This window comes from Methylobacterium sp. CM6247, assembly GCF_054817925.1.
In genome coordinates this window covers 4,402,207-4,513,081 of sequence record NZ_JBTXKX010000003.1, presented here as the reverse complement: position 1 = coordinate 4,513,081, position 110,875 = coordinate 4,402,207, and the positions used below count along the sequence as shown (strand labels likewise).

Below are 110,875 nucleotides of genomic sequence, written 5' to 3'. Positions count from 1 at the left end.
GCGCCTCGTGGCAGCGGTCGAGGCCGATCAGATTGTCGGCGTACCAGAAGCTGCAGGGCAGGAAAGCCCCCTCGCCGCCGGGCAGACCATCGGTATTGTCATCCTCGGTGTCGTAGCGCAGCACGAATCCGTCGCGCATCAGGTGTTTGCCGATGGCCTCCACCGTGCCGACGACGCGGGGGTCGTCCTGGGGCAGGAAGCCCATATGGGCGATGAGGAGCAGGCTCGCATCGAGGGTCTTGGCCCCGTAATACTGGACGAAGCTGTTCAGCTCCTTGTCGAACCCCTTCTCGCAGACCTCCTCGTGGATATGGTCGCGGATCGCGCGCCAGCGATCCACGGGGGCGGGCGGCCCGTCTCCCATCTCGAAGGAGCGGATGGCCCGGTCGAAGGCGACCCAGGCCATGACCTTCGAATGGACGAAGTGCCGGCGCCCGCCGCGCACCTCCCAGATGCCCTCGTCGGGCTCGCTCCAAACCTTCTCCAGATGCTCCAGCAGGGCGAGTCCCACGCGCCAGCCATCGGCATCGCCGAGCAGGCCGCGCTGGCGGGCCTGGTAGAGCGCGTCGAAGATCTCGCCGTAGACGTCGAGCTGGAACTGGTTGACCGCGGCATTGCCGATCCGCACCGGCTTCGACCCCTCGTAGCCGGGAAGCCAGTCGAGCTCGATTTCGGGCAGGAGACGCTCCCCGGCGATGCCGTAGAGGATGTGGGCCTGTTCCGGATTGCCGGCCACCGCGCGGATCAGCCAGTCGCGCCAGGCCCGCGCCTCGTCGAGAAAGCCGCCATCCATCAGCGCGATGAGGGTGAAGGTCGAATCCCGCAGCCAGCAGAACCGGTAATCCCAGTTGCGTACGCCGCCCAGCTCCTCGGGCAGGGAGGTGGTGGGCGCGGCCACGATCCCGCCCGTCGGCGTGTAGATCAGGGCCTTGAGCGTCAGCAGCGAGCGCTTGAGGATCGCGTCCCAGGGCGTGCCGGACGCGCAGCGGCTCGACCAGTCGCGCCAGTAGCGGTCGGTCTGGAACAGCACCTTGCGCGGCTCGATCGGAGGCGGGTCGTCCTCGTGCGAGGGGCCGTAGCTGAGGCAGAACGACAGGCTCTCGCCCTTCGCCACGGTGAAGTCCGAGACCGTGGTCTGGCCGACCCCGTCGAGGCGCGCGCGGGTGCGGAGAACCACCTTATGCGGGCCGGAAATCGCCCGCAGGTCGCCGAGCTCGTTATGGGAGACCCACGGCACCGCGAGCCCATAATCGAAGCGCACCGCCAGGACCATGCGCATGTCGACCGAGCCGGACAGGCCTTCGACGATGCGCACCATGTGCGACCCGTCATTGGCCGGCATGTAGTCGATCACCCTGGCCTCGCCCGCGGAGGTCACATAGCGCGTCTCGAGGACGAGGCTGCCTTCGCGGTAGCGGCGCGTGACCGTGGCTTCGCCATCCGCCGGAGACAGTTTCCAGAACCCGTGTTCCTCGGTACCGAGGAGGGAGGCGAAACAGGCGGCGGAATCGAAACGGGGCCAGCAGAGCCAGTCGATGCTGCCGTCGCGCCCGATGAGCGCAGCGGTGCGGCCATCGCCGACCAGCGCGTAATCCTCGATCCGTCCCGCCATGCCCATCCTTGCCGCCGGGCCCCCGCGGCAATGCGGTCGTCGCGCCCGTCTCGTCGACGAAGGCTCACCTAGTCCCCGACAGGGGGAGAATCCAGCGGCAAAGCTCTGAAAGAAAGGCCGGACCGGCCCGAAACCGCGCGTGACCCGCAGCGCGGTGCGATCAGGGCCGCAACGGCAGGCGGTCGACGAGCCCGGTCACGACATTGCCGAGGGCCATGGCCTCGGCGCCCACCGCCGCGCTCTGGGTGCCGACGAAGCTGCCGGCACGGGTGATCGCGGAGATGGCCGGCGCGAAGGGCAGGGCGAGATGCGGAATGAGTTCCTCGTCCGCCTCGGCTTCTACCCGGAACGGCTCGGGCGAGATGGCGGCCTTCGCGGCGACGACCGACGGGACCCGATTGGCGTCCGGTCTCGTCGCTTCGGTCTTCGCCATTTCGGACCGCGCGGAATCGGACCGGCGTTGAGACGGCTTTACGGCGGCGGTGCGGGATGTCGCGCGACGCGGCGCGATGCTGGCGGTCGTGGTCACGAGGTCGCGCAGCGGAAACTGATCACGGAAGGCGAAAGCGGCCGGGACGAAGGCCGTGCCCAGATCGGCGGTCTCGATCGGCCTCGCCTGCGCCGTCCGGCTCTCCATCTCGACGATCCGCGTGCTGGCGGGCGTCTCGGGAATGGGCGCGGAGGGCGTCTGGCAGAGGAAGGAGGCGGCGGACACGATCACCGCGACGACGATCGTCGGCAGCAGGGGAAGCGCCATACCGGTCCCCGCCTCGGAGGCGAGGGCGTTCTCGACAGGCTGCGATATGCGGCACTCCACCATCCGAACACCTCACCCCGACCTTCGACATCGCCATAAGCGCCCGCGTTTGCGGCGGAAGCTGGGCCATTTCCTTTCCCGAACGTATCGAAAGGTACCTGAGCCGACGATTTGGCCATGGTCTTTTTCGGCCATGCCGATTTTCGGGTAGATCCGTGCGGTCGCGCGCTGTGTTAGGTACGCCTCTTGCCCGTTCCCGCCGGCACGAACCGGCCGTCCCGCCCCCCATTGGGCTCCGATGACAGAACCTTCCTTCACCGTCGCCGTGATCGATCCGAGCCGGGCCCGCGCCGCGATCCTCGAAGAGGGCCTGCGCGCCGCCGGAATCGCGGATGTGGTCATCATCCCCGATACCGCCGACCTGCCGGCGCAGGTGGCCGCCCTCAATCCCGACGTGGTGGTGATCCACCTGGAGAGCCCCAGCCGGGACATCCTCGAACAGATGTCGGGCCTGTCCCGCCATGTGGAGCGGCCGGTGGCGATGTTCGTCGACCGCTCGGACGCGCCGATGATGCAGGCGGCGGTGGATGCCGGCATTTCGGCCTATGTGGTGGACGGGCTGCACCCCCAGCGCATCCGGTCGATCCTCGATATCGCCATCCTGCGGTTCCAGGCCTTCGCCCGGCTGCAGCGGGAACTGGTGGAGGCGCGGGGCGAACTCGCCGACCGGAAGATCGTGGAGCGCGCCAAGGGCATCCTCATGGCCGCCCGCTCCCTGAGCGAGGAGGAGGCCTATAAGCTGATGCGGCGCAAGGCCATGAACGAGAAGAGCAAGATCGCCGACATCGCCCGCGCCATCGTCACCACGGCGGACCTGTTCGGATGAGGCTCGCGCTCGGATACGTCCCCCTCGTGGATGCCGCGAGCCTGATCGCGGCGGCGGAGCTCGGCTTCGCACGGGCCGAGGGGCTCACCCTCGACCTCGTGCGCGAGCCCTCCTGGGCGACCCTGCGCGACAAGCTGGCGGTGGGCCATCTCGATGGCGCGCATATGCTGGCGCCCCTCGCCATCGCCAGCGCGCTCGGGCTGAGCGGACCGCAGACCCGGCTTTGCGTGCCCATGGCGCTCAACCTCAACGGTAACGCGATCACGGTGTCCCGCCCCCTGTGGGAGGCGATGGAGGCTACGGACGACGAGGTGGACACAGTGGCCGCCGCTTTCGCGCGCATCGCCCTGCGGCGGGAGCGGGAGGGGAGGCCGTTGACGCTGGGAACGGTGCATCCGTTCTCCAGCCACACCTACCAGCTCCGGATCTTCGCCGAGCGCGGCGGCCTCGACCTCGACACGCAGACGCGCCTCGTCGTGATCCCGCCGCCGCAGATCGCCGAGGCGCTGCGGCGCGAACTGATCGACGGGTTCTGCGTCGGCAGCCCCTGGAACAGCGTCGCCGTGGCGGAGGGGTATGGCCGCATCGCGGTCCTGGGCAGTGAACTCCTGCCCGATTGCCCGGAAAAGGTTCTGGCCCTGCCGGAATCCGAGGCGTCGCGCTGCGCCCCCCTGGTGCGGGCCCTCGACCGCGCCGGGCGCTGGTGCGCCGATCCCGGCAACAGCGCCGAACTCGCCTCCCTCCTTTCGCGCGATGGCTACCTGAATGTACCGGCGCCGATTCTCGAACGGGCGCTCACGGGGGACGTGGTGGTCGATACCGACGGGCGTCGGCGGCGGGACCCGCATTTCAGCCTGTTCGGCGAGCGGGCGCACCGGCCCGACCCCGCCCATGCGGATTGGTTCATCGGTGAGGCGGAGCGCGCCGGACAGCTTGTCGCCTCCGACGAGCTTCGCTCCGCAGCCCGCGCGATCTACCGCCCGGACCTGTTCGATGCCGCTCTGAGCGGCTGATCGGGGCCGGACGCCGCTTTTGGCGGCACGACAAGCCTCACGATTGTGCAACGCACGCCCCGCCATCCCAGCCGGGCCGTATGCCTCCTCGCGCCCTCCGAACCGCCTTCGGCCTTAGAGCCGTTACAGGCTGAACGGCGTTTGGCACGGAACCTGCTGTGCCTATCCCGCTCGTCAACGGCGACGGGCACGAATGTCGGCAGAGCCGCTGACCCAAGTAACCCGTTGGCGCGCTTTCGCGGCTGCCTTCGGTTGCGTTTGGGCGGCGGTTTTTTTTCGTCTTCGGGTCGACTGCTTAAGCTTCGAGGGATCGAGTTTTCCATGACTGACGGGTTTCAGAACAGCCGCCGCAGCCTCTTGAAGGGCGCCGCCGCGACCTTGTCGCTGGCAGCCCTGGCGCGCACTGCGCTGCCCGGCGGTGCCTTCGCGCAGGGGGCGGGCCCCGAGGTGAAGGGCGCCAAGCTCGGCTTCATCGCGCTCACCGATGCCGGCCCGCTCTTCGTCGCCAAGGAAAAGGGCTTCTTCGCCAAGCACGGCATGCCCGACGTGGAGGTGCTGAAACAGGCGAGCTGGGGCACCACCCGCGACAACCTCGTGCTCGGCTCCGAGGGCAACGGCATCGACGGCGCGCACATCCTGACGCCGATGCCCTACCTCATCAGCGCCGGCCGCGTGACGCAGAACAACGTCCCCGTGCCGATGCAGATCCTGGCCCGGCTCAACACCAACGGCCAGTGCGTCTCGGTGGCCAAGGAGTATCTGGACGCCAAGGTCGCGCTCGATTCCAAGGTGTTCAAGGCCGCGATCGACAAGAAGAAAGCCGCCGGCAAGTCGGTGAAGGCGGCCATGACCTTCCCCGGCGGCACCCACGACCTCTGGATCCGCTACTGGCTCGCCGCCGGCGGGATCGACCCCGACAAGGACATCGAGACCATCGTCGTGCCGCCGCCCCAGATGGTGGCGAACATGAAGGTCGGCACGATGGATTGCTTCTGCGTGGGCGAGCCGTGGAACGCGCAGCTCGTGCAGCAGGGCCTCGGCTACACCGCGCTGACCACCGGCGAATTGTGGAAGGATCACCCGGAGAAGGCGTTCGCCATGCGCGCCTCCTGGGTCGAGAAGAACCCCATCGCCGCCAAGGCTCTGACCATGGCCGTGCTGGAAGCGCAGATGTGGTGCGACAAGCCCGAGAACCGGGATGAGTTCGCCGCCATCGTCGCCAAGCGCCAGTGGATCAACATCCCCGTCGGCGATGTCGCCGGCCGCATGAAGGGCACCATCGATTACGGCGACGGCCGCGTGGTCGAGAACAGCCCCTACGTCATGAAGTTCTTCGCCGACAACGCCTCCTACCCCTACCAGAGCCACGACCTCTGGTTCCTCACCGAGGACATCCGCTGGGGCAAGTTCGACGCGCAGACCGACACCAAGGCGCTCATCGCCAAGGTGAACCGCGAGGATATCTGGCGCGACGCCGCGAAGGCGCTGGGCGTCACCGCGATCCCGAGCTCCACGTCGCGCGGCAAGGAGACCTTCTTCGACGGGAAGGTCTTCGATCCCGCCGATCCCGCCGCCTACCTGTCCAGCCTCGGCATCAAGAGGATCGCGTGATGGCCAACACCTCCACCATCGCCGTGACGGGGGCCGCCGCGAAGCCGGCGGCCAAGGCCCCGCGCAAGCCCCTCGTGACCCTGGCGACGTTCCGCCAGATCGCCGTCAACCTGATCCCGCCGATCGTGGTGCTGATCGCCTTCCTGGTGATCTGGGAGCTGCTGTGCTCGCGGCCCACCGCCGGCCTGCCGCCGCCTTCGCGCGTCGTCACCGAGGCGTGGGACATCATCGCCCACCCGTTCTACGACAATGGCGGCACCGACAAGGGCCTGTTCTGGCACATCTATGCCAGCATCCAGCGCGTCGCCTTCGGCTTCGCCCTGGCCACCATCGTGGGCATCATGGTCGGCACCCTGATCGGCCAGTCGGACTGGGCCATGCGCGGCCTCGACCCGATCTTCCAGGTGCTGCGCACGATTCCGCCGCTGGCCTGGCTGCCGCTCTCCCTCGCGGCGTTCCGCGACGGCCAGCCCTCGGCCATCTTCGTGATCTTCATCACCTCGATCTGGCCGATCATCATCAACACGGCGGTGGGCATCCGCAACATCCCGCAGGATTACCGCAACGTGGCGGCGGTGCTGCGCCTCAACCCGCTCGAATTCTTCGTGAAGATCATGCTGCCCTCGGCGGCTCCCTACATCTTCACGGGGCTTCGCATCGGCGTCGGCCTGTCCTGGCTCGCCATCGTGGCGGCCGAGATGCTCATCGGCGGCGTCGGCATCGGCTTCTTCATCTGGGACGCCTGGAACTCGTCGCACATCTCCGAGATCATCGTCGCCCTCGTCTATGTCGGGGTGATCGGGTTCTTCCTCGACCGGTTCGTGGCCTTCATCGGCACCCTCGTCACCCGCGGCGCCACCGCCTGAACGCCTCCGCACGGCGCGTCGGGCTCTGACCCCGCGCCGTGCCCCGACCGCCTCTCGCAGAGGGACACGAGACCCATGAGCTATCTCAGCATCGAGAATGTCGGCATCAGCTTCACCCGCTCCGGGCGCACCAACGAAGTGCTGCGCGACGTGAGCGTGAAGATCGACAAGGGCGAGTTCGTCTCGCTGATCGGCCATTCCGGCTGCGGCAAGTCGACGGTGCTCAACATCGTGGCCGGGCTGCTCAAGGCCTCCACCGGCGGCGTCCTCCTGGAAGAGAAGGAGGTGAACAGCCCCGGCCCGGACCGCGCCGTGGTGTTCCAGAACCATTCCCTGCTGCCCTGGCTCACCGTGCGCGAGAACGTGGCTTTGGCCGTCGAGAAGGTGCTGAAGGGCAAGAAGACCCGGGCCGAGCGGTCCGAATGGATCGACCACAACCTCGCCCTCGTGAACATGACCCATGCCGCGGACCGTCGCCCCAACGAGATCTCGGGCGGCATGAAGCAGCGCGTCGGCATCGCCCGGGCGCTGGCCATGGAGCCGAAGGTGCTCCTCCTCGACGAGCCGTTCGGGGCGCTGGACGCGCTCACCCGCGCCCATCTGCAGGACTCGCTCATGGACATCCATGCGCGGCTCAAGAACGCCGTCATCATGATCACCCACGATGTCGACGAAGCGGTGCTGCTCTCGGACCGGATCGTGATGATGACCAACGGCCCCTCGGCCACGGTCGGCGAGATCCTCAAGGTCGATCTCGAGCGTCCCCGCCGCCGCCTCGATCTGGTGGAGGACGCCACCTACACCCATGCCCGCGCCGCCGTGCTCGAGTTCCTCTATGCCCGCCACGCCAAACCCGCCATGGCGGCGTGAGGATCGGACGCAGGTCATGAAGGAGCGTCTGGTGGTGATCGGCAACGGCATGGCGTCGTTGCGCTTTCTGGAGCGGCTGACCGAGCGCGCGCCCGGTCGCTACGACGTCACCGTCGTGGGTGCCGAGCCGCAGGCGGCCTATAACCGCGTACTGCTCTCGTCGCTGCTGGGCGGTGAGGTCGACGAGGCCGCCTGCGCCTTTCGTGGCCTCGACTGGTACGAAGCGCACGGCATCCGCCTCATCACCGGCGCGCCGGTGACGCAGGTCGACCGGGAGAACGCCCTCGTCATCGTCGGCGAGACCCATGTCCTGCCCTTCGACAAGCTCGTCCTCGCGGTAGGTTCGCTCCCGATCCGGCTGCCGAAGCCCGGCATGGACCTGCCCGGCATCATCACCTTCCGCGACCTCGCGGACGTGGCGGCCATCCGGAAAGCCGCGGTCACCGGCGCAAAAGCCATCGTCATCGGCGGCGGCCTGCTCGGGCTGGAGGCCGCCGTCGGCCTCGCGCGGCTCGGGGTCGACACGACCCTGCTCCACGTCATGGACCGGCTGATGGAGCGCCAGCTCGACCACCACGCCGCCGGCCTGGTGAAGCGCGCCATGGAATCCCGGGGAATCCGCGTCCTCCTCAAGGCCGATACCGCCCATGTGGAGGGCGACGGCCGGGTCGAGCGCCTCGTCCTGTCGGACGGCACGGTGCTGCCGGCCGACCTCGTGGTGATGTCGGTGGGGGTACGCCCCAACGCCTTCCTCGCCCAGGGCGCCGGGCTCGAAGTCGGGCGCGGCATCAAGGTCGACGACCGGATGACGAGCTCCGATCCGCGCATCTTCGCTCTCGGCGAATGCGCCGAGCATCGCGGCATGGTCTACGGCCTCGTCGAGCCCGCCTACGACCAGGCCGAAGTGCTGAGCCGCCACCTCGTCGGCGAAGACGCCGCCTATCTCGGCACCTCGCTGGCCACCAGCCTCAAGGTCTCGGGCCTGCCGGTCTTCTCGGCCGGGGAGATCGAAGCGCCCGAACATGCCGAGACGGTGGTGATGTCGGATCCCGGCCTCGGCCTCTACCGCAAGCTGATCATCGGCGACGGCAAGCTCCTCGGCGCCGTCTTCGTCGGCGACATCGCCGAACAGGGCTGGTGCAAGACGCTGATCCGCACCGGCGAACCCATCGCCGATCACCGCGACGACCTGATGTTCGGGCGCGTCCACGCCCCCGATTCCCAATCCCTGGCAGCATGATGGAGGCTTCCATGGCCGACGATTTCAACGCCGAGCAGAAGCGCTACCTCGAAGGCTTCGCCTCGGGCATCGCCGCCGCGCGCCTCACCGGCGGCCTCGCCCTCGGGCAGGGTGTCGCCGCGCCCTCCGAGCCGACCGGCCCGGACGCGATCCACATCAAGGCCCAGGACGCCACGGTGAAGGCCGGCGGCAAGCTCTGCGACCAGGAGAAGTGGAAGCGGGCGGAGAACCCTTTCGACGGCCATAACCGCCTGATCGCCGAGGCCGCCACCGGCAAGGCCCCGAAGCCGGAGGACAATTTCCGCTGGCGTTATCACGGCCTGTTCTGGCTCGCCCCGGCCAGCGGCGACTTCATGTGCCGCCTGCGCATCCCCAACGGCATCCTGCAGCATTGGCAGTTCGCCGGTATCGCGGATCTGGCCGATGCCCATGGCGGCGGCTACAGCCATGTCACCACCCGCGCCAACCTCCAGGTCCGCGAGATCACGGCGGAGCACGGCCAGCCCTTCCTCGACGGTCTGATCGACCTCGGCCTCACCGCGCGCGGCTCGGGCGCGGACAACATCCGCAACGTGACCGGCTCGCCGGTGGCCGGGATCGACGCCCAGGAACTCCTCGACACGCGGCCCCTGGCGAAATCCTGGCACAACTGGATCATCAACGACCGTTCGCTCTACGGCCTGCCGCGCAAGTTCAACGTCGCCTTCGACGGCGGCGGCGTGATGCCGGTGCTGGAAGAGACCAACGATATCGGCTTCCAGGCGGTGAAGGTTCTCGACGGCGCGGCCGTGGAGCCCGGCATCTGGATGCGCCTCGTGCTCGGCGGCATCTCCGGCCACCGCGATCTCGCCCGCGATACCGGCGTGGTGCTGAAGCCCGAGGCCTGCAACAAGGTCGCCGACGCGATCCTGCGGGTCTTCATCAAGAACGGCGACCGGACCAACCGCAACAAGAGCCGGATGAAATACGTCCTCGATGCCTGGGGCTTCGACAAGTACCTCGCCGCCGTCGAGGAGGAACTCGGCTACACGCTCGACCGGGTCGACCCCGCCCATCTCGCCCCGCGCGGGCCCATGGACCGCTTCTCCCATGTGGGCGTCCACAAACAGGTCCAGCCGGGCCTGAACTGGATCGGGGTGATCCTGCCCGTGGGCAAGATGACCTCCGACCAGATGCGGGAATTGGCAAAGATCTCGTCGGAATGCGGCGACGGCGCCATCCGCATGACGGTATGGCAGAACTTTCTGTTCTCCGGCGTGCCCGACGCCAAGGTGGCCGAGGTCCAGGCCCGCGTGGCAGCGCTCGGCCTCACCACGGAAGCCTCCAGCATCCGCGCCGGCCTGGTGGCCTGCACCGGCAACAAGGGCTGCAAGTTCGCCGCCTCGGACACGAAGGGCCACGCGCTCGTCATCGCCGATTACATGGAGGCTCACCTGCCGGAACTCGACGTGCCCGTGAACGTGCACGTCACCGGCTGCCACCATAGCTGCGCCCAGCATTACATCGGCGATATCGGCCTCATCGGCGCGAAGGTCGTCGTCTCGGAGGAGGGCGACACCGTCGAGGGCTACGACATCGTCGTCGGCGGCGGCTTCGGCGACAGTCCGAAGATCGGCACCGAGATCTGGAAGGCGGTGAAGGCGGAAGATTGTCCGTCCCGGATCGAGGCGCTGCTGCGCAGCTACCTCGCCCGCCGCGAGAGCCAGGCCGAGAGCTTCCAGGCCTTCACCGCGCGCACCGGCCCGGAGAGCCTCCGCAGCCTCGCCGAAGATCAACCCGTCCTGAAGGCCGCAGCATGAGCGAGCACGTCATTCCCCCGCTCGTTCTCATCCCCGAGAACGCCCCGTTCAACCCGGACCAGCGTTCCTGGCTGTCCGGCTATTTCGCCGCCCTGCTCGGCCCCGCAGTGGAGGGCGCGACGGCCCTCGCGCCCGGCGATACGGGTGGCGGGCCGAAGCTCGCCGACAATGACGACGCGCCCTGGCACGACCCGTCGATGCCGCTGCCCGACCGGATGGAGCTCGCCAAGGAGCGGCCGGAGGCGCAGAAGCTCATGGCCGCCATGGCGCAGCAGGATTGCGGACAATGCGGCTATAATTGCGCGGATTACGCCAACGCCCTGTTCCTGAAGAAGGAAGAGCGCCTGAACCTGTGCCAGCCGGGGGGCAAGGACACCCTCCGCATGCTCAAGAAGCTGGATGAGGAATTCGGCGCGAGCGGCGGCGCGAAAGCGGCCGAAGCGGGGGAGGGCGAGGCCAAGGCGGAGGCGCCCCTCGGACCGCTCGGCTATTGCCGCGAGAACCCGGTGGAGGCTGTGTTCCTCTCCCGCACCCGCCTCAACGAGCCGGGCGGCGAGAAGGAGACCTGGCATGTCGAGATCGATCTCACGGGCACGCCCATCGAGTACGTGGTCGGCGATTCCCTCGGGCTCTTCCCCTCGAACCCGCCGGCCCTGGTGGATGCGATCATCGCCGAACTCGGCACCCGGCCCGAGCGCATGATCGGCGGCCAGACCCTGCGGAACCGGCTGATCAAGGATTACTCCCTGGGCGCCGCGCCGGATGGGCTCTACCAGCTCCTCTCCCTCCTCACCTCGGGGGAGGCGCGCAAGAAGGCGCGGGCGCTCTCGGCGGGCGAGGACCCGGACGGGGACGCCGCCTATCTCGACGTGCTCGGCGCGCTTCACAAGTTTCCCGGCGCCCGGCCCGACGCGGAGGTCTTCCTGGAAGCCCTCGACGAGCTGCAGCCCCGCCTCTACTCGATCTCCTCATCGCCGAAGGCCGATCCGGGCCGGGTCTCGCTCACGGTCGACGCGGTGCGCTACAACCACCGCTCACGGCTCCGTCTGGGTGTCGCCTCGACCCATCTCGGCGAACGCATTGCCGAGAAGACCACGGTCAAGGTCTACCTGCAGAAGGCGCACGGCTTCGCCCTGCCGGAGGATTTGTCGAAGGACGTCATCATGTGCGGGCCGGGCACCGGCATCGCACCGTTCCGCGCCTTCCTGCGCGAGCGCGCCGCGACCCAGGCGCCGGGCCGCAACTGGCTGTTCTACGGCCACCAGCGCCAGGCCAGCGACTTCTTCTACAAGGACGAGCTGAACGCGCTGAAGGACGGCAAGGTGCTCACCCGCCTGTCCCTCGCCTGGTCGCGGGACGGCACCGAGAAGACCTATGTGCAGGATCGCATGCGCGAGAACGGTGCGGACCTGTGGAAATGGCTCGAAGGCGGCGCCCATTTCTACGTCTGCGGTGATGCCAAGCGCATGGCCAAGGATGTGGAGCGGGCGATCATCGACGTCGCCGGACAGTTCGGCGGCAAGAACCCCGACGAGGCCGTGGCCTACCTCGCCCATCTCAAGAAGACCGGGCGGTATCAGGCCGACGTGTATTAGCACACGCCAAACCCTCCCCCCTCCGCGGGGGAGGGTGCCTGCGAAGCAGACGGGAGAGGGGCAGCGCGACCTCTCCGAATGGGGCAGTGCTCCCCTCTCCCGACCCGCATTAGCGGGCCACCCTCCCCCGCAGAGGGGGGAGGGAGATGCGCACATCCGGCCCGACTTTTGCTGCCCTTCGAACCCTGGAATTCGCCGAGGATTTCGCCATGAACGCGCACGTCCAGGCACCCGCCGCCGCCGTGAAGACCACCTGCCCGTATTGCGGCGTCGGCTGCGGTGTGATCGCCACGCCGGACGGGGCAGGCGGGGCGGGGATTGCCGGCGATACCGAGCACCCGGCCAATTTCGGCCGCCTCTGCTCCAAGGGCTCCGCCCTCGGCGAGACCCTGTCCCTCGACAACCGCCTGCTGCATCCCGTCGTCGACGGCGTGCGGTCGAGCTGGGAATCGGCACTCGGCACCGTGGCCGGCGGGCTACGGAAGGTCGCCGAGCAGCACGGCCCGGATTCGATCGCCTTCTACCTGTCCGGACAGCTCCTCACCGAGGATTACTACGTCGCCAACAAGCTCGCGAAGGGCTTCCTCGGCACGCCGCATGTGGACACCAATTCGCGCCTTTGCATGTCGAGCGCGGTGGCGGCCCACCGCCGCGCCTTCGGTTCGGACACGGTGCCGGGCTGCTACGAGGATCTCGACGAGGCCGATCTCATCGTGCTGGTCGGCTCCAACACCGCCTGGTGCCATCCGATCCTGTTCCGCCGCATGGTCGATGCGCGCGCCAAGCGCGGCACCAAGCTCGTCGTGATAGACCCGCGCCGAACCCAGACGGGGGAGGAGGCCGACCTCTTCCTCGGTCTCAAGCCGGGCACCGACACCGCCCTGTTCTCAGGCCTCCTCGTGCATCTCGCGAGCGCGGGCGCCCTCGATTACCGCTTCGTCCTCGACCACACGACGGGCTTCGAGGGGGCGCTCGAACGCGCGCGCTCGATCGCGCCGGACATCGCCGCGACGGCGGCCGCCACCGGCCTCTCGGAGGCGGATGTCGGCGCCTTCTTCGCGCTGTTCACCCGCACGAAGCGCGTCGTCACCGGCTTCTCGCAGGGGGTCAACCAGTCGGCGCAGGGGACCGACAAGGGCAATGCGATCATCAATTGCCACCTCGCCACCGGCCGCATCGGCCAGCCCGGCGCGGGGCCGCTCTCCCTCACCGGCCAGCCCAACGCCATGGGTGGCCGCGAGGTCGGCGGGCTCGCCAACATGCTCGCCGCCCACATGCATTTCGCGCCCGAGGAAGTGGACCGGGTCCGCCGGTTCTGGTCGGCGCCCAACATCATCACCGGCGAGGGCATGAAGGCCGTCGCCCTGTTCGAGGCGGTGGAGCGCGGCAAGATCAAGGCCCTCTGGGTGATGGGCACCAACCCCGTCGTGTCGATGCCCCGTGCCGACGCGATCCGCGAAGCGATCAAGGGGCTCGATCTCTACGTCGTCTCCGAGGCCGTGTCCGACAGCGACACCGCCATGGCGACGGGCCGGAAGACCGTGCTGCTGCCGGCCCAGGCCTGGGGCGAGAAGGACGGCACCGTCACCAATTCCGAGCGGCGCATCTCGCGCCAGCGCAGCTTCCTGAAGGCTCCCGGCGAGGCGCGGGCGGATTGGGCGATCATCAGCGACGTGGCCAAGCGCCTCGGCCACGGCGAGGCCTTCGCCTATCCGAACGCCGCCGCGATCTTCCGCGAACATGCCTCGCTCTCGGCCTTCGAGAATAACGGCAGCCGCGACTTCGACATCGGCGCGGTGAGCGACATCTCCGATACCGCCTATGCCGGGGCGGCGCCCGTGCAATGGCCCCTGACGAAGCGTGGGGGAAAGCAGGGCCGGCAGAGGCTCTTCGCCGACGGGCAGTTCTTCACCTTCGACAAGCGCGCCCGCTTCGTCGCCGTACAGCCCCCGGCGCTGGCGCAGGCCGTGAGCGCGGACTACCCCTTCGTGCTCAATACCGGACGGGTCCGCGACCATTGGCACACGATGACGCGCACCGGGAAGAGCCAGCGCCTCTCGGCCCATCGCGACGTGCCCTTCGTGGAGATCCACCCCGATGACGCAACCGCGATGGGCGTGGTCCATGGCGGCCTCGCCACGGTCTCCACCGCCCATGGCGCGGCGGTGCTGGAAGTGATGGTGGGGGAGGGTATGCGCCGGGGCGACCTCTTCGCGGCTTTCCACTGGAGCGGGGCCACCGCGTCGGAGGGGCGCGTCGGCGCCCTCGCACGCGGCATCCCCGATCCGGTCTCCGGGCAGCCCGAGCTGAAGGCGACGCCGTCCGCCATCGCGCCGGCGGTCTATCGCAGCCGAGGCTTCCTGCTCACCCGCGACCAGAAGTCTCTCCCCGCCGGCTGGTGGTGGGCGCGCGCGACGATCCAGGGCGGATCCGGGCTGCACTTCGCCACCCAGGAGAGCTCGCGCGAAGTCGCGCTGATGCTGAGGGGGATGTTCCAAGGCCTCGAGATCGCGGAATACGCAGACCACGCCCGTGGCCGCTACCGTTTCGCCGCCTATGACGGGGAGCGTCTCGTCGCCTGTCTGGCCCTGACGCCCGGCGACGCGAAGCCGGGCTGGGAATCGGAGAAGGCCTATTTCGCCGCTCCTAACCTCGAACCCTCCGCCCGACGCGCCCTGCTCTCAGGCCGGGCCGAGACGGCCTCCGCCGGTCCGACCGTCTGCGCCTGCCACGGGGTCGGCCTCGACGTCATCACCGCCACCATCGCGGCCGGCGCTCACAGCGTCGAGGCGGTGGGTGCCGCCTGCAAGGCCGGCACGAATTGCGGCTCGTGCATCCCAGAGATCCGCAAGCTGCTGCCGCAGGCGCTTGCGCGCGACGCCGCATAAGCTCATTTTCACGCCATGAGCACGCCCCGCCAGCCCCGGGAAACCCGACCCGCCGGAATCGCCGCCCGTGAGGGCGCCGGACATGCCGGTCTCGAACCGCTGGCGGTCCTGCCGGTCTTCGTGCCGCTGCAGGGCAAACGCGCGGTGCTGGCCGGGTCCAATGGCGGCGCGCCGTGGAAGGTGAAGCTGCTCGCCGCCGCCGGGGCCGATGTCGACGTCTACGCGCCGGAGCCCAGCGACGAGTTGCGCGCAGTGCCGGGCGAGATCGTCGCCGGCAGCGTCACCCTGCATGAGCGCCGGTGGCAGCCCTCCGACCTCCAGGGCGCGGCCTTCTGCATCGGCGCCATGGAGGACGAGGCCGATTGCATCGCCTTCGTCGCGGCGGCGCGGGCGACAGGCGCCATCGTCAACGCCGTCGACCGGCCGCATCTCTGCGACGTGAAGTTCGGCGCCATCGTCAATCGTTCGCCCATGGTGGTGGGCATCTCGACGGAGGGCGCGGCTCCGGTCTTCGGGCAGACGGTGCGTGCCCGGATCGAGGGCATGCTGCCGCGCGGGTTCAAGGCCTGGATCGGTGCCGCCCGCGACTGGCGCGAGGAGGTCACGAGCCGCTTCCACGCCTTCTCCGACCGCCGCGCCTTCTGGGAGCGGTTCACGGATCGCGCCTTCGCCGAGCCGGACCGGGCTCCCACCGAGGCGGACCTCGCCGAGCTTCTCGGCCAGACGGACGCCGCACCGAAGGGTGGGGCGGTGACACTCGTCGGCTCGGGGCCGGGCGATGCCGAGCTCCTGACGCTGAAGGCCCTGCGGGCGCTCCGCAACGCCGACGTGATCCTCTACGACGATCTCGTGGCGCCCGAGATCCTCGATTATGCCCGCCGCGAGGCGCGCACCATGCTGGTCGGCAAGACCGGGCACGGGCCCTCCTGCCGCCAGGACGACATCAACGCGCTGATGGTGCAGCTCGCCAAATCCGGCAAGCAGGTGGTGCGCCTGAAATCCGGCGATCCCCTCGTCTTCGGCCGGGCCGGCGAGGAGATCGATGCCTGCCATCAGGCGGGAATCCCCGTGAGCGTGGTGCCGGGCATCTCGGCGGCACAGGGGGCGGCCGCGTCGCTGGGCGTCTCCCTGACCAACCGCGACTCGGCGCGACGCCTGCAATTCGTCACCGGCCACGACCGCCGCGGCACTCTGCCGTCTGACCTGAACTGGGGGGCGCTCGCCGATCCGAGCGTGACCACCGTGGTCTACATGCCGAAAAAGACCCTGCGCGAGCTTCTCGAACGCGCCGTCGCCGAGGGTCTGGCCCCGGCCACCCCCGCGCTCCTCGTCTTCAACGCCACCCGGCCCAACCAAGCCGTCGTGTCGGGCACAGCCGCCGACCTGGCGGACCGGGTGGAGGCATCGGGCTACGACGGGCCGGCCCTGCTGATGCTGGGCGAGGCTTTGCGGCTGCACGGGGTCGAGGTGATCGCGGCAACGCCCGAGCCGGACAAGCTCGCAATCTGACAATCGGTCGGCCTTCATCGGACAAGGCGCGGCTTCCATTTCACCGGGAGGATGCTGAGGTCTGCCCCGTCGGTCGCCCGCTCCGGCGCGAGAGCGCCACCCTGGCCGGCGATCGTGGCAAGGGAGGCGAGAGCTGAAACAAAGGCTCCCGGATGCGCGAACGCCCCTGGGAACGGTGTCACGACCAAACATCTGTGAATCGACGCGGTGGCCCCCACGCCCGATAGGCTTGCACCAGGTGCGATGCGTGTAGAGTTCCGACCAGAATCGGAGCCACGCCGTGATCAAGCGATTCGTTGCCCTCGCCCTCGCCCTGTCGCTCGCGACGACGACACATGCAGCGAGCGCCGACGATCCGGTGATCGCGGCGGCGACGGACTTGACCGGTGACGTCCTGTTCCTCGAATCCGGGGCGCCCGGTATGATCCTGGTGGTCGTGCGGGGGGACGGGACCTTCATCTGCGGCTACGGCGAGACCGAGAAGGGCAACGGCATCACGCCCGATGGAACGAGTCTCGTGCGACTCAACTCCATCACCAAGGTCTTCACCACGGAAGTCCTGGCCTCCCTCGCCACGGAGAGGAAGCTCTCCCTCGCCGATCCGCTGCAGAGCTTCGCGCCGCAGATGAAGGTTCCGGCCTTCGAAGGGCGCCCCATCACCCTCCTCGACCTCGCAACCTATTCGGGCGCCCTACCGCGCGAGATGGGACACGCCCCCGAAGGCACGAATCCCCGCGCCTGGCCGACCCGCGACGACCGCTGGTCCTGGCTCGGCAACTACACGCTGCCTTGGGCCCCCGGCACCGTCACGTCCTATTCGAATGTGGGGTTCGACCTCCTGGCCGATGCGGTCGGGACGGCAGGCGGCGCGTCCTATGCGAACGTGCTGCGCGGCCACGTCACCGCGCCTCTCGGAATGCTGGATACGGTTCTCTCGCCGACACCGGAGCAATGCGCCCGGCTGATGATCGGTTCGGGCCTCGGCGGCCCGGCCACCTGCGTCGACACCCAGGCGACGGGGGGAAGCGGCGGCCTCTATAGCACCGGCAACGACATGGCCCGCTGGCTCCGGCACAACGTCACCGCCACGAGCGGCGCGCTCGCCCTGAGCCACGCGGTCTACCGCCAGCGCCAATCGATGCCGGCGGCGATCGGCTTCGACGAAGCGTCGCCCATGGCGGGCCTCGCCCTCGGCTGGGTGGCCCTGGCGGCCAAGGGGAACGAACCCGCGATGCTGGCGAAGAGCGGGGGAGGCGCCGGCTTCATGAGCTACGTCGCCTTCGCGCCGGGGCGCGACGTCGGGGTCTTCGTCGTCATCAACAGCATCGATTTCGCGGCCTTCGCCACCTTGACCAGCACCGCCCACAAGCTGATCGCCGCCCTCGCGACCCGCTGACCGGGGTGGAGAAGCCGGGTCCACGGAGCCCACCGGCGACACATTGACGGTTGCCCGCATCTCCGGCCCATGCTCTTGCCGCAGCGTCCCCCCGGAACCGGCTTGAAGGCTCCCCATGCGTCGCGCCCTTCCCCTCATCCTCTTCGCCCTCGGCCTCGTGGCGCTCGGCGTCGCGGCCACCGTGATGCTCGTGCCGAAGGCGGGGCAGGTGGCGACCAGCAGCGTCGGCGGCCCCTTCACCCTCACCGACCAGGACGGACGGCGCGTCACCGAGCGGGATTTCGCCGGGGCGACCCATCTGGTCTTCTTCGGATTCACGCATTGCCCCGATGTCTGCCCGACGACGCTGCAGCAGATCGGCGACGTGCTCCAGGCGCTCGGCCCCAAGGGCAAGGACACGAAGGCGCTGTTCATCGCGGTCGACCCCGAGCGCGACACGCCCGAGGCCCTGAAGACCTACCTCGCCAGTTTCGATCCCCGCATCGTCGGCCTCACCGGCTCGCAGGAGGAGGTCAACGCGGCCGTGAAGGCCTACCGCGCCTATGTCCGCAAGGTGCCGACCAAGGGGGACGACTACACGATGGAGCACACGGCTTTGGTCTACATCATGGACGGCCGGAACCGCTTCGTGAACGCCCTCAACCTGACGAAACCCGCCGACCAGACGGCGGCGGAACTCGCCAAGGCGCTGTAACGCGTCATGGTGCCGTGCCCGGTCATCGCGGTGGGTGCGGTGTCAGCGCCCCGCTGCGCGAGGTGCGGGACAGGCCGTGTTCGGTCTTGTTCCAGCGGTCTGGCGCCAGGATCAGCTCGATCACCCCGCGCCAGGCGGCGAGGCTGACGAGCAGGAAATAGGCCGGCAGCAGGGGCACGAAGGGGACGAGATCGTGCCAGCCCCGTCGCCGGCAGCCGATATAGGCGGGCAGCAACATCGCCACGAAGCCGGAGACAAGGACCGTGATCGCGGTGCCGGTGGGCAGATTCGCCCAGAAATCGCTCCCCGCCTCGATCCGGCCCGGCCACAGGGAGACCACGGCCGGCAGCATCAGGAACGGGTAGGCCAGGGCCGAGACCACCGTACCGGGGATGAGGGCCAGCGCGCAGAGGCTCGCCAGGGGGCCGAGTTCGCGGAAGGTCGCCATGGGGGTGCGGCCATGGGTGAGGCTGGTCTGGAGGAAGCCCTTCATCCAGCGGGTGCGCTGGTTGAGCCAGGCCTTGTAGCGGGCCGGCGCCTCCTCGATCGTGCTGCTCGGCAGATCACCCACATCGTAGCCGGCCCGCGCCAGCCGCAGACCGAGATCGGCATCCTCGGTGACATTCCAGGCATCCCATCCGCATACGGCGCGAAGGATATGGGTCCGGAAATGGGTGGAGGTGCCGCCGAGCGGCGTCGGCAGCCGCCACGCCGCCAGTGCCGGGCCGAGCACGTCGAACAGGGCCGTGTATTCGAGGGCGAAGCACCGGGTGAGCCAGGAATCGCGGGCATTGTCGATGACGAGGCGGCCCTGCAGGCAGGCCGTGCGTGGGGAGGCGCGGGCGAAGGCTGCGGCCGCCGCCCGCAACTGGCCGGGATCGGGCACGTCTTCCGCGTCGTAGACCACGAGGCAGCTTCCCCGCGCCAGGGGCAGGGCGGCGTTGAGGGCGCGCGGCTTGGTCTTTGGCAGCCCCGGCGGCACGACGACGACCTCCACATGTGCCGGCAGGGCGAGGCAGGCGAGCGCCCCCGCCGTGGCGGCATCGTCGGCCTCGGTGAGGAGCTTGATGTCGAGCTTCGCCACCGGGTAATCGCGGTCTTATGCAGCAACCTCACCCAAAAGCGTTGAGGTGAGTACGGCGGTATGATGCGGATCAACCGATCCGGCATTCTGTCTGAGATCGTAGAAAACAAGCCGTCATCGTTTACGAATCCCCCTCATTGGGGGAATGTCGCAAACTGCCGTTGGGTATCGTGGATTTCGGCAGCTGAGAGAGTATTGCGCTCCCTCCCTTTCAAAAAGCGGAGCGCAGCCATGTCGGATGGCTCATCATCACGGTCGGACTCACTCACTGAGCCGCGCGCTCCCGCTTATCGGGCAATCATCATCGCCAAGAGCGGGACAGTTGTGAACGCCCTGCGTCTTCAGGCCGAAGACGATGAGCAAGCCTGTGAGCACGCCAAGGCAATGGTGGACGGCCACGCCGTTGAACTATGGGATGGCTTGCGCTTCATCGAGCATTTCCCGCCCGTCGATTAGGGGGCGGTGGTGACGGGCGGCGCTACCGGAGGGTATTCGTAGTTCGGCTTGAGAGACGAGATTTTGCTAAGGATTTCTCTCGACTCCCTCAGAAGCAAGCGGCTCTGCGCTAATTCTGCACGAATGTCGCGACTCAATTGCGTCGTGTGGCGAATAAGATCCTGAGTTGACTCGGGAACTTGGTTTTCTGCCGGATCAAGGACGTTGAACATAAGCTCACCAGATTGGCGTGGAGGTAAAGCCCCAGCGATCTGATTACCGACGCGTGAGTTCTTCTCTTTGGGAGGACAGCGTTATGAGGCCATCTTTCGATCGGCGCACTCACCTGAGTTGGGGTTGTCGAGTTTATTCGTGCCCCAAACAGAAACGGCGGCACATGAGATGCCGTCTCGTTTATAATCTTCCACCCTCACCTAAACTCCTTGAGGTGAGCGGGCCGGTTCGGACCTTATAAGTTCCGCACCTCACAACCTTCCAACCTCATATCCTCCCATCCTTCCGCTCCCGCGAGAGGGAGGCTTGCATAATGCGAGAGACTAGGGGATCATGATGAGAGTTGAGGGTGTCCCGTGTCCGATTCGTCTCCCTGGAGCTTTAGCTTGACCCGCGAGGATATCCTCGCGCGCCGGGTTAAACGCGCTGAGATCATGGGTGAGATAGAGACGCTACAGAAGCAGCTTGCCGAAGAGGATCGTTGGCTTGAGGCGGTGAAGCTTATTGTTCCGGCATCCCTCCTCGCAGGTATAGAAGAGGCGATAGAGGGCGCGCAGGAAGGCTCGGAGCGATCATCAATCTGGCGTGAAGCGGCAATTGAAGCTTTACTATCTGCCGATCGTGGAATGCTTCCAAAGGAACTCGCTCAATTCATTAAAGAGCATGGGAGCAACGATGCCAAGGATAGGATAGTTCGCAATCCTAATGGCCTTTATAACGCCTTAAGTCGGATGGTTAGGGACGATCAAGTTATAAAGCTGGGCGACAAGTTTTATTTGCCCGGCCTATATCATGCATTGGAACAGAGCGGGGAGCTTGAAGAAGACGCTGATGATCGAAGCATGATGGGCGTAGGCGCATTCATTCTAAGTCTTTTCAGCGAAAACGACCGTTTTTTACCGCGCGATATTATATCGAAGATGCGCGAGCACGAAGAATATGCAGAGAGGATCGAGAGCAACCCGCAGTATGGCTACAGCGCCATCGCACGGTTGGTTCGGCAGAGGCGCCTAGAAAAAGACGGCAGCCACTACCTTTTACCTCTCAAAAAGAATGAGCCGGCCGACGTGTCACCGTCGTCCGGCTCAGATGCCGAGCTAGTCAACACGGTCGAAAGCCTACCGGGCTTTCTCCGAGGTCGCTAGCTCCTCATTCCACCCCGCGTCCGTCCGGCGCTAACGAAGGAGAATGTCATGGTCGGCCACCATGAACTCAGAAGAGCATTTTAGAATGAGGCCGGTGTTAGCGCACCGGCCTCATTCAGAACCAAACAATCCAGCTACCTTCCGATTTGGACGGCGACAGAGAATGCAAGGCCCCACGGCTTAATCATCGCATCTCTGTCGCCTCGGTTCAAGCCGGGAGATCACCTCGCATCTAGCGACAAGGATTTCCCATGCCTTTCGAGTTCCCCTGCGATCATCTCACCGCCTGTCATATCCTCCATGCCGTTCTCGTGGAGCGGTGGAGTCAGCAAAAGGCGTCCCACTACTTTTGTGTGAACGGCGGCACGGTCTCTAAGATCGTGCGCGGCCTGTCGCATCACGGCGCTTCGCCGCTGCCGTTCTGATCCGTCGCGCCGGGGTTGCCCGAAACGGTAATCCCGGCCGGCTCTTCAAGGAACGTGACGCCGGCTTCCTCGAATGACCGCCGCATTGCCAAGAGGTTGTTGACGATAGGTTTTCTGAGCCCGTTCTCAAACTGGCGGATCGTACTCAGGCCGATGTTGGCGCGCTTAGAGAGGTCGGGCTGCGACCAGTTCAACCATCCTCGGGCGGCACGGCATTGCTCAGGGCTCATCGTCATTGAGAGCTAGGGTATGACAATTTTTGCGTCAAGGGCAATTTAAAGCGTTGACCTAACTCAATTCAACTCATATCACTCACCTCAACGCAAAACGTTCAGGTGACGCCGTGGCCCAGCACTTCCTTCTCTCCAAAGCGGCCCGCTCCCTCAGCCTCGCCAAGGTCGCTCGTCTTTCGGACGATCAGGCTTGGGAGACGTTCAAGGCGATCCGCTGGGAGGCTACCGAAGGCGCTCCCTTCTGCCCGCGTTGCGGCTGCCTCAAGCACTCCTTCATCGCCACCCGCAAGCTCTTCAAGTGCGCCGGTTGCCGCCATCAGTACAGCGTCACCTCGGGCACCATCTTCGCTTCCCGCAAGCTCCCCATCCGTGACCACCTCCTTGCCATCGCGATCTTCGCCAACGGCGCGAAGGGTCATAGCGCCCTCCAGCTTTCCCGTGACCTCGACTGCCAGTATCGGACGGCGTTCGTTATGGCTCACAAGCTCCGTGAGGCCGTTTCGGCTGAGGTGGCCACGTTCGCCCCGCCAATATGAAGGCGGATCGGATCGACCGTCGCCTTGCCGAGAACCAGACCGGTAAGCGTCGCGTCGTCGTCGTGATCCGCGAGCGCGGCGGCAAGGCTCTCACCTTCGCCTTCCGGTCGGAAGCCGAGTCGGTCCCGACGATTGAGCAGCGCGTCGAGGCTGGCAGCGTCGTCCACGCTGACGAGGCCAAGGGCTGGGATCGTCTCCACAAGACGTTCAAGACCCACCGCATCAACCACCAAGAGGGCTACAGCTTCGACGAGGCTTGCACCAATCAGGCCGAGTCGTTCTTCTCTCGCCTCCGCCGCGCTGAGATGGGTATTCACCACCACATCAGCGGCGCTTACCTCGCCTCTTACGCTGGTGAGATGGCTTGGCGCGAGAATCACCGCCGGGTGAGCAACGGCGAGCAATACGCCCTCATCACCGGCGCTGCCCTCACGCACGCCCCGTCCAAGGTGTGGAAGGGCTACTGGCAGCGCCACATGGCGAAGGTTGCCTAAGATGGCGCTCCTTCACGTCGTCAGCACCCTCACTGCCAAGCGCAACGAGATCGAAGCGCATATCAAAGCGCTGCGGGCTCAGCTTGCCGTGGCAGAACGCGACCTGTCGTCCGTAACGGCGGTCCTAGCGCTCTATGAGCTAACCCCGGCAACGGAGCTTCGCTTTCCTGCCTACGCCCATCTGAACCGGCTGTTCGTCTACGGGGAGATGTTCAAGCTGTGCAAGCAGGCGTTGGAGGAGGCTGGTAAGCCGCTTACGACGCGCGAGATCGCGCTCGCTGTGATCCGCGCAAAGGGGTGGGATGAGAACGACGTGATGCTACGGAAGGCGGTCGCCTACCGACTTATCCAGAACCTCAGCCGCGCCGTCGTTCAGGGACGGATAGGAGACGCAGGAAGGCATAAGGGCGTGCGTGTGTGGTCCTTGATTTAGACAGTTAGCTTTTTCGGGCGCCTACAAAAACACCTGTTAAAATCATTCCGACTAGACCAATGACGGTTACGGCAGTGCTTCCTACAAGGATTTTCATCACATCATTATCAATGTGGACGTCACTTCCAACTTGCGCGCTGCTAAATAGCATTAATCCAACAAAAGAACAGTATCCAACCATAAACCAGTAAGTACGTCTTGCATAAGGCTCAATAAGTTTATCTAATGTTTCAGATGTATTTTTGCTGCGCTTAAGATTTGCAATTTCTTCTTTCAGTTCATTCCTCTCGTCCTTAAATCTTTCGAGAGTATCAGACAAAGAAGCAACGCGCTGTAATGCCCTAGCTAGTTCGGGGGACTCACTGTTCTCCAGCGACACCGGAAGATTTTCCGGTGCCCTGTCGATGTCCTGAACTGTGATGTCGTTACTTGGTGCCACGTCCGGCAAGGGCCAAATTAGTGTAATGCTGCTTTATGAGGTGGTTGGGGATAGCGCTGTCCCGGCCCTCATTCAGATAGACTTCGGTCCATGGAGTACCCGGCATGTGAGTCATGCGAGATAAGTCGCGTCCAGAATACTTTCTATATTTATTCCAAACATGATCGACGACCGATTTTTCCCTAGCGCTCAAATCGGCTTCATAAACCTCTTTAGAAACAGGGTCGGTGAATAACTTGGTCGATGGGTCGATCCCGTGGTCCCGTATGTGATCCCATATGTCGCGATAGACGGGGCCGCCGTCCCAAGCCTCGGGATTTTCCGCAACCAGCGGCTCGCCATTCACGGCCAGGTTCCAGCCGTGAGCGATGTAGATCATCTTCTGAAGCCACATCTGTCCCGGCATCCCAGAACGGCCAAGCCGCGTTAGGATCTCGTTGGCGACAGCTTTTGCCGAGTGAAGAGGCATCACGCCCACCTGCCGACCATAAGCTCTTGGATTGCGTCGCTCCCTTAAGCGCAAGTCACTTCGTCTAGTTTTTAAGTACGTTTCCTGTGTGTTTCGGCTAATGGGGCAATATGTCGCATGGATTTCGTGAACGAGGAGGCTTCAGCCGCTAGGCCCTACTTACTAAACCACCTCAACGCTTTCGGGTGAGGTTGCTGCATAAGACCGGGTAATCGAACCGCGTCAGCGCCTCCAGCAAGCGCGGCACCACCGCCGCCTCCCGGTAGAGCGCCACGAACACCGTGTAGACCGGCAGGTCGCCATCCGGCAGCCCTGGTCCGGGTGGGTCTTCCGGCGCAGCCTCGCCGGTGGGTCCGATGGCGGCCACGCGAAAGGTGAGGAGGGCGAGGAACCCGACCTGCACCAGGACCCAGGCCGCCGTGACGAGCAGCGCCGGCAGGCTGGCCATGGCGAGAACGAGCGCCCCGAAGATGAGACCGGCCAGAGCGAGGAGCGGCGCCACGGGGGCGGCATTGTAGGCCCAGTCCGGCCTCCTCCTGAGAAGGTCGTCCGAGGCATGGGCGGCGATTCCCGCCGCGCGTTGGGCGAAGATCGCGTGGCGCAGGGCCGTCGGCGTGGTGATCGCCGGCATCAGACCCGTCGGGCTGCGCCCCTGCAGCAATTCGGCGATCGCGCGCCCCCGAGGGGCATAGACGAACGCGGCCCCCATTCCCGGTGCGAGGGGGGCGACGCCCGCGATCAGACTATCGGGAAACCGCGCTCCGGCGCCGAGGGGCAGGGTATCCCGGAGGAACCGCGCCCCGAGGGTGAGCGCGAGGGCGCGGTAGAAGCGTTCCTCTTCCATCAACCCGGCCTGGATCAGGGTGGTGGCGGCATCGGCGCCGCTCGCCCGGGCCAGGGCCGCGGCCTTCGCCAGCATCAGCGGGGACGTGGCGTGGCTGAGGAGAAACGCGATCTCCGGGGGCAGTGCCACCGTTTTGCCGCGCAGGTTCCTGAAACCGACGATCGACACCGGAACCGGCTCCCCGAGGCCCGGGAACGTGATAGGGGGAGAGCCGTGAGCCAGACGATTCCCGCGCACAACCAGTGCGACACAGATACAACCAGACCGTCAACCCGAGGCAGGCGGTCCGCCGCCGCTTTGCTGGTGACGGCGCTCCTCGCCGTTTCGCCGGCGTCGGCGCAGGAAGCCACCTCGCCGGGCGTGACGATCCCGAATTTCTGGAATCCGCGCAGCCGGCTCGAACGGATCGAAGCGCCGCAGACGGCGCGCGCCATCCGCTTCCTCACCGACGACGAGTTCCCGCCCCTGCATTTCGCCGGCCCTGACGGCGCGCCGACCGGCTTCGTGGTGGAACTCGTCCGGGCGGTCTGCGAACGCTTGACGCTCAGCTGCACCATCCAGGCGCGCCGGTTCGATACGCTGCTCGACGGGCTGGCCGACCGGCAGGGCGACGTGGTCGCCGCCGCCATCCCGCTGACGCCGACCCTGCGCAGCCGGTTCCTCGCCACCCGTCCGTATTTTCGCTGGCCGGCGCGCTTCGCCGCCCGCACGGACAAGGGCCTTCCCGCCCCATCGGCCAAGGCCCTCGCGGGCAAGTCCGTCGGAATCGTCGCGGCAAGCGCGCATGCGGCTTATCTCAAGGCGTTCTTCCCCCAGGCGGAGGCGCGCGAGTTCACCGACCTCGCCACCGCCGAAGGCGCGCTGCGGCGCGGCGACGTGGACTACGTCTTCGCCGACGGGCTCAACCTCGCCTTGTGGATCGGCGGCATCGATTCCTCGAATTGCTGCGCGCTGGTGGGCGGCGACTATCTCGAAAACCACTATTTCGGCGAAGGCATCGGCCTCGTCACCCGCCGAGAGGATACGGCCCTCTCCCGCGCCCTCGACGAAGCCCTGCAACGGCTCTGGGACGAAGGGAAATACGCAGAGCTGTACCTGCGGTTTTTCCCCGTCAGTCCGTTCTGACTCGCCAGCCCGTCCCCATCGGAAGGCAGGCCTATCCGCGGTTCCTCAGCATCCCGCGCGCCGCCTCCGCCAGCCGCCGGGTCAAGTCCGCAGCCCCCGTTTCCCGTGCCAGGGACGCCGCCTGACCGGACCAGAGCGGCGAGAAATCGCCCGAGCCTCCCGCCTCCGCGCGCTGGCGCAGGGGCTGGAGCGCCACGGCGGCGGAGGGAAAGGCGGGAGCGTCGGCGCTCACCGGGCCGAGCTCCGCCAAAGCACGGTTGACGAGCCCTCGGGCGGGGCGCCCCGTGAAGACGTTGGTGAGCGCGGTATCCTCGTCGCGGGCCGCCCGCAGGGCGGCGAGATGGACGGCGGAGGTGCCGGCCTCCGGGCACAGGAGGTAGGCCGTGCCGATCTGGACGGCGGAAGCGCCGAGCATGAGCGCCGCGGCGATCCCGCGCGCATCGGCGATGCCGCCCGCCGCGATGACCGGGACGCGCACCGCGTCCACCACCTGCGGCACCAGAGAGAAGGTGCCGACCTGCGACTCCACCGCATCGGTGAGGAACATGCCGCGATGGCCCCCGGCATCGGCCCCTTGGGCGATGATCGCGTCCACGCCGCGCTCATCGAGCCAGCGCGCCTCACGCACCGTGGTGGCGGACGAGACGACGAGGCAGCCCGCTTCCCCGACGCGGCGGAGGAGGGCGGCCTCGGGGAGCCCGAAATGGAAGCTGACCACCGCCGGGCGCAGATCCTCCACGACGGCGCACATCGCCTCGTCGAAAGGCGCGCGGTTGGCCATGGCGACGGGTGCCGCCGGGTCGAGGCCGAGCTCGCGGTAATAGGGTGTCACGCGCTGGAGCCATGCGGCCTCGCGGGCCGGATCGGCGGCGGCCGGAGCGTGGCAGAAGAAATTCAGATTGAACGGACGATCCGTGTTCAGGCGGATCGCCGCGACCTCGCTGCGCACCTGTTCGGCGTTCAGGGCGGCGCAGGCCAGCGACCCGAGGGCGCCGGTGGTGGAGACGGCAGCCGTGAGCTGGCCCCGAGGCCCCACCATCGGGGCCTGGACGATGGGATGATCCAGACCGACGAGATCGAGGAAGCGTCTGTCGGGCCACATGGCATGGTCTCCTTGGCAAGGCGTCGATCACCGTCTGTCTACACCATCGAAGCGCGAAGGTTTCCGGTTGGCTCCGCAGCCCTGAGGAACGCGATGAAAAGCCTCGCCCGGCGTGGATAACCTCGCTCGCAGGCGAGTTTCACGGCCCGGTCGGATGTCGGATCGCGCGGGAACATGGTCCAACTATTGCTAATGTTTCGGCGTGGTTTGCATCGGCGCCGATGGTGTGACGGACCCTGAGGCGATCCATGGCGATCCGGTCATATCCAGTTTCCGATGCGTCATCGGCAGGACCTCGTCCGTCGCTCGACGCGGCCTACCGCCGGATTACCTGGCGCCTGCTGCCGTTCCTGATGATGCTCTGGATCCTGTCCTGGATCGACAGGGTCAATATCGGCTTCGCCAAGCTGCAGATGCTGTCCGATCTCAAATTCAGCGAGACGGTCTACGGCATCGGCGCGGGTATCTTCTTCATCGGCTATTTCCTGTGCGAGGTGCCGAGCAACCTGCTGCTGGAATATATCGGCGCCCGCAAGACCATCGCGCGGATCACGCTCCTCTGGGGCGCCTGCTGCGTGGCGATGATGTTCGTCACCACACCGGCCTTCTTCTACGTGCTCCGCTTCCTGCTCGGAGTGTTCGAAGCCGGCTTCTATCCGGGCGTGATCCTGTACCTCACCTACTGGTACCCGAGTGAGCGGCGGGCGAAGGTGTTCGGCCTCTTCATGTCGGCCTCGGCGATCGCCGGGGTGATCGGCGGGCCGCTGGCCGGCGCGATCCTCACCGGCATGAACGGCGTCAACGGCTGGGCAGGCTGGCAATGGGTGTTCCTGCTGGAGGGCATCCCCTCGATCCTCGCAGGGTTCGTCACGCTCCTCTACCTGACCGACCGTCCCGCCAAGGCCACATGGCTGACGACAGAGCAGCGGGCGCTGGTCGAGGCGGACCTCGCCCGCGACGCCGAGGCCTTGGGTCCGCGCGAGCACGGCGTCCTCGCTTCCCTGAAGGATGCCCGGGTCTGGCAATGCATCGCGATCTTCTTCTGCATCATCATGGCGAACTCGGCCCTGACCTTCTTCGGGCCGAGCGTGGTGCGCGATGCCGGCTTCACCGATCCGCTCACCGTCGGCTGGATCATGTCGGCGGCCTATCTGTGCGGTGGCATCGGGATGATCCTCAACGGGCGCCATTCCGACCGGACCGGCGAGGCGCGCCTGCATTGCGGGATCCCGGCGACGATCGGGGCGCTGGCCATCGCACTCGTCGGGTTCCTGGTCCCGTGGAGCCCGGTTCTGGCCATGCTGGCGCTCGCCGTGGCGATCGTCGGTACGATGAGCGCGATCCCCGTCTTCTGGCAGATCCCCGGGCGGTTCCTGGCGGGCTCGGCCGCCGCGGCCGGCATCGCCCTGATCAATTCGGTGGCCAACCTGGCGGGCTTCGGCGCCCCCGCCCTCATGGGTTACCTGCGCGAGCATACCGGCTCGGCCTCCGCCGGCCTGTGGCTGGTCGCGGCCTTCGAGCTCGCGACGATCGTCCTGATCCTCGCCTTCGTCCCACCCGCCACCCCGGCGCTGGAGCGCCGGGCCGCCGCCCGTGCCGCCCATGAGCCGGCCTGACCCCGCCCCCGGTCGCGCCGGAACCGGCCCTCTGCAGGAGACACAGTTGAACCACCCCCCTGAGCGACCCGACCTCACGCGCCGCAGCCTGGTCGGCGCCGGCCTTGCCGGAATCGGTCTCGGCGGCACGGTCGCCGCCACCGGCACGGTGCTGGCCCAGGGCGCGCCCGCCCCGGCTCCTGCACAGCCGGGCGCCCTGAACACCGGCCCGACGATGCAATCCGGCCTCGGCCCGCGCCTCACCATGCACGCCATCGACAATTTCCACGGCACACCGGGCGCGGGCATGGTCTGCGACCTCTCCGTGCGCGATGGCGACACCTACCGGCCGATCAAGACGATCACGACGGGGCCCAACGGCCGCTCGCCCGAGCCGCTCCTCATCGACGACGCCCTGAAGACCGGGCGCTACGAGCTGCTGATGCATGTCGAGGAATACTTCGCCCGGATCGGCGTGGCGCTGCCGAGCCCGAACTTCCTGAGCCTCGTCCCGATCCGCTTCCACATCCGCGACGCGAGCCAGCGCTACCATCTGCCGATCCTGTTCACGCCCTGGGGCTACTCGTATTATCGCGGCAGCTGAAAGCCCCGACCGTCCGCAACCGCTTACCCACGAAACGATCCGAGAGACCCGATGGCCGGCATCACGACACATATCCTCGACTCGGAGCGCGGGCGCCCCGCGCCCGGCGTGCGCATCGACTTTTCGGTGATGGAGGAGGGGCACTGGCGCCTCGTGAAGAGCGTCGTCACCAATGCCGACGGGCGCACCGACACACCGATCCTGCCGGCGGCGGAGGCGAAGATCGGCCAGTACCAGCTCGAATTCTTCATTGACGGCTATCTGAAGAGCCGGCCCGGCGTGAGCGAGGCGGACATCTTCGTGGACAACCCGGTGGTGCGGTTCGCCGTCTTCGACGCCAAGCAGCATTACCACGTGCCGATGCTGTGCACGCCCGGCAATTGCACCACTTATCGCGGAAGCTGACCATGCCGGAACGGGTCGAGATTTACGGCCCGATCAGGGTTTGGATTGCATAAGGGGAGGGTCCATCTCGTCTCGGCACTTCGGTGAGAGTTTCATCGCCGCCGACGACGCGACCATCTTCGGGGCAATCCATGGCGATCCGGTCATATCCAACTCATCCTAAGTCATCGGTCGGACAGAACCCGTCACTCGACGCGGCCTACCGCCGGATCACCTGGCGCCTGCTGCCGTTCCTGATGATGCTCTGGATCCTGTCCTGGATCGACCGGGTCAATATCGGCTTCGCCAAGCTGCAGATGTTGTCCGATCTCAAATTCAGCGAGACGGTCTACGGCATCGGCGCGGGCATCTTCTTCATCGGCTACTTCCTGTGCGAAGTGCCGAGCAACCTGCTTCTGGAACATGTCGGCGCCCGCAAGACCATCGCGCGGATCACGCTCCTCTGGGGCGCCTGCTGCGTGGCGATGATGTTCGTCACCACGCCGGCCTTCTTCTACGTGCTCCGCTTCCTGCTCGGAGTGTTCGAAGCCGGTTTCTTCCCAGGCGTGGTCCTGTACCTCACCTACTGGTACCCGAGCGCGCGGCGGGCGAGGGTGCTCGGCCTCTTCATGTCGGCTGCAGCCATCGCCGGGGTGATCGGCGGGCCGCTGGCCGGGGCGATCCTCACCGGCCTGGACGGCGTGAACGGCTGGGACGGCTGGCAATGGGTGTTCTTGCTGGAGGGTATCCCTTCGATCCTCGCAGGGCTCGTCACCATCTTCTTCCTCGGCAACGTTCTTACCGACCGCCCCGCCAAGGCCAACTGGCTGACACCGGAGCAGCGGGCATTGATCGAAGCCGACCTCGCCCGCGACGCGGAAGCCTTGGGGCCCCGCGAGCACGGCGTCCTCGCCTCCCTGAAGGATGTCCGGGTCTGGCAGTGTATCGCGATCTATTTCTGCCTCGTCACGGGGTACTCGGCGCTGATCTTCTTCGGGCCGAGCGTAGTGCATGACGCAGGCTTCACCGACCCGCTCACCATCGGCTGGATCATGGCCGCCGCCTTCCTGTTCGGCGGCATCGGCATGGTGCTCAACGGGCGCCATTCCGATCACACCGGAGAGGTGCGCCTGCATTGCGGTGTGCCCGCCATGATCGGGGCACTGGCCATCGCCCTCGTCGGGTTCCTGATCCCGTCGAACCCGGTTCTGGCCATGGTCGCACTCGCCGTGGCGATCGCCGGTACGATGAGCGCGATCCCCGTCTTCTGGCAGATTCCCGGACGGTTCCTGGCAGGCTCCGCCGCCGCGGCCGGCTTCGCGCTGATCAACTCGGTGGCCAACCTGGCGGGCTTCGGCGCTCCGACGGTGATGGGCTATCTGCGCGAGCATACCGGCTCGGCCTCCGCCGGCCTGTGGCTGATCGCGGTCTTCGAGCTCGCGACGATCGTGCTGATCCTCGCCTTCGTCCCGCCCGCCACCCCGGCCGGCGAGCGCCGGGGCACCACCGGCGCCGCGCCCGAGCCGGCCTGAACCGCCACGGCCGTGCCCGGGGCGGGAGCGTCGACCGCGTCCCGAAGAGGCTGCCCCCGTGAGCGAGGCGGAGATCGCCGTGGACAAAGGGTGGCACGGTTCGCCATGGTCGAAGCCAGGGGACATGATCCCGTGCCGATGCCGTTCACGCCCCGGTCGTCGTACGGATTATCGCGGGAGTTGAAGCCTTTGTCGGATCTGGCCGCCATCCACCGTCTCGACCGGGACGCCTTCGTCGCTCTGCTCGGCGGGGTGTTCGAACACGCGGCCTGGGTCGCCGAGGCGGTGGCGCCGGCCCGCCCCTTCGCCAGCGTGGGCGACCTGCACGCCGCGATGATGGACGCGGTGCGCCATGCGCCCGAGGCGCAGCGCCTCGCCTTCCTCAACGGGCATCCGGAACTCGCCGGGCCCGAGGCACGGGCGCGAGCAATGACGGCCGACTCGGCGAGCGAGCAGGGCAGCGCCGGCCTCGACCACCTCCCGCCGGAGGATGCGGCGGCCTTCGACCGCCTGAACGCCGCCTACCGGGAGAGGTTCGGCTTCCCCTTCATCATCGCCGTACGGGGCCGCAGCCGGGCCGAGATCCTCGCGGTGTTCGAGGCCCGCCTCGGACGGGGACAGGCCGAGGAGGAGGCCACCGCCCTCGACGAGATCGGCGCGATCACGCGGATGCGCCTGGACATGCTGATCTCGGGGGCGGGCGACTGAGAGCGTTCGCGCTCGGCCCCCGCAACGGTCGGGAATGCCCGCTTGTTCGACGTACCGAGCATCAAAGCCTGGCTTCGAGCGACCTCGGCCCCGGCCTCGCCGGAGACTCGCATCGCACCTCCGCGTTGACCCTCCCCGGCCCGCTCCCTAGGGTGCCCGGCCGCATCCGGCCGGTTCCGGCCATCCCGTGTCTTCTCGCAGAACTGACGCCCATTCCATGTCCGCCCCGCCCGTCTCGTCTCCGCTCGCCCTCGACCCCGCCCTGGTGGAGGCCGCCGCCCATGCGGCTGCCTGGCCCTTCGAGGAGGCGCGCAAGCTCGTGGCGCGGCTGGAGCGCAAGCCGAAATCGGAAGTGCTGTTCGAGACCGGATACGGGCCGTCGGGCCTGCCGCATATCGGGACGTTCGGCGAGGTGGCCCGCACCTCCATGGTGCGCCACGCCTTCCGCGTGCTCACCAACGACAGCGTGCCCACGCGGCTCATCGCCTTCTCGGACGACATGGACGGCCTGCGCAAGGTGCCGGACAACGTGCCGAACAAGCAGATCCTGATCCCGGCGTTGAACCAGCCGCTCACCCGCGTGCCCGACCCGTTCGGCACGCATGACAGCTTCGGCGCGCACAACAATGCCGAGCTGCGCCGCTTCCTCGACGCGTTCGGGTTCGATTACGAGTTCCGCTCGGCCACCGAATGCTACAAGGCCGGCCTGTTCGACACGGCCCTGCTGACGGTGCTCGACCGCTACGAGGCCGTGATGGCGATCATGCTGCCGTCGCTCCGGGCCGAGCGTTCGGCGAGCTACTCGCCGTTCCTGCCGCTGCACCCGGAGACCGGGGAGGTGATGCAGGTGGCCATCGACGAGGTGCGGGTCTCTGCCGGCACCCTGGTCTGGCGCGACCCCAAGACCGGCACCGCCTACGAGACCCCGGTCACCGGCGGCCACGCCAAGCTACAATGGAAGCCGGATTGGGCCATGCGCTGGGTAGCGCTCGGCGTCGATTACGAGATGGCCGGCAAGGATCTGATCGATTCGGTGAAGCTCTCGGGCGAGATCGCCCGCGCCCTCGGCGGCGAGCCGCCGGAGGGATTCAACTACGAGCTCTTCCTCGACAAGGAAGGCAAGAAGATCTCGAAGTCGAAGGGCAACGGCCTGTCCATCGACGATTGGCTCGTCTACGGCACCGCCGACAGTCTTGCCCTGTTCATGTACAACAAGCCGCGCGAGGCCAAGCGCCTGTTCGTGGAGATGATCCCGCGTCAGGTCGACGATTACCTGAACTTCCTCGAGAAGTTCCCCGGCCAGGAGCCGGCGCAGCAGCTCGGCAACCCGGTCTGGCACCTCCATGCCGGCCACCCGCCGGCGGCCGAAGCCGTGGGCAAGGGCGGCTCGCTGAACTTCGCCATGTTGCTCAACCTCGCGGCGGTGGCCAATACCGAGGATCCGGCGGTGCTGTGGGGCTTCATCCGCCGCTACGACCCGGAGATCGGGCCGCAGACCCATCCAGTCCTCGACAAGCTGGTCGGCCATGCACTCGCGTATTTCCGCGACCTCGTGCGTCCGGCCAAGACCTACCGCACGGCGACGGAGGAGGAGAGGGCGGCCCTCGCCGACCTGTCGCAGACGCTGGAGGCCCACAAGGGCTCTACCGATCCGGAGGGGCTGCAGGCCGTGGTCTACGAGGTCGGGCGGCGGCACTTCCCCGACCTGTCCGGCAAGGCCAAGAGCCCGGACGGACGGCCCGGCGTGTCGCAGGCCTGGTTCACCACCATCTACAACGTGCTGTTCGGCGAGGCGCGCGGACCGCGCTTCGGCTCGTTCATCGCGCTCTACGGAGTGGCGGAAACGCAGGCGCTGATCGAGAAGGCCCTGTCCGGCGCGTTCGTGCCGGCCTCGTCCGAGACGGCCTCACTAGCGTGACCCTCGACCTCACCGATTATTCGCTGGACGGATGATCGGTGAGGACCGGGATCCCGGCTGGCATGCAGGATCGCGACGATCTCTACAGTCCCGGCCTCATAGCGGAAGAAGATCACGTAGCTTTCGCAAGGAAAGCTACGTAGGTCGCTCTGCAATTCCGGACGTGCCCGGCCGAGCCGTCCCGGGAGCGTCGCCAGTCGATGGCATTGCCGGCGAAGTCGCGCAACGAACCCCTGTGCGGTGGTGAGGCTGCCACTGGTTTCAGTGACGTGGCCGAGGATATCGACGAGGTTGGTTCGCGCGAAAGCGAGGAACCGAACCTTGCTCACTCCCCATAGCCCAGAGCCTTAAGTTCCGCGCTCTTTGCCGCGAGCGCGGCATCGATCTCATTCTCGCTCGCGTCACCGCCCGCCTCAACGGCCTCGCTCAAGGTCCGACGCAGGGCCTGGAGTTTCGCCTCGCGCTCTTCGACGAGGCGAAGGCCTTCGCGAACCACCTCACTCGCCGAGCCATAGCGGCCATCCTGCACGATGCGGGAGATAAACCCCTCCCACCGGTCGCCAACAGATACGTTCATGCCGTCCTCGCCTCTCAATCGATGCGAAGAATATCATAAACGGTGCATTTTTTGATATGGGAGCGGATTAAGAAGGGGCCGGATTCAGGCGATCCCACCGGCGCGTCTCCACCAACGGGGCCGTCGCCCTATTCCGCCCGTCCGAGCTGCCGCAGGCTCAACGCCCAGACCCGTTCCTGAAGCGCCTGATCGCGTCCGTGGCGAGAGGTCGGGACGGGACGGCATTTCGAGAAGTACAGGCCGCTGACGCCGTCCACCTCCGGCGAGGTCGCCAGATGCAGGGAGGTCGCCGCCCCATCGGCCGGGTTGCTGAGGAAGGGCCGGATCAGCGACCAACTGATGCCGAACCATCCCCCGGTGCCGCCGGCGAAACCGCTGGCGATCACGCCGGGATGGAGCGAATTCACGGTGACACCTGTGCCGGCGAGGCGACGGGCGAGGGCGGCGGTGAAAAGCACGTTGCCGAGCTTGGCCTGGGAATAGGCCTTCCACGTGCCGTAGCGGCGCGCACCGTCGAGATCCTCGAGATCGATCAGGCCGCGCTTATGCGCCCTCGAGGCGACGTTCACGATGCGAGCGGGCGCGCTCGCCTTCATCAGGTCGAGGAGGTCCAGGGTCAGTTGCATGTAGGCGAGATGGTCGAGCGCCCAGGTCCGTTCCAGGCCATCTACTGTCACGTGCCGGGCATCGAAGATGGCGCCGGCATTGTTCACGAGCACGTCGAGGCGTGGATAGAGCGCCCGCACCTCGGCGGAGAGACGCCGGATCTCCGCCTGCGAAGACAGGTCGGCGAGAAATACGTCGATGACGGCGCCCGGCACCGCGTCGCGGATGCGGGACGCCGCCTCGTCGGTTCGGCCGGCATCACGGCCGACGATCCCGACACGGGCGCCCGCCCGTGCCAGGCCCAGGGCCGTCTCGTAGCCGATGCCCGAGGTGGCACCGGTCACGAGACAGATCTTGCCGGGGATGGGTGCGGCGTTCGCCATGGACGTTACGAACTCCCGCCGGCCCGGTTTCCGATCGGATGACCGCTTAGAAGACCGCCTGGCCGACAGCCAAAGCGAGCACCACGATCACGATGGCGATCACCAGGAACACACCGAAGAGGATGCGCGACAGGGAGCGCGCGCCCGAGGCGATGCCGGTGAAGCCGAGGCCGCCCGCCAGGAGCGAGATGACGAAACAGATGAGGGCCCATTTGAGAAGGGTCATACGCGCAAAACTCCAGCGTGCGGAACGACCGATAACCCTCCTGTCGGGTCAAGCGTTCCGCTCAAGCTTGTGCGGCGTCGCGATGACGGGCGCGGCACCGGATTCCGCCTTCTCCAGGATCGTGGCGGCCAGCGCGTGATAGAGCCCTTCGCGGCAGATCAGCTTCGAGACCGCGTCGGCGATGAGGGCGGTGACCATGAGCGGGATCATCATCGCGTGGTCCTGGGTCATCTCGGTGACGATGACGAAGGCGGTGATCGGCGCCTGGAGCGTGCCGGTGAGGTAGGCGACCATGCCGATGAGCACGAGCGCGCCGATGGGCACGTCAGCGAACAGGCCGTGCAGCCAGACGCCCATCCCCGCCCCGACGCTGAGGGAGGGGGCGAACAGGCCGCCGGGAATGCCGCTGATGGAGGAGAACACCGTCGCGAGGAATTTCAGCGGGGCATAGGCCGGATGCCCGGTATCGGTGCCGTGGAGCATGGCGCGGGCCTCCTCGTAGCCGGTGCCGTAGACCGTACCGCCGGAGGCGAGACCGCAGAGGGCGACGCCGAGCCCGCAGAGGGCACCGAACACGATGGGGTGGCGGCGGATGGCGCCGCCGATCCGACCGGGCAGCCCCCTGGCGAAGAGGAGGGTGACGCGGCCGAACAGGCCGCCCGCGATGCCCCCGAGCGCGCCGAGGATCGCCACCGCGAGCCATCCCGGCCCGAAGGGCAGGGCGGCCTTGGTGGTGCCGAAATACGTATAGTCGCCCTGGATCGCCAGCGCGGTCAGCCCGGCCGCGATGACGGTGGCGACGATGAGACCGCTGGTGCGCGCCTCGTAGGTCCGGCTCAACTCCTCGATGCCGAAGACGATGCCGGCGATGGGGGTATTGAAGGCGGCGGCGACCCCTGCCGCTCCGCCGGCGAGGATGACGCCGGGCAGGCGCTCCGCGTCGAGCCGGCCGAATGCCGCCATGATCGCGGCCCCCACCTGGACCGTCGGCCCCTCGCGCCCCGTCGAGGCGCCGCAGACGAGGCCCAGCGTCATGACCAGGATCTTGCCGAACGCCGTCTTGAGGGAGACCAGGGCGTTGCGGATCGCCGGGTCCTCCGTATGGCGCGCGGCGATCACCTGGGGAATCCCCGAGCCTTGCGAGTTCGGGAACACCCGAATGGCGAGCAGGATCGCGATGGCGAAGCCGAGCGGCGTCAGCACCAGGGCGACGAGGGGGGAGGGCGAGACGATCCAGCGGAACATCTCGTGCGCCCAATCCGCGAGCTTGGCCATCGCCACGGCGGCGAGCCCGACGCAAAGCCCCCCGAACAGGAACAGCAGGCGCTGCCGCCATAGCGGCGCCGCATCGGAGGCCGCGCCGCGCCAGCGTTCCAGTCGCCTGCGCGGCGGAGGGGAGGCGGGAGCGGGGTCAAGCATGATCGCGGGCTCGCGCGGGCGACCGATCGTCGGAGGGGCGACACGTCCGTGAACCGACCCCGTCTTTCCGGGGCTGCGGAGCGGAGCCCGGAATCCAGGACCAGAGGTCGATCTTCATTCTGCTCCACCGGTGGTTCTGGATTCCGGGCTCGCCTCTGGCGCCCCGGAAAGACGGGAAGGATCACGAGCGTGTACGGCGCTTGTCCGGCACGAACCGAAGGCCCAGGGACACTTGCCAAACAAGAACACCCGCCAAGCAAGAACACCCGCCAAGCAAGCCCCCTCACGAAGCCAAGGCCCTCACGAAGCCAGGACACTCGCCAGGCGAAGCCCGCGACGCAAGGCGTGTACCGCCCCTCAGCTCGTCTTGCGCGGTGTCTTTCCCGCCTTCTCCTCAGCTCGGCAGAGTTCGCCGACGGTCTTGAGATAGGCCTTGGCGTCGAACTTCCTGAGCGAGTTCTCGCTCTGGTAGCGCACCGTTCCGAAGATCGGACGGCGCGCCCAGGGACGGTCGTGCAGGCCGTAGACCCAGGCGACGTTGGTGAAGGAATTGGCGTCGCGCCCGTCGAGAAAGTAGCGGTTGTTGAGGCGCAGGGTGCGCTTGAAGCCTTCCTCCGCGCTCGGGGACCATTCGAGGATCTTCTTGCCCCAGTACATGCGCAGGTGGTTGTGCATGTAACCGGTCACCCGCATCTCGGCCTGGGCGGCGTTCCAGTATTCATCGTGGGTCTTGCCCTCGGCGAGTTCGGCCTCGGTGTAGAGCGTGGGCCGCTCGTCATCGGCGTGTTCGGCCAGGGCCTTGCGCGCCCAGTCCGGCACCGCGTGCTCGAAACTGTCGTAGCGCTCCGTGTAGTTCACATGGTTCATGGCGAGCTCCCGCCGCACCACGAGTTCCTCGAGATAGGAGGCCTTGTCCTCCGACGCGCCCGCCTTCGAGGCCCTTACCGCCAGGGCGATCTCCACCGGCGAGATCTGCCCGAAATGCAGGTAGGGGCTCATATGCGAGGCGGCCCCCGCTTCGGGCCGGTTGCGGTCGGTGCCATAAGAGCCGAACGGCCCGGCGAGATAGGCCTTCAGGCGCCGGCGCGCCTCCGTCTCGCCGCCGGTGAAGCGCGTCACCGGAGCGACCTCGCGGTCGAGGCTCATTCCCGCCAGCACCGCCTCCGGGTCCGACACGTCGACCTCGCTCTTCGGCAGCCCGCGCCCGGCCTTGTGCTTCACGGCACGGGGTTTGAGCTCCTCCACATACTCGTCGAGGAGCTTCAGGATCTTGGGACGCAGGGTGCGGGCCGGGAATTCATGCTTCGGGGAGGCGACCTCCACCGGCACCACCACGTCCCCCTCCACCTGGACGACGCGGATCGTCACGGCTTTCGCGATCTCGCCGTACCAGCGCTTCTGGATGGCAAGATAGCCCCGGTCGAGGACGAGGAGGGCCGCCTTGGCCGAAAGGTCGATGGCGATCTCGGCCGGCGAGGCCTTGCGCATCACGAAATGGATGCCGCGCGCCTCCAGCCCTGCCTTCGCGTCGGCGAGCCCCTGCAGCAGGAAGGCGTAGTGGCGCGCATTGGCTTCGGGAAACCCGTTGGCGCCGTCGAGAAGTCCGAAACAGACGACGACGGGAAGGCCGAGCCGGTTGGCCTCCTCGATGGCCAGTTCCAGGGCCGGGTTGCAATGGGCGCGGTTGGCCTGCTGCAGCAGGTAGAGGACGTAGGAGCCGTCCGCATCGGGTTCGGCGTCATTCAAGTCCCGTATTCGCTTCGCCTGTATCGCCATCGTGTGTCACCGCCCCGTTTCCGTCGAAGTTTGCTCTCCCGCCAAGCGGGAGGTGAAGATGAATGATCTCGCGAGGGGCGGGTCAGGGAGATGGAAACGCCAGAATTCGTGGCGTTCCACCCAATGCAGAGACCGGGTTTCCGAATGCACTCATCGGCTTGCATCACACGGATGACCAGGAAGACTGAGGCTGATCTTGGCCTGCGACATTTTCGTTACAGCGGGATTACGAAGTGCGACGCCACACGAAAACAGATGGCTCCGTTGCACGAACGGCCTTGCATTTCCGCCCAGGACGCTCAGATTGTGCATTGCGGGAACGCGATGGCGTCGCGCTCCCGCTGCCCTTCTTGGGCGTTTCCTCCCTAGACTTCGGGCCGCTCTTCGGAGCGGCCTTTTTTCTGTCCGCAGCCACGCAGCGCCCGTCAGCACGGAGTGCTCATCCGCGAGCGCGGGCCCGGATCATGAAATTGTCGTAGGTGTATTCCGCCACCTGGAACCAGAGATATTCCTCGTTCCGGAAGGTCTTCATAGCCTCGTAGATGCGCTTGAAATCGGCGTTCTTGGCAGAAATCTCGGCATAGACGTCGTTGGAATGCTTCAAGGCCGTCTCCATGACGTCCTGGGGGAAGGGCCGGAGCTGTGCGCCGGCGGCCACCAGACGGCGCAGAGCGCGGGGGTTGCGCGCATCGTATTTTGCCAGGACTTCGGCATGGGCCTGGGCGGCGGCGGCCTGGAGGATGGCGCGGTAGGCCTTCGGCAAGGCTTTCCAGGCCTCGGCGCCGATCCAGAAATGCAGCATCGCGCTGCCCTCCCAGAAGCCGGGGTAATGGTAGGTGGGCGCCACCTTCTGCAATCCGAGCTTCTCGTCGTCGTAGGGGCCGATCCACTCCGCCGCATCGAGGGCCTTCGATTCGAGGCCGGCATAGATCTCCGGCCCGGGCGTCGTCTGGGGCACCGCGCCGAACTTCGCCAGCACCTGACCACCGAGACCCGCGATGCGGATCTTCATGCCCTGGAGATCGGACGCGCTCTTCACCTCCCGGCGGAACCAGCCACCCATCTGCGCCCCGGTATTCCCGCCGGGGAGGCTCACCAACCCATGCTTGGCGAAGACCTCCGCGAACAGGTCGGCTGCGCCGCCCTGGAGCCACCATGCATTCTGGCCGCGGGCATTGAGGCCGAAGGGCAGGGCGGAGGCGAGAGCGAAGGTCGGGTCCTTCCCGCTGCCGAGGGTGGCCGGCGCGTGTCCCATCTCCACCGTCGCGGCGGACACCGCATCGATCACCCCCTCGGCCGGGACCGGCTCACCCGGCGGAAGCACCTGGATCTGGAAACGACCGTCCGTCGCCTCGGCCACGAGGCGCGCGAGCGTCTCCGGCGCGCCGAACAGGACATCGAGGGATTTCGGATAGTGGGAGGCCAGCCGCCAGCGCGTCTCGGGCATCGTCTCGGCCCGGGCTCCCCCCATCGACAGGGCGGCGGCACCGCCCAATCCGGCGGCGAGCAGGCTGCGGCGCGCAGGGTGTGAGGCCATGACAACTCGCTTCAAAAACTCGCTTCCCCCGTCTCTCGGTCCGTTCACGAACGGGGCAGGAGACAAAACGATCCGATATTCCTTCGCGCGCGCCCTTCCTTCGGCCTCACCGGCCGAACTGCGTCAGGGAGGAGGCGCGTAGGTGAAGGTCCCGTCCTTCCAGACATAGAGCACGTAGCCCTGGGCGGTGACGTCGCCCTTGCCATCGAAACCGACCGAACCGAGGACGAGATCGAACCGCTCCGTATGGAGCGCGGAGACGATGCGGCGTGCATCCGTGCTGCGGGCGAAGTTCCCCGCCTCCACCAGGGCCTGAAGGGCGGCGTAGCCATAGATCGTCGAGCCCTCCACGTCGCCGCCCTGCGCCTTGAGCGCCTGGACCACGGCAGCCGCCTCCGGCTTGCGGCGCGGATCGAGGTAGAAGGTCATCAGCACGCCGTTGCTGGCCGGCCCGGCCGCGGTGGCGAAATCCTGCGTGGCGATGGCGGAGGTGCCGAACCATTGCGGCCGGAAGCCCCGTTCCGCCGAGATCCGCACGAGGCGGCCCATTTCGAGAGCGTCGCCCCCGTAATAGGCCACCGAGATCCCCGCTTCCTTCAGCCGGTCGGCCAGCGCCGCATCGTCCGCGTCGCTGGCGACGAACGCGGTCGCCAGGGCCTCGTTGATGCCGATTCGGTTGAGGTTGTCCTTGGTGGCGGCGGCGAGCGCCCGAGAGCCGGGGCTCTGGTCGTTGAGGATGGCGATCTTCTTGTCGCGGAAACGCTCCGCCAGCACCGTGGCCGAGAGCTTGGCCTGGTCGTCGTCGCGCCCGCACACCCGGAACACGTTCTGGAGGCCGCGATCGGTGAGCTTGGCGGCGACGGACGCCGCCGTGACCATGGCGATGCCGTTGGCGGCATAGACTTCGGACGCCGCCAGCGAGGCGTTGGAACAGACATGGCCGACGACGAGGCGCACATCGCTCGCGGCATAATGCTTGGCGACTCCCACGGCCTTGTTGGAATCGCAGGCATCGTCCTGGACGTCGAGCTGGATCGTCTGCCCGGCGAGGCCGCCCTTGGCATTGGCGTCCCGCACCGCGGCGCGAACCCCGCGAAGAACCTGCTCGCCGACGGCGACATAGGCACCCGATTGCGGAACCGCCACGCCGACGGTCACGTCCGCTCGGGCGGGAGCGACGGCCAGGAACACGGCGAGACTTCCGCACGCGGCGCTTCGCGTGGTGACAGCGGATCTCGACAGCGTGGTGGCGGCCTTGCGCCGCGAGGCCAGATGGCGGGCCACGCTCGCCAGCCCGAAAAAGCAGGCCACCCGTCTCATCCTCATGTCGCCCCGCCCCAAAACCCGTCCGGTCCACTCTTAAGACGAGCGGGCCCTACGAGTTGCCCCCCGGCACCCATGGCATCGTCGAGCCGTGAGGCAAGGCGGTCCATAACGCAAGTGCGTGCAAGACCCCGCGTGGTCGGTGCGGAACCGAACCGCCCCGGTCCAAGACGCCCCGGTCCAAGACGCCCCGGTCCAAGACGATCCGACCCATGACGATCCGGCCGGCCTCAGTCGAAGGAACCGCCGACGCGTACGCCGGTCATGACCGGCTGGGCCGCCGCCGAGAAGACGGAGAGGACCTTCTTGATCTCGGTGAACGGCGCGTTCGAAACGTAGACCATGTCGCGGTTGCGCATGCGGAAGGCTTGAGTGAGGAACAGGCTGTTCGGGTCGCGCATGTCGACGCGATAGACCACGGGGACGAGCGGTGTCCCCAGCAGCGGGCTTCCGGGCTTCAGGCGGCGGACCACCGCCGCCGGCTCGAAGCGGAAGATGAAGGTCCCGGTCGGATCGGCATCGGCATCGCGCTGACCGCGTGCCTTGGCCAGCGCCTGCGCCAACGTGATGCCCTCGGCCTGGAACGGGATTTCCATGGCCTGACCCAGCGCGCCGACCGCCAGGAAGGTCTGGGGATCGCGCACCAGGGTGAGATTGTCGTTGGGGCGCAGGTAGATGTTTTCCTTGGGGTTCGACACCACCGTCGTCAGCGGCACCGTCGCCGTCGTACCGCCCCGCGACAGGCGCACGAAGGTCTCGTTGACGGGCGTCTTGACCCCGCCTGCGGTGGCGATGACGTCGAGAATGCGATCGCCCTGGGTACCGAGCGGGACGCGGGCGCCGCCGATGGATTCACCACCGACCGTCACCGATTGCGAGACCGGCCGGGTCACGGTGACGATCACCTGAGGCTGGATCGCCTTGCCGGCGAGCTCCGTCTCGATCAGCGCCTGGACGTCCTGCGTCCGCCGTCCGGCCACCTGTATCCGGCCGGCATAGGGGATCGAGATCGCGCCGTCGCGCGAGACGACCTGCTCGGGCAGCTGCGCCGCCTTCGAGCCCGCGGAGAACGAATTGACCGTGAGCGGGCCCGAGAACAGGCCGCCCGAACCGGCTTCGAACACCGAGACGGCCACGGCGTCGCCGATGCCGATCACGGATTCCGCCGGAGCGCGACGATCGCCGAAGGATGCGAACAGGCTATCGAGGGAGCGTCCGCGCAGTGCCTCCACCACGGCGGAGTTCATGTCGATGAGTTCGTAGCGGGCGAAGGTCCCTTCGCTCGTCGCCTGATCCGCGCCGTCCACCACGGCCGTGGTGGACGGGCCGGCGGCGGGCAGGAAAGCGCCGCATCCCGACACCGAAAGCGTGGTGATAAGGACGATAGGCAGAGTGCGCATGCAGTTTCGCCTGTCGGTTTCTCTCATCCGCTGCCTAAACCAAAGCCTTGTCACTGTCCGTGGCGGGTTGGACACAGTGCCGTCCCGTCGGGACGCGTGCAACGGATCGTCCCCGATACCCACATGCCGAGCTCCTGGACTTGCCGCCGGGGCTTCGCAACGGACGACGTACGGGGCTACTTGGCCGCATCTGTCTCGTCTTACTGCCGAAATCGCTCGACGGTGGGCGGATCGGCGTGCGAATTTCCCGACCTACGAGCAGGGGGCACCTGCGAGGACAGCCGAGCCGGATGCCTTTGTCTGACACGATCCCCGATCGCCCTCCCGGCGCGCGCGCCGAGCGGACCCACGGTGACGGCGCACGAAGCCCCGTGCGGCGCCGGCATGTCTTCTATGTGCCGGGCTACGATCCGGAAGGGCGTACCCGCTACCGCATGTTGTTCGTGCGGGAGCTGACGCTCCATGCCAAGAGGTTCGGTGAGCCCAAGCGCCGCCCCGGACGCGCGGTCATGGGAGCGGACGGGCTTTCCCAGCGCTGGACCGTGGCCGCCGAACCGGAGGTCGGCGGAGCGGAGACGAGCTACGACGTCCTGCTCTGGGACGACATCGTGCTCAAGGATTTCGCCCGCTGGCGCATCGTCAGCGTCCTCCTGCTGTTCGCGGGCAGCCTCCAGGCCATCGTCACCGGCATGGCGGTGAAGTTCTACCGGCTGAACTGGAAATACGGCAACGTCATCCTCTATCCGCTCGGCCTGATCCTCCTCCTCACCCTCGTGAGCGGCCTGATCGCACATCAGATCCATGCTCATCTGGGAGACGGATTCGGGCACAGCCTGCAATGGCCGGCCTGGGTGACGGTGCCGCTGGGCCTCGCGGCCGGCCTCGTCTGGATCAAATCCCTCGATGCCCTGCTGGAACGTGCGTTCTTCTGGCAATTGCTCAACGACTGGGTCTTCAACTGGCAGCACGGCCAGGGCCGGCGGCGCGACTACGAAACCCGCGTCGACGCTTTCGCCGCCCTGGTCGTGGACCGCCTCGCGGCATTCCGGGCGGAGGGTACGGAGCTCGACGAAGTACTCATTCTCGGCCATTCGACCGGCGCGCTCACGGCGGTGGAAGTCGCCGCCCGCGTGCTCGCCGCCGATCCGGCGATCGGCACGGGAACGACGGCGTTTTCCTTGCTGACCCTCGGCTCGGGCCTGCCCATCGTCGCGCTGCAGAAGGAGGCGCGCCGGGTGCAATCGGACATCGCGAGCCTCGTCGTCTCGGAAAGAATCGTCTGGGTCGATTATTATGCCCCCCAGGACTGGATGAACTTCCCCGATTTCGATCCGGTGGAGCGCCTGCCCCTCGACCTCGGCGGCCGCCCCCCGCGCAACCCGCTGGTGCGCTCGGCCAAGTTCCGTGAGATCATCGATCCGGAAACCTACCTCAAAGTGCGATGGCGACCGTTCCGGATGCATTTCCAGTTTCTCTTCGCCAACGATCGTCGCGGCGAGTACGACTTCTTCGCCATGGCGCTCGGCCCGCAGCGCCTGCGGGACCGGGTGAAAGGCCCCCGGATCGACACCGGCACGGCGACCGGGTCTTGAGCATCGAACCGGATCAGGGCCCGCCTCGAATTTTCATCGTGATGGGCGTCTCGGGCTCGGGCAAGAGCACGATCGCCGGGCTATTGGCCGAGCGCCTCGGGTGGGATTTCGTCGATGGTGACGCCTTCCACAGCGCGGAACACGTGGCCAGGATGCGGGATGGCCACGCCCTCGACGATGCCGACCGCGCCCCCTGGCTGGCGGCGATGTCGGCCTGGATCGGCACACGCCTGGAGACCGGCAAACCGGGCGTTCTCGCCTGCTCGGCCCTGAAGCGGGCCTATCGCGATGCGCTCGTCCAGGGGCGGGCGGGCATTCGCATCGTCTATCTCGACGGCGACCGCGACCTGATCGCGGCCCGCATCGCCCGCCGCACCGGCCACTTCATGCCGGGTGCCCTCCTCGACAGCCAATTCGCCACGCTCGAACCGCCGCGCCCGGAGGAGGGCGCGCTGGCGGTGCCGATCGTCGGCAGCGCGGAGGCCATCGTGGCAACGATCCTGGACCGATCGGGTTTGCAGCCCGACGATCCCATCAGACAGGACACAGCATGATGTCGGGCCCTCCCTCCGGCGACCGGGCGATCGCCTTCGTGATCTCCGACGTGGACGGGACCCTCGTCACCTCCGACAAGAGCCTGACCCAGCGCAGCCGGGACGCCGTCCGGCGGCTCGACGCGGCCGGCATCGGTTTCACCATCGCCTCCGCCCGGCCGCCGATGGGGCTCAGGTCGCTGATCGCCGACCTCGGCCTGCGTCATCCGATCGGCGCCTTCAACGGCAGCACCTTGCTCGCCCCGGATGGGCAGATCCTCGCCGAACATCTCCTCCCGGAGGAGACGGCCCGCCAGGCCGTGCGGCTCCTCGACGGGCTCGGCCTCGATATCTGGGTGTTCGCGCGGGGGCAGTGGAACCTGCGCGACCCCCATGGGCCCTATACCGATCTCGAACGCCGGACCCTCCAGGCCGAACCGACCCGCGTCGAGGATCTCGGTCCCCTCCTCGTGGGCGCATCCAAGATCGTCGGCGTCAGCGCCGATACCGATCATCTGGCCGCATGCGAGAGCCGGGTCGCCGAGGCTCTGGGACACGGCGCCGACGTCCATCGCTCCCAGGCCTATTATCTCGACGTGACGCCGTACGGGCAGGGCAAGGGGACATTCGTCGACGAGATCGCGCGCCGCCTCGGGATTCCCCACGGGCGGATCGCGACCCTCGGCGATGCTGCCAACGACATGGCGATGTTCGCACGCAGCGGGTTCTCTGTGGCCATGGGCAATGCCGGGGAGGCCGTGAAACGGGCCGCGTCGGCGGTGACGTCGGGAAATGACGACGACGGGTTCGCAAAAGCGGTGGATGAATTTCTCTTGACGCGCTGACGCGCAAACGCCGCCGATCCTTGCCCCGTACAGCTCAGCTCCTTGGCAATGCTGGCGAAACCGCCGGACCACGGGCCGGGGTCGCGTTCAGGCCTGTGCCATGTGCGCCACAGCACGCGGAGAAACGGCTCCGCTTTCCCGCAATCATGACAGTGGAGCCGCCTTCCGGCCTCATTTAGCCTCGACCCTTGGCCTCAGATCAAGAACGACGCCACCGGGTCTCCGAATGAATCAGCGCCTCCTGCTCCTCGCCGTGGCTGCGGCCGTCCTGCCGGGCCCGGTTCTCGGCCAAGGCACCCCGGCCCGCGACAACATCGATGCGCTGATCGAGGAGCAGGCAAAGGCAAACGGCGTCCCGGCGAGCTTCGTCCACCAGGTCGTCAAGCGCGAAAGCAACTACAATCCCAACGCGAAGGGCGGCAGCGCCCTCGGCCTGATGCAGATCAAACATGCCACCGCACGCGGCATGGGATATCGCGGGGATGCGGCAGGTCTCTACGATCCGAAGATCAATCTTCGTTACGGCATTGCCTATCTCGCCGGCGCCTATCGCACCGCCAAGGGCAACACCCACCAAGCCTATACTTATTACAACCGGGGCTATTACTACGCCGGCAAGCGCCAGGGCACCCTGGTCGCCGGCATCGAGGACACCACGGCCGCCTCGCCGCAATCGAGCGCGGCCTTCAGCGACGTGTTCACCCGTGGCTTCGGCGCGCAGCGCAAGGCGCAGCCCGATGCGAACGTCACCGCCGCCGGAACGGCCCTGGCCTATGCTCCGAGCCTGACCACTCCGCCCGTGCCGACCGAGCTGGTGGAAGTCCCGCTGCCGCCGCGCCGGCCGGCTGCCTTGTCCGGCCTCGCTCCGGCCGTGGCGGAGATCGGACCCGCCCATGCGCCGGCCGCCACCCCTCAGGCCACGGCTTTGGCCGCCCTGTCGGTGAATCCGGCAATGCCCCAGCCGGCCGCCGTCGCGGGCGCCGTCGAGTTCTCCGTGACGGAGAAAGTGGAAGTGCCGCTGCCGCCGCGTCGTCCTTCGGCGGTCGTTCTGGCCTCGGTGGGCCGCCCGATCGTCGCGAAGAAGGCACCGACACCCGGCACCATCATGGAAGCCTCGGCGCTTCCGCCCAGCCAGTAAGCCCTCGAAAGCCCGTCACCGCGTCGAGCGCCTCACCCAAAAGGCGGCAAGCGCCCCGTCTGTCCCTGATCGGGACAAAGCTGAAACCATTCAGAAACAAACATACGTGAATGTTCTCCTGTCATGCCGATTGCGGCGGGGACACGCATGTTTCGCTTGCGTATGCTCTCTTTCGACATCACATGGTGCAGTGCGGCATCGAGAGCGCATGAGGTTGCAAGATCAGGCTTCCAACACGGAGCTTGAAGTGCAAGTCTTGTACATCGGGCCCCAAACTGACGATTGTGAAGCCTCGTCACGAGCCTGATCTTGGTCGAACGACCATGGAATGAAGGATCGCGACCGGCGCTTGGGAGCCTGCTGCAATCGATCTCGCCGGCACGAATTCCGTGCCGAGCCAAGATCGCGTGGCGGGATATGGTGAGGCCATCAGCCTCCGGGACGGTCAGGTCCGGGACGCGAACACGGAAGACGGACGACGGCATGGCCGGCGCGGCTGAACAAGAATCGATTTTTCTGGCCGAACTCGGTCGGCGTGTGAGGCATGCACGGACAGTGCGCGGCCTTTCGCGGAAACTCCTCTCCCAGACCTCGGGTCTGTCGGAGCGCTACATCGCACAGCTCGAAAGCGGGCAGGGCAACGTGTCGATCATCCTGCTGCGTCGCGTGGCGGATGCAATGGGCGTGCGGCTCGACGACATGATCGCCGTGCAGGACACCCCGCCCGACTGGCACGTGATCCGCGACCTTCTCGGTTCGGCATCGGCGGAACAGATCACCCTGGCGAAGGGCATCCTGTCCGGCCACGCCATGTCCAACGGTGACACCCCGATGCCGCGGGTGGCCCTGGTCGGCCTGCGCGGAGCGGGCAAATCGACCCTCGGCCGCCGGGTGGCGGAACGCCTGGGCTGGACCTTCATCGAGCTCAACGCCGAGATCGAGCGTGAGAACGCGCTCTCGGTGAAGGAGATCTTCGCGATCTACGGCCAGGAAGGGTATCGCCGCCTCGAACAGGCTGCCTTGCGCCGGCTCACCGAACATCCCGGCCCGATGATCCTGGCCACCAGCGGCGGCATCGTCGCCGAGCCCCTGACTTACGACCTGCTTCTCCAGGCCTTCTTCACCGTCTGGCTCAGGGCGAAGCCCGAGGAGCACATGCAGCGCGTGCGCGACCAGGGCAAGCTCGCCACCACGGGCGACCATGCCTCCGCCATGCAGGAACTGCGTGCCGTGCTGCTCAGCCGCGAGCCGCTCTATGCCCGCGCTCCGGCGGTGGTGGATACGTCCGACGTTCCCCTGGAGGAGATGATCGACCGGCTCGCCGCCGTGATCGATGCGCGTTTCGGATCGGTCGATTTCCGGCGCAGCGCCTGACACGCTGAGTATCACCGAGAGGTGGTTCGGGAAGGTTAGCTCAGGAAGCCCCCTTGATACGGGGGCGGCCTTTCCCCACGCTATGGGACGTACCCCAAGGGGAACGGAGTGCTCCGTTCTCCCTTGACCCCGGGGAGAGTGTTCTCCCGTATCGGTTCCCGGCACGGCCGTCCGGCCCCTGACATGGCGATCCGGCCGCATAGGCCCCGCCCGCCATAGACCCCGCATCGCGGAGGAATCCATGTCCGCCAGCCCCTTCTCGAATCCCGCGATCGGGAACGAAGCCATCGCCGGCACCGTCGATCCGGTCTGGTCGCGCCTGCGCGGCGAGGCCGAAGCCGTGGTTCGCGAGGAACCTCAACTCGCCTCCTTCATCGTGGCGACGATCCTCAACCAGGCGACGCTCGAAGCCGCCGTGTCCCACCGGGTCGCCGCACGCCTCGGCCATCCGTCGCTTCCGGCCGAGCTCGTGGCGCATGGATTTCACGAGGCCATCGCCGCCGACCCGCGCATCGGCGACAGCTTCCGCGCCGATATCGGGGCCGTGCTGGACCGTGACCCTGCGGCGGGCCGCGCCATCGAACCCGTGCTGTACTTCAAGGGATTTCACGCCATCCAGGCGCACCGGCTGGCGCATTGGTACTGGACCAGCGGCCGGCGAGACCTGGCGCTCTACCTGCAGAGCCGCTCGTCCGAGGTCTTCCAGACCGACATCCATCCCGCCGCCCGCATCGGACGCGGCATCTTCCTCGACCATGCCACCGGCGTCGTCGTCGGCTCCACCGCCGTGATCGAGGACGACGTCTCGATCCTGCACGCCGTGACCCTGGGCGGCACCGGCAAGCAAGGCAGCGATCGCCACCCCAAGATCCGCCGCGGCGTCATGATCGGGGCAGGCGCCAAGATCCTGGGCAACATCGAAGTCGGCGAATATGCCCGCGTCGCGGCCGGTTCCGTTGTCCTGCGCCCGGTGCCGGCCCACACCACGGTGGTGGGCGTGCCCGCCCGCGTGGTCGGCACCGCCGGCTGCGCCGAGCCGGCGCGCGCCATGGACCAGTTCGTCAATATCGACCAGTTCATCCACATGGCCGAGGGCATCTGAACCGGCGGCCCGCGCGTGCCCGCAGCGACTTGCCCGTGGCGAAGCGGCGTGGCAAGCGGTGCCCATCCGGAGGGACTCGGTCGCTCGAAGCGAGCCCGGCCTCCACCGACCATCGACGAATCAAGAGGCGAACGCGTGAACAAGACCGACATCACGAAGGTCCAGGACTATATGCGCCGGACATTCGCCAACACGAATATCCGTCTCGTCGCCCGCCCCAAGAAGGACGATTCCGCCGAGGTCTATATCGGCGAGGAATTCCTCGGCGTGGTCTCCGTCGATGACGAGGACGGCGACCGCTCGTTCAACTTCGCCATGGCGATCCTCGACATCGATCTCGAAGACTAAAGCCGAAGCAGCCATAGAATCGCGCAAGCCGGTCGCGGACGTTCGCAAGCCACGACCAGCACAATGCCCGAATGCACGTAGTCCTCCCTGTGCGTCGGCTCATCCCGACGCCGGGACATCCTTAACAACTCGTAAACGCTCTGGCAGAGTGCGTGCTCAATCCGTCATCAACGGTCGAGCGCGCCATGGATATCAGCCCCTCCGCCATCGAATCGATAAAGACCCTGTGCGTCGGCCTCGCCCTGTCGGGCCTCCTCGCCAGCGCCTTCGAACTCGTCTCGGACCGTCGCGCGAGCTTCAGCCTGCTGGAACGCGGCGGCGTCGGAGCGGTGGCGGCCCTGCCGATCCTGGCCTTCGGCGCGCCCTTCATCATCCTGCGCAACACCGTACGAGGCCGGCGGATCGAGCGCCGCCCGATCCCCTTCGTCATGATCGCCACCATCGTCGCCTGCGGCTGGAGCCTGCTCTCGGGCCGGGTCGCGCTCGATCTCGCCCATTTCATCACCGGCTGAACAGGGCGAGCCGCAGCGGCGGCCGGATGACGGTGCGGGACATCGCATCGCCTGGCGCCATGGCACGTCCGGCGCGGACGGATCGGCACCGCCCCTCTCAGCGGTTGGCGGTAGCCACCGGCGAGGCGACGCCGTTGAGCGAGACCCAGGCCATGCCGTCCTGGCCCTCGCGCTTGACGTAGGTGTAGCCGGTGCGCGGCGCGGACAGGATCGCGGTGGTCTTGTTGTCGAGGATGAGATCGCCCTTGTCGGTGCGGACCATCAGGACGGCATGGCCTTCACCGATATCGTCGATGACCACGGTCATCCGCAGAGCGCGACGGGGGAGCCCCCGCTCCACCAGCATACGACGCTTCAGAAGCTGAAAATCCTCGCAATCGCCGAAGCCGTCATCGGGAAAGTCCCAGCGGTCGACGACGCCCCAATGGGCCATGTCGGTGATCGGATGGATGCGCGCGTTGACGCGACGGTTGACGCTGGTGAGCGTGCGCCAGATCGCTGGATTGAGGGCGATGACCGCAGGCTGCGACGTGTCGACGATGCATTCGGCGGGGTATTTGGCGCAGAACCCGTTCCAGGCCGCCACCGGGCGGGCGCCGCCACTCTCGTTCACGGCTGGCGCATCGGGCAGGGCGGCGACCGGGCGCGCTTGCGTCGCGGCCTCACCGAGGAGCAGGATGGAGCCGACCAGGGACAGCTTGGCCGCACGTCCAATGCGTCGCCAAGAAAGCCCGCAAGTAACCCCGCAAGTAACTCCGTATGAGAGCCCACTTGCCGAGTAGCTTCCGCCGTCGACGCCTCGCAGAACCGCGTGCCGCATTCCGGTCGCCCTGCCATTCGTTGCCGAAGGCAAGAAACTGGCACGGCCAGGGCCAGGGCTCAATCCAAAAGTTAAACTCGAATTAACTTCCCACATCGCCATGGGTTCCATGGCAGAGACGTGATGTTTTCGTGCAACCCGAGAGAATCCGGTTCAGCGGTTCGCAGTGGTCACCGGAGACGTGACACCGCCTAGCGAAACCCAGGCCACTGAATCCTGGCTCTCGCGCTTGATGAAGACGTAACCGGTCCGATACCAGGGCACGATCTCGCTGGTCTTGTTGTCGAGGATGAACTCGCCCCGGTCGGTGAGGAGCGTCAGCACGGCATGCCCTTCGCCCTTCTCGTCGATGACCACGGTCATCCGCATGGCGCGGCGGGAGAGACCCGCATCGGCGAGACGCTTGCGCTTGACCAGCTGGAAATCCTCGCAATCTCCCATTCCGTCCTCAGCGAGGTCCCAGCGGTCGGCTTCCCCCCAATGCTCCGTGTCGGTGACGGCACGCAGACCGGTATTCACCCGACGATTGACCGAGACGATCAGGCTCCAGGTGGCGGGGGTGAGGGCGATACGGGGCGGCTCATTCGCGTCGATGGCGCACTCGGCCGGGTAACGCTGGCAGAACGAGACCCAGCCGACGATGGGGCGGGCGACACCGAGAACATCGGCGGAGGGGGAGGGCGAGGGCAGGGCGGCCATGGTCTGGGCCTGCGACGCGCCGGCGCCGAACAGCGCCAATGCCGCGAGCATCCCCAGCAAGAATGATTTCGTCCGTGCCATCGCGACCACCTCGTCCAACGAGGAACACGATGCCGCCACGCTTCCTGAGCCGCGCTGAAGCGGATACGCGCAATTTTATCGATTCGGCCCCGGGACGGAGCTCCTGCGGGTCAGAGCCAATCACCCGCTGAATCGAGGACTCGCATTCGCGCGATGACGATCAGGAAGTCGTAACCATGGCGAGGCGGGATCGACCGACGACGATTGCGGCCCCGCTCTCGCCGGACGCCGTGGCTGTCGGGACGGAGGGGGGAGACAGGCCGAAACGGCCAGCCGGCGCGGGACGCATTGGGGAGGTCCTGTCGCGACGACGCCGACCTTCGGGCGAGCGCCATGCCGGCAGGACCCGCAGACGGAGCGCTCTCAACCGGAGAGGCGGGACGACGCTCTCAGAGCGTCAGGCCTTCATGAAAAAGGTCGGGCGAGATCGGCAGCATGAAGCCCACGCCGATGCCGCCCTCGAAATAGCGCACCACGCGCCCCGGTGTCCGCCCGACCATGACGCTCATGCCAACGGGCGGCTGGGCCTGGGTCGAGAGGGCGACGCCGGACAGGGAGACGTCGATGATGCGGGCCGCGACCTCGCGCCCGTTCTCGAGCTTCAGGAGCACGCCTGTCTCCTGTGGCGTGAGACGTTCGTGGTTGCGGCCTTCGGGCAGGCCGAGCGCCTCACGGTTGGAGATCCAGGTGAGTTGCGACGCGATCTTGTCGCGCTTGCGCTGGGTCGCGCTCAGGCGGACGGCCATGCCCCCGCTGGGAAACCGGGAGATGGTCCCTTCGATCCGCCCGATACGCTCGAGATACAGCACGACGCGCTCGTCGAGTTCGCCCAGGACCGCGCAGGTCAGGCGCACGCCGCCCGGAGACATGTCGACCGTCTGGCAAGGATATTCACGCCGGTCGGCAAGCATGTAGCGGCCGAGGAGGGAGACTTGGACGCGCTGATGCCGACGCAGATCCGACGGCCGCAACAGGCGGACCGGCTTGGTTTCAGCGGGCGCGAACTTCGTTTCAGCGGGCGCGAAAGCCTCGATCATCGCGAAATCCGCACTCGGGTTCGATCGTCGTCAGCACAATCCTACAGGTCGGCTCGTTACGAAAATCTTTGCCGAAGACAGATCAGTCTCTCGATCGGTCCATTAAAGTACCGATCAGGCCCGTCCGCCGGGATGCACCATGAGATGTCCGCGCCGCACCGGAACGCTGTCATTGGCCGGTTCGGGCAGGTTCCTGAGGCTGGAGGCGGCATCGTTCCTGGCGAGATCGATGACGTCGTAGGTCGGGTCGAGGACGCGGAGGGAGATGGCTTCGAGCCGCGTCACGGGCCGAAGCCCCAGCCATTGCGGAACGACTTTCGGGCTCAGCGCCCCGAACATGCGGACCTGGGTCTGCCCACGGTGGCGCAGGGGGAGAAGCAGGAGTTCGAGGTCGATCTGTTCGTCCCTCTGGGTCATCCCGCGCAGCCCCGCGACGATCCCCACCGTATCGACCGCCACCGTCTCCACGAGGCGCCAGGGATCGGCCTGTCCCGCACCCCAGATGTCGCCGAAGGCGCTGCCGCGCAATTCGCGCCCGAACAGGGCGCAGACGCGGGTCCCCGCGAGCCGGACCGTCGCGGCCGAGCGCGCCATGTCGAGTTCGAGGATGAGGCTCTCGGAGAGGAGGTTGCGGATCTCGCCGGGCTCGATCTCGCTCCTCTCGGGCGCGGCCCGCGTACCACGAAGCCGGTCCCAGTAATGATAGAGCATACGGCTGGTCGGATGCTTCATGGCGTCCCGTCGTGGCACGGTCCCGCTGGGACCTGTTCGAAATCGGCCCGATCCATCCGGCGCTGGACACAGCTGCCGGTTCGGTTAACAAGCCTGCCGCACACTCTATGCCCGTCCAAGGCGGTACGCTCGCTTAAGCTCTGATTAGGGTTAACGCGGCGGGGGAAACGCTGCCGCCCGGCACCCATCGCGGCGATGTCCTGCGTCGTCGGACCGTTCGGGTCGTGGAGGGCTGCGCCCGAATCGCGCATCGCTCGCCTGAATTTGCATGGGCCGGGGGCTTGCGGCGGCGGCATCCGCGCCGACATGGTGGCGCCATGGATGCCATGCCCGATCTGCCGCGCCAAAGCCGCGTCCCCGTCTTCAACATGCCCGGCGCGGTGACGGCCTCGATCGCCCTCCTGCTCGGCCTCCATGCCCTGCGGGAATTCGTCCTCCCGGACGAATGGGACATCACGCTTCTCCTGAATCTGGCCCTGATCCCGGGCCGCTGGCTCGCCTCGGTGGACCCGGACCGGGCCGCGGAGATCCTGTCGGCCGCCTCCTCGGCAATAGGCGATACGGATGTAGTCCAGGCCCGCGCGGCCTTCGCGCAATACGTCGTAGCCAATCCCTCCGCGAGCCTCTGGACCTTCGCCACCTATGCGTTGCTGCACGGCTCGTGGACGCATGTCATTTTCAACGTGGTCTGGCTCGCCGCCTTCGGCTCCCCCGTGGCGCGGCGATGCGGCCCCTGGCGCTATGGCCTCCTCGGCCTCATCGGCGCGGTGGCGGGAGGCGTTCTCCACGTGGCGATCGACCCATTGAGCACGGCGCCGCTGATCGGCGCCTCGGCCGCTGTCTCGGCGCTGATGGCCGCCGCCGCGCGCTTCGTGTTCCAGCCGCCGCCGTCCTTCCATGCCAGCCAGCCCTGGCAACACGCCGCCCAGCCGCCGCTCCAGACCATCCCCGAGCTCCTGCGCAACCGCACGGCGGTGATGTTCCTCGGCATCTGGCTCGTCACCAACTTCGTCTTCGGGATCATCTCGCTGCCGCTGGGCGCGGAATCCTCGACCGTGGCATGGGACGCCCATCTGGGCGGGTTCCTGGCAGGATTTTTCCTCTTTCCGATGTTTGACCGCTTAGGAGGCGCAAAAGCGTAATTTTTCCGCATGTTTTGGCATCGGAAGGCCGGTCCCGTGGGTTGTCACATCAGATATGACATCACACAATTCCGTGATGCGCCGGGATCAACCCGGCCCGCGTAACAGCCTATGGGAGATCATGGTCATGACCGTCGCACGCATCCTTTCCGAGAAGGGCGGCTCAGTCGTCACTGTGGAGCCGAACCGGACCCTGGACGACGCCATCCATCTCCTCGCCGAGAAGCGGATCGGCGCCATCGTGGTGAGCAATGACGAGGGCGCTGTCCTCGGCATCCTGTCCGAGCGGGACATCATCCGGGCCCTGTCCCGCCAGGGAGCGGGGGCGTTCGATGCTCCGATCTCGCAGCACATGACGGCGTCGGTGACCACCTGCACCCGGTCGAGCACCGTCGAGGAGGTCATGCAGCTGATGACCGATGGGCGCTTCCGCCACGTGCCGGTGGTCGAGGACGGGCGGCTCGCCGGCCTCGTCTCCATCGGTGACGTGGTCAAGCGCCGGATCGCCGCCGTGGAGGCGGAGCATCAGGCCATGCGCGACTACATCACCATGGCCTGACACCGCGTCGGGGATCCCTCACGCGGAGCGGAGGGGCTCCGTCAGGGTCAGACCCGCTCGGCCGCCAGGGTGACGAGTTCCCTGATGCGCGGCAGGGCGGCCTTGGCCGCTTCCCGCCCGAGGAGGATCGCTTCTTCGGCGCGGTGGAACTCGAACAAGCCCATCTCCGCGAGGCGCGGGGACAGCATGAGATCCGGCGGGTCGCGCTGCAGCCTCGCCCGCGAGATCCGGTCCTGGGTGATGTTGAACGCGTCGAACATCACGCGCCCCATGCCGGGAGGGCCGGGCTCGCGGGGCGGGGCAGGGCGTGGCGCCGGCCCGCGCCGACCGGTGCCGCGCATACGGTTCAGCAGGTTCCATCCCCGGCGCGACGTGGTGAGGGGCAGGGCCGGCGAGGCGGCACCGTCGCCGTCAGGCCCGATCACCAGACCGGGCTCGGCCCGCGGATCGCCGTTGAGGTTCACGCAGATCACCAGTTCGGCCCCGAGCCCGCGCGCGAGCTTGACCGGAACCGGATTCACCAGCGTTCCGTCCATCATGAGGCGCCCGTCGAGGCGCACCGGGGGAAACAGGCCGGGGAGGGCGTAAGAGGCCCGGATCGCCTCCACCAGGGAGCCACGGGTCAGCCAGACCTCGTCGCCCGAGCCGAGATCCGTCGCGACGCTGGCGAAGCGGATCGGCAGGTTCTCCACCCGCCGCGTGCCGAGATCGCCTTCGAGGCGGCGCTTCAACCGCTCGCCGGCGATGAGGCCCGAACCCAAACGCAGGTCTAGGAGCCCCATGACCCGCCGCCTCGTCAGCGATAGGGCGAAATCCTTGAGGAGATCGAGCTTGCCGGCGGCGTAGCAGCCCCCCACGACGGCACCGATGGAGCAGCCCGCCACCATGTCGGGGTGGATGCCGGCCTCTTCCAGCACCTCGATGACGCCGATATGCGCCCAGCCCCGCGCGGAACCTCCGCCCAGAGCCAGACCGATTCGCGGTCCCGACGGCTTCGGTTCGGCCACGGGCTCGACACTGCCACGTGGAAAGACCGGCTTCTGCGACAGGGTGGACAGCATGCCCTGGCGGTAGAGGGCGACCCCGCGAAAGGACAGCCCATCCCAGGTCACGGCCCGGCGGGTCCGAGCAGGGCCTCGCCGGATACCGGATCGAGGGAGACGGCGCGGTAGAAGCAGGAGCGTCGACCGGTATGGCAACATCCGCCATCGCCCCCGACCACCACCGAGATCAGGAGCGCGTCCTGGTCGCAATCGACCCGCATCTCGACGATGCGCTGGACCTGCCCGCTCGTGGCGCCCTTGTGCCAGAGCTCGCTCCGCGAGCGCGACCAGTACCAGGCCTCGCCGGTCTCGAGGGTGAGCCGCAGGGATTCGGCGTTCATATGGGCGAGCATCAGGACCCGGCCGTCATGGGCATCGACGGCGATGCAGGCGACGAGACCGTTCGCGTCGAAGCGCGGGGTCAGCGTTGCGCCTTCCTCCACATCCTTGCGCGAACCGGGCGGGGAGAACCCACCGGGCGCGGCGGTAGCTTGGCTCACCGTCATCGCGTGGAATGCCCGCGTCAGTTCTTGTTGTTGCGGACGAGGGTCAGGAACCGGACCTGCTCGTTGGCATCGTCCTTGAACACGCCGCGAAACTGCGTGGTCAGGGTGGAGACGCCGGCCTTCTGCACGCCGCGCATGGCCATGCAGAGATGCTCGGCCTCCACCATCACGGCGATGCCGCGCGGCTTGAGGATGCTCTCGATCACGTCGGCGATCTGGGCCGTCATGGTCTCCTGCGTCTGCAGGCGGCGGGCGAAGGTGTCGACCACGCGGGCGAGCTTCGACAGGCCGACCACGCCCTTGGTCGGGTAATAGGCGATATGGGCGAGGCCCATGAACGGCACCATGTGGTGCTCGCAATGGGAGTAGAACGGGATGTCGCGCACGAGCACGATGTCGGAATAGCCCTCCACCTCCTCGAACACGCGCTCGAGCAGGGCGTCGGCATCCTGCTCGTAGCCGCCGAAGAGCTGGCCATAGGCCTTCGCCACACGGGCGGGCGTATCCTTGAGGCCTTCGCGATTCGGGTCGTCGCCGGCCCAGCGCAGCAGGGTGCGCACGGCGGCCTCGGCCTCTTCCCGGCTCGGACGGCCGGTGGCCACGGCATCGGGCACGCGCTTGGCCGAAGCGGGCAGGGGAGCGACCTCGGCGGGGGCCTCGACGGGGCGGGAATTGTCGTTGCGCATGCCGTTCAGGGTGGCCGGCGCAGCCGTGGCAATCGGGTCCATTCCCTGATGATCCGTGTCGGTCAGGCGATAGGAGAGGGATTTGAGCGCGGCATCCATGGCATCTCCCGCACGGGCGACACGTGCGTTCATCGTCGAACTATCTGGTTTTGCGTACATCGTCGAACCATCTCGGTCGCGTTTTCAGCCGCGTTGCCGCAGGCCGGCGCCCGAACGTTAAGGTCTCCTTGGCCGTGGGCGCGACCCTGGTCGACGAACCGCCTCCTCGCGAAACGGTACGCTGGCGCCTATATCGTCGTTATCGCGCCGCCGCGCAATGCGGGGAATGCGGATCAGACCATCGTGATCGCAAGCCGGCTGTCTGTCGGCGCCCCGACGGGACCTCCCATATGCTCGACGACATCTACAATCGCCGCATTCTCGAACTCGCCGCCGACATCCCGCGTCTCGGCCGGCTCCACGCTCCGGATGCCAGCGCCACCGCCCATTCCAAGCTCTGCGGCTCCACCGTCACCGTCGATCTCTCGGTGAAGGACGGCACGGTGACGGACTTCGCCCATGACGTGAAGGCCTGCGCCCTGGGCCAGGCCTCGTCCTCTTTGATGGCCCGACACGTGGTCGGCGCCAAGGCGGACGAGCTTCGGGAGGTGCGCGATACGGTGCGCCGCATGCTCAAGGAGAACGGGCCGGCACCGCAGGGCGAGTGGGCCGACCTCGCCGTTCTGGAGCCGGTGCGGGATTTCAAGGCGCGTCATGCCTCGACCCTCCTCACCTTCGACGCCGTGGTGAATGCCCTCGATCAGGTCGCCGCCAAGGCCCAGGCCGCCGAATAGAGCCATGGTCCGGCGCGCGGCCCATTGGGCGATCCGGGGCTACCAGCTCACCCTGTCGGGCCTGATCGGCCGGCAATGCCGGCACTGGCCGTCCTGTTCGGACTACACCGACGAGGCGATCCGCCGGCACGGAATCTGGCCGGGCGGCTGGATCGGGTTTTCGCGCATCTGCCGCTGCGGCCCGTTCGGCACTCACGGGATCGACCTCGTGCCGGACGTCCTGCCTCCGCGCTCGGCCTGGTACGCCCCCTGGACCTATGGGCGCTGGCGCGGGGTGAACGCCCCGCCTTCGCCGTTTGCGTGCGAGGCGGTGGAGGAGACGGATCGAGGCGTTTCAGGCGGGAGGACCGAAGGCGGCTGACAGGGCGCGCGCGCCGTCCGTCGTGAAGGCGATCACGCGGCCGTCCGCGCGGGAGGCCCAAGCCCGGTCGAGAACATGGTGCAGCAGAGCCGCGCCGAGCGCGCCGCCGAGATGGTTCCGGCGTTCGCTCCAATCGAGACAATAGCGGCAGACGGGCCTGCGTTCCCGCTCCAGCGACGCGACGTCGAGTCCCCGATCCGTCAGGCCGGCACGGCCGGAGGCGGTGAGATTCGTCTCCGCCTCGTCGATCCACCCCCGCGCGATGAGGCCCTGCAGGAGCAGGACGCCGCGCTCGCCGGCCAGATGGTCGTAGCAGATACGGGCCTCGCGCAGGGCCGCGTCGCGCGGGCCTGTTCGGGTGCGGACCGCCCCGGTGCGCTGGGCCAAGCCCATCAGGTGCTCCAGGACGACGGCGACGTCCGACCCGGACAAGCGATAATACCGATGCCGTCCCTGCCGCTCGACGGTGAGAAGGGCCGCCGCTTCGAGCTTGGAGAGATGCCCGCTCGCCGTCGGCAGGGCGATGCCGGCCACCGCGGAAAGTTCGCTCACCGTGAGGGCGCGCCCGTCCATCAGCGCCGTGAGCATGTTGGCGCGGGCGGGGTCGCCGAGAAGCGCGGCGACGGCGGCGATGACGGGGCCATCCTGCATCGTTCGATCTTAACCGAAGCATCGTTGGCGGGCCATCGCCTATGATCCTGCCTCGGCCAAGGCAGGAGACGAGGCTTTCATGATCGCATGTGTCCTTCGAGAGGGGAGCGAGAAGTCGCGGACGGAGGCCGTCGAACCATCTATGCGCGCCTGGAACAGGGTGCCCCCGCACCGCGTGACCGGAGAGCCGGCATGATCGCGGTCATCTTCGAGGTCTGGCCGGCACCGGATCGCGCCGACCGCTATCTCGATCTCGCCGCCTCCCTCAAGGAAGAGCTTGCCGAAATCGACGGATTCCTGTCGGTGGAACGTTTCCGCAGCCTCACCGAGCCTGACAAAGTCCTGTCGCTGTCGTTCTTCCGGGACGAGGCGGCGGTACGCGCCTGGCGTGAACGCCCGCATCATCGGGCGACCCAGGCGGAAGGACGTGGCGGAGTGTTTCGCGATTATCGTCTGCGGATCGCCCATGTCCTGCGCGACTACGGCATGATCGAACGGGACGAGGCGCCGGCCGACAGCAATGCGGCCCACGGCGCATGACGCGCGCCGTCGACAACCGGAGAAACCGATCATGTCGACCCATATCGCGGATGTCGCCTGGGCCCTGAAGCCCGGGGAGGATTTCGCCGCCGGGCGCTACGGCCGGGGGCACACGGTCGAGTTCGATGGCGGCGTGACGCTCGCCGGCACCGCATCGGAGCACGTGGTCGGGAAATGGGCCGCTCGCGAGGCCGTCGACCCGGAGGAGATGCTGGTCGCGGCACTGTCGAGCTGCCACATGCTGACCTTCCTCCACCTCGCGCGCCTCGCCGGATTCGGCGTGACCGCCTATCGGGACCATGCCGAGGGCGTGCTGGAGGAGACGAAGCCCGGACGTCGCGCGGTGACGCGGGTCACGCTCCGCCCGGAGATCGACTGGGCCGGGGCCACGCCGGATGCCGACCAACTCGCGGCGCTCCACGAGGCCGCGCATGAGGAGTGCTTCATCGCGAATTCGGTAAGGACGGAGGTCGTCGTGGCCGCTCCCCTCAGCCCCCGCTGACCCACCGCATCACCACCAGCGTCCCCGTCACCGTCAGCGCACCGCCGATGCGGGTGGCGATCTGGGCGAAGGGCATCAGCGCCATGCGGTTGGCGGCGGTGAGGATCGCCACGTCCCCGGTGCCGCCCTGGCCGCTATGGCAGGCATTCACGATGGCGGTCTCGATCGGGTACATGCCGAGGCGGCGCCCCACCAGGAATCCGGTGCCCATCAGCGTCACCACCGTCGAGACGATGGTGACGAGGTTCGCCAGCGTGAACGCCGCCACCAGCTTGTCCCAGGGGGTCATCGACACGCCGATGGCGAAGAGCAGCGGATAGGTCATGCTGATCTGGACGAACTTGTAGGCGACGAAGCCGCCGGCCTGGAGGCGCGGGGAGACGGCGCTGGCAAGCTTGGCGAGCACCGCGAGGAACAGCATCGCCACGGGGGCGGGGAGCCCGGTGAGGTGGTGCGTCATCACGCCGAGGAGGTAGAGTGTCACGGCGGTGAGGGCGGCCGCGCCCACCGTCGCCGCGTCCACGGGCGCGTCCTCGACCTTGGCGGCGGTGACGTCGTTGTCCCGGTCCGGTTGCAGGCGGCCCTCGCCGGTGAGATGCGGCATCCGCTTGCCCACGGCATTGAGGGTTCCGGCCAGCACGATCGCCGTCAGGCTGCCGAGCATGACGGGGGGCAGAACCTGAGCGAACACGTCGCCCTGGCCCTGGCCGAGGATGGCGGCGTAGCCGATGGAGAGCGGGATCGCCCCCTCGCCGACGCCGCCGGCCATGATCGGGACGACCAGGAAAAAGAACGTGTGATAGGCGCCGAGGCCGAGCAGGGTGCCGACCAGCGTGCCCACGCAGGCCGCCGCAACGGAGCCGGCCGCCAGGGGCACGAAGATCTTCAGGAAGCCCTTGATCAGCACCTCCCGGTCCATGCCCAGGATGCTGCCGACGATGATCGTGGCGATATACAGGTAGAGGAAGTTGGTGAACTTGGTGAAATCCGCGATCGCCTTCACCAGCGACGTCGGGATCAGCATGTAATAGACCAGGGCCGAGGGGATGAAGGTCGCGAAGATGGCGCCCGCCCCGATGGTCTTGAGGACCGGCAGCCGCTTGCCGATCTCGGCGCAGGTGAAACCGCCGAGCGCCAGCACCGCGATCATCGTCGGCGCATCGGGCTTGATCTCGCCCTCAGAGGTCAGGACCGCCAGCAGGATCGCCAGGATGAGATAGACCGGCAGGGGAATGATGCCGATCTTGATGTCGACGAGCCGCCACCAGCCCTCCGGCCAGAACCGGCGCGCGGGCATCTCCGCCGCCGGGACGGGCTCGGCGGCAGCGGCGGAAGCTGGGTTCGCCATCGATACTCTCCCATCGGCCGGTCGCCTTTCGGGCCGGCCTGATTGATCGGAGCTTCTACGGCGTACCGGCACGAGCGTGACCCGCCACCGGCCCGCCGCGGCTCCCTGGTGCGTGCATGGGCGGATCGGGCCGGAAGCTTGTCAATCGCAGCTCGTATCAACCGATCCGGATCGTCTCGGAAGTTCGTTCACGTCCGCGAGAGCCCGGAAAAGGCCGGCCAAGGCCACGCGCGGATTTCTTCCTCCTGCGAAACGGTCTAAACCGCGCCGCACGCGCTGACGCCGCGCGCCACCTCAAACCCAAAACCGCTTACCTGCCTCGTTCGCAGGAGTGAGCCCCCGGAGACTCGTTCGCGATGCCCATTCTGACATTCCCCGACGGCAATACCCGCAGCTACGACGCCGCGGTGACCGGCCGTACCGTCGTGGAGGGCATCGCCAAGAGCCTCGCCAAGCGCACCGTGGCGATGGCCCTCGACGGGCGGGTCCGCGATCTAGACGACCTGATCGATGCGGATGTGCGCATCGAATTCCTCGACCGCGCCGACCCGCGCAGCCTGGAACTGATCCGGCATGATTGCGCCCACGTCCTCGCGGAGGCCGTGCAATCCCTGTGGCCGGAGACCCAGGTCACCATCGGCCCGGTGATCGAGAACGGGTTCTACTACGACTTCGCCCGCGACCAGCCGTTCACCCCCGAGGACTTCCCCAAGATCGAGGCGAAGATGCGCGAGCTCATCGCCCGCGACGCCCCCTTCACCAAGGAGGTGTGGAAGCGCGACGACGTGCGGGCGCTGTTCGAGTCGAAAGCCGAACAATACAAGGTCGAGCTCGTCGACGCGATCCCGCCCGGCGAAGACCTGAACATCTACCGCCAGGGCGAGTGGTTCGATCTGTGCCGCGGCCCGCACATGACCTCGACGGGCAAGGTCGGCACCGCCTTCAAGCTGATGAAGGTGGCGGGCGCCTATTGGCGCGGCGATTCCAACAACCCGATGCTGACCCGCATCTACGGCACCGCCTGGGCCACGAAGGAAGACCTCGACGCCTATCTCCACCGGCTGGAGGAGGCCGAGCGCCGCGACCATCGCCGCCTCGGCCGCGAGATGGACTTGTTCCACTTCCAGGAGGAGGGGCCGGGCGTCGTGTTCTGGCACGCCAAGGGCTGGACCATCTTCCAGGAGCTCATCGCCTATATGCGTCGCCGCCTGAAGGGCGATTACGCCGAGGTGAACGCGCCGCAGATCCTCGACAAGTCGCTCTGGGAGACCTCGGGCCACTGGGACTGGTACCGCGAGAACATGTTCGCCGCGCAAAGCGCCGGCGACGAGGCCGAGGACAAGCGCTGGTTCGCGCTGAAACCGATGAACTGCCCCGGCCATGTGATGATCTTCAAGCACGGCCTGAAATCCTACCGCGACCTGCCCCTGCGCATGGCCGAGTTCGGCATCGTCCACCGCTACGAGGCCTCGGGCGCCATGCACGGGCTGATGCGCGTGCGCGGCTTCACCCAGGACGACGCCCACGTCTTCTGTACCGAGGACCAGCTCGCCGACGAATGCCTCAAGATCAACGACCTGATCCTGTCGACCTATAGCGATTTCGGCTTCGGCGACATCGTGGTGAAGCTCTCGACCCGGCCCGAGAAGCGGGTCGGTTCGGATGCCCTCTGGGACCATGCCGAGGAGGTGATGACCCGCGTCCTGGCGCAGATCGAGGAGCAGTCGGGCGGCCGGATCAAGACCGAGATCAACCCGGGCGAGGGCGCCTTCTACGGGCCGAAATTCGAATACGTGCTCCGCGACGCCATCGGCCGCGACTGGCAATGCGGCACGACCCAGGTGGATTTCAACCTGCCGGAGCGCTTCGGGGCGTTCTACGTCGATGGCGACAGCCAGAAGAAGGCTCCGGTCATGGTGCACCGGGCGATCTGCGGCTCGCTGGAGCGCTTCACCGGCATCCTGATCGAGCATTTCGCCGGCCATTTCCCGCTCTGGCTCGCGCCGGTTCAGGTGGTGGTGGCGACGATCACCCAGGAGGCGGACGGTTACGCCCGCGAGGTCGTGGCGGCGCTGAACCGCGCCGGGCTCCGGGTCGAGTCGGACCTGCGCAACGAGAAGATCAACTACAAGGTCCGCGAGCATTCGCTGGCCAAGGTGCCGGTCATGCTCGTGGTCGGCCGCAAGGAGGGCGAGGAGCGCACCGTCTCGATCCGCCGGCTGGGCAGCCAGCAGACCCGCACCGCCGCCCTCGACACGGCTCTCGCCGACCTCCTCGCGGAAGCGACCTCACCGGACATCCGCCGGGCGCAGGCCGTGGACGAGAGCGTGCCCAGCGCGGACGTGGCACTCGACGGCCAGCACGGGGAAAGCCCGACGCCTTGAGGCAGTCTCGGTGAGCATCGCCTTTCCCCGCAAGTCTACGGCATTCACACATCGCGCGGGTAGCGCGGGTCCCCTCTCCTGAAAGGAGAGGGACAGGGTGAGGTGTGCGACTTCTCCGGAGGTGGACCACACCTCACCTCAGCCCTCTCCTTCCAGGCAGGGCGATCGCATATGCCGATTTACTCGTCGAGAAATTGAAACGCAGCACCCCGTCATCCCGGGGCCGCGCAGCGGAGCCCGGGATCCAGAAACACAGGCGGTGCAGGACTTTGCACCGTCGGCGGATCTGGATTCCGGGCTCGCCTCTGGCGACCCGGAATGACGGCGTGGTACCATATGCGATGGCCCTGCCTTCCAGGAAAGGGAGCCCGTCGCGCTTCATGTCGAACCCGCTTGGATCGAGCGAACAGCGTTCGAGCAGATCTATGAATCCGGTAGCCCCGCATGCGGGGAGAGGGAAGCGACGAGCACGTCGTCGGCGCGGCGAGGCGGAAGCCGACGGTGAGGGGGCGCGTCCGGAGAAGCAAATCCGGAAATACCCCCTCACCCTCGCCCTGACGGGCTCACGCCGCCTCCCGACGAGGGGAGGACGACGTCCTCTCCCCGCCCGGCGGGGAGAGGGGTAGGCGTCGTTCTACGGGACCTCGTTGCCGGCGTAGTTGATGGAGCCGTCGGCGCCCTTCTTCCACATGTACATGACGTAGTCGGGCCGGGTGATGTCGCCCTTCTTGTCGTAGGAGATGTCGCCGATCACGGTGTCGAACGGCTTGCCCTGGTGCAGATGTGCGGCGAGCTTCTGCCCATCCGTCGATTTCGTCGCCTCCATCGCCTGTTTCAGGATCTGAACGGCGGCGTAGGAATAGAGCGTGTAGCCTTCCGGCTCGAACTTGATCGCCTTGAAGGAATCGATGGTGGCCTTGGCCTTGGGGTTCTTGCGGGCGTCGGGCGAGAAGGTCATGAAGGTGCCTTCGGAGCCGGGGCCGCCGACCTGCGCGAACTCACGGTCGGCGAGAGCATCTCCACCCATGAGGGGAGCCTGGAGACCCTGGTCGCGCATCTGGCGGATCAGCAGCCCGGCCTCGGTGTAGTAGCCGCCGAAGTAGATCACATCGACATTGGCCTGTTTGAGCTTCGAGACGAGGGCGGAAAAATCCTTCTCGCCGGGCGTGAGGCTCTCGGAGATCGCAGCGGACCCTCCCTTGGCCTTCAGTGCTTTCAACGTCTCTTCGGCCAGCCCCTTACCGTAGGTGCTCTTGTCGTGGATGAAGGCGACCTTCTTGCCCTTGAACTTGTCGGCGAGATACGCCGCCGCTACCGCGCCCTGCTGGTCGTCACGGCCACAGGTGCGAAACGTGTTCCAGTTGCCGCGTTCGGTGAACTTGATCGCCGTGGAGGCGGGGGTGATCTGGATGATGCCGGCCTCGATCAGCGCTTCGGAGACAGGAATCGAGACGCTGGAATTGAAGTCGCCGACCACCATCTTCACGCCCTCGCCGGCGAATTTATTGGCGACCGACACGCCCTGCTTCGGGTCGGAGGCGTCGTCACCGACCGAGACGACGAGTTTCTCGCCGTTGACGCCGCCGGCCTTGTTGATGTCCTCGACCGCCTGAACCGCGCCGTTCCGGATCTGCGCGCCGAACGCGGCGCTCGGCCCCGTGATCGGCGCGATGACGCCGATCTTGATCTCGGCCTGCGCGGTGCCCGCCAGCATCAGCGCGCCCAGCGCCACGCTCATCGCCATCAGCTTTTTCATGGTCATTTCCCCTCGATCAGCGCGGCGGATCCAACCGTCTCCGCATGGCGCATGGTTGCATGAAGATGGTGCGGATTCACGCCCCTTGCCGGTCCCGCCAGGTCAGCGGGCCGGTGCGCTCGTAGAGCCAGCGATACTGGGTGGTCATCTGCCGGGTGCGGGTGACCCGGTAGCCGAGCGCGCCGATGGCGAGGATCACCACCGCGTCGAGGGCGTAGCCGGCCGGCGAGAGCAGCGTGCCCGAGAACAGGGCATAATGCAGGAAGCGCGAGACCGCCGCGATGGCGAGCCCCGCCAGCACGCACTGCCAGAACGGACGCCATCCCCGGGCGAAGCTGCTGCCCGCCATCCAGGCCGCGCCCCCGCCCATCGCCAGCGTAACGAGGAGGAAGATGCCGAGATTGGGCGTGTCGAGGGACAGGGTCTCGGTCATGATGTCTTGCCTGGCGATGCCATCCGAAGCGTGACGCGCTTTCCCTCCCCCCTCAGCGGGGGAGGGTGGCCCGCGAAGCGGGTCGGGAGAGGAGAGCGCCGGCTCCGGAGAGGGCGCCCCCTCTCCCGCCTGCTCCGCAGGCACCCTCTCCCGCAGGGGGGAGAGGGTGAGGGCGTCATTGCCGACCCGCTCAATGCTGGCCCCCTTCGAGATAGGCGGCCTTCACCTGCGGGTTGTCGAGGAGCTCGCGGCCCGTGCCGCTCATCGTTACCGCGCCCGTCACCATGACGTAGCCGCGATGGGCCAGCTTGAGGGCGTGATAGGCGTTCTGCTCGACGATGAAGACGGTGAGACCCTCGCGCTCGTTGAGGTCGCGCACGGCCGAGAAGATCTGCTTGACGATGAGCGGGGCGAGGCCGAGCGACGGCTCGTCGAGCATGAGCAGGCGCGGGCGGCTCATCAGGGCGCGGGCGATGGCGAGCATCTGCTGTTCGCCGCCGGACATGGTGCCGCCGCGCTGGTCGAGCCGCTCCTTCAGGCGCGGGAACAGGACGCACATGCGCTCCAAATCCTCGGCGAAGTAGCGCCCGCCATGCAGGGCCGCGCCCATCTGCAGGTTCTCGCGCACGCTCATGCGGGAGAAGATGCGCCGCCCCTCCGGCGACTGGGCGATGTTGAGGCGCGCGATCTCGTGGGTCGCCATGCGGGTGATGTCGCGGCCCGCATAGGTGATGCTGCCGGTCCGCGCCTGCGGCTGGCCGAAGATCGTCATCATCAGGGTCGACTTGCCGGCCCCGTTGGCGCCGATCAGGGCGACGATCTCGCCCTCTTTGACGTGCAGATCGACGCCTTTCAGGGCCTGGATGCTGCCGTAATAGGCAGAGACGCCACGCACATCGAGGAGCGGCGCCTGAAGCGCGCGGGTCTCCTCCACGAGGACGTTAATGCCAGCGACACTCATGCTTGCGTTCCCGTCAGGCCGACCTCGGCCTCCACCGCCGCCACCTCCTCATCGTCGACGCCCAGATAGGCGGCGATGACGCGGGTATCGGTGCGGATGTCGTCGGGCGTGCCGTCGGCGATCTTGATGCCGTAATCGAGCACGACGATCCGGTCGGAGATCTGCATCACCACCGACATGTCGTGTTCGATGAGGAGGACGGAGGTGTCGTACTCGTCCCGGATCAGTCGCAGCAGGGTGTTGAGCTCCGAGGATTCGCGCGGGTTGAGGCCGGCGGCGGGCTCGTCGAGGCAGAGCAGCACCGGATCGGTGCACATGGCCCTGGCGATTTCGAGCCGGCGCTGATCGCCGTAGGGCAGGTCGCCGGCGGCATCGTCGGCCCGCGCCGTGAGGCCGATTCGGTCGAGCCAGGCGGCGGCCTTCTCGATTCCCGCCTTCTCGGCGCTGCGATAGGCCGGCAGGCCGAGAATACCGAGGATCGAGAAGCCCGAGGCGCGCATCAGCGGCTTGTGCATGGCCACCAGCAGGTTCTCCAGCACGGTCATGCGCGGGAACAGGCGGATGTTCTGGAAGGTGCGGGCGACGCGGGCGAGCCGGTTCACGTCATGGCCGGGCAGCCGCTCGAGAAGGTAGGTCTCGCCGCCCTTCTGCACCAGGCGGATCATGCCCTCGCTCGGCTTGTAGAAGCCAGTGATGCAGTTGAAGACCGTGGTCTTGCCCGCGCCGTTGGGACCGATCAGGGCCGTGATGTCGCCGCGCCCGACCTTGAACGAGAGGTCGTTGACGGCGGTGAGGCCACCGAACCGCATGGTCAGGTGGTCGACGATCAGCACCGGATCGGCGGGGCCGCCGGGAATGGCGGCGGGGGGCTCGTCCTGCAACGTCGCGAGCCGGTTGATGCCTGTAGCAAGGGTCATCGGCCGCGCTCCGCGATGGTAACGGAGGGCGTTCGCTCGGAGATGAGACCGCGCGGGCGGAACACCATCATCGCCACCATGGCGAGGCCGAACAGCAGTAGGCGGTACTCGTTGGGGTCGAACCCCTCGCCGAACACGGCCTTGAGGAATCCGAGATTGCGCAGGAGTTCGGGGCCGCCGATCATGACGATGGCGGCGATGGCGACGCCGATCTGGCTGCCCATACCGCCGAGCACGACGATGGCCAGGATGATGGCACTCTCCAGGAAGTTGAAGCTCTCCGGCGAAACGAAGGCCTGCCGCACGGCGAAGAACGATCCGGCGAAGCCCGCAAACATCGCCCCGAGAGCGAAGGCGGTGAGCTTGGTGATGGTGGTGTCGATGCCGAGCGAGCGGCAGGCGATCTCGTCCTCGCGCAGCGCCTCCCAGGCCCGCCCGAGGGGCAGGCGCCGCATGCGCAGGGTCACGAGGTTGGTGACGAGCGCCAGGACCAGGATCAGGTAATACAGGAAGACCAGCCTGTGCATGGCGTTGAAGCTGAGCCCGAACGTGGCGGCGAAGCCGTTCTCTCCCGCCGAGAAGGGCAGGCCGAAGAAGCTGACGCGCGGGATCGAGGAAATGCCGGCCGCGCCCCCCGAGAAGTCGGTCCAGTTGATGAGGACGAGGCGGATGATCTCGCCGAAGGCCAGGGTCACGATGGCGAGGTAATCGCCCCGGAGCCTGAGGACGGGAAAGCCCAGCAGCACGCCGAAGGCGGCGGCGAACAGGCCGGCCAGGGGCAGGCAGATCCAGAAGGACAGGCCGAACACTGTGGAAAGCAGGGCGTAGGAATAGGCCCCCACCGCGTAGAAGGCGACGTAGCCGAGGTCGAGCAGGCCGGCGAGGCCGACCACGATGTTGAGCCCCCATCCGAGCATGACATAGGTCAGGATCAGGATGCCGAGATCGATCCAGTAGCGGCCCTCGCCGAGGGACCCTGTGAGGAGGGTGGCGAGGAGCGGCAGGGTGAGGGCGATCACGAGGGTGATCGGCGCGAGGATCGCGGCGAGGCGGCTCGCCCCTTCCACCACCGGCGCACGGGCGGCCCGCCGCCGCGCCCGCCCGGTGAGGTAGAGCTGCTGCACGAGGCGCAGCACGAAGATGGCGGCGCAGAGGGCGAGCACGGTGCCCCAGCGGGTGGTGATGACGAGGCCGATACCTTGGCCGAGATCGGTGCGGTAGCTGACGATGGGCACGCACAGGCCCAGCGTCACCAGGGCGAACAGCCCCGCATCCTTGATCAGGCCGGGCAGGGGAGACGCCTCGGCGCGGGCGGTCGCGGCGATGGGGGTGGTCGAACCGGTTGCCACGTCAGACCTTCTCCACTTCGGGCCGGCCGAGGATGCCCGAAGGCTTGAAGATGAGCACGACGATGAGGATGAGGAACGCGGCCACATCCTTGTACTCGATGGTGAAATAGGCCGACCAGAAGGTCTCGATCAGGCCGATGATGATCCCGCCGATGACCGCGCCGGGAAGCGAGCCGATGCCGCCGAGCACGGCGGCGGTGAAGGCCTTCACGCCGGGTACGAACCCGTCCGAGAACGAGACCACGCCGTAATAGAGCAGGTAGAGCGTGCCCGCGACGGCGGCCAAGGCCGCGCCGAGCACGAAGGTCAGGGAGATGGTGCGGTCGACATTGATGCCGAGCAGCGCCGCCATGCGCCGGTCCTGCTCGACGGCGCGCTGCGCCCGGCCGAACGGCGTCTTCTGCACGAGGTACCAGAACCCCGCGAGCAGCACGGCCGTGGTGATCATGATGATCGCCTGCTTGTAGGACAGGGTCACGGTGTATTGCTCGTTCTGGTAGAGCACGACCACGTCGCGCACGAGGGGCGGCACCGGCTTGTTGCGGGCGCCCTGCACCACCTGGACGAAGTTCGACAGGAAGATCGACACGCCGATCGCCGAGATCAGCGGCGCGAGGCGAAACGACCCGCGCAAGGGCCGATAGGCCATCCGTTCGATCGCCCATCCCCACAGGGAAGTCAGCGCCATGGCGATGACGAGGACGATGAGGAACACCAGGGCGACGGACGAGAGGCCGAGCCAGGTGGTGAGGATGAGAAATGCGATGAGCGCGATGAAGGCCGAGACCATGAAGACGTCGCCATGCGCGAAATTCACCATGCCGATGATGCCGAACACCATGGTGTAGCCAATGGCGATCAGGCCGTAGATCGACCCGAGGGTCAGGCCGTTGATGAATTGCTGGGCGAAGAATTCCATCGATGGGCTTTCGCGAATGGCATGCCAGATGCGCGAATGGCATGCCAGATGCGCGAATGGCATGCCAGATGGCCGCCCGCCGCCATCCTTCGTGGAGATCGGCGCGGGCGTGGGGAGTGTCCGCAAGAACGCCCCGGGGTCAATCCAAGAATCGTTCTCGTCCGAAGGGATTGTAAGTCAGCGTCATGACGCCGCTCTCGGAGGTCGGATGCTCGATGCGGGAAGAAGAACGCTCTCCGCCAACGCGGCCATCCCAGACGAGCCATCGTCGACCCTACGGTTTCCCGTAGTACGCAACCTTTCCGGGCACTGCCAGACATGCGCCGAGGACGGAGTTGCTGGCATGATCCACATCATCACCCCCGCCAACGAGGGCGATTACCGCGACGAGATGGAGCAGGCCTGGCGCCTGCGCCACGAGATTTTCGTGACCGAGAAAGGCTGGTCGGACCTCGCCAGGCCGGATGGCCGCGAGATCGATCAGTTCGATACGCCCCATGCCATCCATTTCCTGGCGATCGAGGACGGCAGGGTGATCGGTTATAGCCGGCTTCTGCCGACGACGCGGCCGCACCTTCTGTCCGAAATCATGCCACAGCTCTGCGAGGGCGAACGTCCGTGCGGCACCCGGACCTGGGAATGGACGCGGCAGGCCGTGGCGCGCTCGCACAGGGCCCGCGGCAAGGTGGTCAACCCGGTCTCCCTCGCCCTGCTCACGGGCATCGTCGAATGGGGCATGCACCACGGCGTGAACCGCCTCGTGCTGCAGATGCCGACGCTCTACCTGCTGCACGTGGTGCAGCTGCACTTCCGCGCCCGCCCGCTCGGGCTGCCCCACACGATCAGCGGCGAGGACATCATCGCGGCGACGGCGGAATTCGACGAGCGCACCCTCGCGCGCCTGCGCAGCGTCAGCGGCAACCCGGATTCCGTGCTCGCACCCTCTTCCTATGCCTATCTCGCCGCCTGAGCGGCGGCCACTCGGCAGACAGCAGACGACACCTCGAAGACGAGGGTCTTCGACAACAGAACAAAAGGGCGCTCCCCATGTACTCATCGGCAATGAACCGGGAGGATCACCTCCAGACGCTGGCAGGACATTGCATCGCGGCACGGGAGATCATCGAAACGTCGGGCACGCTGGTGATGCGCCAATTGGTCGATCTCCTGCTCTTCGAGATCGGTGTCGCCATGGCGAAGGCGACCGAGGCCGAGACCCAGACCGGGCAGCAATCGGTGCTCGGCCACTGAACCCGTCGACCACGGGACCTCCGCGCCGATCGGACGGCGCGGGCCGGGGTGAACCAGGACCCGGCCGCATGTGTTGAGGTTTCAGCAGATCGCTCCCGATCGTCTGGAAGAACCGACATGCCGGCATTCGTCCGTACCCTCGCGCTCCTCATCGTCGCCGCCTCGGCGGTTCCGGCGCTCGCACAGGACGGCCAGACGGGACAATCCGCCTTCCTCACCCAGGCCCCGCTGGGGAGCTTCAAGGCGTCCAAGGTCATCGGCCTGCGCGTGGTGGGCCAGGATCACGTCAAGGTCGGCACCATCGAGGACGTGCTGGTGGACGGGAATGGTCGCATCCAGGCGGTGGTGATCGATGTCGGCGGCTTCCTCGGTGTGGGCGGCAAGCGGGTCGCGGTGGCCTTCGACCAGATGGCGTGGAACACCAACGCCAAGGCCGGAGAGCTTCCGGACCCGTCCATCGTCAAGCCGAAGGACGCCCCCTCCGAGGCTCGAGCCGCCAAAGTGACACCCGAGACCATGCCGGGCGCGAAATCCGGCGATGCCGTCCTGAAGGCGGAGAATACCGGCGATACCGACCAGGCCACCGGCCCTGCGGGCGCCGCCACCACGACCGAAGCCACGAAGGGCCGGGCGAGCGTCCATGTCGGCGAGCCGATCGAGGCGGAGATCCGCCAGACGAAAGCGGAATTGCAAGCCGCGCCGGTCTTCACCTACCCGACGCAGAAGGCGGAGTGAGGAGGCATGCCGGGCGCGTGGTTCGGGAGCGGCCGCGATCCGCCCGCATCGAACCTGGGCTGCGGAGCTTGCGGCCGGATGCGCATTCCAGACCTCCGGCCTGAACCCGAGATCCGAACCCGACGACACTCTTCTTGATGATCGCTCGACGATCCCGTCCGGCCTCGTGGCCGTCTCCGGGATCAGACGCTTCGGGGTACAACAACTCGATTGAGTTGGTGCGGCCAAGAGGACTCGAACCTCCACCCCTTGCAGGACTAGCACCTCAAGCTAGCGCGTCTACCAATTCCGCCATGGCCGCATCGGTGCCACCCGTTCCGCCGCGCTCTCCGCCGGAGGGCGGTGCGAGGCGTTTCGTGTGGCGCGGCGCAGCGGATAACAGATCGAATCTGCCACGACAAGCGCCGTCATGCGTCTCAGATGAGATCGACCGGTCCATCGAGGATCTGAACCGCCCCATCGCCGATGGTGACGCCCGGAATGCGGACCACGTCCGCCTTGCGGATGAGCTCGGTGATCTCCACCGAAATCCGGTTTCCGGTCACGACGATCTGGCCGCGCGCGATCGGGTGGTCGTTGGCGAGAATCTCGACCATATCGGTTTCCGTGGATTCGAGTTCGATCACGGCGCCGCGGCCCATGCGCAGCAGCATATGGAGCGGCATGTGGCTGCGCCCGAGCACCACAGAGAGATCGACCTTGAGGTCTTCGAGAACTGCCACGCGCCACGAACTCCGTCGGCCCGCACCGGGCCCGCCATGCCGGAGTGTTCCTGAGATATGGTGAAGCCTTGGTAAACGAACCCGTCGGCAAAGACCGTCTCTCCGTCTCGACGGTCGATTTTCGGCCGCGCTCCGGCATGCGGCCGGTCCTGTGGCGGATCAGCGACACTCCCGTCCCCTACGAGGAGGCGGTGGCCGCGATGGAAGCGCATGCGGGGCGGATCGCCGGCGGGGAGGCACCGGAGATGGTCTGGCTGCTCGAACACCCGCCGCTCTATACCGCCGGAACCTCGGCGAAGACCGGGGACCTCGTCGAGCCGGACCGGTTCCCGGTCCATGCCACCGGGCGGGGGGGCCAGTACACCTATCACGGGCCCGGCCAGCGGGTGGCCTATGTGATGCTCGATCTCAACCGGCGCAGGCCGGACCTGCGCGCCTACGTCTCCGCCCTGGAGGCCTGGATCATCGCCACGCTCGCCGCCTTCAACGTGCGCGGTGAACGGCGCGAGGACCGCGTCGGCGTCTGGGTGCGCCGCCCCGACAAGGGGGAGGGGGTGGAGGACAAGATCGCGGCGATCGGCATCCGGGTGCGCCGCTGGGTGAGTTTCCACGGCATCAGCCTGAACGTGGAAACCGACCTGTCGCATTTCTCCGGCATCGTGCCCTGCGGCATCTCCGGACACGGGGTGACCAGCCTCGTCGATCTCGGCCAGATCGTCACCCTGCCCGAACTGGACATGGCGTTGCGCGCGGCGTTCGAGGACATTTTCGGGGAGACGCAGAACGAATGAAGGCTGGCGCCGGACGGATATGGCGGCGCGTCATCGCTTCCGCACGAAAGAGTAGACCTATAAATTGGAATTATATATCAATATTCCATGTCTATCTCGAAGGCACAAATCTGAATAAGTAAACATTATTCCTCCATGGCGGTTTATAGTCATTCCAATCTATTCGATGAGATTCATCCATCCGCCATTGAACAATTGACACACCCGGCTTCGCATTCGTAGTTCGGCACTTATCGTCGTTCGACAGAGAGATGGTCTGTCTCACGCAGCACTGCACTTCCCCGAGGGCGCGCATAGTCGGCACATATCTGGGCGTCGCGGCGGAAGATCCGGTCCGTGCAATCGTGACCGTAGGGTTATTCTGGTAGGCGAGCGCATATGACGACCCGCACCGTTCTGTTCCGCCTGCATTGGCTGCTCGGCCTTACGGCGGGGCTCGTCCTGGCCCTCGTGGGCGTGACGGGCGCGCTGCTGAGCTATGAAGAGGCGCTGACGGAATGGGCGAATGCCGACCGCGCCTTCGTCACCGCGAGCGATGCGCCCCGCCTCTCGCCCGCCGCCCTCAAGGCGCGGGTCGAAGCGCAGCAGCCGGGGAGGGTGGTGAGCTCCCTGGCGCTCTGGGGCGATCCCGAGCGGAGCCCGCGCATCCGGTTCGCCAACGACCCGGCCATGGGCGCGCGGCCGCCGACCCTCTATCTCGACCCCGTCGACGGCCGGACCCTCGGGGAGATGCGCCTCGAAGACACGTTCGCCACCATCCGCAAGCTGCATCGCTGGCTGCTGCTTCCGGGCGACGGCAAGGGCTGGGGCCGCAGCATCACCGGCATCTGCGCCATCGCCCTCCTGGTCTTCCTGGCCACCGGGCTCTACCTGCGCTGGCCCAAACTCCATACGTGGAAGATCTGGCTGAAACCCTCCCTCAAACGGCCCGGACGGCCGCGCTGGTGGTCGCTCCACACCATCGCGGGGACCTGGCTCGTTCCGTTCTACGCCGCCATCGCCCTGACCGGGTTGTGGTGGTCCTTCGACAGCTACAGGAACGCCGCGACCTGGCTCCTCACCGGCGAGACCCGTGCGCCCCGGGCGGCACGCGGACCCGGCGCGCCGCCTCAGACCACGGGCTCGGCCCTCGATACCGCCTGGGCGACGTTCAGCGCCGGGGAGGGCGCCGGCGCGCACATGGCCCTCATCGCGCTGCCGGGGCCGGAACAGGCGGCGATCCGCATCCGATTCCTCGCCAGCGCCTCGGATCTGCCGAAAGCCCGCGACGAGGCGACCTTCGACCCCGCCACCGGCGCCCGCCTGTCTCAGACTCGCTTTGCCGACAAGCCCCTCGGCCGGCAGATGGCCGAGAACATGCTCGAAGTGCATCGCGGCCGCTTCTTCGGCGGGTTCGTCGCCTTCTTGTTCTTCGCCGCCTCCCTGGCGATGCCGCTCTTCGCGGCGACCGGCCTCACCCTCTACGTCCTCCGCCGCGGCGCCCGCCGCCGCAGGCTGATGGCGGCAGCCCCTGCCGGCGCGGGGACGATACGCGCCTGAGGGGGCGTCCGCCCATGATGCCCCTCAGGCAGCGGTCCGCCCAACACCCGACGATCCAGGCCGGCTTCCGAGTAACGATCTCCTCCGGCGGTCCACATCTGACGGCTCATTCCGTCTGTTCACGACCCTTGGCAGAAGCCGGGAAGGTCCGCTTCGCGGCAGCGGGGCGGACGATGACCTACGACTGGGCTGAGGGATTTCGGCCAGTCCGCAATCAGTCAGACAGCAGAAAAAGTAGACTTGATGACGACTTCCGCAATCAAACAATGGGCATATCATCCGCAAGACGTATAGTACTCGCGCGGCGACATCCCTACGAATCGTCGAAACATGGCTGCAAAAGCACCGGTGGTTTCATAGCCGAGGGCTTGGGCAGTCCCAGTCACGGACTCTCCAGCAATCAGCATCGGCACTGCCGAGAGAATCCGGGCTTGCTGACGCCACGTCGAGAGGGGACAGCCGAGTTCATGAAGAGCGAGGCGTCTCAGAGTCCGAACTGATGCGCCGGCGCGACGCGCCAACTCGTCGATCCGGTGCTCTTCTCCAGGCCGGGCCAGTATGCCGGCACAAACGCGCGCTAGGCGGGGGTCTGAGGGCATCGAGAGGGCGACACCTTCCGGGTCGAGATCGGCGAGTTCATCGACCAGCACGGCGGTGAGGCGGCCAATACGCTCTCCATCGCTTGCGGCGCATGGATCGAGCATGCGCAGGATCAACTCCCGTACCAGCGTTGGGACCACGAAGCCGCGAGGCACATCGCCCAAGAGCCGCTGGGCGCAAGCCGTTTCGATGTAGAGCGTCCGGAGCGACACGTCTCCCCGTGCTCGGAGTGCATGCGTCAGGCGCGGCGGGATCCAGAGGGCTCGCCGAGGCGGGACGAGCCACAGGCGCTGAGCCGCCCGGATCTGCATGACGCCGGCCGTGGCATGAATAAGCTGCCCGCCGACATGGCAATGCTCGCCGACGACCGAGCCATCCACATAGTCGCGCGCGATGGCGTGGAGGGACATCGCTGACGGCTCGTCACGCGTGGCCATCGACGAGATGAGTACGGAACCAGTCACGAGCGGCAGTACTGGTTTGCTCGAAGAGCTTGACATAGGGATCGAAATGGCCTCCGGCGAGCAACATCAGATGCTTGGGTGGGAGCGCCCGCTGGTAAGCTTCCAGACAGAGTTCCGTGGCCGTCAACAGGTCGTGGTCGGCTACGATCATCAAGAGTGGGGTGGGGCTGATACGGGCGATATGGATGGCGGGTTCGTTCTCGCGCGCCAGTTCAGCGCTGCGGAGGGTGAGTGTGTTACGCCAAGTTGGCGCAAAATCTCGGGTCTCGGTGAAGAAGACATAGGCGTCGCTGCCGGCCATCGCACACCCTTCATGCGGATCGTTCGAGACGGCCGGGAAGGTCGCAGGCTCCTCACCCCTGAAACGCGTGGCACGATCTGCGTCGAGCCGGGAGAGCAACGCCGGTACGAGATCAGCACGCGTGCGTCGAAGTGCTGAGCAGTAGCCGCTTATCGTCGGCACTTGACTGACGACACAGCGGACGCGCCGATCGAGGGCAGCAACCTCCAGCACATGGCCTCCGCTGTAACTTGTCCCCCATAGGCCGATGCGGGCGGGATCGACCCAAGCCTGGGTCTCGGCAAAGCTGATCGCATCGCGATATCCGCGTCGCTGCAGGACGGGATCGGCTTCCTGCCGGGGCAGCCCGTCGCTGGAACCGAAGTTGGCGTGATCGTACACCAGCGCGCCGAGACCAGCGGCAGCGAAAACCTCCGCGTAGTGGTCGAGGTATTGCTCCTTCACCCCTGACAGGCCGTGCGCCATGACAATGCAGGGATGGCTCTGCGCCTCGCCTTCTGGTTCGTAGAGCCAGCCGCGCAAGTTACGGCCTTCGGAATGAAACTCGACATCGCGACGCATCTGGGATCCCCACTTGAGAAAGGATCATCTATGCCGCTTCGTCGGATGGCCGGCGTCGCCTGATCGGCCAGAAAGGACGCTGTATCGGCCAACATCATGCTGGACCTATCTTAGCGGCGGATGTCCGCTATCAGGCTCGACAAACAGTATCCTGAACGTCTCCGTCAGGTCGGAGGCAAAACGTCCGCTTCTGGCCGAAAGGCCAGAGTCCGGAAGCCATCCGTAGGCGAAGTTGCCCCATCTTGCCCTCCACGGCAGGGTGGGGATGTGAAGCACACGGAGTATCGGATGACGTGGCGACTCCATTGGCTTGAGGCATCCGGCGATCTGGGGCCCTGGCGTAGCACCATCGCTGATGAGGTCGAGATCGCTCGAAAGGCCGTAGCGGGCGTGCTACCGGTGCCGCCGCTCGACATCCTCGTGCAGCGCCTGCCCGGCGCGGTGATCCCGGAGACCGGCACGACGGGACAAGCCATGCGCCCTGGTCTGTTCTCCCTCACCATCGACCCCGACAACCCGAACTTCGCGCACTCGCTGCAAAATGGGGACCTGCGCCAGACCGTGGCGCACGAGGCCCACCACTGCATGCGTATGGCCGGTCCCGGCTACGGCTGGACCCTGGGCGAGGCCCTGGTCAGTGAGGGCTTGGCAGGCCAGTTTGTGAGCCGCCTGTTCAGCTCGCCACCCGCGCCGTGGGAATGCGCCGTGACCGATGAGGTGCTCGCGGCTCACCTGCCGGACAATGCGACGCTCGCCGGCGACGCTCACGACCACCGCGCGTGGTTCTTCGGCTTCGGGGGACGGTATCCACGCTGGCTCGGCTACACCCTCGGCTACCGGATCGTGGGCGACTGGCTGGAAGCGGGGGCGGACACCGGTGGTGAAACCTGGGTCAACATCCCCGCCCACGAAGTCATCAAAGCCGCACGCGGACGAACGCTGTCAAACCTCTGAGCCGACGAGCAGCATGGTTCGCTTTCCACCCTTCTGGGCATTCTGGCCGCCAGATTGAATGAGTGTCATGGTCGGGTGAGGCTCTTGCAGCACCGGGGCCATCCCATGGAGCGCAAATGGCGTCTGAGCGGATGATCCTTCGTCCGGCCGAAGAGAGTGATGTGACCGCTCTCGTGCGCCTGCTGCGGCGCTCCTGGCTTGTCACCTGGGCGCCTGAACTTCCGTTCGAGGCGGTTCAAACCTTCGCTTCGTTCGACCCTGCGCGGCTTCACGCCGAGAACCAGTGGCGAAGCTTCATCGTCGATAACCGGGACGACGTGCTGATCGGAATGATGCAGGTCGAGGACGATCAGATCGCCGACTTGCACGTCGATCCCGCCTTTTGGAACGAGGGTGCTGGCTCGAAGCTGCTCGACGCCGCCGAGCGGCAAGCCGCACGCATTCATCACGTCGTGCGTCTAGAGGTGCGTGCGTTCAATTCCCGAGCACGCGCCTTCTACGCACGTCATGGTTGGAGAGAGGTGCGCAGCTATCCCGGCATGGAGTGCGGGAGCCCTGTTGAGAATGTGGAGATGCAGAAACGCGTCAAAGCCTAAGGCAGAACGTCCGCCCCGCATTGCGACGGTTTATCAGGCGCCAAACGTCAGATTTTGACGACAGCGAAGACCAACGCATCCCGTCGCCGGGAAGGGCCGGCGAGTCCGCGGCCATACCAGGTCCCGGCGGGGGCATCTCGGCCCCCGCGCCGAAAATTGCCCGGATCAGACCATTAGCAGGTCGGAGGCGGTCAGTTCGGGCTTGCCGAGAAGGGTCGCGAGCAGCACCGCATCGTGGTCGGTGCCCGAGCCGTCCGCGTCGTAGAAGAGATGGCCCTTGGCCGCGTCGTAGAGGATGCGGTGGTCTTCCGTGGTCGCGGCGCCGACGGCGAAGGCCTCGTCCGATAGGGAGCCGGGGGTCAGCGCCTTGAAGACGCTGGCATCGAGGGCGAGCCTGTCTTCGCTGTGGCTGAAATCGACGATCCGGTCCTTCTTACCGGCGGGAAGCGTATCGAACACGAAGGTGTCGGCACCGGCGTCGCCGCGCAGGACATCCGTTCCCAAGCCGCCTGTCAGGATGTCGTCCCCGGCGCCGCCGAACAGCCGGTCTTCACCCGCGCCGCCGAGGAACTGGTTCGCCTCGGCATCGCCCCGCATGGAATCGGCGAAGGCCGAGCCCTTGACGATCTCGAAGCCGGAGACGCCCCCCGTGCCCGTGGCCCGGCCGGTTTCGAATAGCGCGCGCGCCGATGCGCCGAAATCCGAGTAGTCGAGCGTGTCGGTGCCGTCGCCGCCGAGGCTGAGGCCACGGATGGCCGACCCCGTCTCGATGGCCAGCGTGTTGTCGCCGGAGCCGAACTGGATCGCAGTGCCGCCTGAGCCGATGATGCGGCCGGCATTGACCACCACGTCGTCGAGGGCACTGACGATCTTGATGGCAATGCCCGACCCGCCGTGGATGAGCCCCGCATTGTCGATGCTCGTGAGGAACGGCGCATCCCCCTGCGACGAGTCGTCGATCAGGATTCCGAGGCCGGCGCCGTAGATCCGCGCGCCGGCGAGATTGACGATGTCGCCGCCGCCCGCCGCGATGCCTTCGGCGGTGTTGGGCAGCCCATCGGACCCCGTGCCGCCGGCGCCGAGGCCGCGAATGGTGCCATGATTCTCGATTGTTGCACGGAAATCGATGTCGATCCCGTCGCCGTCGCCGTCATTGATGCCGTCCGGGCCGCCGCCGTCTTCGGAACCGGGCGTCGCGCCGTTGACATCGGAGCCGGCCGCATCCGCGAAGGTGCCCGTGATGATCCCATGGTTGATCACGGTCGCGGTGCCGTCCGAGCCGATGCCGGAACCGTTGCCGCCGAGGATGCGGGCGCCGGCCTCGTTCGTCACCGTGGCGACGCTGCCCTCGCCCATATTGACGCCGTGGCGGTCGCCGAGGATGGCGCCGCCGGCATCGTTGCGGATCGTCCCGCTCGCCCCGTCCTCGAACTGGATGCCGTCGGCACCCTGAACGTAGCCGGTGGCGGAACCGCCCCGGATGGTGCCGCTATTGACGAGATCCAGCGTCGCGCCGATCCGCACGCCGTCCGAGACCAGGGACAGCAGCGAGCCGGCATTGTCGATCTCGGCGAGGAACCCGCCCGTGGTCGAGGCGAGGTCGAGGGCCTGGCCTGTGCTGGAGACGATGGTCGAGCCGCTATCCGTGGTGATGGTGAGCGTGCCGGCGGCGACGGTGCCGTCCTGGATCTGCACGGCATCGTCCCCGGCGCGGATGGCGCCGCCATTGTCGATCGTCGCGGTCAGGGTCGCGCCGATTTCGCTCTCGAAGCGGATCGCGCGCCCCCCGGCGGTGTTCTCGATCAGGCCGTCATTGTGGATCTCGGCGCCGTCCGGGGCGACCTGGAAGCGCACGGACTGAGCGTTGGCGGAGACGGAGAGGGTTCCGTCCACCTGCAGCGTGTCGGCGCCCGCCAGGGTGAAGCGAGCGGTCTGCGTCATGCCGTTCGCGACGGAATAGGCGGTCATGCGGTCTCATCCTCGGCCGGACGCGTCCGCGGACGAGCGGACGTCAAATCACCGGCCGTGGCGGACATTAGGGGGGTCGGATGACGCTCGAACGACGGTGCGCGTGGCGGTGGATTCTCGCGCATTCCGGGGGAGGCGCGCCCCTACACCACCGGCACGCCGCGGCCCTTGGCATGCTCGGCCGGCTCCACATGGATGACGACGACGGCCCCCGCGATGGCACCTTCGATGGCACTCTCGAGCCGGTCGCAGATGTCGTGCGAGTCCTTCACGGTCATCTCGCCGGGCACCACGAGGTGGAAATCGATAAACGTCGCCTGCCCGGCATGCCGTGTGCGCACGTCATGCGCCTCCAGCGCCCCCTCGCCATGCTCCGAGATCAGGGCACGGATCTGGGTCACCATCTCGGCCGGAGCCGCCTTGTCGAGAAGGCCGCTCACGGAATCGCGCACCATGGTCCAGCCCGACCACAGGATGTTGAGGGCGACGAGGCCGGCGATGAGCGGATCGAGGATCAGGGTTCCGGTGAGGGCCACCAGGGCGACGCCGACCAGAACGCCACCGGATGTGAAGACATCCGCCATCACATGGCGGGCATCGGCCACCAGGGCGGGCGAGCGCCAGACCTTGCCGCGGCTCAAAAGCGCCATGGACCATGCGGCGTTGATCGCCGTCCCCACCGCGCTGACGGCAAGGCCCAGCATCGGCGCATCGAGGGGTTTCGGGTCGAGGAGGCCGTAATAGGACTCACGCAGGATGAGGATGGCGGCCACGATGATGAGGGCCCCCTCGATCACCGCCGAGAAATACTCGGCCTTGTGGTGCCCGAACTGGTGGTCCTCGTCGGCGGGCGCGGCGGCCACGCGCAAGGCGATGAAGGCGAAGGCCGCCGCCGCCACGTTGATGATGCTCTCCAGCGCGTCCGAATAGAGCGCGAGACTGCCGGTGAGCCAGTAGGCGGTGAATTTGATCGCCATCACGAGAAGGCCGATTCCGGCGCTCGCGAGGGCGGCTTTCTGTGTGCGGTCCATTTCCGGTGAGAATCCGTGACGGGCCCGGCGAATGGCGGGGCAGGGCTTGGCGCGCCCTGCCCATACGATCATCCCCATCGACAAGGCCACGGCAAAGGTTGAACCCGCCGGTGAAGGGTTTAGTCGCTGCTATGTCTGGGGTTCGATCTCTTGCGATGCCGGCGCGACCCCCACACCGCGATCCGCCTCTCTCTGGGCAGAGCGGGCGCTCTGCGCACGCGCGCGCTCAGCCTTGCGCGCGTAGCTTCGGGCCATCCAACCCCACCGGGCATTGGCCGCCATGACATCGAGACGCTGGGCCTCCCGGTCCCAGTAGGACATCAACTGCGAGTCCAGCGTGATCCGCCGGCGAGGAACCTTGGCCTTGGGGAGGGCGGTCTTGAAGGTGTCAGTCATCGCACGAACCGAATCTGAGCCAACTTGGCCGGCCACAACGCAGACTCGCGCCGACGCGGTCAAGGTTGTTTTCAACGTAGACCTGTAACCGTGCGGCCCGGTGGAGAAAGGCGGGTACATGAAAAGTGGCGATGATATGGGTTTCGCCCGTCAGGCCCTTCCGGCGACTTGGCCCTCATCTGCATGTCTATGTCCCGCATCCACAATGCGCGACGGCCGCTTCCCGCTTTTTCCAGACGGCGATCCGCCGGCCATTGATCCCGAGCCCTGAACCGTGCTGTTGGCGCCCGATGCGCGTCGACCTCTTCGATTTCGATCTGCCCGAATCCAGCATCGCCCTCAGGCCACCCCAGCCCCGCGATGCCGGGCGAATGTTGGTGGTCCGGCCGGGCGAGGCCCTGGAGGACCGCGCGGTACGCGATCTCGCCGACCTGCTGCGGCCGGGCGACGCCCTCGTCTTCAACGACACCCGCGTGATCCCGGCCCGCCTTCACGGCATCCGTCACCGCTCGGGATCGCCGGGGCTGCGGATGGAGGCCATGCTGCACCTGCGCGAGGCAACCGACCGATGGCGCGCCTTTGCTCGGCCGGGCAAGCGTCTCGCCATCGGTGACAGGGTGAGCTTCGGGCGGAGCGGGCAGGGTGCCGCCTGCTCCCTGGGCGTTCTCGATGCCACCATCACGGAGAAGGGGGAGGGCGGCGAGATCGTCCTGCGCTTCGATCTCTCCGGCCCCGCCCTCGACGAGGCCATCGTGCTGGCCGGCGAATTGCCGCTTCCGCCCTACATCGCGGGCAAGCGCAGCACCGACGCGCAGGACGCGGTGGATTACCAGACCGTCTATGCCCGGCAGGCAGGCGCCGTTGCCGCCCCCACCGCGGGCCTACATTTCTCCGACGAGCTCCTGGCACGGATCGACGCCGCCGGCATCCGGCGCCATTGCGTGACGCTGCATGTGGGGGCGGGCACATTCCTGCCGGTCAAGGCCGACGATACCGACCACCATCGCATGCATGCCGAGATCGGCTTTCTCGATGAGGAAACCGCGGATGCTCTCAACCGGACGCGAGACGGGGGAGGCCGCATCGTCGCGGTGGGGACCACGGCGCTGCGCCTGCTCGAGAGCGCGGCGGACGAGAATGGTAGGCTTCATGCCTTCTCCGGTCCGACCGAGATCTTCATCACGCCTGGCACCCGCATCCGCGCGGTGGACGCCTTGATGACCAATTTCCACCTGCCGCGTTCGACCCTCTTCATGCTGGTCTCGGCCTTTTCCGGGTTGGAGACCATGCGGGCGGCCTACGCACATGCCATCGCGGCCGGCTATCGCTTCTATTCGTACGGGGATTCGAGCCTGCTGTTTCCAGCCCGATCCGAGTGACGCGATAATCTCCCTCCCGCGGATGCCCGCAGTGTCACGCTCGCGAAGCGGGACGGCGGCGCGGCCCCGGCAGGCCGGTCATTCCTGGTGTGTCGTCATCATGCTTTTAGCCCGCTCGAACGCTTCGGGCCCGATGGCGAAGGGACCATCGAAGGGCCGCTCGTGGAGCGCGATGACACAGAGCGTTCCCACCATCGCCGTGGAGAAGATGGCGAGCGTGATCACCTGGGCGCGCGGCTTGTCCACATGGACGATACCGATGGAGATCAGCGTCAGCGTGCAGAGGAACAGCAACGTCAGCCATTTCGAATCGTCGTTCTTGCTGGCGCTCAGGGCGAGCCGCTCGCCGCGAGCTTCGCGAAGGTTCATGATCGTGGTCATCAGCGCGGTATGAGCGACGGCACCGGACGCCGTGGTGTGCACCGGGTCGGCGACCATCTTCATGAGCGCGCTGAGGGCCGCGCCCGCCTCGCTGGAATACGCCGTCCCCGTTCCCATCTTCGGAAATTCGTCGGCGATCACCGCATTCGCATAGGCGAGGAGCGCCTTCTGGATGTCCGACATGTCCGAGACGGTGGCCTCGCTGAGGTCGTAGGCGGCGATCAGGTTCGCCCGCTCGGTCTGGACGATCCGCGATGCCTTGCCCTGCCGCTCCCAGGCATCGTTCGCCACGAAGCCGGTGAGCAGGGCGAGCAGGATGCCGATCGAACTGAAGAACGACGCGACGATGCCGCCGACATTGTTCAACAGATGCGCCCGCGTGGCGGGCACGTTCGTCAGGACGATCAAGACGATCGAGATGCCGGCGAACAGGCTTGCGAGTATGCCGATGATCAGTGCTAGCGGCTGATCGAGCCAGATCCCCATGAGCATCGCTATCCCTCGCGGTCGTTTGGTGAGTCGGCCGGGACGGGCAAATCCCGCTCGGAATCTCCGGATCATGGGAGGATGCGATAGCGCCGGTCGGCAGTGGCGACCAGAGGCGCGGTCAGCTTCCGGACTGTGCTGATGACCGACCGGCTGTAGGAGGCTCGCATGTTTCCGTTTTGCGGCGCGGAGCTTTAAAGACCTGGCCCATGTCCGACACTGCCTCCCTCCGAAACGCTACATCCGACCATTTCGGCTTCCGCGTCGACGCCACCGACGGACAGGCCCGCACCGGAGCAATCTCGATGCCGAGGGGGACGATCCGTACCCCGGCCTTCATGCCCGTGGGGACCGCGGCGACGGTCAAGGCGATGTATCCGGGCCAGGTCCGGGATCTCGGCGCCGACGTGGTGCTGGGCAACACCTATCACCTGATGCTGCGTCCCGGCCCGGAGCGGATGGAGCGGCTCGGCGGCCTCCACCGTTTCATGAACTGGCCGCACCCGATCCTCACCGATTCGGGCGGTTTCCAGGTGATGTCGCTCTCCGCCCTGAGAAAGCTCGACGAGCAGGGCGTGACCTTCCGCTCGCATGTGGACGGGTCGAGCCACCATATGAGCCCGGAGCGCTCCATCGAGATCCAGGGGCTGCTCGGCTCCGACATCCAGATGCAGCTCGACGAATGCGTTCGGCTTCCCGCAGAGCGGGCGGCCATCGAGAGCGCCATGCGCCTCTCCCTACGCTGGGCCGAGCGTTGCCGGATCGCCTTCGGCGAACAGCCGGGCAAGGCTATGTTCGGCATCGTCCAGGGCGGCGACCTGCCCGACCTGCGGGTGGAAAGCGCCAGGGCCCTGGCCGATCTCGATCTCAAGGGCTACGCCATCGGCGGCCTCGCGGTGGGCGAGCCGCAGGCCGTGATGCTGGCCATGATCGAGACGGTGGAGCCGCATCTCCCAGCTGGCAAGCCGCGCTACCTCATGGGAGTCGGCACGCCCGACGACCTGATGCGCTCGGTGATGCGCGGCATCGATATGTTCGATTGCGTGATGCCCACCCGCGCCGGCCGCCATGGCCTGGCCTATACACGCCATGGCCGGATAAACCTGCGCAATGCCCGGCACGGCGAGGATACGCGACCGCTGGACGAAACGTCGTCATGCCCCGCCGCGAGGGACTATTCCCGCGCCTATCTCCACCACCTCGTCCGCACCGACGAGATCCTGGGCATGATGCTGCTGACCTGGAACAACCTGTCCTATTACCAGGACTTGATGGCGGGGATGCGTGCGACGATCGCCGCGGGTCGTCTCGCCGATTTCTGCGATGAGACCCGCGAGGGCTGGGCGCGCGCCGAGGCCGAGCGCGCCGACGAAACCGTCTCCCGCTGATATCACCTTCAAGGGTGCCGGCACGCGGTTTGGTAGGGCCCCGGACGAAGTCGACACCATTTTCGCGGGAGTGACGGGACGGTCGCCATCGAGGGCGGCAGGACGCCCCCCGGCCGCGCTGTCCGTTTACCAGACTGCCGAGAGGATCATGACACGGGCATCCCCGCGTTCAGGGCGATCCAAGACGGCAGGCCTACCCAGCAAAAGCCAAACACCCCTCCGGTGCAGCCCGAGCCAAACCGTCGCGATGACATTGCCAAGCGCGGCACCGGTTGACCCCTCCACTCCAACCCCCTATTGCGAGCCACGCTTGCACCAACGGGCAGCCCGATCCCCATCGGGACCGGCCCACCGAGCAAGCGAGCGCGTAGCTCAGCTGGTAGAGCAACGGACTTTTAATCTGTAGGTCCTGGGTTCGAGTCCCAGCGCGCTCACCAATCTTTTAGCCCGCTCGGTCAATGACTTAGCGGGCTTTTTCGTGGCCAATCGCCTCCGGAATCGTGTTGCAACCCGCTGCAACACGATGTGTGGTTTTACAATGGGTTACGGCCTGCCGTAGGTTGGTCCATGCAACACGGATCGAACACGAGGCAGATATCGAATGGCCAACCTGGCTAATCTTCGAACCGCCCTTACCGCTGCAATTTCCCTCGTCGAAGAGGCTAAGCGGCATGCGCATTCGGCCGGCTCACACGGAGATGTCAGCTATGCCAGGAAAGCTGAAACAGCGGCCAACGACGCACTTAGCTTCCTAGCCAAGACCAACCGGATTGCCAGCGAATTGCGGCCATAAGCCGAGGTGCGCCTCAGGAAACATACGATGCTGCGACGGATCTTTAGCAAGGTTCAAAAAGAGCCTTCACGAGGCGATGCCTTATGGCCGTGGTATCTCGCAACAGCTTTTTACGTCGGCCTCGGCGCTCTCGTACTTTACGGCAGATGGGCGGAAGTTGAATCGCTATTTACACCACCAAAGTCGCCACCAGACCGTCTTCCGCTAAATAGCATCGGGGACGTGCTTGCGGGTTTTTTTGCTCCCTTAGCATTCCTGTGGCTTTTTGTAGCGACACAACTGCAAAGAAAGGAACTCGCATTACAGCGAAAAGAACTCGAAAACACACGTGCTGTGCTGGATGAACAGCGCAACGAATTGCAAAGGGCTGCAGCAGAAAGCAACCTACAAACTGCTATAATGCAGGAAACCCTCAAGTATGCAAAAGAAAGAGAGGACTATGAATTCTTCAGTCTCAAACTTTATTTTTGTTGCAGGCGCTTAAATCTTTACAAAAATTCAAGAGTAAGATTTCCGCTTGGCGAGATCAAACTCTTCAGCGTGGAACCGGAAGTTTATATTTCACAGTCAGATACGTCAACAGTAGATCTGTTTCTGGAAAACCTTAAGGCAAGCCTGGAGCTTGGGGCACGCAGCTTGTCAATGGCAAATTCCATTGACAATCCAATGATTAAAAACAACAGCACGTATTTTGAAACAGTTTCGTTTCTAAATGAGACGATTGATATGATGAAAAAAATACTTTTAGAGAACGAAATAACGGGAAATACAGCTATCAATCTGCGGTTATCAAGCCTTCCTATAAATAAAATAATTGAACATTGTAGCGGAATTCGCTCGATAATAAATTGAGACCATGCCTTATAGCCGGTCGTTTTAACTTTCGAATATCGCGCTATAATCCGCAAGTCGCAATTCTAACGGTGCTTATGAGGCTCACAATGGCCGAGACAAACGATTTTGATCTTTTTATTGGCCTAATACTGGCGCGTCTCTACGAGGCGCGCCCTATGCGTTTGGACCTCGAGGCTTCTGACTTTCTAGATACTCCGGATATTGGCGAAGATGCTGAAGAAGGGCGTGCCGGCAACTGGGCCAACACAATGTTCTGGCTCAAAGAGGAAGGCTATATAAGAGATAAGGGAATATTTTCTGGGGATACTAGCTACTGCTTTGTTGCCACGGAGCTCACTGAAAAAGGGTTTAGGGCACTCAATGCCATTCCGCCACATCTATCAAAATCTAGTGTGAAAAAGTCCACTGGCACCCGGCTTGCTGAGTTAGCAAAGGAGGGAGGATGGAAAGCTGGCGGAAAGCTTGCAGAGAAAGGTGCTGGCGAAGGAGCGAACGCTATTGCCGAGTTTGTGCAAAGCTTCTTTAGTTAGCTAAAAAGGCGTGCCCCGAAGAGCACGCACCATCCTTTTCGCGGTTTGGCACCGCGTATTTCGAACTTCAGATCCCCAGCCCTACGGCCCTCGCGATATGTCGAAGTTTCGCGAGGTTGCGAGTCCGGCGTGTGCGGCGCTGGCGTGTAATAGGATCGCCGGCGTCGCTCTCAATCGCTGCGAGCTCGGCACGCTCACGTTCTATTAGATAGCGGATCTGCGGTTCTCGATCGCCGGCAGGCAGCCGCATCAGGTCCGCGGCGCTCGCGATAGTCACGCGGGCTGGGCCTCGTAGCGCTTCACCACACGGGCGGTGATGAGGCCAAGCCCTATGGTGATGCAGGACTCGCCCGTCAGCACCCATTCGGCGGGCCGGATGCCTCAATCGTCCGTATCTGGCACCAGGGTGAGCGAGCCGGGCCCTACGTCGCTCAGATCGCCGCCACAGGCTACACGGTGCCGCACGTGCTCGCAGGATGGTCAGTGAGTGGCCAGCCCCCATCAAGGCGAGCGATGGCGAAACGTGACCTCAGTATGGGCTCCTCTGGCTGCCAATGAGATCGCCGGGGTTTGAGAAATTCCGAATGCGCGTTGTCGCGGTGATTGTATAAAACTTGAGCTGCGCCTGCTGGCGGTGGGCGATAACTCAGTCCGGGGCCGATTAGCGCATGGGCGTCACGATACCGAAGGGAGCGGCTTTCCTCGGCATTCCGCTCATCAAAATCCGAAACCTACTGAGAGGATGGCGTCACGGCGACAGGCGCGACCTATGGCGCCTTGCCGTTCGTAAGGACATCGACCTCGATCCCCGCACCGTCATGGTGCTTCTAGAAGAGCTAAGGGACCGCGGCCTCCTAGGATTGGAAGAGCAGGAGCATGGGCCTCCAAAGGACGGGCTTACGGAGGCGGGCCTGGCACTATCAGGGGCCATTGCCAGACGCCGCACTCCGAAACCCCATGCGCAAGCGATACTGGATCGCTTTCTCGACGCCTGTGCCACTGTCAACGAAACGAAGAATCTGCCGTTCGACGTTAGGCAGGTCTGGCTTTTCGGCAGCATGATAGATGCAGCGAAGGCGGACGTGGGCGATATTGATTTGGTCGTGGAGCAGGGCCGACCGGAAGCCTTTGCGACCTGGGATCGTGCGCAGGCGAGGTTCAAGGAGCTTGGGAAGGAGATGGGTGCGCCGCGACAGAGCGGCTTGATGAGCATTATTGGCGATCAGCGGTTCGTAGAGCGAAAGCTCCTTCACGGCGACCAGCGTCACGCACTCCTATCGATGAACAGCTCTGATGAGCTCCGAGATATGGCTTGTCCCTGCCAGCTCATTTTCGACGCCTCACGCGGAGGCCGTGTATCGGATCCCGTCCTTCCGCGGCATCCCGACTCAATTGGGAGATCGAACCGCATCGCAGAGAAGCGCCGCATGCCAGATCTATCTGATAGGCGGCAGCCCCTCCGACCAATTTCAGCCAGCCTGATGACGCGCCGCTACATCGGCTATCAGACATTGAAGGCCGTGGGTCCATGGCCTGAAGACAGTTGGGCGTACCGTGGTGTCGACAAATTCGCATCGGCCATGGGCATCATTGCCGATGGTATCGTGCCACCTCGCTATGAGCGGAACGCCCTCACTAAGCGAATGCAATTCAGCGAATGCGATGGACGCGAAAGGGTTGGGTTGCTGCTCATCGAGACAAGGCAGATCGATCCTGGGACCTTACACGCCGGCTACGCGTACTCCCCGCTCGCCGCCATCGTCCTTAAACGCACACTCCATGAGAATGGGTCAGCGCTAACCTACTCCCTCGATGTGGTCGAAGCGGACCATCTCGGCAAAGGCGTCGAGTATGCGTGGAGCCTGGCATTTGAGTGGTGGATCCATTTCATGGCTACCGCCGACCTCGAACGCATCATACGGAGGGAACAGGAGACTGGCTCTGAGTTTGAACTGACCGCCTCTATCAGCTTCAGTGCCGATCGAAGCATTGCCGAGATGCTCTCCTCCCTGAGGGCCCTACAAGACAGGTCTCTCATCGATGAGACGCGAGCTGGGCTGAGAGCTAAGGCCGACATGGGCTTTCGGCCCAAGGAGTTTTTCCGAGACTGACGCGCGATGGAGCGAGGAGGCCATTCTCAAGGCTCCCTGTGGCGCTCCTTGGATGTCACCGTTGCTTTTGGTGTCGGCACCTCCGTCCACCTCATCCAGCAGTGAGATGACCCGCTCAACGATATCCAGAGCGAGGTCAGCCAGCTTCTCGAACTCGTGGCGAGAGATAGCTGAGGCGGGGACCGAGCGGCGGGCCGGGAAGAGCACGACGTTGCTCATGATCAGCCCCAAGCCTTCACGGCATCGAGAAGGAGATCGCGATCTAGGATCCGCCCCTCGCATAGGATCTCATCCTTGATTCGAAGGCTCAGCAGCGTGTCCCGCTCCGATGGGTCTCGAGGGGTGCGCTTCCTGATTTCGTCAGCGATCCGATCGCGAGCATTCGCTGCCCGGCTCGCTTCGATATCCACCAGCGAAGTAGGAAAGCCCGCCTGATTACCGCTCCTGACGAAGATCGGCTGGCACGACACGGCGAGCCATTGCGTATGCATCATCTCAAAAAGATCGAACAGGTAGACGAGTGCGTTGGTGTCGATGGCCTCAAAGTCGCTTCCCTGCCCCGATGCCTCGCAGGCGACGTCTACCCTCGACGAACCCACCAGCCCCTCTACGCCTTCACAGACCGCCAGGACGGCTTGATGCGCCAGTCCAGAATCCAGACTGCTTACGCCGATGTTCGTACGGAGCACCTCGGTCTTGAAAGCTAGATCTTGGAGATTGGTCACAGGGGCCGATAGCAGCGCTTCTTCCGCTTCGGTGGCAGCCTCACAGAGATGCCGCCTCTCAGGGTCCTGCTTCCAGCTTTGCCCATGTGCGTTCGCAGCTTCAGTTGCTACTCTCCAGCGCTGATGAAGCAGCTGGGTTCTTGATAGCTCCTCCGTAGCGGAATCACTCGACACGGTATGCATCGGCTCTTTCGCGGCCGATCTACGCAGGCGAGCTGCTGTGGCTCCGAGCGTCGCGGCGCGTTCACGCAGTGAGGGCTCATCCGACCGGGAAGCTGGCTTCGGTTTGGGGGATGCCATTGGTACGGCTCCTCTCAAGCAAGCGTTGCGAGAGCGGTAAGCAGTGTACCGCCGCCGACGATGACTGCGGCGGCAAGAAAATCGCCTGCAGCATCCATGACCCTCAGTGCTCTCACGAAGGCTGTGTCCGGGCGGACGGCCGCGACTGCCTGCCAAGGCTCGATCTCACCCGGAAGCACCTCGTTCTCTGGGCGCATTGGCGCGCGCCGGCGATAGATCGACGAAGATGGCACCGACCGAGACGATGACGGAGACTTAAAGCGCCCCATCGGTTTTGCCGTGGGTATGGCGACCGGTGGAAGGTTCGTGCCGAGGAAGAGTGTGAGATCTGCGGCACGAGCCTCGGCGATGCCATAACTAGGCTGATGGGCAGCAGAGAACTCGGCCTCCTCGGCAAGCCACCAGCGCAAGTGTGCCAGAAGCGCCAACGCTCCGAAACGAGATGCGCATGAGGTCACGATAAGCGCCTCTGTCGCCGCCTCGTACTCATCATTGGCAATGACGGAGGCCTGGCCCTCTGGCGCGGTTTGATAGGCGTCGTATGCGCTCCGATGTCGGCCGATAGCTGCTTGGATCGGGTCAGAGGCGTGAGGGACGTGTTCGATCGTCCGAGTCGGAACGGGCTGGCTGAAATCGGGAAAGCGGGCGTGCGTCATTGTTCGGGCTCCTAAAGGGCTCGTGGCGGTGGGATCGGGGAGGGGGTCGGCTACCCGCCGGCAGGGATCAGGGCTGCTAGGCGGTAGCGTAGGCCATGGCAGCGGCGCGGAGGCGGGCCGCGTTGTTGCGGGCGGCCACCTCGTGGATGCTGTCCGTATAGGAGGTCGAGAGGCCGACGCGGACGCGGGGCTTGATGGCGTCAGCGGCCTTCAGTGCCTCGATACCGAGACCGGCAAGGCGAACCGTCTCGCGCGCCTCAGACCAAGCCTTTTTGAGTGCCCAGGTGAAGCAGCCCCAGCCGAGCGAGCGGAACGGCACGCGGGGATAGTTGTAGGAGGAGCGGAACAGCTCCCAGGCGCGGGCCAGGATGCCGCGACGGAGGGCGGCAGGCATCGGAGCCACGGGGGCGACGGCCGGGACCATCAGGCGGCGAGCGGCGGCAGCGCAGGCCCAAAAGAAGCGGAGGGCGCGGGAGAGGGCGGCGGCCCAAGTTAGGGTCGGATCGTTCCGGCGATGCTTGCGGGCCTCCACGATGGCGCAGGCCATGATGGTCGGGACGTTAAAGGTGGAGCCGGTAACGAGGCCGTGCTTCGCGGCGATCTGGACGCGGCCGGCATCGCGCTTGGCGGCGCTCTCGGCCAGCATGGCGGCGTTGAGCTCGGCCTTCGACGGACCAGAATTGCGAATGCCGCTCAGAACCATGGACCAGGAGGTGGAGCGAGAGTGGAAGGTCATTGCGAACCTGCTAAACTAGGTTTAAATCCTAGTCTGGTATGAGTCGTTCCGCTCTTGCCGTCAATAGCAGACTATGAAAAAAACCTAGCACACCAGGAAAGAGACCCGATATGCTTACGACGGGGAACCAGCTCAAGGCGGCACGTGCTCTGGCTGGGATGGATCAAGGCACACTCGCCAAGCGGGCAGGTGTGAACATCAACACCATCGGCAGCATGGAGAAGCGTGGATCTGAAGGCCTCACCAGCGGTCTCGATAAGATTCAGCAGGTGATGCGTGTGCTGGAAGCCGAGGGGATCGAGTTTCTGAACCACGGCGAGCCGGGGGTGAAACTCAAGCGAAGGGAGCAACCGTGATGTCTGCCGACCCGATCTTGGACGCCCCATAAAAGGGATCGGTTTTTTTAATGGCAATGGGAGGGGCCGTAAGAAAACGCGGTCAGACTCGCGCGCCTTAAAAGCCCCATTATCGAGAGAGGGGAGGGGGCGTCCCGTTTCCAGACCCCAGGAACCCCCACACTCCTCAACCGCGCAGCGGCCAACCTTGATGGCTCGAAGCGACGTTAGGGGGCCGAGCGCATCCTGCTCGCATTTTGATCGGACACCTTCCACACCGGCAACGACCCTTCGCGGATGAACATGGCAAATGCCTCGGTGATTTCTGCGCTGGCGAAGGCACGTGCTCCGTTCACGGCGCGGCCAACGATGCAGGCCCCTTCGAGCGCGTCGGCGCAGGGCGCCTGACCTTCGATCGCGAACATCACCCCTGATCGGTCGGGCCTCAGCTCATCTGGTAGCGCGCCGATCTTGCGCCAGAGGCAATACCACCGGGCGCAGGCGTCTGGCCGATCCTGATAGACCCCACATGCTACGCCGGTGCTGTGACGACACAGAACGCCCGCAGGCTTGGCTAGCACCTCAATCGCAGGAATTCGGCAGCAAGCCGTACACTGTCCGCATGATCTGCCGGGGATAAGAGCACCTGCAGTCTGCTGGGACGGATGGCTCTTTGAGGTCAAATCGTTGCGGCCTCTGATGCGATGTATGAAACGTCCGCGGCCCTCGATTGGATCGTCTTCGCGATCATCTGGACGCCGCGCTCTTAAAGGCGACCGCTATGGCTGATGCAACTGGCCACCTTCTCTCGACTTAATCTGAGTTATGAGAATGCTGACTGCCAGGGGCCGGCTGGCCATACGGACAGGGAATGATCAAACAATCGAACCAGCACTGGACGCCCAAACGTGACAAGTGCCACGACAACGGCTTCCACACGGGCCTCGCCGATGCCGTGAGCAGAGCCTTTCCACCTCCGGACAATTACAGCCTACCCGACAGGATCGCAGCCGCCCTGGAAGCCCTACACGGTATTGGCACCAAGGTGACCGATCCTACCCGCCGGTAGACGCGACATGGACGGTCGCCGACCAGACGCTGTCTCAAGCCCCTTTCGCTATGCGATAGTCCAGGCCAGCATCATGATACCGATGAGGAATATCCCGTAGGTAGCCATCACAGCGGCAACCTCGCGATGGTGCTTCAAGACGTTTTGCGAGACAGTCAACATGGAAAGAACCGCGAGTAGGGTTGCTCCCTTTCTCTGACGCATATCCCTAGCCCGCGCGAGGCTCAGGGGCTGTGGAACAAAGGGAAAACATCGAGCGTGGAAAGGGGGTCACAGCGGTGCCGTTCGCTATCGGTTGAAGCCCATTGATCGCGGATCATGAAGCCACTCAGAAGGACCATTAGATGCAGCGGCAGCCGATCACGAGCTGAGCGCGCGGCGTCGATTTCCATACCTACCATTAAGAGGATGGAGGTTAGCGGCGGCCCAGCGTCCGATATGGCGAACAACGTCAGGGCGGCGATTTCTGTACTGGAAACCGCGGGTATCGAGTTCATCCCCGAGAACGGGGGAGGGGCCGGCGTCCGGTTTCGGGAGCGGAAAACGTTGGCGGACTGAGCGAGCCCGGAAAGATCTTCGCCCTTAAACACGGCGCGTCAGTTACCTCGTGTACCTTTGGCCCCGCAGCTTAGTTCTCCTCCAAGTGAAACTGTCTCGATCAGGAAAGCGCCCCGCGATCCAGTGGATCACGAGGCGGCCAATGTAGGCCGTTCGGCATCCGCATGGGAGACAGCAAACTAACAAGCGTCACTTCCCGGTCGGTGTAGCGTCACTGCCAATGGCAGCATTCCCACTTTTCGGCTCTGCCGGGTTGCCTGACATAGATTTAGGACCGAGATCGCCGGCCTCCCCCGGTCCCATTGCCGGGTCAGTGCTATCGGCTGGGCCATTTGGCGCCGAGCCTATCGTGCGCTTCGTTCGCCTCTCGTCCTCGCTCTTCGCGCTTCCGGGGCTCTTCACACTACTTTCGCTCGTGGCAGTCTGGGCAAAGGCGGAACCGGACAACGGTAGAGCAAGAGCGGCGGTCAGGACCATGATTGTCATGCGCATTTCGACTCTCCTCGTCTCATTCAGCCTTGTCCACCAACGCGGCGTTGCGCTTCTCGTTCGCCAGCGAGGCCCGGCCTGAGGGCAGATTGAGTCGGACTGGCAAAATCAACGTTGACGGCTTACTGAATTTGGTGCGGCCAACAGTGAGATGACGAACGAGGGCATCCTTCCGTTCAAGAAGCCTTCCGCTTAGGCACCACAGTGATCGCCCCAGTGTGCTCGACTATTGCGGATTGCACGTCTTCGAGCCTCGTAATCCCCTGCTGACGCATCTCAGCCATAACGTCCCTTGGATCGACGCGGCGACGCTGCATCTTGGCATCATCCCATGTGCCATTCGAGTAAATCACGACGGGATTACCCTCTGTTATCATCCCCACGATCGGCCAGATCCGCTTCAGGTACGAGAGCGCTGTGTGCAAACCAGCGATTGTGCAGAGAGCTAGCACTGCGCCGGTAATCGAGCGGTCGTCCCCAAGGATAGGGGGGACTGCCATCCCGCCAAAAAAGAAGATCACCACCATGTCGAGCGGGGTAGCCGAACGCATGATCCGTTGCGTCGTGAGTCTCAGCAAGAGGAGCACGACGAGGTACATCAATGCCGCACGAAGAACGATATCCATGGCCCGCGTCCGCTTCCGGTCGGAGACTGCCTGTCAGGGGTAGATGAAGAGCGGCAGCTTGAGGTGCTCGCCGTGCGTCGACAACACGGCTTCCAGAGGCCCTGCAATGCGGGGCGACAGCTTGAACAGCACCTTGCCCTGACGCTCTGGCCCAAGCTGGAAGGTGTAGTTTACACCATGAGGTGTCGCATCGATCGAAGTGGCACGGGGCTGGGTTGAACCGACGGAGACATGGTCGAGAAGAGCAGATCCCAGGCCGATCTGTAGCATGTCGCTCGCTAGCGGATGCGACACGATGATCGTCATCTCGGTCGGGGCATTGGCGCGTAGCAAACGCTCATAGTCCACTGTAAGTGGAGCACTGGGAAAGGCTTGCTTTACCGTTGAGATCCAGCCCTGACCGAACAATCCAGCAAGTCCTGCGACGATGATCAGACCGATCAGGCTTTGCAAGATGATCTGCATTCGACTCCACCAAGCCTCGAACTCGGTGTTCGGCTCGATTTCAGTCTCGGTCGATTCCCTTGAACTGATCATGCGAAAGGTCGTTTTTCGAGCTTTGTCCGTTGGGTGGGTGCTACACGGGATCTATGGATTTGCACCAAAAGCCCGGCGATCTCGCGTCACCTGCATACGAGGCAATCCGAGACGTTGTCGGTGAAGGCGCCACCCCCCTCTCATGCGCATTTACCGTACCCTCAGCCGCCGTGGCGGCTTCGCGCTCCAGCCTCGCATCTTCGAGATCCAGTCGGATGTCTTCGAGCTCAGCGGGTCCGATCATCGCAGCGCACTCCGCGGCTTTTTGCAACGCGATGTGATAACGAGGGTGGGAGCGATGCCCGTTCCCTCATCGCATTACTCCGTACAAAATTTACAGTTGGTCGAACCCAGGCATTCGCGCCGAAGCCAACCGACACTGCCCATCCTGCCGCTGCGCCAAGTTACGCACCGGCTCGGCGTGGGATGGACGATCCCCCCGGCCGGCCCCATGAACAGATTAGGGCGGCGGGGATGCTTCACGGCATTCTTCAGGAACGCGAGCGCACCCACTGACTGGCCAGACTTATGCTAAGGGCCTGGTCTCGAAGGTGGAACTCGAATGACAACCAACTCCCTTACCGATCTTGTAGGTGCGTTGACAGCGGACCTGAGGGTAACCGCTTCCACTAATCTCGAAGCGATCCAATCAGTCGCCAAGCGCATGAAACTGCTGGCGCTCAATGCGCTCATTGAGGCGACGCGTGCGGGCGAGAAAGGGGCGGGCTTCGGAGTTGTGGCGCAGGAGGTGCGGAGCGTCTCGGGCGAGGTCGAACAGCTTGCGGCCGAGCTCGGAGCTGGTCTCAGCGCTGGCGTAGACGAACTCACGCGGTCCGTGACGGACATCGTCGAGGAAGCACGGGCCACACGCTGCATGGATCTTGCCCTTAATGCCGTGGAGATCATCGACCGGAACCTCTATGAGCGCACCTGCGACGTGCGGTGGTGGGCGACCGATGCGGCCGTCGTCGAATGTGCCCTCGCCCCATCGGAAGCGTCACGGAACCACGCTTCACATCGGCTCGGGGTCATCCTCTCCGCCTACACGGTCTATCTCGATCTCTGGCTGTGCAGCCTCGACGGCAAAGTCATCGCTAATGGCCGACCCGACCGGTTCAATGTCGTCGGCCTGGACGTGAGCCTGGAGCCGTGGTTCGCCTGCGCCAAGCCGCTGGCTTCCGGCGATGACTTCGCGGTAGCCAACGTGGCGCAGGTTGCCGCGCTCAATGGTTCGCAGAGTGCCACCTATGTCGCCTCCGTGCGGGAGGGCGGCGAGACGAACGGCAAGGCGATCGGCTTCCTCGCGATCCATTTCGATTGGGAGCCACAGGCGCGCACCATCGTCGAAGGTGTCCGCCTCGCGCCGGCGGAACGGGCCCATAGCCGTGTCATGCTGCTCGATGCCGACAACCGCATCCTTGCCAGTTCGGGGGCGAGAGTCTCCCTTGGCGAGACCTATCCGCTTCGGGCAGGCAGCCTATCCCATGGGCACTATGTCGATGAGCGCGGCCGCCTGATCGCCTTCCACCTGACCCCAGGCTACGAGACTTATGAGGGGCTCGGCTGGCGTGGCGTCATTGAACAATTAGGACCTTAACGCTGCCCTCCTCATGGGCACTGGTATCGGATCGGATCGGGGCGGCGAGCTGCTTCTCGCTTAAGGCCCTATGGAGGTATGACTTTCGCGGGGCTTCCCGTAAGGCCCGCTACATGTCATCGGCGGCAACTATGCCCAAAAAGTCCGCTCACTTTGCGTTTCTCATTGCAGTCCGTCAGCCAGACGGGGCCGATCATGTCTATGCGATCTTGGCGCAGTCAGTGGACGAGGCAATCAGAGTAGCTGCCGCACAAGAGCCGGAAGGGCCTGCACCACGGCACGTCGGCTCGCTAGGCTCCCACACCGTTGCGCGTATCAAGCTGAAGATCGGCGAGGCACGGATCATCTGAGACAGCTTCGTGCGCCCATCCCTCTGACCGGGTCTATGGCTTGCATTTGCTGGATGCCAAGCAGGGGGCAAGATCTGATGCGGGAACTCTATGCCAGCTCAAATGGCGACCGGTGGCACCTCGTGATGGAGGAATCCACCGGACACACGTTTGTCCGACACACTGCCAACGAGGCCTCAGGGGGACATACCGTAGACATGACCTTTCCTATCTTCCTGAGTCTCGACCGGGGTGGCCCAGAGCATCAGGCGCTCTGGGCTATGATTCGTACCCTCGTCAGCAGTAGCGGGTCAGGGCAGGGCTGAACCCGCCACTGCATGGGCCGTAGTTGGGCAGGGAGGCCGCTCGACGCCCATCAGACGGCGACGGCAGTCTTACGAGGCCGACCAGCCTTCTTTGGCTTCTCAGGCGCCGAAGTGGCCTCTTCTGCGATGGCCACTTCCGGTGCGGCGGACTTCGCGTTGGCTACACCCTTGCGCTGCTGTCCAAGACCGAGCTGCTTAGCCAGGGCAGACCGTGCAGCTGAATAGTTGGCCGACGTCATGGGGTAGTCGGCCGGTAGGCCATACTTTGCCCGGTAGGCCTCTGGGCTCAGGCCACGGATCGTCAAATGTCGACGAAGCGTCTTGTAGGGCTTGCCGTCCTCGAAGCTAATTAGGCCATCCGGCGTGATCGACTTCTTGATCTGCGAGGGGGTCGGCTTCTCGATATCGTCCGTGGGAGCAGAGGCCGATCCGCCGGCGACCAGGCCGCTGATCGCGGCATGCACGCTGTTCAGGATATTCGGAAGCTCCGAGGCCGGGAGAGAGTTATTCGAGACATATGCAGAAACAATGTCGGCCGCGATCTCGATATAGTCGCTCGCGAAATTCTGTGGGGTATCAGTCATTTGGTAGTTTCTCCGTGATCAATCTTTAGCTCGTAGATCACCGAAAGAAACAAAATCAACAGCCCGGATGTGTTATCAGGCACACAGATGGGAAGAATCCACAATGAGTAACAATCTTTTGACGCCGGCGTCAGATTTACCTCTTGAGGCTGGCGATTTGCCTGGCTTCGCTTCGAACGATCAGGAAATGCCTTGTCCCCCGAAGGTAGCAGGTCCGCTCGCACGACGGATGAAAGGGGCGCGCGCGATCGCGCGTGAAGAGGCCCAGGCTGCAGCGAGTGCGGGAAGGGCAGCAGATACGGCCATTCTCCGCGCGCAGGTCCAGCATGGCTTCAAGCCACCGCGGGGGAAGCAGTTCAGTGTGGACATTGAAGGCCTGATGTTGATCGGGCCCGCTGGCGGGATCGGCGTGACATCGCTTATGGCGCGCACCATGGAGATTCTGACAGCCCCCGGCCGCCACGCTCCAGAAGCACTCCTGCCGGCCGGGTGGCGCGACATGGAGCATTTGCTGGAAGGATTCGAGGCGTTTGTGCCGAAGCTTGGCGTGCTCGGCTTGCGCTTCAGCCAGACACCAACGGGTTGGCGGATCAACCCATCCCCCTCGGGCTCGAAGTAGGCCCGACCTACGTCACCGGCGACGCGATCACTCGGCTCGAGCGCCGCCGGATCGACGGATATGGTGCCCTCCGTGCGGGATGAGATGCGCGAGACACGGGACGCCATGCTGCAGGCGTTCTTGGATCGCCCGCCTCGGTAGCTGATCACTACCCACACCCTCGCCTGACCGCCTCGGGGTCAGCAATGCCTGAACGAGGCCGAGGATTTTGTATTCACTCCTGAAACCGGAGCGGCGAGTCGTCCGTATCGGCGCGCATGACGAACGTGAAAGCCCGCCCGAGGCCTGTCCCCTTCTTGTCGGTCACAGCCAGCCGCCTCTATGCGGCTGACGCGGCTTGGGCTGCGGAGCTTGCGGCACGGTTTGGTGACGAGATGGTCAATGCAGTCTCGGGCCAATCAGCGGGCCGTGGGGAAGAGGGAACCAGACTTCGCGCTCTCTACGATGCCCGAAGCCGCGCGCTGAGTGATTGGCTGCGCGTGCGTGGTCTGAACTAACCCCGCGAACCTACCTTCCTGATCGGCCCGCCGGAGGCGACGAACGACACACTGGCGCTGATAAAGGCGGCGCGCGAGGGTGTGGCCCGCACCTGGCGCGAGGCACCAGGAGACAGACCATGGCGCTACAGCAAGACCGATGTGATCACCACCGACCTCAAGCTTCTCGAGGAATCCCAGCGAGCCCTGATCGCCCAGCTCGACCGTGAGCGTAGCGCTCCGCTGATGGCCGCGATGGACGAGTGCAACCGCCGCTTCGGTCGCGGCGCCGTGGTGCCGGCTCGGGCGGGCCTAGAAAAAAAACGGACCTGGTCGACGAAGTTTGAGATGCGCAGCCTGCGCTACACGACGCAGGTGAGTGAACTGCCGACGGCGTGAGCCTAGAGATGGATGCAGTGTGCGACTTCGGCGCTATGGGTTTTACCGGGCGGCACAACTTCCACTGTGAGAATGGCGGCCAACGGTCTTCCAAGTAAGATCGTCGCAACGGCCAAGCCGTGCTGCTTTGTGTGGCGCCAGCCCTGGGTTTTAACACAGTCATGATCTGGTGGCGGGGAGGGTCTGCTCAGAAAATACGCTTCGAGCCCAAAACACCAGCACCCAATACCAATTTTTTGGACGGTTATCCTATTCCGCTTCTGCTCCGGCCATCATAGCCTCGCGGAAGGCACGCACGTCGCTTCAAGCTGAAGGCGCTGCGGCGAAAATGCGGAGGTCTTCGATGACAGCCCTGAACGAGCGGATGACGGTGCATGGCGCCTGTCCACACGACTGTCCCGATACCTGTGCCTTCATCTATCACGTCGAGGACGGCAAGCTCGTCGACGTCACCGGCGACCGCGCTCATCCGATGACCCGAGGCGGTCTCTGCGTGAAATTGAACGATTTCGCCGACCACCACTACAATCCCGACCGCGTCCTCTACCCGATGAAGCGTGTCGGGCCGAAGGGCGGCGGAAAGTTCGTTCGCATTTCGTGGGACGAGGCCCTGAGCACGATCAAGGACCGCTGGACCAGCATCATCGCCGAGCACGGCTCGCAGGCGATCATGCCCCACGCCTACCTTGGGCATCAAGGCACATTGAACGGGCTTACCTCCGGCGACGCCTTCTTCAATCGCCTTGGCTCATCGGTGGCTGAAAAGACCTATTGCGAATCCGGTTCGTCTACTGCTTGGCACATGACGGTAGGCGGAACTGGCGGCCTCGACGTCGAAAGCTTTGCTCACGCGAAGTACATCATCGTCTGGGGCATGAACATGATCAGCACCAACCTCCATGGTTGGCCGTTCCTCCTCGAAGCCCAGAGGAAAGGCGCCAAGATTGTTGTCATCGATCCCTACAAGTCCCGCACCGCCAAGGCGGCGGACTGGCATGTAGCGATCAAGCCAGGCACAGACGGCGCGCTCGCGCTAGGCATGATGAACGTCATCATCGCGGAAGGGCTCGTCGATCAGGATTACGTCGACCGCTACACGCTCGGCTACGACGAGCTGAAGCTACGCGTCGCCGAGTACCCACCCGAGCGTGTCTCAGACATCACCGGTATCCCAGTCGAAGACATCCTCAGGCTCGCTCGCGAATACGCAATGGCTCAGCCCTCCGCGATTCGCCAAGGGGTGGCGCTCGAGCGCAGCCGCGGCGGCGGTCAGGCGATCCGCGCGATCACCTGCCTTCCCGCCCTCGTGGGCGCCTGGCGCCACGTCGGCGGCGGTACGATGGAGATGCCGATTTGGGAGTTCCCTACTTTGTTCGACCGGATCTGCCGGCCCGACTGGATCAAACCGGGAACCCGCGTGATCAACGAACTCGATCTGGGTGCGGCCTTGACAGGCGAACTCGCCCTTGATCCGCCGGTCCAGTCGCTGTTCGTCTACAACTCAAACCCGGTCTCGCAAGCGCCAGCCCAGGCCAAGATCGTCAAGGGTCTCATGCGGGAGGACTTATTCACGGTAGTAAGCGAGCTGTTCGTGACCGACACCGCAAAATACGCGGATATCGTCCTACCCGCCACCATGCAGGCCGAGCAACTCGACATCATGGTGACCTGGGGGCATCTCTACCTCATGCTCAACACGCCGGCGATTGCCGCACCCGGCGAATGCGTGCCCAATGTCGAGATGTTTCGACGGCTGGCCAAGACGATGGGCTTCACCGACGATTACTGGGACCGTACCGACGAGGAGATGCTGCGAGACTTCTACGACTGGGGTGCTCCGCAGCTCGAAGGAATCACTCTCGATCTTCTCAAGGAAAAGGGCTGGGCCCGCCTCAACGTCGGCTTGCCGCATGAGCGCGCTCCACACGCCCAGGGCAACTTCAAAACGGCATCAGGAAAATGCGAGTTCAAGTCGAGCATGGCCGCGAACGGCAACTTCGTCATCCCTGTCTGGCGGTCGATGTACGATGGGATGCAATCGGGAGAGCCGATCGACTCGTTGCCCGACTACGTGCCTCCCTACGAATCTCCGGCTTCGAACCCCTCTCAGGCTGAACGCTTTCCCCTCAACATTATATCTCCCAAGCCGCATGCCTTCCTGAACTCGCAATACGCGAACGAGCCTCACAAGAAGCTGCGTCAGGGCGAACTCAAGGTGCTCATCCATCCCTTCGATGCGGCGGCGCGCGGGATCGCGACGGGTGAGCCCGTTCGCGTCTACAACGACCGGGGCTCCTTCGAGGGCCCTGCTGAACTCAGCGAGGACGTGGTGCCGGGACTGGTCCTGACCAACGTCGGGCATTGGACAAGCGTGGGTTCAGCGGGCGCCTCGGTGAACGCGATCAGCTCGGACAAGCACTGCAGCTTTGGCCAGGCCGGGACGTACTCGGATAACCTCGTCGAGGTCGAAAAGGTGGCGGTACCGTTCCTCGATGCAGCTGAGTAGGCATTCAGGAGCGCCAAGTTCCAACAGGGGGGGGATCCTGGGTGACGATGAGGCTGACATCAAGTTCAGCTGCAGTGACGGGCCGGCCGGGATAGGGGAGCATGGCCCGAGCCGCTATGTCTGGGAGCCGCATGCGGCGATGGGCTACTTCCCCGCCCTCTCCCGCCTCTCGGCCAGCGCGCGCAAGGCCTCAGCGTAGAGGCCAACCTGATCCTTCGGGATGAAAGCGCCCGTCTGTGTCATCGTGGCGAGGCGGGCGGCTGTGGCGCGGATTTCGGATGGGATGCCGATCAATGATCACCGGCACCTGAAAGCAGTCTTTCGACCTGGGCAAGCCCATTTTCTCGGGCTTTGGCCTCGGTAGGCAAACTACGATCCGACCGTTGGACGAGTTTGCCGCCTTTGCGAATAGCCCACTGGTAGGAGCCGCCCTCCGTCCTCGGTGGAATGATCTCCAGGGAATATGGGTGGATCGACGTTTCGCTCATACCTCACCATGTCATGGGCCTCCGAATGCTCCAAGGGGCGGGCCATCGCCGTCCCGGGGGTGAGCCTCACGTTCCTGTTCCGATCCCTCGCGTGATTCCTCCCGCTGGCGTATGCTCGACGCTAAGCAGGAGTCAGTCCCGATGTCGGAGAGACGAGAACTCTACCAGAGCCCAAGCGGGGACTCTTGGTTTCTCGGCCGAGAGCCGGTGGACGGAAGGGCTTTCATCATTCACCAGCCCAATGGCCCGTCTGGAGGGCAGCGTAGCCATATTGAGCTAGGGGCTTTCTTAGCCAATGGAAGCGGAAAGCCGGAACAGCAAGCCCTGCTTCGCCTGATTGGATCACTTGTCGACGTTCCACCGTATGCCGACCGGACCGGAAGGCTAGAAGCGCCCGCCGACGAACTCGTAGACCCCAGCGCCATTGTCGAGCGTCAGCGGGAAGGTGGCGGCAGCTAAGGATGCAATGTCCGCCACTTCCAGATTGCATCGTCAGACGAGATCGCCTGTCGCTCACTCACAGGGTGCCTCCGTCTTTCGTGAGCCTTAGGCCTGCGCCGGGGAGGGACTGGGCCGCGAACGCAGTCCCCAGTGACAGGAGGAGAACGAAGACGGGAAGATGCATCGATTTCATCAATACTAGCTATCGATTTGATCTGTTTGAATGATGGTGCACCGCAGCGCATATCCCTCTCATCAGACGGGGCGCAGGCCTCGAAACACTAGAGGGATTAGTACCATGACCATCCGTAAAATTGTGCTCGCCGCTCTCGCAGCCGCCACCCTGACCGGTACGGCGATGGCCGAGGATCGCGTCAACATCACGCCGACCCTCTACCGTGAACAGGCTCGCGTCACGGCATCGGTTCGTCCGGCTTCCGAGTTGACGACCACGCCGTCCCTGACCCCGCGTGCCCCCGCGACCCGGCGCCTCGTTGCCGACGCAGAAGCCTCGGCCCGTTAAGACAGCTTCGCAGCCAGTCTGGTCCCAGCACTAGGCCGGCCGCGATGCGATCCTCATTCTGCCGGATCGCGCCGTGCGCCCGTCGCAACCACCTTCATCATGGTGTCGGGCAGCGGGCGCTGTAGCTCGAGGGCGATCTCGGTCGGCGCCTCGAGCCACGTCCGCCACTCCTCCGGTGTCGTCAACAGGACCGGCATGGCCTTCGGGTGAACCGGGCCGACGATCCCATTCGCCTCTGTCGTGAGGAACGAGAACAGCCGGTGCTCGGCTTCCTCGCGGTCGGGGTTCTCGGCCTTGGTGCCGCGTACCCCGGTCCATTGGCGCCAGATGCCGGCGAAGGCGAAGAGCGGACGGTCGTCATTGATGGCGAACCAGGTGGGCGTCTTCTTCGGCTTGGTGTCCGCGTACTCGCTGAAGGAAGACACCGGGACGAGGCAGCGGTATTCCGGCTTGAGCCAGGGCCGCCAGTGCGGGCTCTTCACGTTCCGGACGTTGGTGACCGGGTGCTCCCCGTACTGCTTCGGACCTGGGATGCCCCACCGGAACATCTCAAGGGCCCGCCTGCCGTCCTCGATCCGCACGATGGGCGCCATTTGGTCCGGGAAGATACCCGGCATCCTCGGCAGGTTGCCGGCGCGGTCCTCCTCCACACCGAAAGCCTCACGGATCTCCGCTTGTGACGTAATCAGACTGTAGAGGTTGCACATCGCTCACGTCCGTGGCTGCCTAAAATTGTACTGTGTCCTTCCAAGCAGTTCGGCGCACCCCGGAAACCAAACTCGCGAAGTGGTCTGACCACATGGAAGGCTGTCGGATTGACGAGTGTGCGGATCGTTCGGGAGGAGGCAAAGCAGCATACCCATCTGCTCGCTGCGATCGAGCGAGAGCAGGCCATCGGGAGCTGACATCCCTCATGCTCGTCTGAACGACGTGCCCGCCCGGCCCGCGCCGTGGCGGATTCCTCCATCATGCCTCCGAGGCGCCCACTACTTATAAGCCTTAGCCCAGTCCGCGAGCTCTCTTCGCGCACTCTCAGGCCATTCCTTCACCGCAGGCTGAACGACAATTCGTTTCCCACGCGGTTTGAATGCAGAGTAAGTTTTCTTCGCTGGCAGATCGAGGGCTAGGAACGCGCCTGTCTGGTCGCACTCGTATTTCACGCAAGCGTGAGCGGTAAGGACATCGCCGTCAAAAGTGGCGCTTCCAATACCGGACATCTGCTCGCGAAAGCTCTTCGAGTTTAGACCAATGTTGGCTTCTATCGCTTGCGTAAGCTCGACACTTTCATAGAGTTCGGAGGGATGGCCCAACTTTCGATCCCAGAGTGTACCCCAGCCTTTTGACGTATCGGCAGCCTTGACCACCTCGGTTCGCGTCAAACCCGTTTTAGGAGACCACGTCCAAGTCCGGACTTTCTCGCCGACGAAAGCCTTCTCGACAAAGGTGACGCTGTCCGCAAGGAAGTTTGTTGTCGTCTCATTGCAAACGTCCAAGGGCCCGAATTGCTTCGGAGCCTCCCCGCGCTTCAACGAGATTACGAATGGCGCACCATCGCAGGAATTACCGCCAGGGCTCGCAGAGCCAACTATGTAATAAGTGTCATCAATCTGGCCGATCTTCTCGACTCGAACGGACGATGATTTGATTGTTATCGTTGATCCCAACCTCAATGTCTGACAATCTCCGAGCCCTCCTGGATCCGGCCTGCAAGAGAGTCTGTGATCGAAGAAATTCAGATCGAAATTATCGGCGCATGCTGGCCATGCACCGACAATCGCCACTGCAAACGCTGGCAGGATAGACGAAAATCTAGGCGACACGGTGGCTTCCTTGGCAATGACGGGGGTGCAACAAGCCGACATGGGGAAGGCGCTATCGTAGATCCTTGATCCGCCGCAGGTTCGTACGAAGACGACACATTCCGGCGTCGTCCTCGGCGCCGGCCGTACCGGTTCCGAAATCAAGGAGAGCCTGACAGGTAAGCTTGGAATAGGCAGCCCAGGCGGCCTGCTCCTTGGTGAAGGCAACCTTCCAGCGCTGGGCGGTATCAGCCCCATGGGGAGGCTCACCATCGGGCGACCGATTGGCGACCTCACCGATCTCGAACTTCTTCTTACGGATCGCAGCGCCGAGTTCGCGGCTCACCCGCTCCTCCTGCTTCACCAAGCACGCACGACCCTGCGCCATGCTGCCACCGCCTTCGAAGCAGTAAGAGTAGATGCGGTCAGCTTCTTCGTCAGGACTGCGTTCGGCTGCAGTGGCAAGGGTCGGAAGGGCGAGGCTGAGGACGACCGCGAGCGACCGGACGAGCATTAGTTCAAGCCTTCCGAACGCTTGGTGTTGCCGGCGATGTCCTCGAGGAGCGCGATGATGCGTCCGATGCCAAGAAGTATGAGGCCAGCAGATAGACCACCAATAGCGAGCCCGATGTAGGAGACGCTTTCTGATCCTTGCGCTCCAAACGATGCGAGAAGAAAGAAGCCGCCCAAGACGAAAATGAGCGTGCCGCAGACGTAGAGAAGGATGCTCATTTTCGCACCTTGCTAATGATGCCGGCGGCGAGACCACCGAGAACGTCGCCTATGAGCTCGAGTATGAGTTTTGCGATTAGAAACAGTAGGCCGGCCACTACGACCGCATAGACGTTGGCCGCTTGTGTGGGCTCGTTCAGCCCAAACATCGAGCTCCACCAAGTCACGAAATTCTGGAGCATGGTGGGTGGGGTTTCCTCGTGGGAGCCTTTGCACCGTTTGCGGATTGCGTGATTTCATGCAAGCGAAAATTCAATCGTCTTCCTGCATCGTGCCCTTGCGGTACTCGTCTTCGTACCCCTGGCCCCATTCGAAGCAAAAGTTGGCGCGATGCCTCTCGATTCAGGTGCCTCTGAATTCTCATCAGGGCAGGGAGTTTTACAGCCTGCAGAGATCGCCGACATGTGCCCTACGTGCCAATTGCTCGATCCTGACCAAGGCCCGCGAGTGCCGAGAGTGACGCATCTGTGTGAGCTTGTCGGGGCTCCGCATGTCGAGCTCGGACAGGGCAGTGCGGTGATATCTCAGCAGCAGCCGAAGGCTTGGACCTCGATCCCCTGGCGGCTGACGCAAGATGGCCGCGGCATGGGCGCGGTTCATTGGGGCCGCTCCCTCGACGGGATGGTCCAGGCGACCACATGGCGGAACGGCCCGCATCCGAGGCCCGAGAGGGACTTGCTGGCCCATCCGACGCGGGTCCGGATCGCGAAGGCAAGGCCGTCGCCAAGATGTATCACGCCCACGTCCCCGGGTTGCGGGTTGTCGGTTTCCAAGAAGCCGGCGGCGGCCATGAGGTCCGAGACCATGCGGACGAAGCCGCCGCGGCGCTTGATGTGTCGGGCTGCCCCGAGTGGCGTCCGATATCGGCCCCGGAGCGGTGCGGCCGCGTCGATCCCGGTCTGAGCTAGGATCCAGTCCGAGGGGAACAGGCAGCAGTCCGCAACACCCCACGCGAAGGGCTCCAAAGCGCCTGTGCGAAGGTGCTCGGCTAGCGTCATGCGAAGGCGGGGATCCCCGATGCGGTGATGCGGAAGGGATCGCGCGCGGAGCCCCGGGCCTTACTCGGGCCGGCGATCGGCTCCCCGATCCTGTCGGACCAGCGCCGTACAATAGAGGTGGTGATGCCCTCGCGGGTGATATGGGTCCGCTGGCAGAAACCACCGACGACATAGCCGGGCACGCCGGCCGGATCGGTGTTCAGGATGCGCCGCTGCCGATCCATAATCGCGCCGGCTTCGTTGGCACCGGGGTCACCGTGCATTGGTTCGACATGGGAAGCGAGCTCTGGTGACAGAGGGCTGAGAAGGCGGACGAACGGCTCCGTCTTCCACCCCGGCTCGCCATATTCGAGGGTGCCTTGCATGAAGGCCCCAGCAAATTGCCCGACGTGTTCGGAGTAGCCGAGCAACATCAGCTGCCAGCCATCGAAGCTCTTGGGTCCCATAGCGGCTCGGAGGTTGGGCGGCGGATTGAGGATCAGAGGACCGACATCGCGCACAGCCTGGTCAAACGAGGTGAACAGGGACGGCAAGTGGCTTTGCAGAACGTGAATCGTCTGCGAGTTTCCACGCACCACCATGCAGGCGTTCATGTGCGGAAGCGGGACCACCTTAGGGGCGATCCAAAGGAGCCTGCCGTCATCCCCAACCCAGGCTCCATCCGTGTAGACGGTCGCCGAATCCTTCTCCGCCCATGCGTTAATCGCAGTCATTTGGGTGCCTTCAGCGAATGAGAGGCGATGGACGCATAGGTTACTGAGGCGGCTCCGATGGTGAAGGCTGTGCCGGCGAGAGCCGTTCCACTTAGAGAGGCGGCGATAAGCGGCGTCAGGATCGGATCGGCTTTGGCACCGGTCGCACCGATGCTGAGGAACAGGAAGGCCGCGAGGCCAAGGGCTCTACGAGATCGCATAGGGTACGCCTTCAAAATTATGCCAATGGGAATAGAGTATGCCTATGAGAATGAAATTTCACCCTCGTAATTTTTTTCTCCACCGCTGGCGCTTTCTGACGAGCTAGCTCGGTCGTGTCCCCGGGCGGCGTTTCCTTAATCGCATGGGCCTACCCCTTCATGCCTCTACAGCAAGCAACGAAGAGAAAGCGCTTGTGAGCCCTCGGTTAAACGCACGCATCTCTTGAAGATGTATTGTGTAGTTAAGAGTTTGGAGGCATTGTCCCTTGCGTTCGCCAGTCGTGCGAGCGGGAGATCTTGCCCGATGTACATGCTCGATGTGACCGCTGAGGCTGTCACCGACCCCGGCCTATGGTGCATAGCCGAGGCCCATTCGAGCGCACGACAAGAGCCATTATCTTGCGTTGGGGCGGCGACCATCCTTCCCGCCTCAGTACCGGTCCCTGCCATGCCGTTGGAGCACCCGACGCAGGCCGATAGCGACGAGCACATGGTGCGCCTGTGGCTGGCCCGTTCGCCGAGCGTGAACACGCACCGCATCTATGAGCGCCAGGCCACGCGCTTCCTCCCCCATGTCGGCAAGCCCCTGGCGGCGGTGCGGATGGGCGACCTGCAGAACTACATCGTTGGTCTGACTGGTTCCTCGGCCACGGTGGCGCTTGCGGCCTCAGCCCTCAAGAGCTTGCTCGGGTTCGCCCAGGAGGTCGGCTACCTGCGCTTCAATATCGGTGCGGCCGTGAAGGTGCCGCCGGTCAAGAACACCCTGGCCGAGCGCATCATGAGCGAGAGCGATGCCTTGCTGATGATCCGACAGGAGCCGGCCCTGCGGAATCGCGTGCTGCTCACGGTCCTGTACA

109 protein-coding genes, 2 tRNA genes and 3 pseudogenes (2 of these 114 running past the window's edge) are annotated in these 110,875 nt (G+C 65.5%); 59 read left to right on the top strand and 55 right to left on the bottom strand.

The genetic code is table 11. From position 1 onward, the window contains the following. A protein-coding gene (locus ACYQOP_RS22355) for a glycoside hydrolase family 15 protein (RefSeq protein ID WP_461224210.1) crosses the window boundary here: on the bottom strand, positions 1–1,612 show its 5' portion. It extends 311 nt beyond the left edge of the window; 1,612 of the gene's 1,923 nt are visible here — the first part of the coding sequence; its start codon is at positions 1,610–1,612; its stop codon lies off the left edge, out of view. Between the two features lie 160 nt (positions 1,613–1,772). Continuing rightward, positions 1,773–2,369, bottom strand: coding sequence for a hypothetical protein (locus tag ACYQOP_RS22350; RefSeq protein WP_461224208.1), 597 nt, complete (start codon positions 2,367–2,369; stop codon positions 1,773–1,775). Between the two features lie 298 nt (positions 2,370–2,667). On the opposite strand from ACYQOP_RS22350, the gene ACYQOP_RS22345 reads away from it, so the two are divergent. From ACYQOP_RS22345 to ACYQOP_RS22290, 12 genes are all read left to right on the top strand, one after another. Next, on the top strand, positions 2,668–3,255 hold the full coding sequence (locus tag ACYQOP_RS22345; protein ID WP_018044090.1) for an ANTAR domain-containing response regulator: 588 nt from the start codon (positions 2,668–2,670) through the stop codon (positions 3,253–3,255). Further along, the gene (locus ACYQOP_RS22340; protein ID WP_461224206.1) at positions 3,252–4,268 is read left to right on the top strand and encodes a CmpA/NrtA family ABC transporter substrate-binding protein; all 1,017 of its coding nucleotides are present in this window, start codon (positions 3,252–3,254) and stop codon (positions 4,266–4,268) included. The genes ACYQOP_RS22345 and ACYQOP_RS22340 overlap by 4 nt, the downstream gene beginning before the upstream one ends. A gap of 321 nt (positions 4,269–4,589) precedes the next feature. Then, positions 4,590–5,879, top strand: coding sequence for a CmpA/NrtA family ABC transporter substrate-binding protein (locus ACYQOP_RS22335; RefSeq protein WP_056427653.1), 1,290 nt, complete (start codon positions 4,590–4,592; stop codon positions 5,877–5,879). Beyond that, the gene (gene ntrB, locus ACYQOP_RS22330) at positions 5,879–6,745 is read left to right on the top strand and encodes a nitrate ABC transporter permease (RefSeq protein WP_461224203.1); all 867 of its coding nucleotides are present in this window, start codon (positions 5,879–5,881) and stop codon (positions 6,743–6,745) included. Before ACYQOP_RS22335 ends, ntrB begins: the two co-directional genes overlap by 1 nt. Positions 6,746–6,820: 75 nt before the next feature. Continuing rightward, a complete protein-coding gene (locus ACYQOP_RS22325; RefSeq protein WP_311275483.1) occupies positions 6,821–7,615 on the top strand; it encodes an ABC transporter ATP-binding protein in 795 nt (264 codons plus the stop codon). A gap of 16 nt (positions 7,616–7,631) precedes the next feature. Next, positions 7,632–8,855 carry an NAD(P)/FAD-dependent oxidoreductase gene (locus ACYQOP_RS22320; RefSeq protein ID WP_461224201.1) on the top strand — a complete coding sequence of 408 codons (1,224 nt, stop codon included), beginning with the start codon at positions 7,632–7,634 and terminating at the stop codon, positions 8,853–8,855. Between the two features lie 11 nt (positions 8,856–8,866). Beyond that, a complete protein-coding gene (locus ACYQOP_RS22315; protein WP_461224199.1) occupies positions 8,867–10,654 on the top strand; it encodes a NirA family protein in 1,788 nt (595 codons plus the stop codon). Next, positions 10,651–12,249, top strand: a complete 1,599-nt coding sequence (locus ACYQOP_RS22310; protein WP_056453380.1) for a sulfite reductase subunit alpha — start codon at positions 10,651–10,653, stop codon at positions 12,247–12,249. The genes ACYQOP_RS22315 and ACYQOP_RS22310 overlap by 4 nt, the downstream gene beginning before the upstream one ends. Positions 12,250–12,458: 209 nt before the next feature. Further along, on the top strand, positions 12,459–15,137 hold the full coding sequence (locus ACYQOP_RS22305; protein WP_461225430.1) for a nitrate reductase: 2,679 nt from the start codon (positions 12,459–12,461) through the stop codon (positions 15,135–15,137). Positions 15,138–15,152: 15 nt separating this feature from the next. Further along, entirely contained in the window at positions 15,153–16,646 is a 1,494-nt protein-coding gene (cysG, locus tag ACYQOP_RS22300) for a siroheme synthase CysG (protein WP_461224197.1), read from the top strand. A gap of 280 nt (positions 16,647–16,926) precedes the next feature. Next, a complete protein-coding gene (gene ampH / locus ACYQOP_RS22295; RefSeq protein WP_461224195.1) occupies positions 16,927–18,042 on the top strand; it encodes a D-alanyl-D-alanine-carboxypeptidase/endopeptidase AmpH in 1,116 nt (371 codons plus the stop codon). Between the two features lie 115 nt (positions 18,043–18,157). After that, on the top strand, positions 18,158–18,736 hold the full coding sequence (locus tag ACYQOP_RS22290; RefSeq protein WP_056429330.1) for an SCO family protein: 579 nt from the start codon (positions 18,158–18,160) through the stop codon (positions 18,734–18,736). Between the two features lie 22 nt (positions 18,737–18,758). On the opposite strand, the pseudogene ACYQOP_RS22285 reads toward ACYQOP_RS22290, so the two are convergent. Next, positions 18,759–19,829, bottom strand: a pseudogene (locus ACYQOP_RS22285) (glycosyltransferase family 2 protein); the annotation flags it as partial. A 222-nt stretch (positions 19,830–20,051) separates the two neighbouring features. Here ACYQOP_RS22285 and ACYQOP_RS22280 point away from each other — a divergent pair. Both ACYQOP_RS22280 and ACYQOP_RS22275 read left to right on the top strand, forming a co-directional pair. Continuing rightward, on the top strand, positions 20,052–20,276 hold the full coding sequence (locus ACYQOP_RS22280; protein WP_461224193.1) for a hypothetical protein: 225 nt from the start codon (positions 20,052–20,054) through the stop codon (positions 20,274–20,276). Positions 20,277–20,845: 569 nt separating this feature from the next. Next, positions 20,846–21,634 (top strand): hypothetical protein, encoded by a 789-nt coding sequence (locus ACYQOP_RS22275; RefSeq protein ID WP_461224191.1) that lies wholly within the window; start codon positions 20,846–20,848, stop codon positions 21,632–21,634. Positions 21,635–22,031: 397 nt separating this feature from the next. Here the strand turns inward: ACYQOP_RS22275 and ACYQOP_RS22270 are convergent, their stop codons facing one another. Beyond that, the gene (locus ACYQOP_RS22270) at positions 22,032–22,289 is read right to left on the bottom strand and encodes a helix-turn-helix domain-containing protein (RefSeq protein ID WP_461224189.1); all 258 of its coding nucleotides are present in this window, start codon (positions 22,287–22,289) and stop codon (positions 22,032–22,034) included. A 113-nt stretch (positions 22,290–22,402) separates the two neighbouring features. On the opposite strand from ACYQOP_RS22270, the pseudogene ACYQOP_RS22265 reads away from it, so the two are divergent. Further along, positions 22,403–23,322 (top strand): annotated as a pseudogene (locus tag ACYQOP_RS22265) (IS1595 family transposase). A 1-nt stretch (position 23,323) separates the two neighbouring features. Continuing rightward, complete coding sequence (locus tag ACYQOP_RS22260) at positions 23,324–23,755, top strand: hypothetical protein (RefSeq protein WP_461224187.1); 432 nt, start codon at positions 23,324–23,326, stop codon at positions 23,753–23,755. Between the two features lie 4 nt (positions 23,756–23,759). On the opposite strand, the gene ACYQOP_RS22255 is transcribed toward ACYQOP_RS22260, so the two are convergent. The 3 genes from ACYQOP_RS22255 to ACYQOP_RS22245 form a co-directional block, all read right to left on the bottom strand. Continuing rightward, on the bottom strand, positions 23,760–24,134 hold the full coding sequence (locus ACYQOP_RS22255; RefSeq protein WP_461224185.1) for a hypothetical protein: 375 nt from the start codon (positions 24,132–24,134) through the stop codon (positions 23,760–23,762). 46 nt (positions 24,135–24,180) lie between these two features. Continuing rightward, a complete protein-coding gene (locus ACYQOP_RS22250) occupies positions 24,181–24,663 on the bottom strand; it encodes a Panacea domain-containing protein (protein WP_461224183.1) in 483 nt (160 codons plus the stop codon). 172 nt (positions 24,664–24,835) lie between these two features. Then, positions 24,836–25,675: a hypothetical protein gene (locus tag ACYQOP_RS22245; RefSeq protein WP_461224181.1), complete on the bottom strand. Its 840-nt coding sequence runs from the start codon at positions 25,673–25,675 to the stop codon at positions 24,836–24,838. Between the two features lie 132 nt (positions 25,676–25,807). Here ACYQOP_RS22245 and ACYQOP_RS22240 point away from each other — a divergent pair, with 132 nt between their 5' ends. Continuing rightward, positions 25,808–26,632 (top strand): transporter substrate-binding domain-containing protein, encoded by an 825-nt coding sequence (locus ACYQOP_RS22240; RefSeq protein WP_210348640.1) that lies wholly within the window; start codon positions 25,808–25,810, stop codon positions 26,630–26,632. A 31-nt stretch (positions 26,633–26,663) separates the two neighbouring features. Here the strand turns inward: ACYQOP_RS22240 and ACYQOP_RS22235 are convergent, their stop codons facing one another. Continuing rightward, on the bottom strand, positions 26,664–27,734 hold the full coding sequence (locus tag ACYQOP_RS22235) for an NAD(P)H-dependent flavin oxidoreductase (RefSeq protein WP_461224179.1): 1,071 nt from the start codon (positions 27,732–27,734) through the stop codon (positions 26,664–26,666). Between the two features lie 248 nt (positions 27,735–27,982). Here ACYQOP_RS22235 and ACYQOP_RS22230 point away from each other — a divergent pair, with 248 nt between their 5' ends. The 6 genes from ACYQOP_RS22230 to ACYQOP_RS22205 all read left to right on the top strand — a co-directional run bounded on the left by ACYQOP_RS22230 (position 27,983) and on the right by ACYQOP_RS22205 (position 34,475). Then, a complete protein-coding gene (locus ACYQOP_RS22230) occupies positions 27,983–29,350 on the top strand; it encodes an MFS transporter (RefSeq protein WP_461224177.1) in 1,368 nt (455 codons plus the stop codon). A gap of 46 nt (positions 29,351–29,396) precedes the next feature. Beyond that, positions 29,397–29,933 carry a hydroxyisourate hydrolase gene (gene uraH, locus ACYQOP_RS22225; protein WP_461224175.1) on the top strand — a complete coding sequence of 179 codons (537 nt, stop codon included), beginning with the start codon at positions 29,397–29,399 and terminating at the stop codon, positions 29,931–29,933. Positions 29,934–29,984: 51 nt separating this feature from the next. Then, entirely contained in the window at positions 29,985–30,338 is a 354-nt protein-coding gene (gene uraH, locus ACYQOP_RS22220; protein ID WP_461224173.1) for a hydroxyisourate hydrolase, read from the top strand. 131 nt (positions 30,339–30,469) lie between these two features. Further along, positions 30,470–31,849, top strand: coding sequence for an MFS transporter (locus ACYQOP_RS22215; protein ID WP_461224171.1), 1,380 nt, complete (start codon positions 30,470–30,472; stop codon positions 31,847–31,849). A 138-nt stretch (positions 31,850–31,987) separates the two neighbouring features. Further along, the gene (uraD, locus tag ACYQOP_RS22210) at positions 31,988–32,557 is read left to right on the top strand and encodes a 2-oxo-4-hydroxy-4-carboxy-5-ureidoimidazoline decarboxylase (RefSeq protein ID WP_461225428.1); all 570 of its coding nucleotides are present in this window, start codon (positions 31,988–31,990) and stop codon (positions 32,555–32,557) included. Positions 32,558–32,774: 217 nt separating this feature from the next. After that, positions 32,775–34,475 carry a lysine--tRNA ligase gene (locus ACYQOP_RS22205; RefSeq protein WP_461224169.1) on the top strand — a complete coding sequence of 567 codons (1,701 nt, stop codon included), beginning with the start codon at positions 32,775–32,777 and terminating at the stop codon, positions 34,473–34,475. On the opposite strand, the gene ACYQOP_RS22200 is transcribed toward ACYQOP_RS22205, so the two are convergent. The 9 genes from ACYQOP_RS22200 to ACYQOP_RS22160 all read right to left on the bottom strand — a co-directional run bounded on the left by ACYQOP_RS22200 (position 34,385) and on the right by ACYQOP_RS22160 (position 43,722). Next, a complete protein-coding gene (locus ACYQOP_RS22200) occupies positions 34,385–34,804 on the bottom strand; it encodes a type II toxin-antitoxin system RelE/ParE family toxin (protein WP_461224167.1) in 420 nt (139 codons plus the stop codon). The two genes, ACYQOP_RS22205 and ACYQOP_RS22200, sit on opposite strands and share 91 nt — an antisense overlap. Next, on the bottom strand, positions 34,801–35,052 hold the full coding sequence (locus ACYQOP_RS22195) for a type II toxin-antitoxin system ParD family antitoxin (protein WP_461224165.1): 252 nt from the start codon (positions 35,050–35,052) through the stop codon (positions 34,801–34,803). Before ACYQOP_RS22195 ends, ACYQOP_RS22200 begins: the two co-directional genes overlap by 4 nt. Before the next feature lie 128 nt (positions 35,053–35,180). Beyond that, complete coding sequence (locus ACYQOP_RS22190; RefSeq protein ID WP_461224163.1) at positions 35,181–36,041, bottom strand: SDR family oxidoreductase; 861 nt, start codon at positions 36,039–36,041, stop codon at positions 35,181–35,183. 46 nt (positions 36,042–36,087) lie between these two features. Next, a complete protein-coding gene (locus tag ACYQOP_RS22185; RefSeq protein WP_018044058.1) occupies positions 36,088–36,267 on the bottom strand; it encodes a DUF1328 domain-containing protein in 180 nt (59 codons plus the stop codon). A gap of 48 nt (positions 36,268–36,315) precedes the next feature. Next, positions 36,316–37,686, bottom strand: a complete 1,371-nt coding sequence (locus ACYQOP_RS22180) for a chloride channel protein (RefSeq protein WP_461224161.1) — start codon at positions 37,684–37,686, stop codon at positions 36,316–36,318. A gap of 357 nt (positions 37,687–38,043) precedes the next feature. Next, positions 38,044–39,462: a deoxyribodipyrimidine photo-lyase gene (locus ACYQOP_RS22175; protein WP_461224159.1), complete on the bottom strand. Its 1,419-nt coding sequence runs from the start codon at positions 39,460–39,462 to the stop codon at positions 38,044–38,046. 439 nt (positions 39,463–39,901) lie between these two features. After that, positions 39,902–40,999, bottom strand: coding sequence for a TRAP transporter substrate-binding protein (locus tag ACYQOP_RS22170; RefSeq protein WP_461224157.1), 1,098 nt, complete (start codon positions 40,997–40,999; stop codon positions 39,902–39,904). A gap of 123 nt (positions 41,000–41,122) precedes the next feature. After that, positions 41,123–42,190, bottom strand: a complete 1,068-nt coding sequence (locus ACYQOP_RS22165; protein ID WP_461225426.1) for a branched-chain amino acid ABC transporter substrate-binding protein — start codon at positions 42,188–42,190, stop codon at positions 41,123–41,125. Between the two features lie 362 nt (positions 42,191–42,552). Then, entirely contained in the window at positions 42,553–43,722 is a 1,170-nt protein-coding gene (locus tag ACYQOP_RS22160; RefSeq protein ID WP_461224155.1) for a polysaccharide biosynthesis/export family protein, read from the bottom strand. 290 nt (positions 43,723–44,012) lie between these two features. Between ACYQOP_RS22160 and ACYQOP_RS22155 the strand changes: the two genes are divergently transcribed. The 8 genes from ACYQOP_RS22155 to ACYQOP_RS22120 all read left to right on the top strand — a co-directional run bounded on the left by ACYQOP_RS22155 (position 44,013) and on the right by ACYQOP_RS22120 (position 51,166). After that, complete coding sequence (locus ACYQOP_RS22155) at positions 44,013–45,314, top strand: alpha/beta hydrolase (protein ID WP_419952821.1); 1,302 nt, start codon at positions 44,013–44,015, stop codon at positions 45,312–45,314. Then, entirely contained in the window at positions 45,311–45,868 is a 558-nt protein-coding gene (locus ACYQOP_RS22150) for a gluconokinase (RefSeq protein WP_405030618.1), read from the top strand. Before ACYQOP_RS22155 ends, ACYQOP_RS22150 begins: the two co-directional genes overlap by 4 nt. Further along, positions 45,868–46,692 (top strand): Cof-type HAD-IIB family hydrolase, encoded by an 825-nt coding sequence (locus ACYQOP_RS22145; protein ID WP_461224153.1) that lies wholly within the window; start codon positions 45,868–45,870, stop codon positions 46,690–46,692. Before ACYQOP_RS22150 ends, ACYQOP_RS22145 begins: the two co-directional genes overlap by 1 nt. A 226-nt stretch (positions 46,693–46,918) precedes the next feature. Continuing rightward, a complete protein-coding gene (locus ACYQOP_RS22140; RefSeq protein WP_461224151.1) occupies positions 46,919–47,830 on the top strand; it encodes a transglycosylase SLT domain-containing protein in 912 nt (303 codons plus the stop codon). A gap of 417 nt (positions 47,831–48,247) precedes the next feature. Continuing rightward, positions 48,248–49,204 (top strand): helix-turn-helix transcriptional regulator, encoded by a 957-nt coding sequence (locus tag ACYQOP_RS22135; protein WP_082470531.1) that lies wholly within the window; start codon positions 48,248–48,250, stop codon positions 49,202–49,204. Between the two features lie 241 nt (positions 49,205–49,445). Then, positions 49,446–50,306, top strand: a complete 861-nt coding sequence (gene cysE / locus ACYQOP_RS22130) for a serine O-acetyltransferase (RefSeq protein WP_056429370.1) — start codon at positions 49,446–49,448, stop codon at positions 50,304–50,306. A gap of 135 nt (positions 50,307–50,441) precedes the next feature. Continuing rightward, positions 50,442–50,654 carry a DUF3126 family protein gene (locus ACYQOP_RS22125; protein ID WP_027173107.1) on the top strand — a complete coding sequence of 71 codons (213 nt, stop codon included), beginning with the start codon at positions 50,442–50,444 and terminating at the stop codon, positions 50,652–50,654. A 185-nt stretch (positions 50,655–50,839) separates the two neighbouring features. Next, positions 50,840–51,166 carry a DUF6949 family protein gene (locus tag ACYQOP_RS22120; protein ID WP_207413933.1) on the top strand — a complete coding sequence of 109 codons (327 nt, stop codon included), beginning with the start codon at positions 50,840–50,842 and terminating at the stop codon, positions 51,164–51,166. A gap of 97 nt (positions 51,167–51,263) precedes the next feature. Here ACYQOP_RS22120 and ACYQOP_RS22115 read toward each other — a convergent pair whose 3' ends face one another. The 4 genes from ACYQOP_RS22115 to ACYQOP_RS22100 all read right to left on the bottom strand — a co-directional run bounded on the left by ACYQOP_RS22115 (position 51,264) and on the right by ACYQOP_RS22100 (position 54,535). Then, positions 51,264–51,986: a transglutaminase-like cysteine peptidase gene (locus tag ACYQOP_RS22115; protein ID WP_461224149.1), complete on the bottom strand. Its 723-nt coding sequence runs from the start codon at positions 51,984–51,986 to the stop codon at positions 51,264–51,266. A 153-nt stretch (positions 51,987–52,139) separates the two neighbouring features. Continuing rightward, positions 52,140–52,766, bottom strand: coding sequence for a transglutaminase-like cysteine peptidase (locus tag ACYQOP_RS22110; protein ID WP_461224147.1), 627 nt, complete (start codon positions 52,764–52,766; stop codon positions 52,140–52,142). Positions 52,767–53,155: 389 nt separating this feature from the next. Further along, on the bottom strand, positions 53,156–53,803 hold the full coding sequence (locus ACYQOP_RS22105; protein ID WP_461224145.1) for a PilZ domain-containing protein: 648 nt from the start codon (positions 53,801–53,803) through the stop codon (positions 53,156–53,158). A 114-nt stretch (positions 53,804–53,917) separates the two neighbouring features. Further along, the gene (locus ACYQOP_RS22100; RefSeq protein WP_461224143.1) at positions 53,918–54,535 is read right to left on the bottom strand and encodes a PAS domain-containing protein; all 618 of its coding nucleotides are present in this window, start codon (positions 54,533–54,535) and stop codon (positions 53,918–53,920) included. Positions 54,536–54,852: 317 nt separating this feature from the next. Here ACYQOP_RS22100 and ACYQOP_RS22095 point away from each other — a divergent pair, with 317 nt between their 5' ends. Then, on the top strand, positions 54,853–55,677 hold the full coding sequence (locus ACYQOP_RS22095) for a rhomboid family intramembrane serine protease (RefSeq protein WP_461224141.1): 825 nt from the start codon (positions 54,853–54,855) through the stop codon (positions 55,675–55,677). A 127-nt stretch (positions 55,678–55,804) separates the two neighbouring features. After that, on the top strand, positions 55,805–56,236 hold the full coding sequence (locus ACYQOP_RS22090) for a CBS domain-containing protein (protein WP_026175981.1): 432 nt from the start codon (positions 55,805–55,807) through the stop codon (positions 56,234–56,236). 47 nt (positions 56,237–56,283) lie between these two features. On the opposite strand, the gene ACYQOP_RS22085 is transcribed toward ACYQOP_RS22090, so the two are convergent. The 3 genes from ACYQOP_RS22085 to folE are packed head-to-tail and all read right to left on the bottom strand — an operon-like array spanning position 56,284 to position 58,630. Beyond that, positions 56,284–57,348: a patatin-like phospholipase family protein gene (locus tag ACYQOP_RS22085; protein WP_461224139.1), complete on the bottom strand. Its 1,065-nt coding sequence runs from the start codon at positions 57,346–57,348 to the stop codon at positions 56,284–56,286. Then, positions 57,345–57,785 (bottom strand): phosphoribosyl-AMP cyclohydrolase, encoded by a 441-nt coding sequence (gene hisI / locus ACYQOP_RS22080; protein ID WP_056429381.1) that lies wholly within the window; start codon positions 57,783–57,785, stop codon positions 57,345–57,347. The genes ACYQOP_RS22085 and hisI overlap by 4 nt, the downstream gene beginning before the upstream one ends. Positions 57,786–57,802: 17 nt before the next feature. Next, positions 57,803–58,630 carry a GTP cyclohydrolase I FolE gene (gene folE / locus ACYQOP_RS22075; protein WP_419952816.1) on the bottom strand — a complete coding sequence of 276 codons (828 nt, stop codon included), beginning with the start codon at positions 58,628–58,630 and terminating at the stop codon, positions 57,803–57,805. A gap of 230 nt (positions 58,631–58,860) precedes the next feature. On the opposite strand from folE, the gene ACYQOP_RS22070 reads away from it, so the two are divergent. Both ACYQOP_RS22070 and yidD read left to right on the top strand, forming a co-directional pair. Continuing rightward, the gene (locus ACYQOP_RS22070; protein ID WP_461224137.1) at positions 58,861–59,304 is read left to right on the top strand and encodes an iron-sulfur cluster assembly scaffold protein; all 444 of its coding nucleotides are present in this window, start codon (positions 58,861–58,863) and stop codon (positions 59,302–59,304) included. A 4-nt stretch (positions 59,305–59,308) separates the two neighbouring features. Further along, positions 59,309–59,665 carry a membrane protein insertion efficiency factor YidD gene (yidD, locus tag ACYQOP_RS22065; RefSeq protein WP_056429386.1) on the top strand — a complete coding sequence of 119 codons (357 nt, stop codon included), beginning with the start codon at positions 59,309–59,311 and terminating at the stop codon, positions 59,663–59,665. Here yidD and ACYQOP_RS22060 read toward each other — a convergent pair. Beyond that, a complete protein-coding gene (locus tag ACYQOP_RS22060) occupies positions 59,639–60,316 on the bottom strand; it encodes an ArsR/SmtB family transcription factor (RefSeq protein WP_461224135.1) in 678 nt (225 codons plus the stop codon). The two genes, yidD and ACYQOP_RS22060, sit on opposite strands and share 27 nt — an antisense overlap. A gap of 192 nt (positions 60,317–60,508) precedes the next feature. On the opposite strand from ACYQOP_RS22060, the gene ACYQOP_RS22055 reads away from it, so the two are divergent. After that, positions 60,509–60,856 (top strand): antibiotic biosynthesis monooxygenase family protein, encoded by a 348-nt coding sequence (locus tag ACYQOP_RS22055; protein ID WP_461224133.1) that lies wholly within the window; start codon positions 60,509–60,511, stop codon positions 60,854–60,856. 31 nt (positions 60,857–60,887) lie between these two features. Then, positions 60,888–61,358 carry an OsmC family protein gene (locus ACYQOP_RS22050; RefSeq protein ID WP_461224131.1) on the top strand — a complete coding sequence of 157 codons (471 nt, stop codon included), beginning with the start codon at positions 60,888–60,890 and terminating at the stop codon, positions 61,356–61,358. On the opposite strand, the gene ACYQOP_RS22045 is transcribed toward ACYQOP_RS22050, so the two are convergent. Further along, complete coding sequence (locus ACYQOP_RS22045) at positions 61,345–62,706, bottom strand: 2-hydroxycarboxylate transporter family protein (protein ID WP_461224129.1); 1,362 nt, start codon at positions 62,704–62,706, stop codon at positions 61,345–61,347. The genes ACYQOP_RS22050 and ACYQOP_RS22045 overlap by 14 nt on opposite strands. Before the next feature lie 356 nt (positions 62,707–63,062). Between ACYQOP_RS22045 and thrS the strand changes: the two genes are divergently transcribed. Then, positions 63,063–65,090 (top strand): threonine--tRNA ligase, encoded by a 2,028-nt coding sequence (gene thrS / locus ACYQOP_RS22040; protein ID WP_461224127.1) that lies wholly within the window; start codon positions 63,063–63,065, stop codon positions 65,088–65,090. 634 nt (positions 65,091–65,724) lie between these two features. On the opposite strand, the gene ACYQOP_RS22035 is transcribed toward thrS, so the two are convergent. The 6 genes from ACYQOP_RS22035 to ACYQOP_RS22010 form a co-directional block, all read right to left on the bottom strand. Beyond that, positions 65,725–66,852: a branched-chain amino acid ABC transporter substrate-binding protein gene (locus ACYQOP_RS22035; protein WP_461224125.1), complete on the bottom strand. Its 1,128-nt coding sequence runs from the start codon at positions 66,850–66,852 to the stop codon at positions 65,725–65,727. 70 nt (positions 66,853–66,922) lie between these two features. After that, the gene (locus tag ACYQOP_RS22030) at positions 66,923–67,279 is read right to left on the bottom strand and encodes a DUF6867 family protein (RefSeq protein WP_056429399.1); all 357 of its coding nucleotides are present in this window, start codon (positions 67,277–67,279) and stop codon (positions 66,923–66,925) included. A gap of 190 nt (positions 67,280–67,469) precedes the next feature. Next, positions 67,470–68,240: an ABC transporter ATP-binding protein gene (locus ACYQOP_RS22025; RefSeq protein ID WP_056429401.1), complete on the bottom strand. Its 771-nt coding sequence runs from the start codon at positions 68,238–68,240 to the stop codon at positions 67,470–67,472. Then, on the bottom strand, positions 68,237–69,157 hold the full coding sequence (locus ACYQOP_RS22020; protein ID WP_405030621.1) for an ABC transporter ATP-binding protein: 921 nt from the start codon (positions 69,155–69,157) through the stop codon (positions 68,237–68,239). Before ACYQOP_RS22020 ends, ACYQOP_RS22025 begins: the two co-directional genes overlap by 4 nt. After that, positions 69,154–70,506, bottom strand: coding sequence for a high-affinity branched-chain amino acid ABC transporter permease LivM (gene livM, locus ACYQOP_RS22015; RefSeq protein WP_461224122.1), 1,353 nt, complete (start codon positions 70,504–70,506; stop codon positions 69,154–69,156). The genes ACYQOP_RS22020 and livM overlap by 4 nt, the downstream gene beginning before the upstream one ends. A gap of 1 nt (position 70,507) precedes the next feature. After that, positions 70,508–71,425 (bottom strand): branched-chain amino acid ABC transporter permease, encoded by a 918-nt coding sequence (locus ACYQOP_RS22010; RefSeq protein WP_056429449.1) that lies wholly within the window; start codon positions 71,423–71,425, stop codon positions 70,508–70,510. Positions 71,426–71,768: 343 nt separating this feature from the next. Between ACYQOP_RS22010 and ACYQOP_RS22005 the strand changes: the two genes are divergently transcribed. The 3 genes from ACYQOP_RS22005 to ACYQOP_RS21995 all read left to right on the top strand — a co-directional run bounded on the left by ACYQOP_RS22005 (position 71,769) and on the right by ACYQOP_RS21995 (position 73,411). Then, a complete protein-coding gene (locus tag ACYQOP_RS22005; RefSeq protein WP_056454281.1) occupies positions 71,769–72,395 on the top strand; it encodes an acyl-homoserine-lactone synthase in 627 nt (208 codons plus the stop codon). A 77-nt stretch (positions 72,396–72,472) separates the two neighbouring features. Then, positions 72,473–72,676 carry a hypothetical protein gene (locus ACYQOP_RS22000; protein ID WP_207412692.1) on the top strand — a complete coding sequence of 68 codons (204 nt, stop codon included), beginning with the start codon at positions 72,473–72,475 and terminating at the stop codon, positions 72,674–72,676. 117 nt (positions 72,677–72,793) lie between these two features. After that, entirely contained in the window at positions 72,794–73,411 is a 618-nt protein-coding gene (locus ACYQOP_RS21995; protein WP_056429406.1) for a PRC-barrel domain-containing protein, read from the top strand. Between the two features lie 216 nt (positions 73,412–73,627). On the opposite strand, the gene ACYQOP_RS21990 is transcribed toward ACYQOP_RS21995, so the two are convergent. Both ACYQOP_RS21990 and ACYQOP_RS21985 read right to left on the bottom strand, forming a co-directional pair. Further along, positions 73,628–73,712 (bottom strand) — tRNA-Leu (locus tag ACYQOP_RS21990). A gap of 115 nt (positions 73,713–73,827) precedes the next feature. Continuing rightward, the gene (locus ACYQOP_RS21985; RefSeq protein ID WP_056426499.1) at positions 73,828–74,133 is read right to left on the bottom strand and encodes a FliM/FliN family flagellar motor switch protein; all 306 of its coding nucleotides are present in this window, start codon (positions 74,131–74,133) and stop codon (positions 73,828–73,830) included. A 137-nt stretch (positions 74,134–74,270) separates the two neighbouring features. Here ACYQOP_RS21985 and lipB point away from each other — a divergent pair, with 137 nt between their 5' ends. Then, on the top strand, positions 74,271–74,924 hold the full coding sequence (gene lipB / locus ACYQOP_RS21980; protein ID WP_461225424.1) for a lipoyl(octanoyl) transferase LipB: 654 nt from the start codon (positions 74,271–74,273) through the stop codon (positions 74,922–74,924). Positions 74,925–75,302: 378 nt separating this feature from the next. After that, the gene (locus tag ACYQOP_RS21975; RefSeq protein WP_461224119.1) at positions 75,303–76,463 is read left to right on the top strand and encodes a PepSY-associated TM helix domain-containing protein; all 1,161 of its coding nucleotides are present in this window, start codon (positions 75,303–75,305) and stop codon (positions 76,461–76,463) included. A 275-nt stretch (positions 76,464–76,738) separates the two neighbouring features. Here ACYQOP_RS21975 and ACYQOP_RS21970 read toward each other — a convergent pair whose 3' ends face one another. Together ACYQOP_RS21970 and ACYQOP_RS21965 are read right to left on the bottom strand one after the other, a co-directional pair. Beyond that, positions 76,739–77,473 carry an AraC family transcriptional regulator gene (locus ACYQOP_RS21970; RefSeq protein WP_461224117.1) on the bottom strand — a complete coding sequence of 245 codons (735 nt, stop codon included), beginning with the start codon at positions 77,471–77,473 and terminating at the stop codon, positions 76,739–76,741. A 13-nt stretch (positions 77,474–77,486) separates the two neighbouring features. After that, positions 77,487–78,389, bottom strand: coding sequence for an alpha/beta hydrolase (locus tag ACYQOP_RS21965; protein WP_461224115.1), 903 nt, complete (start codon positions 78,387–78,389; stop codon positions 77,487–77,489). 288 nt (positions 78,390–78,677) lie between these two features. On the opposite strand from ACYQOP_RS21965, the gene ACYQOP_RS21960 reads away from it, so the two are divergent. Further along, positions 78,678–79,343, top strand: a complete 666-nt coding sequence (locus tag ACYQOP_RS21960) for a DUF2268 domain-containing putative Zn-dependent protease (RefSeq protein ID WP_461224113.1) — start codon at positions 78,678–78,680, stop codon at positions 79,341–79,343. 116 nt (positions 79,344–79,459) lie between these two features. After that, positions 79,460–79,939 carry a GNAT family N-acetyltransferase gene (locus ACYQOP_RS21955; protein WP_461224111.1) on the top strand — a complete coding sequence of 160 codons (480 nt, stop codon included), beginning with the start codon at positions 79,460–79,462 and terminating at the stop codon, positions 79,937–79,939. A gap of 165 nt (positions 79,940–80,104) precedes the next feature. Here ACYQOP_RS21955 and ACYQOP_RS21950 read toward each other — a convergent pair whose 3' ends face one another. The 3 genes from ACYQOP_RS21950 to ACYQOP_RS21940 all read right to left on the bottom strand — a co-directional run bounded on the left by ACYQOP_RS21950 (position 80,105) and on the right by ACYQOP_RS21940 (position 83,334). Next, positions 80,105–81,907 (bottom strand): calcium-binding protein, encoded by a 1,803-nt coding sequence (locus tag ACYQOP_RS21950; protein ID WP_461224109.1) that lies wholly within the window; start codon positions 81,905–81,907, stop codon positions 80,105–80,107. 143 nt (positions 81,908–82,050) lie between these two features. Further along, positions 82,051–82,938, bottom strand: coding sequence for a cation diffusion facilitator family transporter (locus ACYQOP_RS21945; protein WP_056426488.1), 888 nt, complete (start codon positions 82,936–82,938; stop codon positions 82,051–82,053). A gap of 129 nt (positions 82,939–83,067) precedes the next feature. Continuing rightward, a complete protein-coding gene (locus ACYQOP_RS21940) occupies positions 83,068–83,334 on the bottom strand; it encodes a hypothetical protein (protein WP_207412701.1) in 267 nt (88 codons plus the stop codon). 290 nt (positions 83,335–83,624) lie between these two features. Here ACYQOP_RS21940 and queA point away from each other — a divergent pair, with 290 nt between their 5' ends. Further along, positions 83,625–84,713 carry a tRNA preQ1(34) S-adenosylmethionine ribosyltransferase-isomerase QueA gene (gene queA / locus ACYQOP_RS21935; protein ID WP_461224107.1) on the top strand — a complete coding sequence of 363 codons (1,089 nt, stop codon included), beginning with the start codon at positions 83,625–83,627 and terminating at the stop codon, positions 84,711–84,713. 78 nt (positions 84,714–84,791) lie between these two features. On the opposite strand, the gene ACYQOP_RS21930 is transcribed toward queA, so the two are convergent. Continuing rightward, positions 84,792–85,586, bottom strand: a complete 795-nt coding sequence (locus ACYQOP_RS21930) for a bestrophin-like domain (protein ID WP_207412703.1) — start codon at positions 85,584–85,586, stop codon at positions 84,792–84,794. 203 nt (positions 85,587–85,789) lie between these two features. Between ACYQOP_RS21930 and tgt the strand changes: the two genes are divergently transcribed. The 5 genes from tgt (at position 85,790) to ACYQOP_RS21905 (ending at position 91,257) form a co-directional block, all read left to right on the top strand. After that, positions 85,790–86,968 (top strand): tRNA guanosine(34) transglycosylase Tgt, encoded by a 1,179-nt coding sequence (tgt, locus tag ACYQOP_RS21925; RefSeq protein WP_461224105.1) that lies wholly within the window; start codon positions 85,790–85,792, stop codon positions 86,966–86,968. Positions 86,969–87,329: 361 nt separating this feature from the next. Further along, a tRNA-Lys gene (locus ACYQOP_RS21920) sits at positions 87,330–87,405 on the top strand. Positions 87,406–87,788: 383 nt separating this feature from the next. Next, entirely contained in the window at positions 87,789–88,613 is an 825-nt protein-coding gene (locus tag ACYQOP_RS21915) for a hypothetical protein (protein ID WP_461224103.1), read from the top strand. An 89-nt stretch (positions 88,614–88,702) separates the two neighbouring features. Beyond that, on the top strand, positions 88,703–89,146 hold the full coding sequence (locus ACYQOP_RS21910) for a hypothetical protein (RefSeq protein ID WP_461224101.1): 444 nt from the start codon (positions 88,703–88,705) through the stop codon (positions 89,144–89,146). Positions 89,147–89,814: 668 nt separating this feature from the next. Next, complete coding sequence (locus tag ACYQOP_RS21905; RefSeq protein WP_461224099.1) at positions 89,815–91,257, top strand: hypothetical protein; 1,443 nt, start codon at positions 89,815–89,817, stop codon at positions 91,255–91,257. Positions 91,258–91,478: 221 nt separating this feature from the next. On the opposite strand, the gene ACYQOP_RS21900 is transcribed toward ACYQOP_RS21905, so the two are convergent. The 3 genes from ACYQOP_RS21900 to ACYQOP_RS21890 all read right to left on the bottom strand — a co-directional run bounded on the left by ACYQOP_RS21900 (position 91,479) and on the right by ACYQOP_RS21890 (position 93,674). Further along, on the bottom strand, positions 91,479–92,282 hold the full coding sequence (locus tag ACYQOP_RS21900) for a hypothetical protein (RefSeq protein ID WP_461224097.1): 804 nt from the start codon (positions 92,280–92,282) through the stop codon (positions 91,479–91,481). Between the two features lie 14 nt (positions 92,283–92,296). After that, a complete protein-coding gene (locus ACYQOP_RS21895) occupies positions 92,297–92,938 on the bottom strand; it encodes a hypothetical protein (RefSeq protein WP_461224095.1) in 642 nt (213 codons plus the stop codon). Between the two features lie 76 nt (positions 92,939–93,014). Beyond that, positions 93,015–93,674: a hypothetical protein gene (locus tag ACYQOP_RS21890; protein ID WP_461224093.1), complete on the bottom strand. Its 660-nt coding sequence runs from the start codon at positions 93,672–93,674 to the stop codon at positions 93,015–93,017. 110 nt (positions 93,675–93,784) lie between these two features. On the opposite strand from ACYQOP_RS21890, the gene ACYQOP_RS21885 reads away from it, so the two are divergent. Next, positions 93,785–94,030, top strand: a complete 246-nt coding sequence (locus ACYQOP_RS21885) for a hypothetical protein (protein ID WP_461224091.1) — start codon at positions 93,785–93,787, stop codon at positions 94,028–94,030. A gap of 206 nt (positions 94,031–94,236) precedes the next feature. On the opposite strand, the gene ACYQOP_RS21880 is transcribed toward ACYQOP_RS21885, so the two are convergent. Beyond that, positions 94,237–94,434, bottom strand: coding sequence for a hypothetical protein (locus ACYQOP_RS21880; protein WP_461224089.1), 198 nt, complete (start codon positions 94,432–94,434; stop codon positions 94,237–94,239). Positions 94,435–94,880: 446 nt separating this feature from the next. Here ACYQOP_RS21880 and ACYQOP_RS21875 point away from each other — a divergent pair, with 446 nt between their 5' ends. Continuing rightward, complete coding sequence (locus ACYQOP_RS21875) at positions 94,881–95,078, top strand: hypothetical protein (protein WP_461224087.1); 198 nt, start codon at positions 94,881–94,883, stop codon at positions 95,076–95,078. 1,223 nt (positions 95,079–96,301) lie between these two features. On the opposite strand, the gene ACYQOP_RS21870 is transcribed toward ACYQOP_RS21875, so the two are convergent. Together ACYQOP_RS21870 and ACYQOP_RS21865 are read right to left on the bottom strand one after the other, a co-directional pair. Further along, positions 96,302–96,751: a DUF421 domain-containing protein gene (locus ACYQOP_RS21870; protein ID WP_461224085.1), complete on the bottom strand. Its 450-nt coding sequence runs from the start codon at positions 96,749–96,751 to the stop codon at positions 96,302–96,304. Positions 96,752–96,784: 33 nt separating this feature from the next. Next, complete coding sequence (locus tag ACYQOP_RS21865) at positions 96,785–97,288, bottom strand: hypothetical protein (protein WP_461224083.1); 504 nt, start codon at positions 97,286–97,288, stop codon at positions 96,785–96,787. Between the two features lie 562 nt (positions 97,289–97,850). Between ACYQOP_RS21865 and ACYQOP_RS21860 the strand changes: the two genes are divergently transcribed. Then, on the top strand, positions 97,851–98,885 hold the full coding sequence (locus ACYQOP_RS21860; protein WP_461224081.1) for a methyl-accepting chemotaxis protein: 1,035 nt from the start codon (positions 97,851–97,853) through the stop codon (positions 98,883–98,885). Between the two features lie 705 nt (positions 98,886–99,590). Here ACYQOP_RS21860 and ACYQOP_RS21855 read toward each other — a convergent pair. Then, complete coding sequence (locus tag ACYQOP_RS21855) at positions 99,591–100,124, bottom strand: Ros/MucR family transcriptional regulator (RefSeq protein ID WP_461224079.1); 534 nt, start codon at positions 100,122–100,124, stop codon at positions 99,591–99,593. 103 nt (positions 100,125–100,227) lie between these two features. Between ACYQOP_RS21855 and ACYQOP_RS21850 the strand changes: the two genes are divergently transcribed. From ACYQOP_RS21850 to ACYQOP_RS21835, 4 genes and pseudogenes are all read left to right on the top strand, one after another. After that, complete coding sequence (locus ACYQOP_RS21850; protein ID WP_461224077.1) at positions 100,228–100,743, top strand: hypothetical protein; 516 nt, start codon at positions 100,228–100,230, stop codon at positions 100,741–100,743. A gap of 527 nt (positions 100,744–101,270) precedes the next feature. After that, a pseudogene (locus tag ACYQOP_RS21845) lies at positions 101,271–101,618 on the top strand (DUF4113 domain-containing protein); the annotation flags it as partial. A 343-nt stretch (positions 101,619–101,961) separates the two neighbouring features. Then, positions 101,962–104,124 (top strand): molybdopterin-containing oxidoreductase family protein, encoded by a 2,163-nt coding sequence (locus ACYQOP_RS21840; protein ID WP_461225422.1) that lies wholly within the window; start codon positions 101,962–101,964, stop codon positions 104,122–104,124. A gap of 1,227 nt (positions 104,125–105,351) precedes the next feature. Beyond that, a complete protein-coding gene (locus tag ACYQOP_RS21835) occupies positions 105,352–105,576 on the top strand; it encodes a hypothetical protein (protein ID WP_461224075.1) in 225 nt (74 codons plus the stop codon). 53 nt (positions 105,577–105,629) lie between these two features. On the opposite strand, the gene ACYQOP_RS21830 is transcribed toward ACYQOP_RS21835, so the two are convergent. From ACYQOP_RS21830 to ACYQOP_RS21795, 8 genes are all read right to left on the bottom strand, one after another. Beyond that, positions 105,630–106,283 carry an SOS response-associated peptidase gene (locus ACYQOP_RS21830; protein WP_461224073.1) on the bottom strand — a complete coding sequence of 218 codons (654 nt, stop codon included), beginning with the start codon at positions 106,281–106,283 and terminating at the stop codon, positions 105,630–105,632. A 279-nt stretch (positions 106,284–106,562) separates the two neighbouring features. Continuing rightward, entirely contained in the window at positions 106,563–107,069 is a 507-nt protein-coding gene (locus tag ACYQOP_RS21825) for a hypothetical protein (protein ID WP_461224071.1), read from the bottom strand. Positions 107,070–107,448: 379 nt separating this feature from the next. After that, positions 107,449–107,889, bottom strand: coding sequence for a lysozyme inhibitor LprI family protein (locus ACYQOP_RS21820; protein ID WP_461224069.1), 441 nt, complete (start codon positions 107,887–107,889; stop codon positions 107,449–107,451). After that, positions 107,889–108,107 carry a hypothetical protein gene (locus ACYQOP_RS21815; RefSeq protein WP_461224067.1) on the bottom strand — a complete coding sequence of 73 codons (219 nt, stop codon included), beginning with the start codon at positions 108,105–108,107 and terminating at the stop codon, positions 107,889–107,891. Before ACYQOP_RS21815 ends, ACYQOP_RS21820 begins: the two co-directional genes overlap by 1 nt. After that, entirely contained in the window at positions 108,104–108,289 is a 186-nt protein-coding gene (locus tag ACYQOP_RS21810) for a hypothetical protein (protein WP_461224065.1), read from the bottom strand. The genes ACYQOP_RS21815 and ACYQOP_RS21810 overlap by 4 nt, the downstream gene beginning before the upstream one ends. A 414-nt stretch (positions 108,290–108,703) precedes the next feature. Beyond that, positions 108,704–109,105: a DUF6950 family protein gene (locus tag ACYQOP_RS21805; protein WP_461224063.1), complete on the bottom strand. Its 402-nt coding sequence runs from the start codon at positions 109,103–109,105 to the stop codon at positions 108,704–108,706. Beyond that, entirely contained in the window at positions 109,102–109,698 is a 597-nt protein-coding gene (locus ACYQOP_RS21800) for a hypothetical protein (RefSeq protein ID WP_461224061.1), read from the bottom strand. Before ACYQOP_RS21800 ends, ACYQOP_RS21805 begins: the two co-directional genes overlap by 4 nt. A gap of 116 nt (positions 109,699–109,814) precedes the next feature. Next, a complete protein-coding gene (locus tag ACYQOP_RS21795; protein ID WP_461224059.1) occupies positions 109,815–110,018 on the bottom strand; it encodes a hypothetical protein in 204 nt (67 codons plus the stop codon). A gap of 448 nt (positions 110,019–110,466) precedes the next feature. On the opposite strand from ACYQOP_RS21795, the gene ACYQOP_RS21790 reads away from it, so the two are divergent. Beyond that, positions 110,467–110,875: the 5' portion of a tyrosine-type recombinase/integrase gene (locus ACYQOP_RS21790; protein WP_461224057.1), read on the top strand. 437 nt of this gene lie beyond the right edge of the window; 409 of the gene's 846 nt are visible here — the first part of the coding sequence; its start codon is at positions 110,467–110,469; its stop codon lies off the right edge, out of view.

Bases quoted from the DNA above. Each gene is read 5' to 3' on its own strand.
- ACYQOP_RS21905 (WP_461224099.1), top strand. From the start codon at position 89,815: ATGGGCGTCACGATACCGAAGGGAGCGGCTTTCCTCGGCATTCCGCTC.
- ACYQOP_RS22060 (WP_461224135.1), bottom strand. From the start codon at position 60,316: ATGCAGGATGGCCCCGTCATCGCCGCCGTCGCCGCGCTTCTCGGCGAC.
- ACYQOP_RS22155 (WP_419952821.1), top strand. From the start codon at position 44,013: ATGCCTTTGTCTGACACGATCCCCGATCGCCCTCCCGGCGCGCGCGCC.
- ACYQOP_RS22315 (WP_461224199.1), top strand. From the start codon at position 8,867: ATGGCCGACGATTTCAACGCCGAGCAGAAGCGCTACCTCGAAGGCTTC.
- ACYQOP_RS21900 (WP_461224097.1), bottom strand. From the start codon at position 92,282: ATGGCATCCCCCAAACCGAAGCCAGCTTCCCGGTCGGATGAGCCCTCA.
- ACYQOP_RS22030 (WP_056429399.1), bottom strand. From the start codon at position 67,279: ATGACCGAGACCCTGTCCCTCGACACGCCCAATCTCGGCATCTTCCTC.
- ACYQOP_RS22035 (WP_461224125.1), bottom strand. From the start codon at position 66,852: ATGACCATGAAAAAGCTGATGGCGATGAGCGTGGCGCTGGGCGCGCTG.
- ACYQOP_RS22000 (WP_207412692.1), top strand. From the start codon at position 72,473: ATGTACTCATCGGCAATGAACCGGGAGGATCACCTCCAGACGCTGGCA.
- folE (WP_419952816.1), bottom strand. From the start codon at position 58,630: ATGTACGCAAAACCAGATAGTTCGACGATGAACGCACGTGTCGCCCGT.
- ACYQOP_RS22350 (WP_461224208.1), bottom strand. From the start codon at position 2,369: ATGGCGCTTCCCCTGCTGCCGACGATCGTCGTCGCGGTGATCGTGTCC.
- ACYQOP_RS22095 (WP_461224141.1), top strand. From the start codon at position 54,853: ATGGATGCCATGCCCGATCTGCCGCGCCAAAGCCGCGTCCCCGTCTTC.
- yidD (WP_056429386.1), top strand. From the start codon at position 59,309: ATGGTCCGGCGCGCGGCCCATTGGGCGATCCGGGGCTACCAGCTCACC.
- hisI (WP_056429381.1), bottom strand. From the start codon at position 57,785: ATGACGGTGAGCCAAGCTACCGCCGCGCCCGGTGGGTTCTCCCCGCCC.
- ACYQOP_RS22205 (WP_461224169.1), top strand. From the start codon at position 32,775: ATGTCCGCCCCGCCCGTCTCGTCTCCGCTCGCCCTCGACCCCGCCCTG.
- ACYQOP_RS22010 (WP_056429449.1), bottom strand. From the start codon at position 71,425: ATGGAATTCTTCGCCCAGCAATTCATCAACGGCCTGACCCTCGGGTCG.
- ACYQOP_RS22260 (WP_461224187.1), top strand. From the start codon at position 23,324: ATGGCGCTCCTTCACGTCGTCAGCACCCTCACTGCCAAGCGCAACGAG.
- ACYQOP_RS22170 (WP_461224157.1), bottom strand. From the start codon at position 40,999: ATGGCCTCACACCCTGCGCGCCGCAGCCTGCTCGCCGCCGGATTGGGC.
- ACYQOP_RS21840 (WP_461225422.1), top strand. From the start codon at position 101,962: ATGACAGCCCTGAACGAGCGGATGACGGTGCATGGCGCCTGTCCACAC.
- ACYQOP_RS22090 (WP_026175981.1), top strand. From the start codon at position 55,805: ATGACCGTCGCACGCATCCTTTCCGAGAAGGGCGGCTCAGTCGTCACT.
- ACYQOP_RS21795 (WP_461224059.1), bottom strand. From the start codon at position 110,018: ATGCGATCTCGTAGAGCCCTTGGCCTCGCGGCCTTCCTGTTCCTCAGC.
- ACYQOP_RS22190 (WP_461224163.1), bottom strand. From the start codon at position 36,041: ATGGCGAACGCCGCACCCATCCCCGGCAAGATCTGTCTCGTGACCGGT.
- cysG (WP_461224197.1), top strand. From the start codon at position 15,153: ATGAGCACGCCCCGCCAGCCCCGGGAAACCCGACCCGCCGGAATCGCC.
- queA (WP_461224107.1), top strand. From the start codon at position 83,625: ATGCGCGTCGACCTCTTCGATTTCGATCTGCCCGAATCCAGCATCGCC.
- ACYQOP_RS21800 (WP_461224061.1), bottom strand. From the start codon at position 109,698: ATGAACGCCTGCATGGTGGTGCGTGGAAACTCGCAGACGATTCACGTT.
- ACYQOP_RS21970 (WP_461224117.1), bottom strand. From the start codon at position 77,473: ATGTCCCTCCACGCCATCGCGCGCGACTATGTGGATGGCTCGGTCGTC.
- ACYQOP_RS21975 (WP_461224119.1), top strand. From the start codon at position 75,303: ATGACGACCCGCACCGTTCTGTTCCGCCTGCATTGGCTGCTCGGCCTT.
- ACYQOP_RS21805 (WP_461224063.1), bottom strand. From the start codon at position 109,105: ATGACGCTAGCCGAGCACCTTCGCACAGGCGCTTTGGAGCCCTTCGCG.
- ACYQOP_RS22235 (WP_461224179.1), bottom strand. From the start codon at position 27,734: ATGTGGCCCGACAGACGCTTCCTCGATCTCGTCGGTCTGGATCATCCC.
- ACYQOP_RS22290 (WP_056429330.1), top strand. From the start codon at position 18,158: ATGCGTCGCGCCCTTCCCCTCATCCTCTTCGCCCTCGGCCTCGTGGCG.
- ACYQOP_RS21960 (WP_461224113.1), top strand. From the start codon at position 78,678: ATGACGTGGCGACTCCATTGGCTTGAGGCATCCGGCGATCTGGGGCCC.
- ACYQOP_RS21965 (WP_461224115.1), bottom strand. From the start codon at position 78,389: ATGCGTCGCGATGTCGAGTTTCATTCCGAAGGCCGTAACTTGCGCGGC.
- ACYQOP_RS22280 (WP_461224193.1), top strand. From the start codon at position 20,052: ATGTCGGATGGCTCATCATCACGGTCGGACTCACTCACTGAGCCGCGC.
- ACYQOP_RS22320 (WP_461224201.1), top strand. From the start codon at position 7,632: ATGAAGGAGCGTCTGGTGGTGATCGGCAACGGCATGGCGTCGTTGCGC.
- ACYQOP_RS22180 (WP_461224161.1), bottom strand. From the start codon at position 37,686: ATGCTTGACCCCGCTCCCGCCTCCCCTCCGCCGCGCAGGCGACTGGAA.
- ACYQOP_RS21945 (WP_056426488.1), bottom strand. From the start codon at position 82,938: ATGGACCGCACACAGAAAGCCGCCCTCGCGAGCGCCGGAATCGGCCTT.
- ACYQOP_RS21880 (WP_461224089.1), bottom strand. From the start codon at position 94,434: ATGTTCGCGATCGAAGGTCAGGCGCCCTGCGCCGACGCGCTCGAAGGG.
- ACYQOP_RS22230 (WP_461224177.1), top strand. From the start codon at position 27,983: ATGGCGATCCGGTCATATCCAGTTTCCGATGCGTCATCGGCAGGACCT.
- ACYQOP_RS22025 (WP_056429401.1), bottom strand. From the start codon at position 68,240: ATGAGTGTCGCTGGCATTAACGTCCTCGTGGAGGAGACCCGCGCGCTT.
- thrS (WP_461224127.1), top strand. From the start codon at position 63,063: ATGCCCATTCTGACATTCCCCGACGGCAATACCCGCAGCTACGACGCC.
- cysE (WP_056429370.1), top strand. From the start codon at position 49,446: ATGTCCGCCAGCCCCTTCTCGAATCCCGCGATCGGGAACGAAGCCATC.
- ACYQOP_RS21890 (WP_461224093.1), bottom strand. From the start codon at position 93,674: ATGACCTTCCACTCTCGCTCCACCTCCTGGTCCATGGTTCTGAGCGGC.
- ACYQOP_RS22160 (WP_461224155.1), bottom strand. From the start codon at position 43,722: ATGCGCACTCTGCCTATCGTCCTTATCACCACGCTTTCGGTGTCGGGA.
- ACYQOP_RS21835 (WP_461224075.1), top strand. From the start codon at position 105,352: ATGACCATCCGTAAAATTGTGCTCGCCGCTCTCGCAGCCGCCACCCTG.
- ACYQOP_RS21895 (WP_461224095.1), bottom strand. From the start codon at position 92,938: ATGACGCACGCCCGCTTTCCCGATTTCAGCCAGCCCGTTCCGACTCGG.
- ACYQOP_RS21820 (WP_461224069.1), bottom strand. From the start codon at position 107,889: ATGCTCGTCCGGTCGCTCGCGGTCGTCCTCAGCCTCGCCCTTCCGACC.
- ACYQOP_RS21865 (WP_461224083.1), bottom strand. From the start codon at position 97,288: ATGATCAGTTCAAGGGAATCGACCGAGACTGAAATCGAGCCGAACACC.
- ACYQOP_RS22140 (WP_461224151.1), top strand. From the start codon at position 46,919: ATGAATCAGCGCCTCCTGCTCCTCGCCGTGGCTGCGGCCGTCCTGCCG.
- ACYQOP_RS21885 (WP_461224091.1), top strand. From the start codon at position 93,785: ATGCTTACGACGGGGAACCAGCTCAAGGCGGCACGTGCTCTGGCTGGG.
- ACYQOP_RS22070 (WP_461224137.1), top strand. From the start codon at position 58,861: ATGCTCGACGACATCTACAATCGCCGCATTCTCGAACTCGCCGCCGAC.
- ACYQOP_RS21875 (WP_461224087.1), top strand. From the start codon at position 94,881: ATGATCAAACAATCGAACCAGCACTGGACGCCCAAACGTGACAAGTGC.
- ACYQOP_RS22005 (WP_056454281.1), top strand. From the start codon at position 71,769: ATGATCCACATCATCACCCCCGCCAACGAGGGCGATTACCGCGACGAG.
- ACYQOP_RS22100 (WP_461224143.1), bottom strand. From the start codon at position 54,535: ATGAAGCATCCGACCAGCCGTATGCTCTATCATTACTGGGACCGGCTT.
- ACYQOP_RS22105 (WP_461224145.1), bottom strand. From the start codon at position 53,803: ATGATCGAGGCTTTCGCGCCCGCTGAAACGAAGTTCGCGCCCGCTGAA.
- tgt (WP_461224105.1), top strand. From the start codon at position 85,790: ATGTCCGACACTGCCTCCCTCCGAAACGCTACATCCGACCATTTCGGC.
- ACYQOP_RS21915 (WP_461224103.1), top strand. From the start codon at position 87,789: ATGCTGCGACGGATCTTTAGCAAGGTTCAAAAAGAGCCTTCACGAGGC.
- ACYQOP_RS22270 (WP_461224189.1), bottom strand. From the start codon at position 22,289: ATGAGCCCTGAGCAATGCCGTGCCGCCCGAGGATGGTTGAACTGGTCG.
- ACYQOP_RS22135 (WP_082470531.1), top strand. From the start codon at position 48,248: ATGGTGAGGCCATCAGCCTCCGGGACGGTCAGGTCCGGGACGCGAACA.
- ACYQOP_RS22045 (WP_461224129.1), bottom strand. From the start codon at position 62,706: ATGGCGAACCCAGCTTCCGCCGCTGCCGCCGAGCCCGTCCCGGCGGCG.
- uraH (WP_461224173.1), top strand. From the start codon at position 29,985: ATGGCCGGCATCACGACACATATCCTCGACTCGGAGCGCGGGCGCCCC.
- ACYQOP_RS21850 (WP_461224077.1), top strand. From the start codon at position 100,228: ATGAGTAACAATCTTTTGACGCCGGCGTCAGATTTACCTCTTGAGGCT.
- ntrB (WP_461224203.1), top strand. From the start codon at position 5,879: ATGGCCAACACCTCCACCATCGCCGTGACGGGGGCCGCCGCGAAGCCG.
- ACYQOP_RS22110 (WP_461224147.1), bottom strand. From the start codon at position 52,766: ATGGCACGGACGAAATCATTCTTGCTGGGGATGCTCGCGGCATTGGCG.
- ACYQOP_RS22215 (WP_461224171.1), top strand. From the start codon at position 30,470: ATGGCGATCCGGTCATATCCAACTCATCCTAAGTCATCGGTCGGACAG.
- ACYQOP_RS22250 (WP_461224183.1), bottom strand. From the start codon at position 24,663: ATGCCTCTTCACTCGGCAAAAGCTGTCGCCAACGAGATCCTAACGCGG.
- ACYQOP_RS21860 (WP_461224081.1), top strand. From the start codon at position 97,851: ATGACAACCAACTCCCTTACCGATCTTGTAGGTGCGTTGACAGCGGAC.
- ACYQOP_RS21855 (WP_461224079.1), bottom strand. From the start codon at position 100,124: ATGACTGATACCCCACAGAATTTCGCGAGCGACTATATCGAGATCGCG.
- ACYQOP_RS21950 (WP_461224109.1), bottom strand. From the start codon at position 81,907: ATGACCGCCTATTCCGTCGCGAACGGCATGACGCAGACCGCTCGCTTC.
- ACYQOP_RS22340 (WP_461224206.1), top strand. From the start codon at position 3,252: ATGAGGCTCGCGCTCGGATACGTCCCCCTCGTGGATGCCGCGAGCCTG.
- ACYQOP_RS22345 (WP_018044090.1), top strand. From the start codon at position 2,668: ATGACAGAACCTTCCTTCACCGTCGCCGTGATCGATCCGAGCCGGGCC.
- lipB (WP_461225424.1), top strand. From the start codon at position 74,271: ATGCGGCCGGTCCTGTGGCGGATCAGCGACACTCCCGTCCCCTACGAG.
- ACYQOP_RS21930 (WP_207412703.1), bottom strand. From the start codon at position 85,586: ATGCTCATGGGGATCTGGCTCGATCAGCCGCTAGCACTGATCATCGGC.
- ACYQOP_RS21955 (WP_461224111.1), top strand. From the start codon at position 79,460: ATGGCGTCTGAGCGGATGATCCTTCGTCCGGCCGAAGAGAGTGATGTG.
- ACYQOP_RS21995 (WP_056429406.1), top strand. From the start codon at position 72,794: ATGCCGGCATTCGTCCGTACCCTCGCGCTCCTCATCGTCGCCGCCTCG.
- ACYQOP_RS22145 (WP_461224153.1), top strand. From the start codon at position 45,868: ATGTCGGGCCCTCCCTCCGGCGACCGGGCGATCGCCTTCGTGATCTCC.
- ACYQOP_RS22020 (WP_405030621.1), bottom strand. From the start codon at position 69,157: ATGACCCTTGCTACAGGCATCAACCGGCTCGCGACGTTGCAGGACGAG.
- ACYQOP_RS22050 (WP_461224131.1), top strand. From the start codon at position 60,888: ATGTCGACCCATATCGCGGATGTCGCCTGGGCCCTGAAGCCCGGGGAG.
- ACYQOP_RS21830 (WP_461224073.1), bottom strand. From the start codon at position 106,283: ATGTGCAACCTCTACAGTCTGATTACGTCACAAGCGGAGATCCGTGAG.
- ACYQOP_RS21910 (WP_461224101.1), top strand. From the start codon at position 88,703: ATGGCCGAGACAAACGATTTTGATCTTTTTATTGGCCTAATACTGGCG.
- ACYQOP_RS22055 (WP_461224133.1), top strand. From the start codon at position 60,509: ATGATCGCGGTCATCTTCGAGGTCTGGCCGGCACCGGATCGCGCCGAC.
- ACYQOP_RS22305 (WP_461225430.1), top strand. From the start codon at position 12,459: ATGAACGCGCACGTCCAGGCACCCGCCGCCGCCGTGAAGACCACCTGC.
- ACYQOP_RS22335 (WP_056427653.1), top strand. From the start codon at position 4,590: ATGACTGACGGGTTTCAGAACAGCCGCCGCAGCCTCTTGAAGGGCGCC.
- ACYQOP_RS21810 (WP_461224065.1), bottom strand. From the start codon at position 108,289: ATGCTCCAGAATTTCGTGACTTGGTGGAGCTCGATGTTTGGGCTGAAC.
- ACYQOP_RS22325 (WP_311275483.1), top strand. From the start codon at position 6,821: ATGAGCTATCTCAGCATCGAGAATGTCGGCATCAGCTTCACCCGCTCC.
- ACYQOP_RS21940 (WP_207412701.1), bottom strand. From the start codon at position 83,334: ATGACTGACACCTTCAAGACCGCCCTCCCCAAGGCCAAGGTTCCTCGC.
- ACYQOP_RS21815 (WP_461224067.1), bottom strand. From the start codon at position 108,107: ATGAGCATCCTTCTCTACGTCTGCGGCACGCTCATTTTCGTCTTGGGC.
- ACYQOP_RS22310 (WP_056453380.1), top strand. From the start codon at position 10,651: ATGAGCGAGCACGTCATTCCCCCGCTCGTTCTCATCCCCGAGAACGCC.
- ACYQOP_RS21870 (WP_461224085.1), bottom strand. From the start codon at position 96,751: ATGGATATCGTTCTTCGTGCGGCATTGATGTACCTCGTCGTGCTCCTC.
- ACYQOP_RS22115 (WP_461224149.1), bottom strand. From the start codon at position 51,986: ATGCGGCACGCGGTTCTGCGAGGCGTCGACGGCGGAAGCTACTCGGCA.
- uraD (WP_461225428.1), top strand. From the start codon at position 31,988: ATGCCGTTCACGCCCCGGTCGTCGTACGGATTATCGCGGGAGTTGAAG.
- ACYQOP_RS22185 (WP_018044058.1), bottom strand. From the start codon at position 36,267: ATGACCCTTCTCAAATGGGCCCTCATCTGTTTCGTCATCTCGCTCCTG.
- ACYQOP_RS22195 (WP_461224165.1), bottom strand. From the start codon at position 35,052: ATGAACGTATCTGTTGGCGACCGGTGGGAGGGGTTTATCTCCCGCATC.
- ACYQOP_RS22120 (WP_207413933.1), top strand. From the start codon at position 50,840: ATGGATATCAGCCCCTCCGCCATCGAATCGATAAAGACCCTGTGCGTC.
- ACYQOP_RS22175 (WP_461224159.1), bottom strand. From the start codon at position 39,462: ATGGCGATACAGGCGAAGCGAATACGGGACTTGAATGACGCCGAACCC.